Source organism: Imperialibacter sp. (genome assembly GCF_040222385.1).
In the GTDB taxonomy this organism is placed as follows: domain Bacteria; phylum Bacteroidota; class Bacteroidia; order Cytophagales; family Cyclobacteriaceae; genus Imperialibacter.
The window spans coordinates 1-115,343 of the sequence record NZ_JAVKDF010000059.1 but is presented as its reverse complement, the minus strand read 5'-3'; the positions used below and the strand labels follow the sequence as shown (position 1 = coordinate 115,343).

Below are 115,343 nucleotides of genomic sequence, written 5' to 3'. Positions count from 1 at the left end.
TGAAGGAGAGAATCCTTGAATACCTGGCTGTGTTGAAGCTCAAGGGCGACATGAAAAGCCCTATCCTTTGTCTTTATGGCCCCCCTGGTGTCGGGAAAACTTCGTTGGGAAGGTCAATCGCCAGGTCGCTCGACCGACATTATGTCAGGATGTCGCTGGGTGGTGTGCACGACGAGGCGGAAGTCAGGGGCCACAGAAAAACTTATATTGGTGCCATGCCGGGAAAGATTGTTGGCAACGTATCGAAGGCCAAATCGTCAAACCCTGTTTTTATCCTTGATGAAATCGATAAAGTAAGTTCAAATTTCCGGGGCGATCCATCTTCCGCACTTTTGGAGGTGCTCGATCCGGAGCAAAACAATAGCTTCACTGACAACTACCTTGAAGTGGGCTACGATCTATCAAAGGTGCTGTTTGTCGCTACTGCCAACACACTGGAGACCATCCAACCTGCTTTGAGAGACAGGATGGAGATCATAGAGATCACGGGGTACACCCTCGAGGAGAAAATAGAAATCGCCAAGCAACACCTGATTCCCAAGCAGCGAAAAGAGCATGGCGTAAAGGCGTCTCAGATTAAATTTACCGACGAGGCTGTTGGAAAAATTATAGATGACTATACGAGAGAATCTGGCGTACGAACACTCGAGCGGAGAATTGCTACGGTGATCAGAAATACTGCCAAATCGATCGCCATGGAGGAGGCCTACACCAAGACTATCAAAGGAAAGGAAGTACGCAAAATTTTGGGAGCTGAAATCTTTGATAAAGAGGTCTATTCGGACAATACACACCCGGGTGTGGTTACTGGCCTTGCGTGGACACAGGTGGGAGGGGAGATTTTGTTCATCGAATCGTCGCTCAGCAGGGGCAAAGGCAAATTGACACTATCTGGCCAACTAGGCGATGTGATGAAGGAGTCGGCCGTGGCTGCGTTGTCGTACCTTAAGTCGAACGCCCATAAGCTCGACATCGACCACCAGGTTTTTGATCATTACGACCTGCATGTACACGTGCCAGCTGGCGCAGTGCCTAAGGACGGGCCGTCGGCGGGGATTACCATGCTGACATCGCTGGCGTCGATTTATACACAGCGAAGAGTGAAAGACAAGCTGGCCATGACCGGAGAAATCACCCTCAGGGGAAAGGTGCTTCCTGTGGGAGGCATCAAGGAGAAAATACTAGCTGCCAGGCGTGCTGGCATAGAGGAGATCATCCTGAGCAGCCGAAACCGCAAGGACATAGAAGAAATTGAGCCTAATTATATCGAGAACCTCAAGATTAACTACGTCGACAATGTGGACGAGGTGTTGAAGCTGGCGCTGCTCAAATCGAAGGTGGAAGGGGCTACGCATCTTTGGCCTATTAAAGGATTGGCCAAAGAAATGGCCACCGTTGAGGATTTATGAGAGGGAGCCACCTAAATACCCTTGGTATCATTTTGTTGCTTTTGCTAGTAATGATGGATGCGGGGTATGCGCAAATTGGTGGCAAAGACTCCTTTCAATTCCTCAATACGCCCGTAAATGCGAGAGCAGCTGCGCTTGGGGGCTACAATGTATCCCAAAATCGGGGCGACCTGAACTGGGTTTTTTATAACCCGGCACTGCTCGACTCGGTAGCAGCTGGTGATATTTCTATTTCCTACGTCAACTTTTACGGGGGCAGCAAATATAGTCAGGTGGCCTATGCTTTTGACACCAAAGCGGTTGGGAAAGCGGCAGTTGGCCTCACGCACCTCAGCCATGGAAACTTCGATAGCTACGACGAGGCTGGCAACTACCTGGGCACTTTCAATGCCAGTGAATATGCCGTGGGGGTATCGCTGAGCCACAGAATGGGCCCGTTTCTGATGGGGGTGGCTCCGCAACTGGCTGTATCGAGCATTGCTGGCTTCCGTTCTTCAGCACTCATGGCAGACATTGGTGGTGTATTTCAGCACCCTCGTAAGTCGTTAAGTGTTGGGTTGGTGATAAAAAATGCCGGCTTCGCACTTGGAAGGTATGCAGAGGAGAAAACCAGGCTACCTTTTGATGTTCAGCTTGGAATGAGCTTCAAACCTGAGCAAATGCCGGTGATTTTCTCATTCACGGGCACCAATCTCCCCAAGCAGAACCTGGTATACTTTGAACCTGACAGCAGGGTGAACTTCAACGAAGCTGCACCAGGCACGTTTACTAAAATATTTACCCGGGTAAACATAGGCACCGAGTTTTTGTTTGGCCCTAATTTCCACGTATTGGCGGGATACAACCATAGAATAAGAAGAGAACTAAAACTGGAGCAGGCCGGTGGAAGTCCCGGCTTTTCAGTTGGCGTTTGGATAAAAATTAAATCATTTGAATTAACAGTAGCCCGGTCGCACTACCACGTGGTGGGTGGAAATACTCACTTTACTGTCAGCCACAATGTGAACCGACTATTTCATAAGCGAAAATCAGCATCATGATAGATCAGAACAAATATTTGACCCCGAGGCAAATTGTAGCCGAGCTCGATAAGTACATCATAGGCCAGGACGACGCCAAGAGAAACGTGGCAATTGCGCTCAGAAACAGGTGGCGACGCATGCATAGCCATGAAGACATCAAAGGAGAAATTGTGCCTAACAATATTCTGATGATTGGCGCCACGGGAGTTGGTAAAACAGAAATCGCCCGCCGACTGGCCAAGCTTGCTGATGCTCCTTTTACCAAAGTAGAGGCATCCAAGTTTACCGAAGTGGGTTATGTGGGCCGTGATGTGGAAAGCATGGTGCGAGACCTGGTGGAGCAGGCCGTTAACATGGTGAAGCAGAGCAAAAAAGAAGAGGTAAAAGGGAAAGCGGAGCTTGCTGTCGAAGGCATTATTCTCGATGCTTTGATACCTCCGATGAAGTCCGCTCCTTCGAGGCAGCCGGCTGGCGCTTCAGGCGCAGACAATGCCATTGACATTACACCTGAGAATGACGAGGAGCTCAATGAAAGAACTCGGGAGAGGTTCCGTGAGAAGATAAGGAACGGTGAGCTCGACGACCGCAAAATAGAAATCAACGTGAAGGCGCCTGGTCAGGGGAATGTGGGCATGATTGGCGGCGGCATGATGGATGAGGTGAGCATGATGAACCTACAGGAGATGCTGGGCAACATGCTGCCAAAAAAGAACAAGAAAAGAAAAGTGACGATAGCTGAAGCGAAGAAACTCTTGCTGGAAGAAGAGGTGCACAAGCTGATCGACATGGACGAGGTGAAGGAAGAAGCCATCGAGAAAGCACAGAATTCTGGCATTATCTTCATTGACGAGATTGACAAGATCGCCAGCAGCGCAGGTAAGGGCGGCGGTGCGGATGTAAGCCGGGAAGGCGTGCAGCGAGACCTCCTGCCCATTGTGGAAGGAAGCGCTGTCAATACCAAATACGGCGTCATCAATACTGAGCACATCCTTTTCATGGCTGCAGGAGCTTTTCACGTGTCAAAGCCCTCAGACCTTATTCCTGAGCTTCAGGGGCGTTTCCCCATCAGGGTAGAACTTGAAAACCTCACCAAGGGTGACTTCCTCCGCATCTTGAGAGAACCAAAAAATGCCCTCACCAAGCAATATGAAGCGCTGCTGAAGTCGGAAGATGTGGAACTCACCTTCAGCGATGAAGCACTCGAGGAGTTAGCCGACACTGCTTTCACCATCAACTCCGAAGTGGAGAATATAGGTGCCAGGAGGCTGCACACCGTGATGAGCCGATTGTTGAATGAGTTTCTATTTGATATCCCCGACAAAATCGGCCCGAATTCCAAGCTCGTAATTACCAAAGAGATGGTCAACGAGAAGTTGTCAGGGTTGGTGAAGAACAAGGATTTGAGCAGGTATATCCTTTAGTAAGCAATCGGCATCGGTAGCCTGGGTAAAGAGGTCGCTCTATCCATCAGCACAAGAGCGCCCTCTTTACTTTTCACCAGGAAATCGCTGTCGGTACCCAGGGTAAAGAGGTCGCACTATCCATCAGCACAAGAGCGCCCTCTTTACTTCAAGCCCTTTGGGTAATGGAAGAAAAGCAGCTTACCTGCCTCGTAGCCAATATCCCGCCAGTAGTTGACCTCGAAAGAAATGCCGACAGCCCCTGTGGTTGGTATATTTTCGATGGATGCTCCTGCCAGTTGGTTGGCAAACTCAGTAAGCCCTGGGTTGTGCCCGAATAACATCACTGACGTGTGCTGGTCGTCCAGCTCAACAATTACCTTCAGCAACCTATCCGGCCAGGCATGATAAACAGATTTGTCAGTGATGATCTCTCTTTTGTCAATGCCAAGCTCAGCTACCACCTTTTTAGCAGTTTTGATGGCTCGTTCCGCCGGACTACTCACCACAAGGTCAGGGTGAACTTGCTGGTCATTAAGGAACTTGCCCATTCGGGGAGCATCTGCCTTGCCCCGGCTGCTTAATGGCCTTTGAAAGTCGTCCAGTTCGGGGAAGTCCCAACTCGATTTTGCGTGCCGTACCAGATAGATCGTCTTCATATCGTGGAGCCAAACTAGGGAATATAGAAATCAAAAACGAGGTCGTTCATACACTTAAAATGACCCTTTGGGCATTTGTCAAAACCTATCTTGGAGCAGGGCCTGCACTTGATCTTGTTGTTTTCAAATACAATAAATTTTGTTCGGTACGGGTACATGCCAAACGACGGAATGGTGTTGCCCCAAATGCTGTAGACCGTTTTTCCAAAAGCTGCGGCCACGTGCATAAGACCGGTGTCGTGCGAAAAAACAACGCTCGACTGCTTCACCAGCGACGCCGACTGGTTGAAATTGAATTTACCGCAACCATTGAATATTTCTGTTTTTTTACCCAGCTCTTTCAACGACTCCTCGTAGCCACTTGAGTTTTGCGTTCGTTCGAAGAACCGTGCTATTTCCTCACCAGCCTCAGCATCTTCTTTCCCTCCCAGCAGAATCACAGGTTTGTTGATGCGGTCGCAGAGCTCAATCATGCGCTTTACCGGTAGCTTTTTGGTGCCGTGCTGGCCACCGATAGCGTAGGTAATAAATCCGTGGCGGTGGCTTTCTGGCAGCCAGGTGATATCTACCTCGTCTTTGTCTGGAATAAAATAGTCCAGACCCAGCTGGTCAGGTTTAGCACCCAATGCCTGTATGGTGTCGAGGTAGCGGTCAACAATATGGCGGTTGGGCAATTTATTGATCTTGAAGTTGACCATCAGGTATTTTTGCCAGTTGAGCTTATCCACAGCGTAGGCCTTCGTCTTCAATGCCCACTTGATCCTCAGTGTTCTCAAATTGTGGTGGAGGTCAATGACATAATCGAAGTCTTCTTTCTTAAGTTCTTCAATTAGTTGTTTGTCCCCCTTCTCCAGAACGTGGATTTTATCAATATATGGGTTCTCTTCCAGGAGAAATTTGAACCTGGCCATAGTGGCATAGTGCACCTCTACATCGTCGAGTTGGGTTTTTAGCACCCTTGGCACCGGACTGGTAAGGACAATATCGCCAATGGACGAAAACCGTAGAATGAGTACTTTCATTTAGCTGATTTGGGCAAAACGACTGGTAATAATTTCAATAGCGGGAGACTCATTCACTATTTCTTTTATTTGTACGGTGTTAATAAACCTTGTTCAATGCAAGCCCATTGGTGTCTCCACCAGGAATCCTGATGAGAACGCTAAGCCCATTGGGGTTTCCGCCAGGAACCCTGATGGACTCAACGCTAACGTTCTGCCTCCGCCATGAATCCTGATGAGAACGCAAAGTCCATTGGGGTCTCCGCCAGGGACCCTAATGGAGGTTTAGGCACCCACCATTTCGGCCGCTCTCTTCTTCCTTTTCTCAAAATGGGCAGCCACCTCCGTTGTCGACAGCGCATTGAAGGTCATTTCTTTGGTGAGGCCGCCTTTTCTACCCACCAAAAGCCCGTAACGCATGTCGTGGTAGCCTTCGGTTTCATGGGCGTCGGGGTTAATGCTAAGCATCACGCCTTTCTCGATGGCATAGTGCACCCAGCGCCAGTCGAGGTCAAGGCGCCAGGGGTGGGCGTTGATTTCGATGATCACACCCTCTTCAGCGCAGGCATCAATCACCGTTTTGTGGTCGATGGGGTAGCCCTTGCGTTCCAGCAGTAGTCGGCCAGTGGGGTGGCCAAGCATGGTGGTAAATGGGTTTTTGATGGCTTTTAGCAAACGGGTGGTGGCTTTCTGCAAGTCCATGTTGAGCACCGAGTGCACCGAGGCCACGATAAAATCGAACGACGCCAGCACCTCCGTTTCATAGTCGAGGGAGCCGTCGGGTAGAATGTCAGATTCTATGCCTTTGAAGATACGGAACGGCGCCATCTCTTTATTGAGCGCATCGATCTCTACCTGCTGGTCTTTCACCCTGTTGGCCTCCAGGCCGCTGGCATAAAAGGCTGAGCGGCTGTGGTCGCTGATGCCCAGGTACTCATAGCCCAGCTCTTTGCAGTAGGCGGCCATTTCTTTAAGGGTGTTCTTTCCGTCGCTGTAGGTGGAATGATTATGAAGAATTCCCCTGAGGTCGCTCATTTCTACCAACCTGGGCAGCTTGTTTTCCTGTGCCAGGGCTATTTCGAACGACCCTTCTCTTAGCTCCGGGGCTATGTAGGCCAGGCCAGCGTGCTTATACGCCTCCTCCTCGCTGGCAAAAGCCCGTTCGGTCAGTTTATCACGCAGTATAGCGCCTTCGGCAAGTGTTTGATTAAGGTGCAGCGGTGCGCCGGTGTACAGCAAAAGCTTCTCTGTGAATTGCTTTTCGTCGCACAGCCGGATATGGAAAGTAATATAAGGGTCGTTCACGTGCCCCCTGATCGAATAGGGCCCCGATTGCTGAAGGCTGACTTCTCCCAGACCACTTTTCTCAACCGCCTTTATGATCGCCTCATTATTCAGCGACCCAACCAATAGTTCCAGCGTGTCGATCACCTCCAGCAAACGCCTCAGCGGGCCGACAAAACTTGTGGGCACTTTCTCTCCCAGTTCTTTCTTTAAGACATCAATTAACTGGTTGGCAGACATCTCTGCTTCCGAAAAATGAAGCTTACCAACATTCGCCTTTCTGTACTTTAAGCCATCAAGAATAGTCTGCTGTGTCTTCTCACCAAAACCCTTCACGCTGGCGACCCTTCCTTCCTCACAGGCTTTTTGCAGGGCGTCCAAACTTTCAATTTCCAGCTCTTTCCAGATCAGCCTTATTTTCTTCGGGCCAATGCCTTTGATGGAAAGCATTTCTACCACCCCGGCGGGCGTAGCTGCTCGAAGCTCCTCCAGCGCATCAAACGTTCCCTTTTCGAGTAGCTGATGGATGTTGGCGGCCATCGACTTGCCGATCCCGTCCAGGGCTCCGATTTCCTCTGCCGTCATAGTGGCGATGGGTTTGTCTACCTTTTCAAGGTTGAAAACCGCACCGGTGTAGCCACGAATTTTAAACTGATTTTCATCATGAAGCTCCATAAGCGAAGCCATGAGGCGGAACTGTGAGATTATTTCTTTGTTGTCCAAAATGAGAGGTGTTTTTGGTTAACTGGCATTGTAAAAGTAATTTTCCTAAGGCAAAATTCCTTAGATTACTATAAACAAAAAAGAGAAACTACGTGCGGAGGAAAACATCCGGGTAAAGGAATTTGTTACGCAATACCATACGCCTGGTTTACCGAAGAGACTTTTGTCTGTTACATTTGACTAGTGAAACCAAAAAAAGAACATAGAAATGAACTATTGGCTGATAAAATCTGAACCCGAAACTTTTTCCTGGGACAAATTCGTGAGCATGGGAGGCGACATGTGGGACGGTGTGAGAAACTACGCTGCCCGCAACTTCATGAAAGACATGAAGGTAGGGGATCTGGCTCTTTTTTATCACAGTGTCAAAGAAAAGTCGTGTGTGGGATTAGCAAAGGTAGCGAAGGAGCATTACCCTGACCCGACGGCCAAGCCTGAAGAAAAAGATACCTGGGTCGTGGTTGATTTTGTGCCGGTGCAAAAGCTCAAAAGGCCTGTGAGCCTTGGAGAGATCAAGAAAGACGAGCGACTGTCCGAAATGGCACTTATTAAGCTTTCGAGACTGTCGGTGCAGCCAGTGAAAAAGGAAGAATTTGATATAATTATTCAGAAATCGGAAGAGTAGCGGTTTGCGTGCATAAATCTTTTTTTGGGGACAAGCTTTTATGAAATGTTTTGATGACGTGACTATTGTCAATATGCGACTCAAACAATTAACGGCGTTGCTGGCTTTTTGCTGTCTTACGGGGGCCGGTGTGCTGGCTCAGGATCGAAAAAAAGATGAGAAGAAGGCCAGTGAGCTTATTGAGCAACCCAAAAGAGTGGAGTTTGAGATAAAAAACACTAACTACGAGGACTACGTGGTTTATAGTTGCGAGGAGGAGGGGCTGTCGGTGTACCACCAAACCGAACACAAAAATAAGGATGGCTACCTGTGGGAGTTTATCAAACTCGACACCGCCCTTGACATGAAGTGGAGAAAAGAGCTGTATCTTCCTTTTGCGTCCCGCATCATTGGCTACGATTATTCACCGGGCTTTATGTATTACCTCATTCGGGAAAAGCAGTACAAGCAGGAGGAGCTACTGGTGATGAGGATGGACCTGGAAAAAGGTGACACAACTAAGTTCAATATCAATACGGTGTTCCCTGTTAACCTCACACAATTTGAAGTGGTGGGAAGCACCATATTGATGGGTGGCTACACCAACTACCGCCCGGTGATCATCCGCTACAACCTTTTTGACCAAAGGCCGCAGGTCGTCCCCGGGTTTTATGCCGACTATGCTGAAATCCTGCGACTGGAAACCGACGACCGCTTGAGAACTTTCACTGTGACAATGAGTGAAAAAACCACTGACAAGCGTACGACGCTTTCAGTAAGGTCATTCTCCGAAAGTGGCGACATGATCAGGAATATTTTGTTGCAACCAGATGAGTCCAAGAGCCTGATCAACGGGGCCCCGGCCCGCCTCGAAATGGATCGGCAGTTTATTGCCGGAACCTACGGACACAAACGGTCGACGTATTCCAGAGGGCTTTATATCGCAACGGTTGGCAACGATGGGCAGCAGAAGATAGACTATTACAACTATGCCGATCTGGAAAACTTCTTTTCTTACATGCGAGCCAAGCGTGAGCAGAGGATTAAAGAGAAGATCAGTCGGCGGAAGGTGCAGGGCAAGCGGGTGAAATTCAACTATCGGTTGCTGGTGCACGACATTATCCAGGACGGCGATAAATACACCTTGTACGGCGAGGCCTACTACCCCAGGTATTCTAACTACAGTGGCTACGACCGGTTTGGTGGCTACACCTATGGCCGGAGCAATACCTATTTCAATCCTAATTTTCTGGGATACAAATACACGCACGCCGTTGTCATGACGTTCGATAAGTCGGGTAAGTTGCTTTGGGACAATTCCTTTGAAATCAATGACGTAACCAGCTACGATCTGCAGCAGTTTGTGCATGTAAGCACATCGGGTGACGAGGTGGCTTTGTTGTACATGTTCGAAAATGTGATCCGATCCAAAATCATAAAGTCTGATGAGATCATCGAAGGCAAAACTTTCAATGATATTGAACTCACATTTGAAGATGATGAGGTCAGGGTGAGCGACAACGAGGTGGGTGGCTTGTCGGTGTGGTATGGAAAAACCTTTTACACCTACGGCATCCAGGACATCAAAAACCTGAAGGACAACCGGGTGAACCTCAACCGCAACGTATTTTTTATTAATAAGGTGGTTTATAGGTAGGACAGTCAGACATTCAGACACTCAGATAGTCCGACACTCTGAACATCCGAAAGTCCGACCTGTCGACCGAAGCTTTAGCGTAGGTTGAACATCCGACCGTCTGAAAATCTGATTGTTAAGGTGCCGTGTCTTCACGCACCTTTTCCTTTTCGGATGGGGCTGCACCGCCATCCTTTAGGTATTTCACTCCGTCCGGGCCCTTTCAGGGCTCTCCGGTAGAATGCTCAAACCCCTCCACCCGTCTCCAACCTTCTGTTCACCGGTTGTTGTCGCACTCCTAACTCCTAACTCCGGTCTTCCGTCTCCTGTCTGAATGTCTGAATGTCTGAATGTCTGAACATCCGAACATCCGACCGTCTGAGTGTCTGAAAATCTGACTATCCGAAATCCGTCTCTATCATAAATCCGCAATCCGTAATCCGTAATCAAATCATTTTTTCATAACTTCGCCCCATGCAAAAACGGTTGCTCTTCGACGGACGTCTTTTACAGTTCACCATCAACAGGCTTTGTCAGCAACTTATTGAAAATCACGGCGATTTTACCAACTCCGTTTTAATGGGCTTACAGCCCAGAGGCATCTTTCTTGCTGAAAGAATCAGCACCAGTCTTGAGACCCTCCTGAACAAAAAAATCCTTCTTGGCTACCTGGATACTACCTTCCACAGGGATGACTTCCGTCGCCGGGATGCCCCTATCGCTCCCCACGAAACCAAAGTAAACTTTGTCATTGAGGGCAAAAAAGTCATTCTGATCGACGACGTTTTGTTCACCGGCAGGTCTGTGCGGGCAGCCCTCGACGCTATGGTGAGCTTTGGAAGGCCGGAGAAAGTGGAGTTGCTAACGTTGATCGACCGCATGTATAGCAGGGATATTCCCGTGGAGGCAACTTATGTAGGCAGAAGAGTCAACACGGTAAGGAGCCAGCGAATATTAGTAGAACTAAAAGAACAGGGCATGCCCGAAGACAATATCTGGATCATGGAAAAGGAGGACGAGGCATGAGCAAGCTGAGTACCCGCCATTTGTTGGGCATCAAAGATATCACGGAAGAGGATATTCAGCTCATTTTTCAAACGGCCGACAACTTCAAAGACGTACTCAACCGGCCAATCAAGAAGGTGCCTTCTTTACGAGACATCACCGTGGCCAACGTTTTCTTCGAAAACTCCACCCGCACAAGGCTTTCTTTTGAGCTGGCGGAAAAAAGACTTTCTGCCGACGTTGTTAATTTCTCCTCTTCCTCCAGCTCTGTCAAAAAAGGGGAAACCCTGCTCGATACGGTCAACAATATCCTGGCCATGAAAGTGGACATGGTGGTAATGCGGCACAGCAGCCCGGGTGCGCCACACTTCCTGTCAAAGCACGTAAAGGCCAACATCATCAATGCTGGCGACGGCACCCACGAGCACCCCACGCAGGCGCTGCTCGATGCTTTCTCTATAAGAGAAAAACTTGGCGATGTAGCCGGGAAGAAGGTAGCCATTATGGGCGACATCCTGCATTCAAGAGTGGCGCTTTCCAATATCTTCTGCCTTAAAAAACTTGGCGCTGAGGTGATGGTGTGTGGGCCTATCACGCTGATACCGAAATTCATCGGCGAGCTGGGAGTGAAAGTAGAGTATGATGTCAAAAAGGCCCTGGAATGGTGCGATGTCGCCAACGTGCTACGCATTCAGCTCGAAAGGCAGCAAATCAAGTACTTCCCCTCGCTACGGGAGTATTCAATATACTACGGCATCAATAAGCAGCTGCTCGACACCCTCAACAAAGAGATTGTGATCATGCACCCGGGGCCCATCAACAGGGGAGTAGAACTCAACAGCGATGTGGCCGACTCCGACCACTCGATTATACTGGGCCAGGTGGAAAATGGCGTGGCCATCCGTATGGCAGTGCTGTACCTGCTGGCCGGCGTGAAGGAGGGGTAGGTGTCGGCACGGCCACTGGCCAACCCTGCAAGGGCCGTGAGACACGGAATCGATGAAAGTTGATGGCTCATCACTGCATACTATGGTCTGTCATATCGTAGTGGAGGTATCTTGTACATCCAGACAGAGCCTAGGCTCAACGGAAGTAGGTGTCGTTCTGGTCTCTACCCATCACGAGACTTCAAATGCCGAACAACCTGGTTTTTGATAATTGTTAGGGTGTCGTGTCTTCACGTACCTTTTCAGGATGGGGCTGTCATGGCCATACTGTAGATATAACACCCTTCAGCACTTGCAAGTAGGTGTCTGTACGGGCACTAGCCCCCTGCAAGTGCCGTAAGACACAGGTTTGATAGAGTCCCTTCCTCATCTCGTCGGCGTCTGGCGTCTCAGCGAAATAGGCGTACTAGCCGTACCGATGCCTGTCTCCGGTGTTCCGTATTCAGACCCCTCTTTCCTTCCTGCTACTTTCCGATTGCCTTCTGCCTTCCCTTCAAGAAACGCTAACGGCGGACCATCGTTGGTTCATTAACCATTAACCATTAACCATTAACCATTAACCATTAACCATCCTCTCACTTCACCGTCCCACTATAACTCACCCCAAAACCAACAGTTTTGAAGTTAAGGGTATACAATTTGGCGAAACACTTGTCATTAAAAAGCTTCCCCATCAGACCCACATTCACATTGCGGGATTCGTACTCTGCCGAGACTAGCAAAAAGCTTGATAATGGCACCCTGGCTGAACCAAAAAAGCCTACCTGGTAGTCATTCTCTTTTCTTACAATATCGATCGAATCAAATCCTGTGAATATCAGCGTTCTTACTACCCAGGGAATACCAACCCCTGCTGACAGGGTGAGCTCCTTGCCACCTAAATTGAAATGCTTAGTGCCTGTAATAAAGTTGGAATCCACAAAATTACTCGTGCCCAGCGGGATATACATTCCAAAAAGCAAAGCTGGAAACTTACCGGTCTCTTTTTTGAGTAGGAATCTCATGCTCCCGGATCGATCACCTATGCCATAGTCTAAGGGAGCATCAATGATAGCAGTGAGGTTGAACGTAAGCTCCATAAATGGGAGGAAACCAAGGGTAACAAAGTTGTGAATTTCGTGTGTCCCTCGTCTGCTGGGATAGAGAATGAGGGCCTCTTTTTGTGGGTTGAAGCTGCTGCCAAAGGCAATTTTTTTATCTCCAATCACCCGGGCTTCCGGCACAAGGAAGTTGCCAGATTGCCCCGTAAGGGTAAATTGTGCCCGACAGGGGCGCAGGGTTCCTGCAAAAAGCAGTATACTTGTGAGTAGAAATCCAATTTTCATGCGCCGTTTGGGAAGCAATATTTTTATCACAATAGGGTTGGTTATGCTCTTTGCCTTTTCGGAGGCGCTTGCTCAGCCTGCTGATTCACTCAGAGAGCTGTTGCAAACCAAAGGTGCGGAGAACATTCAATATTTCAAAGACGGGCAGGGAAGAGGACATTATACGTTAGAGTACCGTCTGCACCGCAACCCGGTGGTGCTGCTCAATGAGCTGCCTGATTGGGTGGTGAAATCGGACACGGTAGCCCTCACGCTCATGTGGTACGGCAGCCCATGGGCCACGTTGAGCGGAGGCAACGTGACGGCTGCAACAAAAGATGATAGATCGTTGAGAAGAACAAAGCCATCGGTTGCCGGCGGGTGGCCTTATAAGCTGGATATCTCCATAGCCCCGGTGGTTTTTGCCGAATTTGGTGACGAGTTCGATATTTTTCGTACGCAGCTGGCGCTGGCCCCCAAAATTAATTATTTGTTGCCTTTTGGCCTCAGCGCCGATGTGCAGTGGATCTTTCCCATTCAAAACGACTTCGAGCGCAGGCTGGGCTTTAGCAGCAGGCCGGGTCAGGTTAGCCTGAGTTATACCAAATCTTTTGTTCCCAACCACCTTTTCGTTGCCTCTGCCGGTACGTTCCTCAACAGACAGTATGGAGCAAGCGCAGACTACGTAATCAGAGCTGGGAGGAACTATTTCGGGGTGGTTGTTAATTTATCGGCCTCCTATGCCTACGATGAGCGAGTGCTGTACCGGGAGCCACTAGAGTATGTAAGCGGGGGGGTGTGGTGGATGCATTCCTTTCCACAACACGACCTCTGGACGAAGGTTTCCTTCGAACGGTTTCTCTATGAAGACTATGGTTCTCGCATAGAACTGTTTCGTCAGTTTGGCAACAACGAGATGGGGCTGTATATGACAGCCTCTGCCAGGGGTTTCAATGGGGGCGTTCAATGGGCGATGCCGCTTTTTCCAAAGGCTTTTTATAAAAATAAGTACCTTCAGGTGCGGCCCGCCAATCAGTTTTTGTTCACCTATGAGTATCTCCGCAACCAAAACGATGGAGAAAGCCTGATGAAGTACCGGCAAACAGACAGGTCACTTAGGGCTTTGCATCCTTCTTTTATTAAAAATCATTTATTATCATTACTTAAAATATTATAATTTATCCGATAAGATTGCAACTTAAGAAGCAAATTACTAGTAAATTGCGCTTTGAAAGTTGTTATTATCAACTGGCTCAGTCAATTACTTTTCGGCAGGGGCGTCAGTTAGGGTCAAAATTCAAAGTCAATGAAACGAATACTTTTAAAAGGCTCGGTATTGGTGGCGATGCTGCTGATTTTTTCGGACTGCGAGCAGCAGATCGTAGGCCCCGTGCCCAATTTTGATTATGAGTTCCCATCAGGGGGGATTGATGTGGGTGACGTGACATTGGAAGATGTAACACCCGATGACATCACTCCGGGTGCCATGAATACAGACGGGCAAACCTCATTTGGTAACAACCTGGCAAACGTCAATACCAATCCTGCGGCCCTCGCTGCTGTGCGTGATCAGCTTACAGCATTGACCCAGGCACTGTCAACCTCTCAAAAGAATGCCATCAAAGGCTTGAATGTCAATTCGCTGCCTACACAAGTAAAGGATGGAGTGAGCGACCCCAATAGTAACTTGATATCATTGATTGCAACTATTCAGGGTCTTTTGAAAGACTATCCGCAGCTAGCGCCACTTGTGCCGACCATGACCCTGCCTACTGGGGGTCGGGTATTGAATGATGGAGGCCGTTTATTGGAAGTTACTGTGCCGTTGATTGAAACGAAAGTATTTGCAGTAAATGCTTTAGAGCTTGATTGCGAAGCAGCAGCACGACGGGCGTATAATACTACTGTAGCTGAAATCGATTCAGCCTACAATGCTCAGCTGGTGTTGGTTAGTAACAAAGATTCGGAAAATATTCAAGCAGCCATTGCTCTACGCACAACGAGCATCGCAGCGGCAAACACCCGCTACACGGAGAGAAACCTGGTATTTAGGTCACAATATGATGCTTTCGCAGCCAGCATAGCCAACTCCACTGTTTTTACACCGGCTGAGGTAGAATTATTGAACATTTTGAATACGTTGATGTACGCCATTAACTTATATAATAGCACATTGCTGCTGAATCTCGAATTGACGGCCATTGCCAACCAGCTGGCAGCTAACCTTGCAAAAGCGGCGGCCGCCAAAACCACGATGACCAATGAGGCAAACACCAAAAGAAATGCTGCTATTAAGGAAGCGACAGACAGGCTGAATGACGGCCTAAATACGTGTCACAATCAGGGCGGTGCTTCAGGCGGCGATTGATGTTAGATTTGAAATGGATAAGAAGATATTGAAACCACTTACTTTTAAATGTATGCGTGGATTTATACCAGCTTTACTAGTGCTTTTCATTTTTGCCGGGCAAGCTGCCTTTGGACAGGCCTCTCTTACCTACCTCAATGTAGAAGGGGGATACTATAAGCCTTCCCTGGGCTATTGGAACAATGACTCCTATCTAACAGGTTTCGATATGAAGCTGGGTGGAGGTTTGTACTATGGTGGAGGTGTTGGTTTCCGGGTGTACGATAGTTATTTTGGCAGGCTTTCGGTGGGCCAGTTCTCCACCAGCGACCAATCTGATCCCATCAACCTTGGCGGACTCAGCAGGGAAGAGTACCTGAAGATCAAGATCATGCCTGTTTCTCTTGATTTTTTGTATGAATTTCAGACACTCGCCAAAGACAAAATTTTTCCGTACGTGGGTGCTGGTGCCTCAATCAACTTTATCCAACGAACCTATAAAAGGAGTGCCAACACAGGCCTCGATGAAGAGGGCTCCGATACAGGGAGGGCGAATTCGTTTTACCCCCTTGTAGGTGTATCTTACAATGTAACCAACTATATAGATGTTGGACTTGAAGGCAGATTCCCAATCGGGAGCTACAAGCAGGCCTTTTCGACGGTTACGGAAGATCCTAACAGCTTCACGGTGGAAACGGTGTCAATTACCGGCCCTATCGTTTCACTAAAAGTAAATCTTCGCTTTGAGCCAAGAGGCCGCCGAAGAAGTGCCTCCTCAAGATATAGAGGCAACTATAAAGTAGGCCGCAGGAGATAAAAGGCGACTAGATATACAAGAATATTAGAATGAAAGGTCAGCGCAGTGCTGGCCTTTTTTGATGCAATGGCTGTTACTCTTTACCCACATCTAAGCTTGTTTGAAAAATTATCCCCTTCCCCTTGGGGTCTCCGCCAGGAACCCTGAGGGAGTTAGCACGACCATGTTTGATCCAACCCTTTCAGCGTCCTCTTCGAGAGACACGAAAAGGTTATCGTTTTCATGATAAGTTTGTTTAGAAAAGCATCCCCTTGGGGTCTCCGCCAGGAACCCTGAGGGAGTTAGCAGGATCATGTTTGATCCAAGCCTTTCAGCGTCCTCTTCGAGAGACACCAAAAGGCTATCGTTTTCATAATAAGCTTGTTTGAAAAAGCAGCCCCTTGGGGTCTCCGCCAGGAACCCTGAGGGAGTCGGCACAACCACAGTTTATCCAATCCTTTCAGTGTCCTCTTCGAGAGACACCGAAAGGATATAGTGCTACTTTGGCTCTACCTGCTTAGCCACCAAAAAGCCTTTGTAAAAATCCCTTCTTTGAGGCCTCCTTAGCCATTTCCATCTCATCCCCCTCAATCATTTTCCATATTTCACCCCAGGGAAGCAGTCCGCCAACATTACGGTCGTCGATAAATAGATCAACATTCACTTTTCGACTTTGTCCTTCTTCAAATCCTTCTCCGGGAAAAGTCTCATTAACTGCATAAAAAGTAAGGCCCTGGTTTTTACAGTAAGCAATGGCGTCTTCCAGATACTTGCCCTCCCTTATTGTCCAAAGCACTAGCCGGTGATTGCGATTTTGCAGCGCTTTGAGTGTCTCGACGGCAAACAGGATGGGTTTGCCGATTTTCGGATAAGCATGTTCTACAATGGTGCCGTCAAAGTCCACGGCTATAGTCAAAGTTTGTCGCATGTTCGTTGCTTCTGTGTGCAAATATAAAGAATGCGCAGACAGCACGTGCCGCTATCCAATTTAACCATTTGTTACCGATTTCTTTTTCGCAACCCGATGAGTTTTGCCTAACTTTGTTTAACAAATCCAAAATTGATGAACTACTATAACCATATCGTTGAGACCATAGGAAACACCCCATTGGTGAAGCTAAACAAGGTGTCGGCAGGCATAAAAGGTACCATCCTGGTGAAGGTCGAATACATGAATCCTGGTAACTCTGTGAAGGACAGGATTGCATTGAAAATGATCGAAGATGCGGAGAAGGAAGGCCTGCTCAAGCCCGGAGGCACTATCATAGAAGGCACGAGCGGGAACACGGGCATGGGCCTTGCGCTGGTTGCCATCGCCAAAGGTTATCGCTGCATCTTTACCATGGCCGACAAGCAGTCGCAGGAAAAAATAGACATCCTGCGAGCCGTAGGGGCGGAAGTGGTCGTTTGCCCCACCAATGTAGAACCTGAGGACCCAAGGTCGTACTACTCTGTGGCAAAAAAGCTCAACAAGGAGATTCCGAACTCACTTTACCCCAATCAGTACGACAATCTTTCCAACTACAAGGCTCACTATGAGTCAACGGGGCCGGAGATATGGAAAGACACGGATGGTAAAATAACGCATTATGCTGCTGGCGTCGGCACAGGAGGAACCATTAGCGGTACCAGTAAATACCTGAAAGAGCAAAAGGCTGACATTGTCACAGTAGGTATTGATACCTACGGGTCAGTGTTCAAAAAATACAAAGAGACTGGTATTTTTGATTCCAACGAGGTGTATCCTTACCTCACTGAAGGTATTGGGGAGGACATCTTGCCCAAGAATGTTGATTTCTCAACCATCGATCACTTTGTGAAAGTAACAGACAAGGATGCTGCCATCATGACCCGGCGATTAGCCAGAGAAGAAGGACTTTTCGTGGGCTGGTCGTGTGGCTCGGCTGCATACGGTGCGCTTGAATACGCAAAAGAGCATTTGAAAGACGGCGACGTGATGGTGATCATACTGCCAGACCACGGTACTCGCTATCTGGGGAAGGTGTACAACGATGCATGGATGCGCAACCATGGGTTTCTGGAAGAGAGGATATTTGCTACTGCCAGAGACATTATCAAGCGCCGCAATGGCTATACTAAGCTGACGACAGTCAACAAGAATATGAAAGTGGGCGATGTGATCGGAGTTTTCAATATTGATGGCATTTCACAGCTTCCAGTGGCGGATAAAGATCATTTTGTAGGTAGTGTGCACGAGACCAAGCTGTTGAATAGCCTGATCCAGGATCCGAGCATCAAAGACAAACCTGTAAGTGAAGTAATGGATCCGTCCTTTCAGTTTGTAGGAATGGACAACACAGTCGATGTGCTCTCTTCTTTGATCAACAAAGACAATAAGGCACTGTTGGTGAGAGATGAAGCGAACAAAGTGCACATTATTACTGAGCATGATCTTTTGATGGCGCTGACACGCTAAGCTAATAATTATCTTTGAAGTGTCCGGTAGTCTTTTTACCTTGATATTTCAATTTAAATTACTCACCTCTTTACTTGCAATCCCGATGGGTCAACACCTGTCGGGATTTTTTTGGCTGTAGGTTAGGGTACGTCGCCGTCACGCACCCAAAGGTTAAGGTGTCGTGTCTTCACACACCTTGAGATACTTTTTCGTAGCTTCTTTTTTATCTCACACAACGCCGCAAGTCTGCCTGGGCATGCCGTAAAGCTTTCTTGCTCCGTCTTACGCACCATGAGGTTAAGGTGCCGTGTCTTTACACACCTTGAAACACTTCTTCAAGGGTTCAACCTTCCTCTTTTTCTTTGCGCCTTGGTGTTTTCCCCCTCATGGGGATTAGTGGCTCCATGGTTGTATTGTTGTTTTTATATGTCGTACCTACGGCACTTTTAGCCTTGTTGCAGGTTGCCACCGTTGGTGTTACCCACATTCCGTCCCTACGGGACTCTTTCTCTGTGGCCCTCCCTCTCTCTGTGGTGGTTGGAGTTTCTTCTTTTTGTCTCTCGCAAAGTCGAAAGCCTGCTGACGCCGGCCGCAAAGTTTGTTTGCTCCATGTCTGCGGCTTTGGTGGAATAAACCTGTTCAACCCCTTCAGCCTCCTCAACGCTTCAGTCCCCAACCTCCTCAAATTCTTCTCTATTCCTCAATGAACTCATCCCGAGAAAACCCATATTGCGTCAAAATTGCATCATGCGCTCATCTTCACCCATTGGTATGTTCGACAGCGGCATAGGAGGCCTTACCGTTGCCCGTGCCGTTAAAGACCTGCTGCCTGACGAGCAGCTCATTTACTTCGGCGACACTGCACACCTCCCTTATGGCGAGAAGTCTGTGGCGGCTATTCAGGCCTATAGTGTTCGCATTGCCGATTTCCTCATTCAGCGGGGGTGTAAGCTTATTCTGATTGCCTGCAACTCAGCCAGTGCTGCTGCCTACGACCTGGTGAAAGAGTATGCTGGCAAAAAAGCTCAGGTATTTAACGTGATCGACCCGGTGGTAGACTACGTGCGGGAAACCTACGTTGATGCATCCATTGGTCTGATAGGGACTAAGGCTACCGTACAAAGCGGCGTGTACCAGCAAAAGATTCAAAGCTTGGGCAACAAAAATGAGTGCAAGGCGCTGGCAACGCCCTTGCTTGTGCCCATGATAGAAGAGGGCTTTCTGCACAACCGCATCAGTCATGACATCATTGAGCAGTATCTATCGTCGGCAATGCTGTCCGACATATCGGCGTTGATTTTGGGTTGTACACACTATCCATTGATTAAAAAGGAGGTGGAAGCCTACTATAATGGAAAAGTGCAGGTAATCGATTCTTCGGTGACAGTTGCCAGGGCGCTGAAAGGCTTTTTGGAGCTTCATAACCTGAAGGCTGCCAGCCGGACTAATGAAAATCACTTCTTTGTTTCTGATTACACTGCTTCTTTTGAGGGAACCACCAGACTGTTCTTCGGTGAGGAGGTGAGGTTGGAAAAGTTTGACCTTTGGGAGTAGGAGCCTTTGGGGTCTCTGCCAGGTTCTCTGGATGACGCAATCCCCTTGGGGTCTCCGCCAGGAACCCTGAGGGAGTTGGCGACATCACTTCAATCTTTCGTGAGAGTCTGTTCCAAAAGTCACTAACGCTAGCCAACCCTTTCAGTGTCCTCTTTGAGAGACACCAAAAGGATATCGTTTTCATGATAAAACAGCTGCGCAGTCCGAACATGTGCCAAGACTGCAGATTTAGCCAACCCATCTTTGATTCATAAGGATTACTCATCTGTTCATCTTATATTCGCATAACCGGAGAAACCAGCACCCTATGACCACTTTTCTCTTCTTTTTACCGCTCATTCTCACCAACGCTGTGCTTGGCATTTATGCGGAACGGAAGATTTCTGCCTTTATTCAGGACAGAATGGGGCCCATGGAAACCGGCAAGTTTGGCATATTGCAGACCACGGCTGACATCGTTAAGCTCATCCAAAAAGAGGATATAGTGCCAGCCGCCGCCGACTGGAAGCTCTTCAAGCTGGCACCTGTCATCATATTTACCGCTGTATTTTCTGGCTTTGCAGTGATACCCCTCAGTGGAGCCTGGGATGGAGCAGGCCTTGAAATTGGCGTTTTCTACCTGCTGGCTATCATATCACTCGATGTTCTTGGTATTTTGATGGCAGGCTGGGGGTCCAACAGCAAGTTTTCTTTGTTTGGAGCACTTCGGTCGGTCGCTCAAATTATTTCCTATGAAGTGCCGCTGGGCCTCTCAGTACTGTGTGTTGTCATGATCACACAGTCGCTCGATCTACAGGAAATCTCCCTGTCGCAGGGCCTTCAGTCACCCAATGCGGTTTATTTGTTCGGCGTGGTGAAGTCGATAGATGTGACTCAATGGGGAGGTGTTTTTGCCTGGAACATTGTGCAGGCACCGTTGCTCATACCGGTATTTGTCATTTTCTTTATTGCCTCGCTGGCAGAATGCAATCGGGCACCTTTTGACCTGCCGGAAGCAGAATCAGAATTGATCGCTGGTTATCACACAGAGTATTCGGGATTCAGGTGGGCCTTTTTTATGCTGGCAGAATATGGTATGATGATGCTGGTGAGTATGCTGGCAGCTATTTTGTTCTTTGGGGCATGGAATACGCCACTACCCAATATGGGCGTGGTGAAGCTGGCAGACTGGACAACAGGGGCTCCAGGCTCCTTCATGAGCTATATTTGGGGAGTGTTTTGGCTATTGTCGAAAGCCCTTATTGGTATGTTTATGCACATGTGGATCAGGTGGACCTACCCCCGTTTGCGTATCGACCAACTCATGAACCTGAGCTGGAAATACCTCACCCCAGCGTCTATCCTCTTGCTTTTGTTATGTGGAATCTGGAGATTATGGATGATCGCATGAGAGACGAAAAAAATACTTATTGGTCGGATATAAAAACCAGCACCCAGACCTTGCTGGAAGGGTTGCAACTTTCTATCCGACATCTGAAAAAATCGACGGGAAAGTGGGCGTTGGGCTCCGTGGCTAAAGACAATTACTTCAGGGAGGGAGAAGGGCTGGTGACCTTGCAGTACCCAAAGGAAAAGCTGCCCGTGCCCGATAATGGAAGATACAAGCTCCACAATGAAATTGACGACTGTATTGTGTGTGACAAGTGTGCCAAAATTTGCCCGGTCAATTGCATAGACATTGAACCAGTGCGGGCAGTGGAGGAAATAGGAAAGACCTCGGACGGCACCTCCAAACGCATTTACGCTGCTAAGTTCGATATCGACATGGCCAAGTGTTGCTTCTGCGGACTCTGCACCACAGTATGCCCCACTGAGTGTCTCACCATGACCAGCGAGTATGATTTCAGTACCTTTTCAGTAAAAGAGCACAATTTTGCTTTTGCTGAAATGACCCCGCTGGAGATTCTTGAGAAGAAAAAGGCTTTTGAGGAAATGCAGCTGGCTAAGCAGCAGGGACAGCCGAAAGAGGCCAGCACTGCCGAAACATCAGTAGCAGCCGCTTCAGCCAAGCCAGTCTTTAGGCCAAAAATGCCTGCGATTAAGCCGCAGATGCCCAAAAAAGACTCAGACGCTGGAGGCAGCGAATCACCACAAGCTTCCTCAGAGTCGCCAAAAAAACCGGTTTTCAGGCCGAAGATGCCTGTGATGAAGCCCGCAATACCAAAGAGTGCTGAGGAGGAAGAAAAGGCGACACCAAAGAATACCAGCGGGGAGACTTCGCCAAATACAGCCCAGAAGCCAGTGATGAAGCCAAAAATACCGGTCATGAAACCTGTGATGAAGAAACCTGAGCCTCAGGAGGGCGAGGAAGAGAAGAAGACGGAGGAAACTAAAAAACCTGTGTTCAGGCCCAAGCCCATCATGAAACCGAAAAAAGACGACTGATGGACACAGGTGTTATTCACTATATTTTTGCGGCACTCGTAGTGCTTTCTGTGCTGGGGATTCTTGTTACAAGAAACCTGCTTTATGCCGCATTTCTTTTGGTACTAACATTTTTGGGTGTAGCGGGGCTCTTTGTTTTGGCGCAAGCCGATTTCGTGGCAGTCACGCAGCTGATGATTTATATTGGGGGCGTATTGATTCTACTTGTTTTCGGTATCATGCTCACCAATAGGGTAGCTGGTCAGCCGATACTAACTCAGCTTAACCGAACAGTGTTGGGGGTATTATTTTCTGTAGCACTTTTCGCTAGTATCGTGTACCTTACACAAGGGTTTCAAACTACGGAAATCGTTGCGGCACCTCATGCCATACAGCGCCTGGGAATGGCCATCCTCACAGATTATTTCATTCTGTTCGAAATTGTAGGAGTATTACTGCTTGTGGCGCTGGTGGGTGCCGCCACAATCGCACGGTTCAAAGAGGAGGGGCATGGGTAACTCTATTTACATTTTACTATCCGCCTTCGTTTTCTCGGCTGGTGTGGCCCTGGTGCTCACCCGACAGAATGTGATTGCCGTACTGATAGGAGTGGAGCTTGTGTTCAACGCTGCCAATATCAACTTTGTCTATTTCAACGCCTTGTACCCTGAAAGGCTCGATGGTCAGTTTTTTGCCCTCGTGGTGATTACTATTGCCGCTGCCGAAACGGCGTTGGCGCTGGCAATTATATTGAAGCTTTACAGAACATATCATACGACTAATCTCGACGAAATAAGCAGCCTGGTGGAAGAATAGATGGAACAGCAACCTACCAACATATGGATTTGGAGTGCCATAGCTGTCTTGTGGCTGCTACCTTTGCTTTCATTTGTAATAGGGCTGGTGTTGTGGCGAAAAAGAAAGAGTGGCCTGGGAAAATTTTCCACTTCACTCCTTGCGGTTAGCACCCTTTTGTCGTGGCTTATTTTCGGCATCAACTTTGGTGTTCCCGAGTCGTTGCTCTCTCTTTCATGGTGGAAGGTGGGGACTACCGAATTCTCGTTTTCGCTGGCTCTTTCAGGTATTACACAGCTCTTGCTGGTCATTGTCAACACGGTGTCTTTGCTCGTGCATGTGTACTCGCTGGAATACATGAAGGATGACCCGGGGAAAAACAGGTATTTCGCCTGTCTTGGTTTGTTTACCTTTTCCATGCTGGGTATAGTGTTGTCCGACAGTTTACTATTGATTTTTTGTTTTTGGGAGTTGGTGGGCACTTCTTCATACTTCCTCATTGGGTTTTGGTACAAAAAGGAGTCGGCCGCCCTTGCTTCCTTTAAGGCTTTTCTTGTCAACCGGGTAGGCGATCTTGGTTTTCTGATAGGTATCTGTTTGATCTATGCCATTTTTAGAACACTAAGCATCAGTGAGCTACAGACGATGGTGGATGCGGTGCAATGGAAAGGAGAGGTCTTTAATTTTGAAAGAAATGGTGAGTTGATCACCTCGTCACCGTTTATGTTCACGGTGATTTCCATTTGCCTCTTAGGCGGGGCGGTAGGCAAGTCTGCTCAGTTTCCTTTGCAGGTGTGGCTGCCAGACGCTATGGAAGGCCCCACACCAGTGTCTGCTCTCATTCACGCTGCTACCATGGTGGCGGCGGGGATTTACTTTGTCGCAAGGGTATTTTTCCTCTTTACACCACCTGCTCTGTTTATAGTGGCTTTCATTGGTGCCATCACTGCTGTGATGGGTGCTGTGGCAGCCATTTCTCAATATGACATCAAGAAGGTACTGGCTTTCTCCACCATCTCACAACTAGGGTTCATGGTGCTGGCGCTCGGGGTTGGTGGGAGAGAGGAAGGCCTCTTCCATTTGGCCACTCATGCAGCATTCAAGGCAGGACTTTTTCTCGCCGCAGGCAGTATTATCCATGCTATGCACCGTTTTGCTCATGAAACCCACGCCCACTTCGATGCGCAGGACATGCGGCTGATGGGGGGTATCAAAAAATATATGCCTACCACCTTTCTGGTTTTCCTTTTACTGGCATTGGCCATTTCGGGCATTCCTATGTTCTCGGGTTTTCTGTCAAAGGATGCGATTATTACAAAAGCCTTTTCATGGGCCTCAGCCGAGGGTGGGGTAAGATGGTTGGTGCCAATACTTGCGCTGTTCAGTGCGTTCCTAACGGCCTTTTATATGAGTCGGCTGGTCATGCTGGTTTTTTTCGGAAGCAATAAAACACCAGGATTAGGCGAGAAGAGCGGCCTGACGGAAAATGGCAAACTGATCACCATTCCTTTAATGGTATTGGCGGGAGGCAGTCTTTGGATTTGGTTCAACTGGAACCCCTTCGGACAAGGCAGTTGGCTGATGGACCTGGTAGCCAGTGGCCGTTCCACCATTTCTGGCCTTTATCTTGAGACTACCAACGAGATTCCGCATAAGACAATAGCTATTATTTCGATATTGGCTTCTCTCACGGGCGTCGGCCTGGGGTACGTGATGTACGACGAAGATGAGCATCAGGCTATTGCAGAACTTGAAGAAACGACAACGAAGCCTGGTTTTTGGAGTGAGTTGTCTTTTAATAATTGGTACCTCAACGAGCTGTATGACCAAACGGTTGTCTATTCTTTCAACCAACTAACGAAAGCGTCATCCTGGGCTGATCGGCGGTTGATTGATCCCCTGGTCAATTTGACAGGTGTTTTGATGGTGGTAGCCTCGGTAGTAGTAGGGTGGTTTGATAAGAAAGTGGTGGATGGCCTGGTACTGCTAACGGTTCGAATCACTGAATTTTTTGGTAACATTGCACGATCCTTCCAGGGCGGTGCGGTGCAGAAATACATTGCGTGGTCATTATTTTTCACCTTGTTGGTCGTTACCTGGATCTTGATTAAGTAAGCCAATGATGAACTATCTGTTATCGCTAATTATATGGACACCTGTTGCAGGAGCGCTGATAGTGTTACTGATGAAAGACAGGCAAGCCACTGCCATTCGATGGGTATCATTGGGAGCGGTGCTATTGCAGCTGGCAGGCAGCAGTATCCTGCTGTTTCAGTTTTACCAATTTCCAGAAAGCAGCGGAAGCTATTCCATTGAAAGCTTTCAATTTGTGGAAAAAGCAGATTGGATCACTATGGACTTGGGAAGCTGGGGCGTGTTGTCTATCGACTACCTGCTCGGAGTTGATGGACTGAGTGTGCCGCTGCTGTGGATGTCCACACTCATTTTGGTAATAGGCATGATCAGCTCGTGGTCGATCACCAAACAGGTGAAAGGCTATTTTGCGTTGTACCTGCTGTTGAGCAGCTCCATTATCGGTTGCTTTGTGGCCCTCGACTTTTTCCTCTTCTACATTTTCTTTGAATTCATGCTCCTGCCCATGTACTTCCTGATCGGTATTTGGGGAGGTGTCAGAAGAGAATATGCGTCAATAAAATTCTTCCTGTATACCCTGGTTGGCTCAGTGCTAATCCTCGTGGCGATGATAGGTCTCTATATATCTGTTTCCGATCCCACCGAAATATTGGCTGATGGCAGGCTGGTCAGGACTTTCAATCTTCTGCATATGAGCGACCCCGCCAACTTTATTGCAGGAAGCATTTTGGATCCAAGCTACCTCAAGGAGTGGGGAGGCGTATCTATTCGATCGCTGGCGTTCTTATTCCTTTTCGTTGGCTTCATTATCAAGCTACCAGCCGTTCCTTTTCACACGTGGTTACCTGATGCCCACGTGGAAGCACCTACGCCTGTGTCGGTTGTGCTGGCGGGCATCTTGCTGAAGATTGGAGGCTATGGGTTATTGAGGATAGCCTATCCCATTTTTCCGGAAGCGGCGCTGGACTACTCCTGGTGGGTAGGTTTCTTAGGGGTGATAGCCATTATCTACGGGGGATTCAATGCCATGGCCCAGTCCGATTTAAAAAAGTTGATCGCTTACTCTTCTGTTTCCCATATGGGTTTCGTGCTGCTGGGGATCGCCGCCGGTACCACTGAAGGATATGCTGGTGCTGTATTTCAAATGGTGAGCCACGGGTTCATTTCAGCGGCACTCTTCCTGATTGCTGGAGTGCTCTACGACCGTACGCACGATAGAATGATTGAGAACTATAGCGGCCTGGCAGAGAAAATGCCCTATTTTACAGCTGTTACTGTCTTCTTCTTCTTCGCCTCTCTGGGTCTACCCGGCCTTTCCGGTTTTATTGGCGAGTTGCTGGTTTTCCTTGGAGCATTTCAGTCCTCATCAATCAATGGGCAGGTACCACAATGGATGGCCGTGCTGGCTACCTTTGGCCTGGTGCTTTCCGCTGCGTATTACCTCTGGACCTTGCAGCGCATGTTCTACGGCAGGTTAGCGCTTAGGGAGGTGGCCTGGAAAGATATGCTGACCGAACTTACCAATCGGGAGTGGCTGATGTTCCTACCATTGATTTTTATCGTGCTTTTGCTTGGTGTTTTTCCTCATTTCCTTCTCGACTTAATGAACGGAAGCATTAACCAGCTAAAAGAGCTGGTTTTCGAAAATGGAAATACCATCATCCAGTCACTTAATTCAGAAGGCAGCTAACTATGCACAAGGAAGGCCTATCGTTTCAGTTGCTGGAAGCCCTGGGAAGCCTCAATCAGGTGGGGCCTGAGTTAGCAATCGGTGCTGGAATAATACTACTTCTTATAGTTGACCTGATCACATCGGGCAAGCGGCCGTTATTGTTGCTGGTGCTTTCGATGCTTTTTGCATTCGTAGCGCTGTGGCTCATTTTGCCTTTATGGGTGCAAATGCCTGATGGAGGCTTGCTGTTTTCCGGGCAGCTGACAGCCGACCGGCATGCATTGTTTTCCAAAGCCATTATTCTTCTTGCCCTGGCGCTCACCCTTCTTTTTGGAACCGGCCTGCAGCTTCGAACCGAATACTACTATATGCTTCTTTCGCTTGCATTGGGTGGCATGCTTATGGTGAGCAGCACCACGCTGCTTTCAGTATACCTGGGGCTTGAACTTACCTCGATCAGCGGTTATATTCTTACGGTGTTTGGGTTCAAAAAACTCAACTTTGAGGCAGGGATCAAGTATTTGTTATTTGGGGCATTCGCCAGCGGCCTGATGTTGTATGGCATCTCCTTGCTATATGGCCTCACCGGGTCACTGGCATTTACTACAGAAGCTTTTTTCACACAGCTACAACAAGCCAACGAACCACTGGCCTTGTTTTCGATAGTACTCCTGTTGATGGGCATTTTCTTCAAGATCGCTCTGTTTCCCATGCACCTTTGGACGCCGGATATTTACCAAACCGCTCCCGTGCCTGTAGCGGCCATTTTTTCTGTAGTGCCTAAAATCGGCGGCCTGATTGTGCTTCTAAGGCTCACAGAAGGCTTTTCGGCGGTTAGCAGTTACAGTCAGTTTTTGATTTTTATGGCCTCCGTTTCTATTGTTTTTGGCAATATGGCGGCATTGAACCAGAGCAACGTGCGACGGATGCTGGCGTATTCGTCGATAGCTCAGGCAGGATTTTTAGTATTACCAATTGCTATAAATGATGGATTTGCGGTAACAAGTTTTTACTTTTACATCTTCATTTATCTCTTTATGAATTACTTGGCCTTTTATCTGGTAGATCATATGGAAAGGGAGCAAAAGTTCTCTTTCAATGACTACAAGGGTCTTGGTAAAAAACATTCTTTCCTTGCCGTCGCATTTCTGGTCGCCATGATGTCGCTGGTGGGCTTTCCCCCGCTGGCTGGGTTTACCGGAAAGCTTTACATTTTTTCATCACTTTGGAACGAATGGCAAACTTCTTCGGGGAGTTTGTTGTTAATTGTTCTCCTGATAGCAGCAGGAAACACTGTGGTTGCACTATTTTATTACTTAAAGATACCCTACTTCATGTTTTTGAAGGTGGAGGAAAAAGACACTTCCGAAATGGAAACACTTACGGCAGGCCAGATCATGACGGCTTGCCTTCTTGTTTTTATGCTGGTGTTCTTTTTTTTAAAGCCTGACAGTTTAATCCAAGTAATTCAGCAAATACCCTTCCCGGTAACCCAATTATGAGTGATCAAATTAAACACGAGTGCGGTATAGCGCTCATCAGGCTCAGAAAACCCCTTCAATATTATATTGATAAGTACCAGTCGCCGGCCTACGGAGCCAGCAAGCTCTACCTGCTGATGGAAAAGCAGCACAACAGAGGGCAGGATGGTGCCGGGGTAGCCAATATCAAAATAAATATTGAGCCCGGCTACAGGTATATCAGTCGATACCGGTCTATCGAAAATCAGGCTGTTTCTCTGATTTTCGACAAGGTGATGAAGAAGTACAAGAAGGCCGAGAGAGAGGGCGGAGAGAAATACTTCGATGCTGAATGGCTGAAAAAGAACTATGGATTTACAGGTGAGCTTTGGTTGGGACACCTGAGGTATGGCACGCACGGCGTCAATAGTATAGAAAAGTGTCACCCATTTTTGCGCCAGAATAACTGGAGAAGCCGCAACCTGGTGGTGGCCGGTAATTTCAATATGACCAATGTGGATGAGCTTTTTAAAAAGCTGATCGAGCTTGGGCAGCACCCCAAGGAGAAGACCGACACGGTAACGGTAATGGAGAAAATGGGCCATTTCCTTGATGAAGAAAATCAGCTGCTTTTTGATAAATACAAAGACGATTTCAGCAACCAGGAAATTACTGATATCATAGAAGAGAAGCTTGACCTGAAGAGGGTATTGAAGCGCTCATGCAAAGACTTTGACGGTGGCTATGCCATGGCAGGCCTCATTGGTCATGGCTCGGCTTTTGTGGCCAGGGATCCTGCCGGCATCAGGCCCGCCTACTACTATGCCGACGACGAAGTGGTGGTGGTAGCCTCAGAGAAGCCTGCCATCAAAACGGCTTTTGGTATCAATTATTCAGATATCAAGGAGATAGAACCCGGCTGTGCGCTGATTATCGAGAAGGATGGGACTTACAGGGAAGAGAAGTTCATTAAGAAATTACCCAAGAAGTCCTGTTCATTTGAGCGCATCTACTTTAGCCGTGGCTCCGATCCCGATATCTATCAGGAAAGAAAAATGCTGGGCGAGCTGTTGGTACCTCAGGTATTAAAAGCCATTGACCACGATTTGCAAAACACAGTCTTCAGTTATATTCCCAATACTGCCGAAACGGCTTTTCTTGGGCTGATGGCGGGCATGGAGAAATACCTCATCAAGCAAAGGAAGAAAGTGATTTTGAAAGAGAAGATCACTGACCCCAGGAAGCTGGAAGAGATTCTGTCGTTCAGACCCCGGGTGGAAAAGCTGGTGATCAAAGATGCCAAGCTGCGTACTTTTATTACCGACGACCAGCACCGTGATGATCTTGTAGCGAACGTTTATGATACTACCTATGAGGTGGTAAAGAAAAAGGTAGATACGCTGGTGGTGATCGACGACAGTATCGTGAGAGGCACCACGCTTGAGAAAAGCATTTTGACTTTGCTCGACAGACTGGAGCCAAAGAAAATTGTGGTGGTGTCTTCTGCCCCTCAAATCCGTTTTCCAGATTGTTATGGCATCGACATGAGCAAGATGAAGGACTTCATCGCTTTCAGGGCAGTGTTGAAGCTATTGGAAGACCATGGCAAGGAGCACTTGCTGGACGAGGTGTACGAAAAGTGCGTGATGCACGCCGACAACAAAGAGGCTCCCAACTTTGTAAAAGAGTTGTACGATCCTTTTACTGACGATCAGATTTCTGAAAAGATTTCTGCGATTGTGAAGCCGAAAACGCTGAAAGCAGAAGTAGAGGTGTTGTACCAGACTGTGCCCAACCTGCATAAGGCCATCCCAGGCCACTCTGGCGACTGGTATTTCACAGGCGACTATCCAACGGCCGGCGGCAACAGAGTGGTGAATCGGGCCTTCATCAATTTCATGAGAGGTGTGGCAGTAAGGGCTTATTAGTGTCAAATTCCATCAGCGTCTCCCGCAGGGGACTCTGGTATTTAAATTTTGATGGCCATGGTTAGTTATGACGTTTTTCTTAAAGTGGCTGGCTTAGTTAAAGCGAAAAGACAAGTGTATTTTTTTGAGATACCAGACGCACTTCGCCAAGACTTTGACGCATTTATCGTAGGGAAAACGGTAGCCAGGCGAGGTGATGACCTGGTTGCCTATCCGTCCGATATCCTGGCCTGGTATGATAAATTGAGAACCAGGGGTGTAGATTATGATTTAATTTTGGACATTCATCCAAATGCAACTCCAGCAAAAATTACTGACGCTTAGCCAAACTGGCTGTCCCATATGGCAGGTAGAAGTTACTGTTTGGCTAAATAAAAAAGCAAAACTGGTTCAATGCGTCTCGCCCGGCCGGGTTAGGCTTGGACCTTTTGCTTTTTTATAAGCAACCAACTGCCTTCCTTCGCTCCGTGGCAGAGTTACGGAGTTCTCCCATACTATGCACTTCTAGCTCCCGCAGGGGATTTGATGATTAATCAACAGGTGCTGAGGTTCCCGTCAGGCGAATTGCACCTGCTTTTGACTCCTGATATACATTTCTGCCAATATCATATTCGGTACCCAGCAGGCCCAGGCCACAATCTGGTAGGCTGTGGTAAAATCCATGTGCAAAGCCGCCAGTTCGAAAGGCAAAATAAGTCTGAGTGAAATAGCGGCGCAGCAGGCAGCATAGCTTCTGATCATCCAGCGCCGGTGGGCCTCCACGTCTCGATTTCGGATACTGCTGTAGGCCAGCCAGGAGGTAAGCAGCCAGGTGATAGCCAAAAGATTGAACCCCACTTTAGCGATGATTCCCCCCTCAGCAAAGAGGGAAAGCATAAACCCAGCCACTCCGCCAAGGAGAATGCTTACCAGGTAGATCTTACCCAATGTGCGATGCAGCACCACTCTTTTTCTCAACTTTTCAGAGAACTGAAAAACTCCTGTAAGGAGGGCAATGCCTCCAAAGCTGATGTGCATGTAAAAGGCCAGGAGCCAGAAAAAGCTTGTTCTCAGCACCTCGGGTTTTTGAGCAGGGAAACCTGTGTCAGGGGTAAAGCTTAAATATGAAAAAGCATAGCCTGCAATGCTGATGGCAAGGAATACCAGTACTGCCCAGATGATGGTTTTGGTCTTTTTATTCATGAGTTTTTTGTGCCAAATAAGTCCTTTTCAAAGGCAGTATCGCCTCATCCGGTAGGATGAGACCTAATGTTGATGAATCTTTTGATGGCGTTCCCGATGTTCACTTGGGCTGATGCCTGCATATTCTTTAAAAACCCGATTGAAGGATGCCTTGGAATTGAAACCGCTGTCAAGGCCAATACCCAGCAAACTGAAATGGGCGAAGTCTTCGGAAACAAGCTTTTCTTTTGCCGCTTCCACCCGTAGCTGATTGACAAGTGAGTAGAAAGTCAGGCCTTCCTCACTACCTATCGCTTGTGAAATATAATGCCGTGGTTTGTCAAGTGCCTTCGCAAGATCATCCAACGTCAGGTTTTGTTCCAGGTACAGCTTTTGTTTCGCCAGCAGCATTTTTATTTCGTCAAGCAACGCCTTCTCATCGTCGGATTTGAGCCCCGACTTTTTATACCTCTCTACTGCGACAGCCTCTTCTCTGTACTTGCCTGGTGAGGTATAATTCACAAGAATGTTTTCATACTTCAAACCATGGTAGCCTAGAAAAAGCACAAATAAGCTTACGGTAATAAAAATGTAGTAGTTGTTATTGTCAGGTAAACGAGCGTCTGCAATTTGGCAGTAGGCGTAGGTCCCCAGCACCACGGCCCAGATGCCACCAAGGCCCCAGGAAAGCCGCTGCAGCCATAGTAGGTTAATCCTCTCAGTGGAGGAGAAGAAGTCCCTGAGGCCACTTCTGAACCGTTTCAGTCGAACAAGGAGAAAAACGACGTAGACGGGGCCTGAATACAGTGTGAGAAAATTACCAAGCACTGCCTGCCATGGTGGGTTTTGCCACAAGGTAGCGGCAAATTGAGCTTTCTCCTCAGGAGGACTTAGGTAAAAATCATAGATAGAGACATTCAGAAATACAAATGGCACAAAATGGATCAACCACCAGGGATTGAATCGCTTGGCACCAGAAAGCAGGGCAGCAGCGTAAATCCACAAAAAAGGCCCTTCTGCTATGGGCATAAACCAGCTGAAGCCAAGGAGATGAGGATGTTTGCTGGCAAAGCCAGAGTAGTCCCAATAGAAGCCCAGAAGGTGAAGTCCGATAAAAATTAGCCAAACGAGTAGAATCTTGTCAGCGACAGACTTGTCTTTTTTTCTACCCAAAAGCAGAGCAAAAAAGAACGCCTGCGCAATGCCCACGATGAACAGGAAATCCATTACGCAATTTGGACATTGGAAGCCATCATATCAAATGACTATTTTGTTATTCCAAAGTCCTGCTGAATTTCCTCCAACGATCGCCCTTTCGTTTCTGGCATCATGAAAATCACAAACACAAGCTGCAGCACCATCATAAAGGCAAAAATAAAGAATACCATGCCCGGGCTGCTGAAGCCGCTTAGTAAGGCCGGCATAAACAAGGTCACCAGTGCTGCCAGCACCCAGTGGGTGGAGCTGCCAAACGACTGACCAAAAGCCCGCAAATGGGTAGGGAATACCTCCGAGATAAATACCCAGATAACGGTGCCCTGACCTATAGCGTGGGAAGCAATGAAAAGGAACAGGAAGATGGGAACGGCCATGCCTTCCCATTGTTGGTAAAATGCTATACCTACCAGACTCAAAGAGATAATATAGCCAAAAGAGCAAATATACATAAGTACCTTCCGTCCCACTTTGTCTATGAGATACAGGCCGAGCAACGTAAAGACCATATTGGTGATACCGATCCCAATACTGCTTAAAAGTGCAGAGCTGGCACCAAGGCCTGCTGCTTCAAATATCCTTGGGGCATAGTAGAGGAAGGCATTGATCCCCGACATTTGGTTGAAGAAAGCGATGAAGAATGCGAGCATCAGAGGAAACCTGTACTTGCCTTGAAAAATAGACTCGCTTGCATGCTGTGCAGCCTCGTCCTTTGTGGCCATTACCAGCTCCTTTTCGTCTGTCCCAATTTTTTTCAAGATGGCCACGGCTGAGTCCCTATCACCTTTGTGCACATATAACCATCTAGGGCTTTCGGGCAGAGAAAAAGTGGATGCCAGGTAGATGAAGGCGGGGAGCGCTTCCATGCCTACCATCCAGCGCCAGGCGTTTTCGCCGATGTCTTTTAGCAAATAGTTGGAAACGAAAGCCAGAAGGATACCAAAGACAATATTAAACTGATACAAAGCCACCAGTTTGCCACGCTGGTCGGCAGGTGCTATTTCCGAAATGTAAGCAGGAGCTGCTACTGTGGAAATACCTATACCCAAACCACCTATGAGCCTGAAAATAGCGAATGACCAGGGATCCCAGGCGAAGGCAGATCCCATCGCCGATACAAAGTATAAAACACCTATCCAGAACAAGGTTTTTTTTCTTCCAAATTTGTCGGTTGGGTAGCCACCAAATAATGCACCTATAACGGTGCCCCACAAGGCCATCGACATGACTACGGAGCCGTGGAAAAGATCAGAAGTGCCCCAAAGCGCCTGGAGCTGCTGGTCGGCGCCAGAGATCACAACGGTGTCAAATCCAAACAAAAGGCCACCGAGGGCAGCCACAACAGAACTTACAAGCAGGTAGCGATTGGTCTTCATGCAATAGGTGTTAAGCAGGTGTTTTTGTACAAGCCCTGAAAAATAGGAAAATAGATTGATTTGCCTGAGTGTTATTGGGCTTAGTTACCACAGCTGTTTTTTTAATGGGGCTAAAATACCTGATTTTGTTATGGGGCTACGCAACCCTTTTCAAAGCTGGCTTGTCCTCCGGATAGTCAACATCAAATATCAATTATGAAAGGAATGAAAATACACGCTTCGATTTTTTTACTTGGGCTGGCTTTTATCAATGGGTGCGACGTGCTTGAAACCGACTCATTGCCTGAGCCTGATGCCTCCGCTTCTACCGACCTGGTTACATTGTCTGGCGGTGCTATCGTTTTTTCACTGACTGACATTGTAAACCCTACGTCCGATGCTACGTCACAAATTACCCTGGGACCGTCGTCCGGTAAACTCGAGTCTTTAGGAGGGCAGCTATTCAGGTATGTTCCCAATTTCTCATCTACCGGCGCAGACAAAGCAGTATTCAAAACTACCTTTAGCGGCAGATCAACGCAACGCCTCGATACCATCAATTTTGAGGTGAAGTCAGTAAGCAATGCTCAGGATTCACTCGGCCTGCCCTGCACCATTATTGCTGCCGACGACTATCGTATGATCAGAACGGAAAGCCCTGTTGAAATTGACGTGCTAAGCAACGACTACATATGTTCTGCGCTTTCATTGCCAAGCGCTCCGATATCCATTCTTCAGCTACCTAAATATGGTACTATCAGTGTCAGCGAAAGAGGTTTTACGTTTACTAAGCAGCCATCTATTACTTCGAAAGTCGACACTGTTATTTACAAAGTTTGTTCTTCGGGAAGCAGCCCGGTTTGCGCATGGGGCTTGGTTTATCTGGAATTAGGCGATGTAGCGGGCCCGTGTAATAGTGATATCACTCTGGGTGATGACCACATTGTGTTTACGCAGGCGACCACCGGCACATTGGTAATTAGTGTGTTTGAGAACGACACCATATGCGATCCGACCAAGATTAAGTCGTTCAACATTACGCAGCAACCAGAGTTTGGCGCCGCTGCTGTCCTTCAATTGGACAGCGGAATTGTTACCTACGAGCTTTTTGATAACGATTTTATTGGCGAGGATAAATTCACCTATACGGTTTGTGATACGAATAATCAATGCTACTCAGCCGAAGTGTATGTGACAAAAAGTGCGTGTTTCATCACAGCAAGGGACGATCATTTTTACATTTCCGACACGCTCGATGTTGACGCCGACCAAGCCATATTTGAGATTCTTTTTAACGACCAGCTGTGTAGTGAAGATCTCCTGCCTGTCATAGTAATGGAGCCTCAGCATGGTTCCGCCGTGATCGATCAGAACAACCATCTGGTGTATAGTGACTTCTCTTCCCTTGAGCAGCTGGATAGTTTGAGCTATAAGCTGTGCAGTGGATCCGACACTTGCAGTGAGGCAACTGTATTAATACAGAGAGAAAACTAGAGGAATAAAACAATTGATAGCACAAAGGCTGGGAGTGTACACTTCTGGCCTTTCACTGTAAAAAGCCTGGTGACGCAAGACATAGTACAAAAGTGTATCAAGCATGACAGGAAGGCACAGGAGGCCTTCTATCACCACTTTAAAAGGCAGGTAATGGGAGTGTGCGTCCGTTATGCAGTCGATCAGGAGGAGGCAAAGGACATTTTCCAGGATGCTTTCGTGAAGATCTTTCTAAAGCTAAAAGGGGTAAAAGATGTGGTAGCGTTGCCGGCCTGGGTGAAACAGGTAACGGTGACGACAGCCATCAACCACTTTCACAAGACTAAAAGGCACAAGTACGATACGAACCTCGATGAGATAGAAGAGACAGAAGGCGCCGACTACAAATTGCTGGTACAGCAAATGGACAATGAGGCGCTGGTGGGGCTGGTGAATACCCTACCGCCAGGATATAAAATGGTGTTCAATCTCTATGTGGTAGAGGGATATACGCATCCTGAAATTGCCGACAAACTTGGGATCTCGGAGAATACGTCCAAATCGCAGCTGAGCAGGGCAAAGGCGATGCTTCGGATTCTGTTAGAAAAAAGAGGAATTAAAAGCCTGACCAATTATGCATAACGATGAGTTAGATAAGCTAATAGGAGACAGACTATCGGGGTTTGAACTGGATCCGGACAACAGCTCCTTTGACAAAATAGTGGGGGGCGTGGCTAATGCCAGGCGCCGGATGTTCTATCAGTACGCTGCTGCCGCTTCGTTGGCGCTGTTGCTCACTGTTGGAGCAGGCTACTGGTGGATGCAGGAAACGCCGGTGTCAGCTGTTACTGGTCCGGAGGAAGTTGGCCTGCAAGAAAGTCAAATCGCAGGGGAGAAGGCGAAGCAAGTTGCTGGAAAGGGGGCAGAAGAGGCGTCGAAGGAGATGAAAGTTGAAGGAGAAACGGGCCAGGACGAGGCGTTGGACAATGTGGGTAAGGAGGTCGAAGGTAGTATCGATGGTTCCAGCCGCTCTGGTGCCCCGATTACCGATAGGAGTGATGAAAAGGAAACGTCGGGTGGAGAGGAGACCAAAGAAGTTGCTCGAAATGTAACGGTAGTGATTAAGACTGGAGAACCGAATGTTGCGGGAGGTGAAAATAGTATAAGTAGAGAACGGGTTAACTTTTCCCTGTTTCCAGCGCCAAAACAGTGGGCATCTGGTTCGCTGTTTCCGCCAACCCTGGATTTCCGGTTTATTCCATATGCCAGTTCAACAAAAGAAGACCAGCCTGTTTTGGTGAAGCCGGAGCGAGAAAGAAGATGGTCTGTTTATGCGGAAGCGATGCCCTTCTTTAGTTACAATATTTTTGAGGTAAACACCACGGATGAAATCTTGATTACTAACGTGCAGCCGGTACCCGGATTTTCGCTTGAAAGGCTTGGAGTGAGAGGTGAGGTGGGCGTAGAGTATGCGATTAACCGAAAGATACACATACAAACCGGGGTGATGATGTATAGTCGGAATCAGGAGGCTAACCTGATTGTTGGAAAAGTCGATTCTGTCATTGTTTCGACAAAGGCTGACAGCTATAGCCTGACTCCGGTTTACACGAGTGACACCCTTAATATGTCAGTTGATATACTGAACCTGGGCCTATTGGTTGGCGTACAGTTTAGGCTAAATGATGGCAAAATAAGGCAATGGGTGGGTGTAAGCGCAGAAATGCACAAGGGGCTGAAGAGGAATATCACCTTCGATCAGCTTGTGAGTCAAGAGAGATCTGCCGGATACTATTCTTTTGCCAATCTGTTTTACAGGGCCGAGTACCCGTGGAAGCCCAGGGCGACCTTCTTTCTTCAACCCACCTTCAATTATTCGCTTTACATGGGCGAACGGTTGGCTACACCTGTGAATGTACGGCCCTATGGGTTGGGTGCAAGCCTGGGTATTCGGATACGTTTGTAGAGGTAAAAAGCAATCTTTTTTTGGAAGCGGAAGCGGTAAATATAGATGGCTCAGCCACTAGTAATCGTTATACCCCTGTCCATAGATTTTTGCCCGAACCCCAATATAGTTTTTCTTACCTTCCTGACCTGATCAATCGGAACACTATGAAATTTAAGCTTTACTATCTTCTTATTGCTATTGCTTTTGTCGTGGTCGCACAGGTTACCAACGCCCAGCCCGCACAAGTGCCACCTGCACAAGACCTGCGCATGTATGACATCGCAAAGGCCGTTTCTTCCGCAAGAATAGAAAAAGACGTCAGGACTTTGGCAGGGTTTGGCACCAGAAGCACTCTTTCAGATACAGTTTCGGCTACAAGGGGCATTGGGGCTGCCAGGAGATGGATAAAAGCTGAGTTCGATAAGATATCCAAAGATTGCGGAGGCTGCCTTGCAGTCACGTATCAGCACAACATGGTGCCTGCTGACAAGTTTGCCCGCATCAAGGAGCCAACTGTCGTTACCAATGTCATTGCTATTCAAAAAGGGACAGTGAACCCCAACAGCTACATCATCATGTCGGCCGATATCGATTCCAGAGCAACGGATGTGATGGATGGAAAAATAGACGCCCCGGGAGCGAACGACAATGCTTCGGGCATGGCAGGGGCTATTGAGGCGGCCAGGGTGCTCAGCAAGTATAAGTTTCCGAATAGTATCATCTATGTAGGCCTTTCAGGTGAGGAGCAGGGCCTTGTGGGGGGCACCTACATGGCCGAAATGGCCAAAGAGCAAGGCTGGGATATCATTGGCGTGATGAACAACGACATGATAGGCAACATCGAAGGGGTAGATGGAGTGATTGATAACCGCACATTCAGGATCTTCTCTGAGCCAACGCCTGTGACAGAAACCGATGAAGAAAGAGGAAGTCGTCGTTTTTATGGCGGAGAGGTGGATGGTATCAGTCGCCAGCTTGCTCGATATGTACACAAGACCGTTTCCACTTACATGCCTGAGATGAACCCAATGATGGTTTATCGCCTGGACAGGTTTGGGCGAGGTGGGCATCATCGGCCTTTTAATGATGTGGGCTATGCCGGTATAAGGATCATGGAAGCCCACGAATACTACCCACGCCAGCATCAGGACATCAGGGTTGAGAATGGCATTCCTTACGGCGATGTGGTGGAAGGAGTGAACTTCGCCTACGCTGCCAAGCTGACTGCTGTCAATGCGATTAACCTTGCCAGTTTGGCCTGGGCACCCAAAGCACCCGTTGAAGTGAAAATAGGTGGTACAATGCAGCCTGCTACCAGACTAGCCTGGTCTACAGTAGACAGCCCGAACCTGGCCGGCTACAAGATTTATTGGAGGGACACCACTGTTCCACAATGGGAACATAGCCGGTTTGTTGGTAAAGTGAATGAATTTACCCTGGAGGGATTTGTTATTGACAACTACTTGTTCGGAGTGGCGGCCGTTGGCAAGGATGGGAATGAAAGCCTGGTTGTTTTCCCTTCATCGCTGATCGGTAGATGATAGTTACGAACTCTAGAGGTTTCTATAGACGAAATGTATTTTTGAGAAGGCTGTTAAAATAGTCACTTCTATTTGCCTAATTGCATTAAATTTGTCGTTTGATGCGATTTTTCCTTTTCGGCGCTCTCTTGCTGGTGAATCTGCAGTATGTTAGTGCGCAGTCGTTGCAGAGTAACACCAACTTTCAACTTTGGATAGACCCCACGGTCAATTATAACCTTTCTACCAAAACCCGATTTTCTAGCGATGTGTACTATCGAACCAGGCTCAACGACATAGGCTGGAAGCAAACTGTTTTGAGGCCAGGTATCAGTCATACTATCTCTAAGAAGGTAACGGTGCTCGGAGGTGTTGGGTGGTTCAGGCTAAAAGACCATGACCTGGAGCCGAGAAATGAAATCCGGTATTGGGCTGGTTTGCAATACACACATTATTTGTTTTGGAAAGTGGACTTGCAGCACTATTTCAGAGCTGAAGAAAGGATGTTTTATCAGAAAGGTGCCGACAACTACCAAAACCTGCGACTTCGTTACCGGTTGGGGCTAAGCTATCCTTTGAAGGAAAGAGACGAGAATGGTAAAAGTGCTCAACTGGCACTTCAATACGAGCCTTTTTTGACCACCAACTCCGGTCATTTGAGCGATCAGTTCTTCAACACAGAGCGGCTCTATTTCGGAGTAAGTAATAGTCTTTCTCCGGCCATAAGAGTAGATGCCTGGTACATGCTGCAATGGGGTAGAACATTGAAGGCTGAGCAGTTTTATTTTACCGACCACATCATTCAGCTGAAGTTTATTTACACCATCAACCCACTTTAAACCCTGAAAAGGCGAGTAAAAAGTGGGAACATCACTTCGAATGCTGCTGGCAAACCCTTGCTTGTTAATTCACTGATAAGCCGGGGCACTGGATTTTCGCCTTTTTCTTTCACGTGGTTGCCCACCGACGACCAGGTGTTGAGGTATCCCTCTAAGCTTTCTGCATTCCATTTGTAGGTCATCTCAAAGTGTTCGGAGGGCTTCAGCTCCTTAAAAGGGATAGAAATGTCGGCATACCTATTGTCGATGTGCTTTCTTTCAGGATCCCAGTAAGGCCCAACTACCTTGCTGTAGAAACGATCAACCGCTGGCTGATAGGCGGAGGGGAGCTGTATCAGGCCATAGCCCCAGGTGGCTAGCAAAGCCCCAGGTTTGGCCACTCTGCTTACCTCATCACAGAATTTATCTACCTGAAACCAGTGAATGGCCTGCGCTACCGTGATCAAATCGATGGAGGCGTCTGAAATTTGTGGAGCTGCTTCATCTGCCACAAAACTGCTTAGATTCGCCATATTCGGCACCTTCATCAGTTGTTTTATGCTAATATCGGTGGCGTACACCCTGTTAAATTTACCTGCCAACACTGCTGCCACCTGCCCATTGCCAGTGCCGGCATCCCAGGCAGCGTCGAACGTCTTTGTATGTGTGTAGAGATGATTGAAAAGAGTCTCAGGGTACTTGGGTCTGAAGGCGGCATAGCCGCTGGCTTTGTCAGAAAATCGATCTTTCATAATAATGCTCAATGGCCTGTAGGTTGGCCCACGGTTACGATTTATAATTTAGGCGGATAGTACCAATTAGAAAAGGCGGTGACCTATTTTATTGAATATGGCTAACTCTTCCTGACAGTAGCCAATACGCCTAAAAAAGGGCCTGGGGCAAGGGCCAGGAGGGCTAAGTTGGGCGAACCATGATGCATGAGCCACTGCACCACTTCTATGCTTACAATGGTGATGGAAAAGCCTATGCAGTTAATAATTGTAAGGGCTGTGCCCGTATTCTCTTTCGGTGCCGACTGAGCAACCAGCGTTGAGAACTGTGGCGAATCGGCAATAACCGAAGTGCCCCAAACAAGCAGAAATACTATAAAAAGACCAAAGGGTAGTTGGTAACCAAATGGAGACAAAGCGCAGCACAACCCGGAAATAGTCAGTGCCACTCTGGCAACAAACCCACTTCCTCTTGCTGCTGAAAGATAGCCACCTGCAATACAAGAAAAGGCACCTGCTCCAATGATGATAAACGAGAACAAGGAAGTATTCAATTGGATCAATGGATGCCCTTCCTGATAGAGCATAAGCACAACAGGAACAAAGGCCCAGAAGGCATAGAGCTCCCACATATGGCCAAAATAGCCGAAAGCAGCCTGTCGGAAGTCATTTTTTTTGAACACCATAAGAGAAACACCGAGATCGATTTTACTGCTGGGCTTTCTGAATGGCCCGTCAGGTACAGTGAGAAACAAGAAAATGCCTCCCAGGGCGGAAATGGTTGAAGTGCAGATAAAAACGATTTGCCAGCTAAGCCCCTGCCCAATGCTCTTGATTAAATGAGGGAAGGCTGTGCCAAGTACCAGAGCGCCAACGAGAAAGCCCAGCGCTTTCCCAAGCCCTTTTTCATGATAATCTGAAGCGATTTTCATCCCCACAGGGTAAATGCCAGCCAGAAAAAAGCCCGTTCCGAACCTAATGATCAACAAAGAAGTAAGCCCCTGATTGGGTAAAAGCACCAATAGGTTGGCTGTTGCGCCCAGCAGCGCACAGACCATAAAGACCCTGGAAGGGGAGAAACGATCCGAGATACCGAGGAGCGCAAACACCAGTGTGCCGGTAATGAAGCCCAACTGCACGGCGCTTGTTAAGTGTCCTAGCGTGCCGTCGCCTAGCTGGTAGGTAGCCACGAGATCCCTGGAAACAGCGTTGCCCGCAAACCACAACGACGTACAGGCAAATTGAGCTAACACAATGATGGGAAGAATAGCGCCGACTTTGGGGGGAGTTTGGCTCATTTGCTTCATGCCATTACTGACACCATTTGGAGTACCTGAGCTGCCAGAAGTTTATCACCCTCTACTTTAAGCCGGTCTTTGACGTCATCGGGCCTGATGTTTTTCGAAAACAGCTTCCAGGCTAGTTCGGGGGCTATTTCCACAACTGCATCTGCCACCCGCCCGGACTTGTCAACCAGCGCCCAGTTAGCATTTTGCCTTTCCAAATGCCATGCTCCACCCAGCTGGCCGCTTACCGCAGCAGTGACCAGCGTACCTTCAGGCGCTGTTATGTTTCTGAATGTATGTGGCAAGGCCATGAAATAGGTAGCCATCAGCGGAAAGAAAAACGCTCTGGTCATTATACCTGGCTGCCCCACAGCTTCCCTTATCTGCTGCTGGTGATGCCATTTTTCGGTATACTCCCTGGCCAGGTGCATCCAGTTGTAACTTTTTGATTCACCTGCCCAGTCCACAGCGAAAATGGCTTCGGCCCATGGGTTCAGCGACTCATAATAAGCACAGGTAGGTGCTCCGGTCGCCTGATGGAGTAATTGAAGAACACCCGGACTCAGCCTTTTACTGGCCCTTACCCAGTCGGCATTGAGCTGGTTGAGCCAGCCGACAAGGTCTTCATAGGCTTTTATCGGAGGAGGTGCTTCGCCAAAGTAGCCATCACGTTGGATAGACAAAGTTCTAAGATTACCGTCCAGCAAATGGGCAGCGACATCCTTCACGTTCCAGTGCCTTGCAGGCGTTGGCTTTTGCCAGTCATCGTCATTCAATGAGGCCAGCAGCTTCATCAAGGCCTCGTCGAGTGGGCGAAACAAATGCGCCACCTTAATGGGTGGAGCTTTCGGTGATCGACTCCTAGTTGGCATTTTCAGTAATGAACGACCCGACATCTTTCTTGAACTTCTCCAACGAAGGTTGGTGGGTATACATCATATGGCCTGCCTCGTAATACTTCATGATAATATTGTCCTTCACTTCTTTTGTCAGCCCAAGGTGGTTGATGCTGTGTTCCACACCATAAAAGACAGTGGCAATATCGTAGTAGCCGTTGAGGATCAACACTTTCATATTGGGCGCTTTGCTCATGGCTTCGGCCATGTCAATCCCGGTATTGATGGCAGCCGTTGCTCCCCAGGCAAAGTTGCCTTTGTGCTTCCAGTCCCATTTGAAGCCATCTCTTCTTCCCGCTGTTACCGTGTAGGTCAGTTTTTTATTCACCTTCAGGTCGTTGTGGAAGTAGTGGAGAAAGCCCTGGATATAGGCGGGTGAGATGGCAGCACTTTGCGGGTCGTAGTCAGCAAACTGGCCGATGCCATCCTGGCTGATGCCTTTGTACCTGGAGTCGAGGCGCCCGACAGTATTTCCTTCGTCTCTAAGCAGTTCCTGAAAAAACTCATCGGCCTGAACCCGGAGATCGGCTTTAAACCAATAGTCTGCGGAAACACCTGAAAGTGCGCTTAGCTTTGCCGCCATGGCCGATTTCTCTGATGCTGAAAGCTGGTCTCCTTTAAAAAGAGCTGGCGTGTATTCTTCTTCAGTAAATTTTCGCACTGTGGCCATGTAAGCTTCCACGGTGGCTGGTTTGTTGGTCACTTTGTTGTGGTACCAGGCCGTTGCGGCGTACGTTGGGAAGTGCACGATATAAGGAAGGTCGTCGTTCGGAGGAAACAGCAGTGTTCTCAGGTCGAACACTGCGGACACCATGATCACACCATTCATCGCAATGCCCTGATCCAGCAGGCTGTTCATCACTCCGGCGTTTCTGAAGGTGCCATAACTCTCTCCCAACAGGAACTTTGGCGAGTTCATGCGGCTGTTGTCGATCAGGTACTGCGTGATGAAAAGACTGATGCTGCGAATATCCTGATCCACACCCCAGAAGTCTTCGAACTTGGCCTTGCCTACCGGCACGCTTAGCCCAGTGCCCACCGGATCAATCATTACCAGGTCGGCTATATCCAGAATGGAGTAATCGTTATTCACTAGCTGATAAGGTGCGGCATTATTGAAGTTTGGATCGTTCACAACAATGCGTTTCGGGCCCATTACGCCCATGTGCAACCAGAAAGAGGAAGAGCCAGGCCCGCCATTGTAGGAGAAAACGATGGGTCTGGTAGACGGAGCACCTTCCTTTACGTAGCTCGTAAAGCCAAATAGCGCAATAGGCTCATTGTTCTCGTCTCGGAGCTGAACAGTACCAGCTTTGGCAGTAAGCTCGATGGAGGTGCCATTAATTTTTACCGTTTGTTTGGTGGTGGCCACTTCACCTTCGGGGATCGGCCCCGTTGTTTTTTCACTTTCCTTTTCCTGGGCAGTGGCGTTGCCAAAGCAGATGATAACGATAGTCAGGTAGAGTAGTTTTTTCATAAGCTATGAGGCTGTATTAATTGGTTGACCAAGCCGAATGTAAAAAGACCTTTGAACTTTTGCACTCCACCGGTCAAAATCAACGGAGTACTTAGTGAATTGGCTGGTCGGCAGGTCGGCTCCTCTTCCACCTTCTGTGCGTCCATAGCCAAAACTCTGGATGTTTTTTGATGTCTGCTTCCAAAAGTGCCACGTGCTTTTTTGTAATAGCGCCAAAGGGTTCTTTAGTAGCGTCCTTGGTAATCAATTCAAAGTCCATTTCGTAACAACCTCGCTTGGTTTTGATGATTCTGCCAAAGACGACTGCACAGTCCTGCTCTACTGCATATTTTTCGGTTCCGAAAGCCACGCAGGTTTCCTGGTTGAGGAAAGTGGTCCAGAACACGTTCTTACTTTTTGTTGGGAATTGGTCGGCACCAAAAACGGCAGCAAAAAGAGGCCCATCCTTCGCCTCAAAAATCTCCCAGAACCGTTTCTTTGGGTACAGTTGCAGACCATATTTGCCACGAGAGTCTTTCATTAGTTTGTCGAAGCCCTTGTTGGCAAGAGGCGCATACAAGGCCATGGCCTGATGTGGAATTTGCTCGTCGATGGCCACAGCCAGCATTTCCCAGTTGTTGTAGTGGCCGCCGGCAATGATGATGTTCTTGTTCTCAGCAAACAGCTCAGTAAACACCTGCTCACCGGTAATCCTGCACCTTCGAATGGCCTCCTCTCTGGAAATACTGAAAATCATCAAAGATTCTACCATCAGGTCACAAAAGTGAGAATAGAACTTCCGGGTAATTTCCAGCACTTCGTCCGGCGACTTTTCCGGGAACGAGGCCGTTAGTTGTTTGACAACAACCGACTTTCGATAGAGGCCGCCATAGAACAGGATAAACGAAAGGGAGTCGGAAATGCCGTAGAGCAGCCAGGAGGGCAATAGAGAAACCGGCTTGATAAAGCAGTAGTAGAACAAGGTAAACATAAGTAGGCTTAGGTGGTTAGTTGAACCTAATCAATCGGCACCTGTTGGCGTAGGCCGAATCCGAAAGATAGCAATATCGGTTGAACCACTGGCACACGCTGTTTTAAACCTGTCCTTTTGTGCTATCACAGGTGAATACCGCTGATCGCATGGTATGCTATTTGTCCAGCGCCACTCTTATATGCGAACCTTCTACCAGCTGGAAGGTGGCTGAAGCAAACTTTATCTTTCCATTACTTTTGTCGACTTCATCCAGAATTCTTGTGAAAAGCAGATCCTTGGTGCTTCTCCTTTTTTTGTAGTCCACGGCATAGCGAAGAGTAAACTCCACCCAGTTATCGTTAGCAGCAAGGGTAACCGTTGGCTCTGTGGAAGCATCTTCTATCATGTACTTTTTCACCATTCCGGCCCATTCCTGATGGGCTGTTGATGTATAATTTCCCACGATGTCGGCTGCCACTTTGTTAAGCATATTTTTCATTTGTTGATAGTCGCTGCCAAACTGAACGGGCAGTTTGATCTCGTCCCAAAGAAAGGGAAAGTCGGTGGAGTAGTTAAAAACCGGTTCTTTGAAGACAAAGCTGTTGGCAATTCTCACTATTCGACCATTGTAGAGGTCTCCGTTTACCCACTGGCCTATTTCCATCAGCGTAGTCCGCAAAACACCAATATCAATGACATCCCCCTTTATGCCTCCCAGTTGTACCCGGTCTCCGGTTTTGTAAAAACCACCGAAGACAATGGCCATCCACCCTGCAACACTGGCTATCACTTCCTGTAGTGCAAATGCTATGCCTGCACCGGCCACGCCGAGCGCCACCGTAAACCCGCCCAGCTTATCGCTAAAAACGACCGTTATCAGCACTACTACCAGAAAGTACCCAAAAAACGAAATCGCCTTTTTTGATTTGTACCTTATTTTAGTGTCTTCAATTTTTCCGGAAAACGTTTTTCCAATGAATTGAGTAATGGCCCAAATAACTGCAATGCCGATAAACACTGTCACCAGTTTCCCGACGGTGGGATTGTAGAGGTACTCTTTTGCGAAATCTTCCATGGCTTACTTTTTAGGCTCTGGGCTGCTCTGCTTACTATTCACATTGAATGCTGGTGCCTGATAGTCCTTTGGCAGATAGTCGGCCGGAATAGTTACCATATTACCATCTCTAAGTGCACGGTAATGTGGCGACAATATTTCTACCCCACTTTCATTGAATTTGTCCTGGATATTCTGGTGCAGGTCGGAATAAGTCCTTGGCATTTTATTGGGCTCGGAGGTATAGGCATTGAGCTGGTAGGATACATAGTAGTCATCCAAACTTGTTTGCAACACAAACGGCTTGTGGTCATTGTTGACGCCATCGGTAGCCAGCGCAGCGGCAATCAGTAATTCATGAACTTGTTTCCAGGGCACGTCGTACCCAATTGTTACGGTGGTGTGGAGAATGAGTCCTAACTCTTTGCTGGACGTCGAATAGTTAATGGTTTTACCTCCAAGGATACTGGCGTTTGGTACGGTGATGTCCTCGTTTTTTGGGGTCCGAAGCCGGGTAACAAGCAAAGACTTTTCGACCACATCCCCAACAATGTCATCAATTTTGACCCGGTCGCCTACTTTAAAAGGCCTCATGTAGGTGATAACCAAGCCGGCAACAGCATTGGCAATAGCAGTGGATGAGCCTAGTGAAAAAAGAATACCCAGGAAAACGGAAACGCCTTGAAAAATCTTAGAGTCGGACCCTGGAAGATAAGGAAAAATCACAACAAACATAAAAGCGTAAAGCAACACCTTGATGATATTGAATGTGGGCATTGCCCAGTCGGGGTAGAAGCCAGTGAACTTGAGTCTTTCAGCGGCAATCTCTTGTGCTACAAATTTTATAAACTTAATAGCGTAGTGCGTTGCCAGATAGATAATTGCTATGGAGAACACATTTGGCAGGTAGCTGAAAATGGAAATAAGGATACTTTTTGTTGGTTCCCAAACCCAGCCGAAGAGGGTAGCAGCCCAACCTCTTGTGAACGGAAATACACTAAAAAGCAGTGGGAGTGAGATATACATCAGCACCCCGAATACAGCCCACTTCAGAATTGTGCTGATTCGCAGGGCTAAATCCAGCTCACGTTTAGGAGGAAGAATTTCGTAGTCTCTGAACTTGATGCCATGAAAAAAGGACTCTTTTTTGAGAACGATCAAAAGATTGAGTTTGCGAAACAGTCGATTGAGTAGAAAAATCAAGCCGTACGTACCTGCAATGATCAGCATGGTGAGCGCTACTCTTATTATAACATTTTTCCAGCTATTAGCATCCCTTTCTGCTTCAATACTTTTCGATATGGCGGTAGCGTGTGCTGCGGCCAACACCTTCTTGTCCTGCCCAACCCACAGTGCGTCTGTATCGGTCACGCTCATGAGGATCGTTTCCCTAAAATTGATGTCCGCTGTCGACTCGTTTAGAATAACTACCAGAGAATCGGGTTTGAAACTGTCGTTGTCGTAGAGCGCTTCAATTTTCTTTGTTATGTTGGCTGCTCTTTCTTTAGGCATCACCGGGCCCAGCTTTGTGAAAACCATAAACAACGTATCACCAAACGGGGTGACGGGATAACCTACAGCCGTTTCCTTCAGCTGATTGATTTTTTTAAGTTGCTCGGCCTTTCTTGTGGAATCCTGTATTTCGATGTTCCTGACCTGACGCAGCAGATCGGCTTGTTTCAGCTTATCATTTTCCTTTAGCAGGGTGATTTGTTGAAGAAGCTCAGCCTTTTTTACCGAATCATCAATTCTTTTTTGCTCGCTTCGCCTGACAAGATTGGAGTATTCTTCCAGTTGATTAGCTATCGAATCGCTTATGTACTGCGCTTTTTTTGCTTGTTCGACAGAATCGGACTTTGCAACCAGGCTGTCAGCTGACTGGGCTTGGCTGTTGAAACAGCTGATTATGGCTATGAGGAGTGATAAAACTTTGAGTTTCATATCATTGATATTTCAGTTACAAAGTTACTCTAATTCAGACGAATAGAGATGATAACAATCAGACGTACCGCAAGCTTCTCAAGCTGACTATTGTCTTCCCCCCAACTTAATTCGCCATGACACACCTGCATCTGCGAACCAGTCGCTGACACCGTCGTTTTTGCCATAGCCGACGGACATATCAAGAAGAAAATCATTGTTGACAAGATAGGAGAGACCGGTATTCCACCGGTTGTCAAAGTCACCGTCGAAAACAGTGCCATAGTTTTCAATAAAGCTGCCCACCTTTTCAGCCAGAGGAAAGGAAAGATTCACTGTGTAATTGAATGCCGGATCGGTATTGTTGCCCGTCCAGGCCACAGCCCAGTTGGTAGTAAGTCCTAGCTTGTCGGTGAGTCTCTGGCCGTGAATAAGCATGATCCTTGGTGCAAGGTTAGCAGCTTTGTAGTCCTCATCCACAGCTGTGAACCGGGCATCGGCCTGAATGCCAAGAGAAGGCTTTTCTCCTCTGCCATCAAGCAGGTTATAGCGGAGACCAGCATTCCACATTCCAAGACCCCCGTAGGTCACATCCGAGACATTGGTTTTGTCATGACGCAGAGCAAAAGCAGACCTGATCTCAAGCTTCTCAAGAATTCCATACCGCAACGACGCCAGGTAGGTGTAGTTGGTGCCGGTAACATCGGCGTTGTCTACCGAGTAACCGTTGTAGGTACCTCCGGTTTGCACCTGAAAAACATTTTTCCCTGTGGTAAACGGCCCAACCGACTGACCCGGCCTGGCACTGCGAATGGTGGGGTTGTACTGAGCAGCGGCCTTTGGTATTGAGAGGCAAGACAACACAAGCATCAATAGGCCAACCATCAGCTGATAGTTTGGCTTGGGTAGTGTACGAATAGCCATTAGGGTGGGTCGTTTTTTTGCGCAATGTTAGTACAAATGTTGATCAATATATGCGTTAATTGCCAACAAAATAATTTACCCAATAGATTCTCAAAACTAGCTGTAAATCAGGAGTTTCGTTCCTGTTTTCTGTAAATCAACAACAGGGGGCTTACTTTGTTTTTGTGAGGGCCTCTATTTCTTGATCCAGCTTGTCCCAATCAGTGAATTCAAGCTCATCTTTATCCTCAAAGTCTTGCTTCTTGAAAACAAGCCCGAGTGTCATCAAAACACTTGTGGCGATAATGACTATCAAAAGAATGGCATCGCTGAAGGCGTCATTTTTCCATTCGTCCGGAATGGAAAAAAACAGAAGGACAGTAATTAAACCTCTGGGCGCAATCCAAACTTGAGGGCTGATGTTTTTGACAACAATCGACTTTAGCAAAATGTACCGCACCACGTAAGTCAGTACTAGAATAGTAAGGGAAGTAATGAGTGCCAACACGTCGGTGAGGCCCGAAAAATCAAGCGTCATTCCAAAAATGACAAAGAAAAATGTTCTCACCACAAAGGCAGACTCCATCGTCACCACATGGAAGTCTTCCAAGATGTGCTTCAGGGCTGTTTCATCGATTAGTTTCTTCAGCTTGCCCCTAAAGAAAATAGTATGATTGCTCAGCACAAGTCCGAACACCATGATAATAAGGAGGGAGGAGAGGTGAAACATTTTGCCCGTTGAATACAACAGCACCAAAACAGCTATGAGAAAGAACAGCTTCACTTTGGTCGTCAGCTTTTGCAGGAGAAGCACCAGTGAGTAACTGATAATGATAGAAAGGGCGATAGTAATCAGGATACTGCTTGAGACCTCCCACACCACACCTGCTGTGGTGGCAGTTTCGGCGCTCCCAAGCAAAAAATAGAAAAACATGATGCCCAGGATATCTGAAAAGGTACTTTCATAAATCATAAATTCCTTTTTCGAGCCGGACAGGTTGCCGACGCTGGGGATAATGATGGCACTGCTGAGTATCGAAAGCGGCACTGCATAGATTAAGGCAGTGTAGAAATCGTCGAAGAAAAAATACTTTAGGAGGTAGGCAATTCCAATGGACGTAGCAATGAGCGACAACAATGCCACCAAAAATGATTTTATCAGAAGGGGCTTTTTTTCTTTAGTAAGCTTCAAATCCAGGGCAGCTTCGAGCACAATCATGATAAGGCCAACCACTCCCAGTAGCTCCAGCGCTTCCATAATACCTCTTTCCAGGTTGATGTCGTAGAAGTTTAAAAGCTCCTGAAAGCCTACACCCAGCCCAATTAATAGCAATACGCTTGGTATATTGGTTTTCTTCGAGAACTGATTAAAGAAGTACGAAGCAATGATGATGATCGAAATAGCGATAGTTTCGCTATAAGCATTTAGCATGTCCATACCTGGATGTTAATTTTGAGATATACTACAAAGAGAGCTACTTTTAACTGAAAGCAAAAACTCCTGTCAGGTACGAAAATAGCAGTTTCAATTCTTAACTAGCATTAAATTAGATGATCAATGTCGAAGAGCAATAAGTTCGGAACTTTCGGGGGAGTATTCACGCCATCCATTCTTACCATCCTTGGGGTGATCATGTACCTGAGGCTACCAATGATTGTTGGTGAGGTGGGTTTATTGACTACGCTGGGCATCATTTTGGTTGCTCACATTATTTCCGTAACAACAGGCCTCAGCGTATCGTCCATTGCTACCGACAAAAAGGTGGAAGCCGGCGGCACTTACTATATGATCAGCCGCAGCCTGGGGTTACCGATAGGAGGAACACTTGGCCTGGCGTTGTTTGTAGGGCTTTCTTTTAGTGTCAGCCTGTACCTCATTGGATTTTCCGAAAGCTTCCTCAGCTATTGGGGCTACGAAAGCTCTGTGAACAATATAAGGATAACAGGTAGTATTGTGTTGATGGCAGTAACTACACTTACTTTCATCAGCACCTCTATGGCCATCAAAACCCAGTATTTTATTATGGCGGCTATTGTGTTATCCCTGGCCTCCATATTTCTGGGCACACATGACCTTGGGCCAACGGATGTAACCGAGGGTATCTCTTCTTCCACTGTGTCAGTCATGGTGTTGTTTGGGATATTTTTTCCGGCAGTCACAGGGTTTGAGGCCGGTGTTTCTATGTCTGGTGACTTGAAAGACCCTAAAAAATCGATTCCAGCCGGGTCTCTATTGGCTATTGTGGTTGGATTTATTGTTTATATAGGGTTCGCCTGCTACTTGTATTTTACGGTAGACGCAGGTGTGCTGGCTGCTGACTCAAATGTGCTGTTGAATATTTCCTGGGTACCCGAGCTGGTTATCGCAGGTATCTGGGGGGCAACGCTTTCTTCTGCACTTGGTAGCATTCTGGGGGCCCCCCGTATTTTGCAAGCTATCTCGACCGATAAAATCGCTCCCCGTTTTTTTGGGAAGGGTTACGGCAAAGCCAATGAGCCCCGCAACGCACTGTTGCTTACTTTCCTGATCGCTGAGGCAGGAATTCTGATCGGAGAACTCGACGTGATTGCCCGGGTAGTGTCTATCTTCTTCATTACCACCTACGGATTTCTCAATGTCAGTGCGGCTTTCGAGTCGTGGACTAGTTCCGATTTCCGGCCTGAGTTCAAGGTGTCTGGCTGGATCAGCCTCCTGGGTGCTCTCGCCTGCATGCTTGTTATGATCCAGCTTGATTTCGTGGCGATGGTGGCCGCTGTGCTCATCCTCGGCTTGTTGTTTTTATTCCTGAAGCGCCAACAGCTAACATTGAACTCCGGCGACGCCTGGAGCGGGGTGTGGGCGTCGTTGGTCAAAACGGGTCTTACCCGGCTTAAGAAGGAAAAGATTCATACAAGAAACTGGAGGCCCAATATTATTATGTTTAGTGGCAGACCCGATACACGACGCCACATTGCTGAAATGGGAAAAGCCATCGCCGGTAATCTGGGTATTCTGTCGGCCTTTGAATTGATAGAAACCGATGAGAAAAACTTATCAAAAGCGGAATCAATGCTGGCCACCACCGATAGCGAAAGTGAGTACTTTTCTTATAAGTTTGGCTGCACAGACATTTACTCCGGCATGGACGAAATCACCAGAGTGTATGGCTTCTCCGGTGTAGAGCCCAACACTATTTTGATGGGCTGGAGCAGAGCGCCAAAAAACAAAGAGCAGTTTGCAAAAGCATTACGAGGCTTCCGCCGGGGTGGATACAACAATATTTTTATTGACTATCACGAAGACAGGAAGTTCGGCCAGCTCAGCACCATTGATATTTGGTGGGGGGGCAAGGGCCCCAATCTGAGTTTTTCACTGGCGTTGGTTAGAAACCTGGTAGCTTCCAGCCTGTGGAAACTGGCAAGGGTGAGACTGCTGATTATTGACGAGTCAGGCGCTAACCATGAGGGTATTTATAAGGAGGCAAAGGCCATTCTCGAAAGCGCCAGGCTTGACGTGACTGTGCGGGTGATCAAAGGCGAAGGAGACAACAAGAAAATTATAGCGAGAGAGTCGGCTGAGACCGATTTGGTAATGTTGGGCCTCGATGCCAGAACGTTGGATCAAATAGATGAGTATTATGATGGTGTGAATGAGCTCCTCGATAAGCTTGGCACCACGATGGTTGTGAGTTCATCGACTTATTTTGAAAGCTTTGAAATAGCGGAGAAGGTAAAGGAGGTGCCATCGACAGATTCCAGTGGCTTGTTGAAAGCAATTCCAACGGTTCAGCCGTCCAGGTTTCCCGAAGTCACAGTTAACATCTACAAGATAGATCAAAACGGGCGGAAACTTCAGAAGCTCCTTTTTGCGAAGGGGTTTAGAAGGTCATTTGAGAATCACAGGGTTATTCTCGGCGAGCTTCAAACACTCTTGAAGACTATTGAGAAGGAGCTGGCTGACACTAAAAAGCTTAAGGAATCGTATAAAAAGGCAAAGGCACTGGATAAACTCCGCAATGAAACGTCGTACCGGCTTAGTCACCTGTTTAGCGAAAAGGTCTTTCAAGGCCTCGTTCCCGAACAAGTAGCTATGCTGAAGGAGGCAACTACTGAGTATATGGAGCGGTTAGAGGAAGATTTCAAACGCTATCCTAAAACGTTGCCTATAAGCTATTCAAAGGAAGCTTTTGCAGAAGCGCCTGCCTCTACACCAGGCGCCTCTTTTTACAAAGGGTTTAGGAGGGTCGTTCACGTAGTAGCTGGCTACCCACTTACGCACAACGTGGCATTCAGAGCGATGGCGGGCTATTTTCAATGGGGAGGTAGGCTTTCATTCCTTTCCGGGTACCTGGCAAAGCACACCGATAGCGTCTTTGGTTTCTATGCCGACTGCCGTAGTGTGATTAACACGGCCACCACCATATTTGATGAAGAAGAGAGCAAGTGGGCGGCCACGATTCGTGTCGAGATAGAGCAGTTGAACAAACTTTTGGAAGGGCAAAACGAGAAAGAAAGGCTGTTTGAGGCCAGGCTTTTGCTGGAGCATGTCCAAAACCTTCAGCTCATGAGCCATTCGTTGGAGTTACTTTTTCCGATGAAGGAATCCTGGAGGAGGTCTTCCTCCGCCCAATACATCAAAGCTAAAACTGAGGGAATTGAAGCTTTACTAGAGTCTTTCGATTCTGACCTGAAGACGATGCTCAACAAGGTCATTATGGAGCAGGAAATCGACAGGGTGAAAAACAGGATCGGCATTATGCATCGGTCACTCAATGATGGCTTTGCCCACATAATCGAGTCCAGGGTGGTTAAAAAGATTGACAAATACCTCAAAATGCCGATTACGTCTTCAAGGGAAGTTGTGTTTGAACTTGAGACCGACTGGGAATTGGAGCTAAAGGAAACACTGGATTATACAACGGAACGCTTTTTGGAAACGGCTTCGGAAATGCCAGAAACGCTGGAAGTACTAAAGGTAAGAACCTCTGCAGCTCGATTGGAAAGTGAGTCGGTGGAGATCCCTGTCAGCAAAATGGCAGAGTATTTTCTAAAGACGAAACTGATCACCACGCTGGAAGAGCAACATGAGAAGGCGATAGATGGCATCAAGCGAAGCATATATGCTATAAGAGAGGCAGGCAACTTGCTCAGGTTTAAATTAGATAATGCCGAAACGTCAAATTCAGATGTTTCGCTGGAGGAAATTCTAAAGGAGTTTACGCTAAAGGCCGACCGGGAGAAAAAGGAAATAGGCCACATCATTAAGCAATTTGTTTCAGAGTCGGAAAAGAGTTTTGAAGAAGCATTTGAGCCCTTAAAGTCGTATAAGATAGAGGAGGCTGCTTCTGCTTTCGGCTATGGTTTCAAGAGCATAAAGAGCAGGAAGGTAGCTCAGCTTATTTCCAGGTCGTGGCAGCGGGTAGCTCAGTTGGCATCCAAATCAGTGAGCAAGCTATTGTACAGCAGGAGTGAGGGGCTGCTTTTTGCCAGAAAGCTTTCCAATAGGCAGGAAATTCATTCACTATCCGGTCGCCTGCTGGACCTGAAGGAGAAGGTGAGCCCGCAGGAGAGGGTGATAAGGGAGTTGCCGGGCTACTATGTGAGCCTTTTCAACGGCAGGTCAAGTATTGGCAGAGATTTTTGGGTGCCACGCCCCCGGGAGGAGGCTATTTTTAAGAAAGCTGTTTCAAGGCACAAAACGGGCTATCTGGGGGGGATTCTTATCATTGGCGAAAGAAACGAAGGCAAGACTGCATTTACAAAATATGCGGTGAGCAGCTCAGGCAATGAGAAGAACTTTTATGCTGTTTTTCCACCCTTGCAGGGCACCCTGGATATATCTGAATTTGAAAAATCGCTTCGCAAGGCAACTCTGATGCACGGCAGCACGAAGGAAATTTTGACGCAGCTTCCTCCGGGAAGCATTGTTTCCATCAATGACCTCGAGCTTTTTTGGGAGCGGCAAGCCAACGGAATGAGGATAGTGGAAGCAATTGGCGACCTGATTGATGAGTTCAGCTCAAGGTGTCTTTTCGTTGTTAATGTGAACCCGCATGCCTTTAAGTTAATCGACCAGATAACAGGGTTTTCTCAAAAATTTATTGAGATCATTAATATGGATGCATTTGACGCCGAGATGATTAAAGACGTGATAATGAAGCGCCACAAATCAAGTGGGCTTAGCTTGTCGGTCGGGGAAAATGTGAAGGATATAAGTGAAATTGAGTTGGCCAGGCTTTTTAATAAATATTTTGACTACAGTGGTGGCAATCCCGGTACCGCACTCAACGGCTGGCTGACAAATATCTCCAACGTTTCTCATGATCAAATTGAAATCGCTGTTCCGCCGAAGCTTTCGCTTGCTTTCCTAAAAGAGCTTGATGAAGAATGGGTGATGATACTAAACCAGTTTGTCCTTCACAAGCGGCTCGACGCCAATAAAATCGGTCGGATAACTGGCTGGGATAGTGTGTACATCAGTAAAATGCTCCTTGCTTTGATTCGCTCGGGTGTAGTTGTGGAAAAGGCGACAGGTATTTATATGATTGACCCCTATCTGCTACCTTTTATCATACGCCATTTTAAAGAAAGAGACTTGCTATGAAACCCACAAATCTAACCGGCAAGTTGAATGCTGTGGTCGATGAAATAAGAAAAAGGCTATCGCTAACGAAGAGACCAACAGAAGAGCATCCTTTAAAGGGAATTCATGAGTACAGGATAGAAATCCGGCTAAAAGTTAAAGGTGGGGAGCGCCTGACAAAACGGTTTGCAAAGCAAGCAGTGCTTAACGACATGTGGACAATACCAACAAAGGGCATCGTCTTTGCAATACGTGAGCCTATAGATGGCCTGGTTGAAATGGATATCTCCTACTATGCCTTCGCAGCCAACACTGACCACCTCTTAGGTAAACTGCGGGCTATAGAAAACGTTAAAGACGCTGATGTAGCGCAAACACAGGCTACCTAACCCTTTATTTTCAACACGGCTTTCATTACGTCTTTCTGACTGATTTGGCCCACCAGCTTCCCTTCAAGTACCACTGGAAATCTACGGAGCCGACGTTCGAGAAACAGCTTGGCTACGTCAAAAATGGTCACCGAAGGGGCAATACTTACCACTTCTGTAGCCATGTGATCGGCCACCTTTCCTGACAGCACAGGCATGTCGTGGTACTTTCCCCTGACCACCTCTTTCAGGCAGTCTCCTTCAGAAATCACACCCACTAGTTCATTTTCGGCATTGACAACCGGCCCACCGGATATTTTCCTGGCAAGGAGGATGTGAACGACCTCATAAATGGACTGGTCTGGATGGAAAGTCACGAGCCGGGTTGCCATGTAGTCGGCTACCAGCACGGGGTGCATTTCTCTTCGCTTTGGCTTTTCCTCTATTTCACCTCTGAAGCTCTTTACCATAGCTGTGCTTTTTGATGTAACAGAAGTTAATCATTTTCAGGCAGATAAGCAACTAATGAAGTGCCGAAGCAGGCATTGAACACCCTGAAGAGTTGTTGTTACAAAAAGTGGACTTTAAATACTGAGCCCTTATTTTCTTCGCTTTCTACCTCTATTCTTCCACCCATGGCCTCGATCTGGTTGCGGGTAATAAAAAGGCCAATTCCCTTGGCATCCTTGTTGGGGTGGAACGTTTTGTACATACCAAAAAGCTTGTCTTTGTGGAGATGTAGATTGATGCCAAGACCATTGTCGGCTACCTCCAGAACTGTATAATTTTTTTCACGGTAGGCCGTTAGATGCACTTCCGGCCTACGGTCCGGATGGCTGTATTTAATAGCATTGGACAGCAAATTTAAAAGAATGCTCTCCATATACGCTGCATTGTAATTTATTACAATGTCCCTGGGGATGTTATTTACTATGTGGGCATTTTTTGAGGAAATGTTTGCTGTCAATACCTCTCTTGTTTTCTCCGCATAGCTGTGCAAGTTGATATTTTGCCGTTGCAGGTCGATGGAGGTTTGAACCATCACCACTTCGTTGAGGTGGTGGATGGTTTCGCTTAGTTTCTCTGATATCGTTCTGATGTGGGCAAGCATTTCCTTCCGTTCGTCGTCATCCTCAGCGACATCGTACATCTTGAACATCATTTCAAAGTTGCCTGAGTGTGACCTGAGATTGTGCGATACGATGTGCGCAAAGTTGAGCAGCCTTCTGTTTTGTTCACCAATAATGTCAATTGTGCTTTTTAATGCTTCTTCTTTCTCTTTGGCCTGGGAAATATCGGAGTGTGTGCCGATGATTCTTAAAGGCCTGCCACCCTCGTCTCTCCTGGTTACTTTTCCTCTGTCAAGCACCCACTTGTACTCTCCGTTTTTGCACAGTACCCGGTACTCGGTGGAGTAGGTTTCAGCATTCCCCTGTAGGTGTTCGTCCAGGTTCTTTTGATACGTTGGAACATCATCGGCGTGGATCAGCTTGGCCCAGCCTTCGGGAGCGTTTCTCACCTCGTGGCTAGCGTATCCCAGCATTTTCTTAGATTTTGGCGAAATGAAAATGGAGCCTTTTGTCAAGTCCCAGTCCCAGGCTCCATCGCCGGCTCCTTCAAGGGCAAACTGCCATCTCTCCTCACTTTCAGCCAATGCAAGCCTGGCTTTTTTCATCTGACTGATGTCGGTGGCAACACACAAAAATCCAACTATTTTGCTGTTTTCGTCAGTAATGGCCGTTACAACAAGTTGTACCGGAAAAGTGGTGCCGTCCTTCTTTGTATAGGTCCACTCCCGGGTGTCGTGTTTTCCTTTTTTGGCCATTTCTACAAGCACATCGAAGCCTTCTACTTCCTTTCCAAGGCGGGCTGTTAATTGCTTCTCACGCAATTCAATTTCTTCCCTCACATGGAAGATAGCCAGGTTTTCTTTGTCCACCACCTCGTCAGCTTTATACCCCAGCAAGTTCTCGGAGCCCTTGCTAAAATGTGATATGAGGCCGTCAACCCGTGTGCTGATGATTGATATTTGGCTACCAGCATTTAAAATACCCTGAAGATCCTTATTTGTCTTGAGTAGCTCTTGTTCGATTTTCTTTCGGTCGGTTACGTCAGCCATGTACCCGTGCCAAATCACACTTTCGTCGTGTTGCTTCTTAGGAGTGGCGCTCCCGCTGATCCACCTTTTGCCTTTTGAGGGCAGCACCACCCTAAAGTCCATTTTCCAGGGGTTCAGGCTTGTGTACGAATGAAGCATCGATTGAATGAATGCGTCGAGGTCGTCAGCGTGTATCCTGTCAAACACGCTGGCCGCATCAGTTCTTACTTCCTCGGGAGTATGTTCGAAGATATCCCAAAGTCCGTCACTGGCGTAAGGGAACCTGGAGAGACCGTTGTCCAGGTATTGGTATTGATAAACGACTCCCGGCACATGTTCTGTAAGTTTCCTGAGCAACGGATTGTTTTCGCTGTTCTGGTCAGGCTTGTTAATCGCTACATGGCCGATCATTTTTTCAGCTTCTCCTGAGTCGTTCCAGGCCACTGTCTCCATTTGAATTTCGAACGTAGTGACCTCCCCCAGAGCCGTGATACCCTGGAGCACCGTAGTCATTATTGCGCCCTGCTTTTTTCGACTGACTTCTGTACGCAGTTCAATAAAGGACGGAAAGTCAGCAGCCGAAAGTATTGTTTTCCAAAACTCGCCCTCCTCCCTGCTAAATGGGTGTTGTAGGGAGAATGCTTCGGCAAGATTTTTACTTATATTTTCCTGACGACTGCGAATATCCCACTCCCAAAACCCCGCAAGCGGGCTTGCATTCGTTACAGTTAGGTTAGTTTTAGAAGGCATCTGGTATCCTCTTGTCGTTGACGCATAAATGTTAATAAAGCCAGTTTGTAAGAGCCTTTACAAATGATGACTGGAATAGCTGGGCGAGATGTGAAATTGAAAGAAATACAAATTCACTATATTTCTTGTTCACTAACATAAACTAATTTTATGGACATTTCTGCATTGAACTGGTTAGCAATTGTGGCAGCCACGGTTGTAACCTTTGTTGTTGGTTTTGTTTGGTACAACCCAAAAGTATTTGGTACAGCCTGGATGAAGGAGTCGGGTATGACCGAAGAGAAAGCGAAAAGCGGTAATATGGGTAAAGTGTTTGGTTCAGCTTTTGTCATGAGCTTTGTCCTCATATTCAACATGGCTATGATGTTCGGAACCGAAATCGGAGCCACCGATGGCGCCTTGTACGGTTTTTTGACAGGCTTTGGCTTTGTTGCCATGGGCATTGGCGTTAATGCGATGTACGAGCAGAGATCCTTTAAGTATATCATTATCAATGGGGGTTACTGGATGGTCTCGCTGGCTATTTCCGGCTACATACTTGGCGCCTGGCATTAAGCTGCCTCATCAGTTGTTATTTGCGTTGCTGTAGCCATGTCAGGCAGGGTAGGATAATTGGGCATCAGGGCGCCTTCAATCTTCTTTTTTATAGAGATCGCCTGTTTTCTTCACGACGTCATGAATAATTTCGTCGAGTTGCTTACTTACCGTGTCGACCTTTCTCACTATGTCTAAATTTTGAGGATCATTCATATTGGTCCAATCGAAAATATTCATCAAGCCCATAATTGTAGCCACAGGGCCTCTTATTTTGTGTGAATGCAACCAGGCGATCTCTGTCAATTGTTCGTTTTGGATTTCGAGGCGCTTTTGAGTTTCTATCGACTCTGTGATATTCCAAAACACTCCCTGAAGACCTTCAATGCTTCCATCCCTTCCTTTTATGGGGATTTTGATTGTTTCAATGTAGATGTGCTCTCCTGTTTTTAGATCAATATTGGGCTCAACTGAATGCAGGGCGACGCCGCTTGAGATCACCTCCTTGTCATCTTTTTCATATTTGTCAGCAAGCTCCTTTGGGTACAGGTCGTGGTTCGTTTTTCCCAGTAGCTCTGACTCTGCCATCTTTACACTTTGAACCAGGGTCTTATTTACATAGGTTATTTTTCCTTCCTTGTTTTTTCTCCATACGCTGATGGGTAGATTATTAACCAGAGAATGATACAGGTCGTCGCTTTCATCTGAACTTTGCCCGTTTGTATCGCTAGCTGTCTGCTTTTTTTGGATCGGGTCATTGATTGGCACCTGATAGGTAATATACCGGATGATCTCACCAGTTGCTGTGAGGTCGGGTACTATGGTGGTGTCCAGCCAATAGTGCGTGCTGTCTTTCGATAAATTGCATATTTCCCCTTTCCAAACCTTGCCTTTGCTGACGGTGTTCCACAAGTCTTTGTAGAAATCTTCACCATGAGTTGCTGACTTCAGAATATTGTAAGACCTCCCGATTAATTCGTTTCTCTCATAGCCTGATACACGACAGAAGAAGTCATTAACTGACGAGATAATACTTTCCGGGTCGGATACCGAAACGGCACAGAATTTATCAAGAGATCTTTGGTAATATTCGTCCATCTATTCCAAAAAAGAGAGTCGTTGTATCAAAGCTCACTGAATATAAGGTAAATATGACTCAATCTGAAATACCTTTGAGTCCACGCTGATATTTGTTGTCATTTAGTCAAACAAGGTCTGTCCGTTGCTGCCTTGAACAGCAATTGTCGTCAGTTTATGTATTTCCTCGTAGGTGTTTCTTTCTTCTGACAGTGGCGGAAGTTCTTGTAAAGAAAAGAACCCGACCTCTAATGACTCGTGACCTTTTAGATCGAATGAGCCTCCTGTGACCGTTCCCAGAAAGAAGAGCTTGTACACATAGAAAGGCGATGGGGGGTGTTGGTGCAGGGAGTTGTCAAATACCGCCAGCAGTCTTTCAATTTTCACATCCAATCCCGTTTCCTCTCTTACCTCCTTCGCCGCTACTGCCGATGGTGTGTAGCCAATGTCGGCCCAGCCTCCGGGCAGCGCCCAGCGCCCATCCGCTTTTTCTTGGATAAGCAAAACCTGGTCGTTCTTCAGAACTATTGTTCTTACATCCACTTTGGGGGTGATATAGCTTTCTTCATTTGCATGGAGAACCGTTATTCTCTCGATGGGCATGTCGGATATGCCTGCAATAAGCTGGTCTACTATGGAAACAATCTCCTCGTATCGTTCACGGTCGTACTCCGAATTCCTAAAATTCAGTCCAATCTGCGAAAGTGCTTTTATTCGGAGTAGGTTGTCAAAAATGCTGGCCTGGTCTACCATGACTGCACCTTTCTGAAATGTAGCCTTCTCACCCTGCCGCCAAACACCTGAAAACCAGAAATGCCGTCGGCCGTGGTGGTAAACAATATCCTGCCCAGAAACCACTCCCCCCCTGCAAACAAGTTGCCCGCAATGGGTCGCAAAGTAACCGGGCCGTGCCTGAGGCAACTCATGAAAAGCTGTTCATCTTGTATAACTACTTTATACATCATCTGGAGTTCATCGCTGAAATAGGTGCCAGTGTAGTCGCCCAGCGGAAGTCGCTCCGTCTTAATTTTCTCCAGTGGCTGCCCATTTATCGACAATGTTGTTCCCTTTTGTTTTAGCAAGAGTGTTGGATCTTCGCTGGCGAAAAATTCTCCTTCTGAATCTGCCGCCACCATGGTGTACTCAAAAGCCCCATCAATCGATAATTTCATAGGGTTATCATCACTCCCAAGTTCGTAAATCCGTGTGGGGGACGAAACATAAGCTCCTGCCAGGCGCTGATACCGATCTGAGAGTAGTAGTTCTTCAGTCTTTTCATCAGAAAGGTAATAATCATCCGTTAAAAAGACTTTTGCCACTTTTTCGGCATACCCATACCTGTCGAACCCGGCGTAATTACTTAAAATAACCAGGCCAAAATCTTTTGTAGGGAAGCGCATTGTCATCGCTCTGAAGCCTGCCCACGACCCTGTATGCGTAATCACCGGCAGGTCACCCGACTCTTCGAACCAAACCCCGTAGGCGTAGTGAATACTGTCTCCGTTGGTTAGCAGTCCCCGGTCATGCAGGCGACTAACCACTGGATCATCCAATCTGTTTTTCGATAAAAACATCAACCATTTGGCCAGGTCTTCGACAGTGGAAACCATGCTCGAAGAGCCCATAGCAGTGGTGGTGTTGGCATAGCTGCCATGGGTGGCCGAATCGACTTTGTAGTAGCTTTGGGCCTTTCCAGCAATAACGCTGTGGATGTCGTTGTTGAATAGGCTGTTTTTCATCCCAAGAGGCTCGAAAACCACCTTGTTTATATATGAATGAAACGGTTCTTCAGCGACCCTGCTTACCAATTCCGCCAGCAACACATAACCTGTGTTGGTATATGAATATTCGGTGCCTGGTTCATAGTTGAGGTCTTTTTGGGCAAAAGCCATTCGCAATATTTGTTCGTAGGTAAGCTCATCCTCCATGCTCCAGCCCGCCACAGCCAGTGTTTGTGGCCAGTCTCTAAGGCCACTGGTGTGATGAATGAGCTGGTCGATGGTAATGTGGTGGGGAAAGTCATTCAATTCAGGAAAGTACATTTTTATGTCGTCGGTGAGTGCGATCTTTCCCTGTTCCAGCAATAGCGCCGCAGCATAGGCTGTAAATTGCTTGGAGACTGACGCTATGTCGAAGGTAGTTGATGTGGTGATGGGAACATTGTTTTCGATATTGGCGAGGCCATAGCCTTTTTGAAAAACAACCTTGTCCCCCTGAAAAACAGCAATAGCACAGCCTGGTGATGCTTCGTTTTGGAATTCTGCAAAAATGGCATCTAGCTCACTTTCGAACTTATTTACCTGTTGCGGGTTTTCAATAGGGCTGCAACAATAAAAGATGTAAACGAGCACTAAACCGAGAAAGGATTGTTTCATTATAAGGGGGATTTGAGAGGAGAAGTAAGGAAAAAAATGGCACCTTTTAAAGTAGCGTTGATTTGATTGGTAGGGAATGGTTTTAGGATTAGTTTTGCAGCACTTAGCTCATCATATTTCCCATCAACTATTGTTTTAGAATTTTCAGCATTTGTAGCAATGGCATTTAGTTTTTTTAAGAAGTCGTCAAAAGAGAAAAAAAAGGATAGCAGGTACCTGACACTTAAAGTCCATCAGGTTCGAAGGGAAACTAACGATGCGGTGAGTCTTGTTTTTGAAAACCCGGAAGGCGGGTTGAATTACCAGGCAGGCCAATTTGTGACGCTCATACTTACCATTGACGGGAAGAAGATTCGGAGGGCTTATTCTCTTTGCAGTAGTCCGTTTTTGGATGAACTGCCCGCCGTTACGGTGAAGAAAGTAGAGGGAGGCAGCATGTCTACTTATGTCAATACTGTGACCAGGGTTGGCGATGAAATAGAGGTTATGGAGCCGATGGGGCATTTTGTGACCCCTATTGATGAAAACAGAAAGCGCCATTTGGTGATGATTGGAGGAGGCAGCGGCATCACGCCACTGATGTCCATCGCAAAATCGGTTTTGTTCAAAGAACCTCTTTCCACAGTTTGGCTAGTTTACTGCAATCGTGATAAAGACTCGATCATTTTTAAGGCCGAGCTGGAGCAAATGAAGGCTGCATATGGCGAACGGCTGAAGGTGATACACGTATTGGAAAAGCCGTCAGCGGATGTTGAAAGTCTTGAGGGGCTACTTACCGTTGAAAAAGTGGAGCAAATCCTAAACAACCTGCCTGCGTTTGATTTCAAAGAAGCTGAATTTTTCACGTGTGGGCCGGCGCCAATGATGGATATCGCTGTAGATGGATTGGTGAAATTGGGCGTTGCAGCTGACACTATCAAAAGAGAGAGCTTTACAGCCGGAGAGACATCTCCAGCGGAGATTGTCGATCAATCAGGGCAAAGTTTGCCCGTTAAAATCATTCTCGACGGACAGGAGCACACATTTGACGTTCCATCAGGCAAAACGATTTTGGAGACTGGTCTTAGCCTCGACATTGACATGCCATATTCTTGCCAAAGTGGTTTGTGCACTGCCTGCCGGGGTAAGTTGCTTTCCGGGGAGGTGAAGATGGATGAGGACGATGGACTTTCAGCCTCTGAAAAAGGAGAAGGGTATGTTCTTTGTTGTGTAGGGCATCCTACAACAAACGATGTCGTGATCGAAATAGGATAACAACCGATCATAACCATAAAATACCATTTAAATCGACAAATGATGGTTTGCGTTGCTGAAAGGTGAAAAATACTGTACTGTGCAGCGTTATTTTCGACAAAAATGAATCTCGTAAGTTATTTAACCCCTTTAAATGAGTTATTGACCGATCATCACATCATTTAGACTGTTGATGCTTTGTTTTTCTTCTCTCTTGAATAACGCTCACAAAAACCCCTTTGCACCTTTGAGATTTTAAGGCTACATTCCTCCTTAGAAACCTGAACCGTATGCAATTGAAGCGCTGCCTGGATAATCTTTTTCCTTTATTTCTGCTCATTTTTGTTTTTGCTGTCAGCAGTTGCTCTGACAAAGAGCAGGCGAATACTCCTCCGCCTAAGCCTGTGCTCAATTTTGGAATTTCTATAGACAAGAAGTTTACTGACGGGCCTTTTGACGGCAGAATACTGCTGGTCATTGCCAAGACAAATGACCCCGAACCACGCTTCCAAATCTCGGATGGGCCCTCTTCTCAAATGATTTTTGGCATAACGGTGGATCAACTCCAGGCCGGGACGGAGGTCGTTGTTGACTCAGCTGTTTTTGGATATCCCGTTCAAAGTATCAAGAACATCCCCCCGGGCGACTATTATATTCAGGGTTTTTTGAATAAGTACACCACCTTCAATCTGGCCAACGGGCATACCGTGAAGCTTCACATGGATCAGGGGGAAGGGCAGCAATGGGCTTCGTCGCCAAAAAATCTTTTCAGCACGCCGCAAAAGGTGACCATTAACCCCGCCACTGGAGGCAATTTTAAAATTTCGCTTACAAATGAGATACCTCCCATTCCAGACCCGGTCGACACAAAGTACATCAAGCACGTGAAGATTGAGAGCAAGCTACTGTCTGAATTTTGGGGTAGACCAATGTATCTGGGGGCCAATATTCTCCTGCCGCATGACTGGGACAAGCAGCCCGATGCTAGATATCCGCTGATGGTATTTCATGGGCATTTCCCCTACACTTTTGGTGGGTTTAGTGAGACGCCTCCTGATCCTAATCTGAAGGCTGACTACAGCGAAAGATTTAAAATAGAGGGGTACAATAAGATTGTGCAGCAAGAGGCATACGATCTCTACAAGCAGTGGACCGGGCCAAGATTTCCCCGCTATATTGCCATTGAAATTCAGCACCAAAACCCATACTACGATGACTCCTATGCTGTGAACTCAGCCAATTTGGGGCCTTACGGCGATGCCATTACTTACGAGCTGCTTCCCTATATCGAAGAGCAGTTTAATGGGATAGGCGAAGGTTGGGGAAGGTTCCTGTATGGCGGCTCCACTGGTGGCTGGGAGGCGCTTGCGGCCCAGGTTTTCTACCCCGATGAGTACAATGGGTGTTTTGCCGCATGTCCCGATCCTATCGACTTTCGTGCTTACACTGTAGTCAATTTGTATGAGGATGAGAACGCCTATTACCTTGATAATGATTACAATAAAACGCTGAGACCTGGGCACCGGGATTATCTTGGGCATGTGCAAAGCACCATTCAGGAGTCGAACCACAAGGAGCTCGTGATTGGAGGCAGGGAGAGCCGATCGGGTGACCAGTGGGACATTTGGCAGGCAGTTTATTCGCCAACAGGTGCCAATGGATATCCCCGCCCGATTTGGGACAAAATGACTGGCGTGATTGACAAAGAGGTGGCCAACTACTGGAAAGAGAATTATGACCTCAGCCATATTATGAAAAGGGACTGGGCTAAGATTGGCAAAAAGCTCGAAGGTAAAGTGCATATCTACTGCGGAGACATGGACAACTACTATCTGAATAACGCTGTTTATTTGACAGAGGAGTTTCTGGAGAGCACCACTGACCCATATTATGGCGGCGAGGTAGACTACGGTGACCGGGCTGAGCACTGTTGGAACGGGGATCAAGAAAACCCCAACTATATCAGCCGACTGAGATACAACACGATGTATCTGCCCAAGATAAAGGAAAGGCTGCGTAAGACTAAACCGAGAGGCTTCAGGCTCATTAACTGGGGTATCTGACCGACCACTTTGATCGGGCTGACCGTAAATTTTAGCTGTGGTGTTACGCTGGCGGAATTGTATACTGCGTATAAGCTAATTTGTTATAAATTTGCCTTAATCAACAAACACCTATAAATGGACGTTATTTCCGAACTCAACTACATCGCTATTTTTTTTGCCGTTTTAATTGGCCAGAGTTTGGAGTTGCTGTGGTTTAGCCGAGGGCTTTTTGGGTATTTTTGGGCCAAAGACATTGGGCTTGGTGCCGAAGGGGTTGCTTCACGTGATAAAAAGTACGGTTTTTTAACAGGCTTCCTTCTTAGCATATGTACTTCATTTCTTTTGTCCATACTTATTCATGCAGAGCAAGGTACCAGCGCTTTTGAAGGGGTGCTCCTTGGGTTTCTGGCTGCCGCCTTTGTGGCAGTTGCGCAAGCCATCAATTTTGTGTACGAAACCCGCCCAATACGCTTCTATCTCATTTCTGTTGGATACTGCCTTGTAGCCTACCCGTTAATGGGGTTGGTGCTGGGCTATTGGATGTAAATCCAGCCTTTGTCCATTTCGAGACATTCTTGATTTCGCATCCTTAGTATCTTTCGACCTAAAGTGAATAAAGATGTCATTGATCAAGTGCTTTATTGTGTTCAGTACCCTCTCCGCATTGATGATTTCGTGCATAGGCACTGATCTGGTTGAAGACACCGTAAGCAGCTTAGAAATCTTTTCGCCTCAGGCGTTTCTTAACGTCAATGAAAGTATTCAGATGACTTCTAACGGAGTGAATGAATTCGGAGACCGATTCGATGTGTCCACTACATGGCAGTCGTCTGACCCAACTGTGGCGACAGTTGACTTGAATGGGATCGTTTTTGGTGTTGCCAGGGGACAGGTGACAATTACTGCCAGTTACGGAGGGCAGGCGTCAAAAGGTCTGCAGCTCAATGTTATTGACTTGGCCAACGAGGTGGCTTACATCAAAATAACCGGTGAGGCTATGCGGGTTGAAAGTGGCGAATCTGTCGACCTGAATGCCTTTGTCTACAATTCGGCTGACGTTACCATCGATGATATAGAGGTGACCTGGTCATCCACTGATCCCGCTATCGCTTCTGTTGACAATGAGGGGCTTGTGTTGGGCTTGGCTGACGGCACAACAAATATTATTGCCTCAGCAGATGGCGTCAACAGTGAGCCTTATCAAATAATCGTCGGTGGGGAATTTGGCGTGCGAACCGGCAGCTTTATAGGCAAAGGCGGCTACAATGTGAGTGGCGATGTGAGAGTGAGTATCCTCGACAGCAACGCCTTGCAGGTGAGCTTGCAAGATAATTTCAATTCCAATAATGGCCCAGGCTTGTTTGTATACCTGTCTAATCAGGACAACTCGGTGGCCGGTGGAAAAGAGCTGGCTGCGTTGGCTAGCACCACTGGGCCCAGCAGCTACCGGGCCGACGGCGTTGCTATCGACGACTACAAATATGTGATCATACTGTGCAAGCCGTTCAATGTTGTCTTCGGTTTGGCTGAGCTGAATTAATAAATATGAAATACCTCCTCTCGTTGATTATCGGACTTGCTTTGTCTGCCAATTGTCTGGCAGGCGGAGGTTGGACATCTAAAAAAGGACACGGCTACTTTAAGCTCGAAGAGCGCTGGATTACCGCCGACCAATTTTTTGACAAGGAGGGCAATATAGTGCCGATTACGACCTCGTCTATTTACCTCACCAACTTTTACGGAGAGTATGGCATAACAGACCGTATTGATATCATTGGTACCGTGCCGTTGATTGCCAGAAATGTCCTGAATGAGCGCCAGTTCACCCTGAGTGGCCGCACCGAACCCGGCGATGCAGTTACTTCATTGGGCGACATGCTGGTGGGCGCTAAGTACGGTATCATTCAAGACAAGGCTTTTGTGCTGGCAGCGGGAGTGTATTTCGGGTTGCCGACGGGTAACCCGGGTGGCGGAAATACCATGCTTTTGCAAACCGGAGATGGAGAATTTAATCAGCTGCTGAGGCTTGAAGGAGGCGTTTCCTTGCATCCGATCCCAGCCTATGCCACCTTCGGTGTTGGGTTTAACAATAGAACCAAGGGCTTTTCGGAAGAGCTTCATTATAATGCGGAGGTTGGTTATACCATTAAAGAAAAGGTGCTTGTCTCTGCCATGATAAGGAATGTTTCTTCCTTTTTTAACGGAGATGCGCCTGATGCTGTGAATGGTATTTTTTCAAACAATACGGAGTACTTTGCCTATGGTCCTCAAGTCGCCTACCTGCACAAAGGAGGAAAAATGGGTGCAAGTGTTGCTGTTGATTATGCTTTGTCGGGAAAAAACGTGTTGGCCAGGCCTGCCTGGAGTGTAGGAATCTTTTTCAAGCCTTAGCAGGTATTTATTTTCTACAATTGCATCTTCCGAAAAGCCAATAATGTTTCCAGAGATTGGCTAAATGTCACACTATCATTATTTTGCAGCTTAATTGATAGTCAAATGAAGAAACCAGCCACTCTACTGAGTATTTTTTTATGTATTATATTTCTTTCTATCGCCCATTTCGGGCAAGCGCAAGACGAGGACGAAGCACCGAAATTTGACCTCGAAAAATTAGGAAAAGAATTGAATACGGGCCACCATGAGTCCGGCCCGATTATCTCACCTGATGGAAATACGCTTTACTGGGTAGTGTCTAACAGCCCTGAAAACACCTACGGAGAAGACGGCTCACAGGACATTTGGTACTCGACCAGGGACGCTGATGGAAACTGGACGCAGGCTGTGCACGCTGGCGCTCCTTTCAATATCCATAAGTTCAATAAGGTGCTGGGAATTACCACCGACGGCAACACACTCATGCTTAATGGCGGGGCCAGAAAGAACGAGCCTGGGTTTTCCATTGTCCGCCGGTCTGGAAATAGTTGGTCGGCACCTACGCAAGTGAATATTCCCAACTACGACGGCATGAACAAGGGCTTGTTTTCGGGCAGCTTCATGAGCAACGACGCCAAAGTGGTGATCATGTATTTTACTGAAAGAGTAAAAGGCAAATACAGTGACCTGTACATCAGTTTTGACAAAGGCGGCAAGTGGACGCCACCTGCAAAAATGCCTGAAGGGATCAACACTGTGTACGATGAGTTTGGGCCGTTTCTGGCAGCTGATGGCGTTACCTTATACTTTGCGAGCAACAGACCGGGGGGATTTGGCAGCACCGACATTTACATGGCCAAACGCCTGGATGACACCTGGATGAAATGGTCGAAGCCTGTCAACCTCGGCGAACCGGTGAATACCAAAGGTTTTGATGCTTACTTCTCGATCAGCGGTGATGGGCAGAATGCTTTTACCACAAGGTCTTATACCACTCAGGATGGTGGCAGTTTGGATATTTTTGGCCTGGTGCCTGCCAAGGCCGAACCTGAGCCCGTACCTGAGCCGGAGCCGGAGCCGATCATTATGCTCACCGGCATTGTGATGTCGAGCAAAGACAGAACACCGATTTCAGGAGCGGTTGTGGGATACACATCCGACCAGTCCGACGATGGGTTTGTAGAAAGCGGGGAAGGGGATGGTTTCTATGAAACCGAACTACCTCATGAGGGCAACTATAGGCTGGAAGTAAAGGCTGAGGGCTTCCTTTCTGCCAACGACGAGATAGATGTGGCGTATGACGGGTTGGAAAGGTACTACGACAAGCCCTTTTACCTGGATCCGATTGAAGTAGGTACTAAGGTTCGCCTGGAAAAGGTATTCTTTGATACTAACAAGACTATTTTACGACCAGAGTCTTTTGAAGAGCTGGACAAGGTGGTAGATTTTATGAACGAGAACCCCGGCATCACCATCGAAATTGGCGGGCATACCGACGATGTGGGCAGTGACGACTACAACAAGAATTTATCGCAGGGCAGGGCAGAGGCCGTGCGCCAGTACGTGGTAGACAACGGGATCGACGCCAACCGCATCACCGCCCTGGGTTACGGCGAAAGCCAACCCGAAGTACCAAACACATCTGCCGAAAACAGGCAGACAAACAGGAGGGTGGAGTTTAAGGTGTTGGAGAATTAAAAGAAGTAACAGTTGCCGACCAAGAGATTGTTGGATGATTATTACCCTTTTGGCCTCGCTTTTAACTCGTATCAGAGTGGGCTTAAGAATCAATATTTGTTCAACGGTGTGGAGCAGAACGAAACCACCGGGAACTATGAAACGCTTTTCAGGGGTTATGATCCGACTTTAGGAAGGTTTATGCAAATAGATCCGTTGGCGGACTTCTTTCCTGGTATAAACCCCTACAATTTTGGATTTAATAACCCGATAAGCTTTGCTGATCCATACGGTTTGGCCCCCATGTGGCTACTCCGCTTTGCAGCAAATGTGAAGCAGGTTGTTTACAATGCGACAGGAAGAGGAAATCAACATGCCGAAGTTCGAGGTTTTAATGGTCGTAGTACTGCGGGAAACAAACGCCCTGCTATAGTAGGAGCCTCCATTGGTGGTCGGAAATCGGAGCAAAAGCCTACACCTCCAGTTACTGAAGGCGGACCTCCGGAATTTCCACACCTAAATTCCTTAGTTCCTGACGACCTGGGTTCTGGGAAACCGAACCTTGTGGCAACTTTCACTCCTGTGAATGGCCCGCAGCCAAGCGATGATTCGATTCTACCAGGTACTGAAATTCGATTCGATCATGTGCCGTTTGGTGGTAATGATTTTTCTATTAGAAATAGGATCCGGACTAATGAGTTCTTAACTCCTATTGCAGAAGAACTGAAAGCAAATCAACGTTTAGCAGTTACCATACAGATATTGACGAACCTTACCGAGGATCAGTTAGGAGATAATCTTAAAACAGTCCATCCCGAAATAACCGGCAACCAACTTATGTGGAATCGGGGGCTGGCAATACAAAAAGCATTGCTCGATATGGGAGTTGACTCCAGACAGGTAGTGTTTATGTATAGGCCGAGCGTTCCTGAAGGAGGTGGTGAAATAAAACTTGTATTTAGAAGGAAATAAACTAGTGATGTACTTTCGACTGATTTTTCTTGGCTTTTTAGGCTTTACTCCTTTGCCTTCCGCCGAAGTATTTGACCAAAATTTAAATCCAACTGTAATATGTTGGTCGGAAGAGGTGAAGCTGACATGGAGTGATTTTGAGGGAAGGCCAGATACTTCTGCAGTTTTTAAAGACATGCTAGCGGGCACTTCGGCTTCAATACAAACTTTTTATTTTGAAGATGCCGGGTTACCAAATTACCGCATATCGCACTTTTTTCAGAGACAGGTCTCCTGGTTCCGTGATACAAGCGCATTATTGTTATTGCATGAACAGCTTCACTTTGATATCTCAGAACTGTATGCAAGAAGAATTCGAAAGGGAATCGACAGTTTGCGTAGGCAAAAAGTTAAAGACGCTACCAAATATGTTGATCTTATAAATAGTGAATTTACTGAACGAAGGAGGAAGCAAAGGCTATATGATGTAGGCACTCATAATGGTGCTATAGACATACTTCAGGAGGAATGGAATATGATGATTAGGAAAGAATTGAATTTACTGAAGGAGTACGAGACCGAAGCAGAAGATTGTAAAGGTAGTGGCACATGATAAGAAAGCCACCCCCCGAGTCCGAGCAGTGAAGCCAGACAATAGCAGCGAATGCTGGTGCGAGTTTGAACCGGGATGGAGTCTCGTACCAATAGCCACAATTACAAAGAGCCCTTGCAGCAATGTGAGGGCTCTTCTACTTCCACGGCTTAGCGGCTCCAATTTCCAGCAGGTAATCGGAGAGGTTTTCACCATCATGCCTTTAGATAGTCCGAGCAACTAAGCTAGGCAATGAAATAATTAAATACCGCAAACTACCAACACAAAGAGCCCCCGCTAGTCCGAGCAGCTAAGACAGCCACTAGCAGTGAACGCTGGTGCGAGTCTTTGACTCGTATCGTATCATCAGCCATAAAGAAAGCCCTTGCCTCATGGTGAGGGCTCTTTCACTTCCACGGCTTGGCGGCTCCAATCTCCAGCAGGTAGTCAGAAAGGTTCTCGCCCTCGTGCACCACTTCAGCCAGGTAGCGAGCATACCTATCCCGTCTTTCCTTCTGTGTTTGTAAAACTACCAGTGAGCCTTCGGGGCAGAACTTTTTGGCCTTGGCACGGGCACTCTTGGCCAGCCTGAGTTGGTAAGGCACATCGGCTGTCAGCTCGGGGGCGTTTATGCGAGCCAGGCGTACCTTCTCTTCTTTTTTCACATAGAAGCCCAGGTCTACTTCTACAAAAAGGGTGATTTGGTTAGGCTTTGCTTATATGGAAGGACTGAAAGAGGGCATCAATCCATTTCATCCGTTGTGGGAAATCAAACAAAGAATTAAATCGTTACCTTTAAAGTATGAAAAGATGATGCCGATGAACATAGCAGTAAAGAAAGTTGAATTGATAGAATGGCTGGCCAGGATAGAAGATAAAGCCTTATTAGAGCAAGTGGACATCCTCAAAAAGAAGGCCATGGCCGAAGCTTACGAGGCCAGGATGAAGCCAATGACCTCGCATCAATACAAATCATTATTGGATCAGGCAGAAGAAGATTACAAAAATGGAAGGGTCACTTCCCAGGAAGACCTGGAAAAGGAATCTGAAAACTGGTAATCTTTCCTTATGCGAATTGTATGGTCTGATTTAGCGAAAGCTAACATCAAAGAAATTTACGCCTACTACAAAGAGGTGGCAGGTATAAAAGTGGCGAAGTCGATAAAAAGCAAGGTCATCAATAAGCCACGGTTACTTGTCAAGTATCCTGAAATGGGACAAGTAGAAGACAATCCAATGGTTGCTAACAGAAAGTTCAGGTATCTGGTTGAGGGCAACTACAAAATCGTTTACAAGGTCTACGCAGAAGACAATGCAATATTAATAGCCGCTGTTTTTGACACCAGACAAAACCCTACAAAGCTAAAGATATAGTCAATCCATCAGATAAATGTAGCTGTTCCATATTCAAAGGGAAAAATGGCCCCAAATCTTAGTACGTGCCAGCCGTACCTTCTCTTCCTTCTTCACATAGAAGCCCAGGTCTACTTCTACTAAAAGGGTGTAGGCTATCTACAGAGTGATTTGGAAGGGTGTATAGAGTTGATTTATAAATATCACCCATTAGAATTATAAGATTAACTTTACAAAATGCCGACTGCATTATTAGTAAACGGGTTTAGGTTCTATTTTTATGCGGGTGACAAGAACGAACCGGCGCATGTGCATGTTGAAAAAGGAGATGGGAATGCCAAAATATGGCTTGAACCCGAATTGGAAGCAAAATATTTTCATTACTTTAAGCCTCAAGAGAAGAAAGAGGTAATGAGAATAGCGGAGTCAAATTATGATCTATTAAAAACAGAAATGGCATGAGTTCTTTCAACAATAATTGTGACACTCTGGAGAGCATCATTTTTGAAGGAGGTCTCCGTATTATCGGTTTACATTTCCACAAAGAGTTGGATTTGATGCTGATAGTCCTTAACAATAAGAAAGTTCTTACCCGTAATATCTCAGGCATTGAAAAACTTAAAAATGCTACGGCTGAACAGCTAGCTAATTATAGCTTGATAAGTAAAGGTGTCGGAGTTCACTGGCCTGATGTGGATGAGGATCTTAGCCTGAAGGGCTTTTTGAAAGAAGAACTCAGTAGCGTATCTGTCCCAATGGCCTCCTGATCCGAATGGTAATGCTGCCACCCCGTTAGTCCAGGCAGCGAGTGCTGGTGCGAGACTGCGCCCCTCCTGGTCGGCTCGTACCAACAGCAATAAACACAAATAGCCCTTGTCTAATTGGTGAGGCTACCCGTCTGGAGTAGTGTGCTCAGATTTCCCCTTTTTCATTTCAAAGCAGCGCAGCTATTTCATCGTAAAGTGTTTTTTTGCTGCTAGGCCTGGGTGCATTGGGGTTCGCTATTTGCCCATCCTTATTGACAATTAGATAGTGAGGGATAAGGAAAGGTTCTTTCATTTCGGGAATCTCCTCCCAAATACCATTGTAGAAGTCAAGTGACATTAACATATTGTGTCCAGTCAAGTTGTATTTCTTCATCCCTGATTTCCACTTAGCCAGATCATTGGAGCGCTTGTAGGGTGAAGCCAGATAAATAAATTCGACGTGCTTGTTTTTGAAGTTGTCTTTCAACGCCTGAATGTGGTTGAATTCCTCAATGCAGGGCTTGCAATACACACCCCAAATATCTACATAAAGTACTTTCCCCTTGAAATTTGGGTTATTGACCAGCTCTTTGAAACTAGATATCGACTCATAATTTCAATGATTTGTATTTCGTCATTGCCTGAACCAGGAACGTTGTTGGCAAAGTGGAAGCCAAATATGCTCAGAGACAAAGCAATTGCGACCCCAGTGATTTTCAGTGTTCTCCTCATGGCTAACTTTTTTAACCCATTTGGTATCGTCTGTTGATAAATAGTTGATTTATTAGGTAGATAATTTAGGTGTTTTTTACAAAAAAATCAATGAATTCCCCCTGCCACAAGCTTAGCGATAGCGAACCGGGCTGCTCAGGCTTGTGGCCTTTTTTTTGAAGCTTGTAGCTTCCAATTTCCATGGGTGAGCCCGGCTGGAAGCAGCCCCCGTTAGTCCGAGCAGCAAAGTTCAACAATAGCAGCGAACGCTGGTGCGATGCCTGTGGCTCGTACCGTTAGCCATTAACACAAAGCGTCCTGGCGCCAATAGGGCTAGCCGCCAGGGGCTTCCTACTTCCACGGCTTAGCCGCTCCAATTTCTATTGGTAACACACAATATAGCTTCCTTTGGCCTGAAGAACTATATTGAGCGGTGGCAAAATCAGAATACTACTTAAGTTAAAAATGTAACCATCATTCGATATAACTGCTAACTTTGTTATATGCCGAAAATCCTAGATCAGGATGGGTTCAAGTTTTTCTTCTATTCTGGTGATGGAGATGAGCCGTGTCACGTTCATATAAGCAAGGGTAAGGCGGATGGGAAGATTTGGCTGGAACCGGAAATCAATGAAGAATACCTTGAAGGTTTCAAAGCTCAAGAGCGAGCACAGATCAAGAAAATTGTTTCAACAAATAGAGATAACTTTATTAGAAAATGGTATGAGTACTTCTCAAACAAGTAAAAAGAAGTTTGATCCAATAGACAGCATGATTTTTCAGGAAGGCCTTAGAATACAAAAGCTGTTCTTTGACCTTGATTTGGACTTAATGCTGGTGGTTTTGAACAATAAGAAAGTGCTCAAGGAGTCAATTAGCAAGTTTCGACTTCTGAAGGGTGCGACTCTGGAACAACTAGAGCAATATGAAATAAGCAGAACTGGAGTTCATTGGCCGGCTCTCGATGAGGATCTTAGCTTGCGTGGTTTTTTAAAAACTGCCATGCTGTCTTCTGTTCACCAGGAAAATGTGGTTGCTTGAAACTATCAAGCTAGTTTGCTCCTGGCAACGAGTATCAAACGCTGGCATAATATCTTTAGCAGCTGTCACTAACAAAAAAGCCCTCGCCACGCAGCAAGGGCTTTTTTGTTAGGCTTTGTCTCTCATTTAAAGGGAGTGATCAAACTGCCTCTTCACTCGGCGGAAAGAAATCTTCACCCTTTTCATCCAGCACCGATTGATACAATGAAGCAAACGACGCTTTGATCCACATCACAGCGGGGAATACGCCAACGAAGAAGCAGATAAATCCGAGGATGAAAATAAAGATGGACAGAAAGCCCAGACCAAAGATCTTCCAGCCATGGCCCCTGGTCAGCTTCCAGCTGGTTTCTACGGCGCTGATGGGGTCAAGTCCTTTGTCCATCACCAGGTAGGAGGAGAAGGCCAATCTGCAGCCGACGATAATGCCGGGTATAATAAAAGCCACCAACGCCATGCCCACTAGTCCCACTATCAGCAGGTGATTAAGAATTATGGTCAGGTAATTATTAACACCATTAATGAAATCCTTAAAGTCCAGTTTTTGTCGCCTTACTCCCTGCACGAAAATCAGGTCAGCGCCATAGTCAAATACCGGCATGACCAGGAGGAAATGAGCGGCAGCAAGAAACTCAGCGAATATGATGCCTGGGGTTAGGCCTCGTTCGAAGTCGAGACTGAAAACCGATTTGACGAAATTGCCTTCGCCGGTAAGGCCACGGCCAAAGAGTTCCATCAATCCATCCAGCAAGCTGAGCAGAATGATGATAAGAAAGAAATAAAGGAAGTTGGCCTTCATCGTTTCCCAGCCTGAGGACAAAGCCTTTCCTACGCCGGGAGTTGTTGTTGTAAAATCATTTGAGTTTGACATTGAGATATAATTTTGTTGATGACTCAAATTTAGGAGGAGTGCCCGCCATCCTTTAACTACCAAAGTAGTGTTTTTACTTTCACTACTTTAGTATTGAAGCTACTTTGGTAGTGGAGTATACTTTAGCCAAAGTAACCGACGAATTATTTAATGACTGTAGAAGGACTGGTATTCTGGATAAGCTTTATTTTTTGCCTGGCGCTGACGGCGGGAGGCATTATGGTGATTTTCAGGTTCACCAAACTGAAGGCGCTACCGGCTTTCCAGCACCTGCAGTATTTTTTGATTTTGTTATACACCTTTGGCTTCTACAGCCTTTGGAGTGAGTCGTTTATTGCCTTTATGCCTTTTGCAGAACAGGTAAAACCCTTTTCAAAGGTACTGACTGTGCTCGGCATTCCATTTATTATTTTCAGTGCGGCGCAGCAAATGTACTGGTGCAAGCATGTGGCGGTAAAAGGCACGCATTGGGTCATTATTCCCTCCCTGGCAGTTATTGTTAGCATCGTTGCAGCCATTCAATACTATGCGCTGGAATGGACAATACTCACGTCGCTGCCCAACGTCTATGCTGTGTTTGGCTTTGTTGCTTCGACTTTCTGTGGAACGATCTTTCTCACTCAAAAAACGAACCTTTTGTCGACCAGAGATCGTCTGGTACTTACTGCGGCGCTTTTTGCCCTGGCTACCTTTTATGGCTTTGAGTACATGACATCCACCGTTAATGTTATGCTTCAGGCCATAAGTCATTTCGTGTTCTTCCTGCTCAACACTTTCATTGCCGTTTACTTCGTGTATACCATCAAATATGAAGCTGCCAAAGGAATCGAGGCTCCATCAACGGAGGCGTTTATTGCCAGGTTCGCTCTCACTGCCCGTGAATCCGAAATTGTCAGGGAGATATACAGTGGCAAGACCAACCAGGAGATCGCCGATACGTTGTTTGTGACGTTGCAGACAATCAAAGACCACACCTCAAGGATTTACCAAAAGACCGATGTGAAGAGCCGGGCCCAGCTGATCAGGCTGATGCGTGATTTTGTTTGACTTCAAAGACTACAAAAGTTTGGTAGGAAGAGGAAAGGTCAGGATTGCTTCTTGCGTAGGATTGTTGCGAAAGGGAGCTCCTCTGGCGAAACTTTTGTAGTCTCATTCGGCTAAAATCAGCCACAAATTGCCATAATGATGCATAGCACTGGCTTTTTTGAGCGCTTCATCGCCCACACCCATGTACACATCTACATGACCCGGGCCTTTGATGGCGCCGCCCTTGTCCTGCGCTGTGACTATGGTAAAGTCATGCCTCAGCAGCCTGCCGCTTTCGTCCAGCACTGGCAAGCGGGCCAGTAAAACAGCACCCAGCGGAATAAACTGTGTGTCGACTGCTATGGAGTGCTCCGGAGTAAGAGGGAAGCCATAAGCACCTTTTGGCTCTTCTTTGACGGGCGCCAGGAAGGTGTAAGACTGGTTCTTGTAAAGAATAGTCTCAAGGCTGTCGGGGTTTTGTTCAAACCAATTCCTGATACTCTGGAGCGAAATGTCGCTTTCTGAAATGTGTCCCTGTGCAATCATGTATTTGCCCATGCTGGAATAGGGTAGTCCGTTTTGCCCATTAAAAGCCAAAAACTGTAGCGAGCCGTCGGGAAAGGCCGCATAACCAGAGCCCTGCACTTGCAGGAAGTAATTTTCGAGAAGACTGGACGTCCAGACGACTTCAAGGCCTTTGTTTTTCAAAGCACCCTGTCCGTCTATCTGCTTTCGGGTAAGGGGCTTTTGGCCGGATTCCGAAGGCTTTTTGTAAATCGGGTATTTGTATTTCTCTGTGGCTACTGGGCTGGCCTCCAGAACCGGAGTGAAGTAGGCGGTAAAGTGCACATTGCCTTTCCCGTCCTCACCTTTGATCTGGTACAGGCTGAACGAGGAAGCAGTCGCTGGATTTTCGATGGATTCGATAAGTGCCCGCAACGTATTTCGAAGCTTTTCGTTGGTCGGTTTCAGGTTTTCGAGGTTGTGCTTTTGATCGGGATCCTTCAAAAAGAGGTATCGGTATTGGTTTTTTAAAGACACGATCAGGGCCGAGTCGCTGTGCGCAAGCGCCTGCCGAAACCCTTCCCAGCTTTCTTTCTTAGTGTAAAGCAAAGGCAACGTGGCGGCTGTATTGTCTTTTCCGTTTCCCTCGAAATCGTAGCCATGGCCAATGCTTGTTGGCTTAGTTTGGCTGGTGGCCACAAACGGAGAGAAAGAAAGGCTAAGAAAAGTGAGGCTGGCAAAAATAAGCCTTATCAATTTGGATGCCATTATCTCGACAGTAGAAAGGTTTTTAGTTCCGTTAAATTGTCGGCGTTAAGCAAATCAACACCGTTGTTAATCAACACCTGCCATGAGGCCGGATCATCAGGTGTAGCCCAAAGTCTTAATTTTTTCCCTTCCTTGTGGGCAGCATCGCTCAGCTGCCTGATCTTAAGCCGGATGTCGAACGGAATTTCGCCATTGCCGTTCCAGAAGCCAAGCGACTTGAAGGAGGTGCTTACTACAGGCATTTTATCGGCATTTATGCCCTGACCAAGGTCGTTGGGTCGGCCATCGAGGCTGACCAGATTCTCAGGGTCGTTCAATATTGCGCCAATAGGTCTTTCTCCGGAAATAAAGATTGTTACCGGGCCATCCTGAGTTTTTGTCCTAAGGAGGTGTTTGTAAGGCTGCAACTGTTCAATGAGTTTGGCGTAGGTGCCCTCAGGATCGTTTTTGAAATCGATCATGAGGTAAAAAGATCCACTATAGCCCTGATACACCTGCCCATTATTGGCCTTAACAACATCGTTGAGAGGCTGGAGGTAGAGTTCTGTCAAGGTCTTCGTGTTCTTCAACGAAACAGGCTTGTTGTGCGTCACATAAAGCTCATCTTTGATAAGGAAAATGTCGGCTTCTACACTGGTGAACCCATTTGAAAGTGCATCGAAGAGTGGTCTGTCATGCTCATAGTCGTTGTGAGCATGGGCATTGGGCAGGGGGATAATTTGGCCCGGTAACAGGAAGCTAATGAAAACGAAGGGCAGGAGGACAAAGAATGCTTTCATATGCCAAAAATAGTCAATCCCGGATTATTGAAAGAAAGCTGTCAAGTAGGGCAGGATTTTGGAGGAAAGCAAAGGACGACAGCAATATTAAGAAAGGTTAATCCTTCTTTCCTCTTCCCGAATCTTTCAGGGCTTTGTTGATGATCCATTCTATCTGCCCATTGGTGCTGCGAAATTCGTCAGCAGCCCACTTCTCAATAGATTTGAGCATCTCTTCGTCAATTCGAATCACAAATGCTTTTTTCTTCCCCATCACAAATTATTTCCCGTTCATCTTAAAATCTGTCAAAGCATTGAGCATCTCGTCAGGCATGTTAGTTGACAGCAAAATGGTTTTTCCGTTGATAAGCTTCAATTCTACAAAATATTTCCTTGCCATCATGTACGACGCCTTTTTCGTAAAGGGATTGTAGTGCATGCGGCTTTTTCTCATCTTTTGAAACCATTTAGCTTTTTCCACCCGAAAGCTTTCTATTTCTTCGGGAGCAATTTCCTTCCACTTGACGAACGGAGGCATCCTGAAGCGAAACCTGTATTTATTGATGTCAATTTCTAATCGTTGGCTGGCTACTAAACTGAAGACCAATGCAGTGAAAACAAAGGCCCCCGTTGCGATGAGTAGATATTTTACCGTAATGTCATTTCCATCACCTCCGGTTGCTTTCAGAGCTTCCTGATAAGTCAAAACAAGCGGGCCGACAATGGCACCAATAGACATAAGGGCCAAAAAAATAAGTAGCCCTTTGTCTATTCTTTGCGTTTCTCTAAACTCAGTCATTACCGTATCCTTTCAAGCAACACCACAATCCCTCCATGATCATTAGTGAAATTGACTACTCTCCAGCCTGTCATCACCATTTCATTCAATTTCCTTTCAAACTTTTCCAGGCTTTCCAAACCACCTTTTTTTAAGAATTTATACTTTTCCATGGTTTAATGATTTAAGGTTCCTGTATTGATAACCGGACTGGTGTCTTTGTCGGAACAAAGCACCACCATGAGGTTGCTGACCATTGCAGCCTTTTTGTCTTCGTCCAGGTCAATGATCTGTTTTTTAGAGAGTTCTGCAAGTGCCGCCTCCACCATGCCCACAGCTCCTTCCACAATTTTGAATCTGGCAGCAACAATAGCTGTCGCTTGCTGCCGCTTTAGCATAGCCTGGGCAATTTCTTCTGCATAGGCCAGGTAGCCAATTCTCGCTTCGAGTACTTCAATGCCAGCAATGTCAAGTCTTTCTTCTAACTCTTTTTCGAGGTTGTGATTCACTTCCTCAAGGCCTGACCTCAGCGAAACCTCCTCTTCATGGTCGTCGAAATTGTCGTAAGGATAGCGACCGGCCAGCTTTCTCACAGCCGCATCTGTCTGCACCCGCACGAAGCTCACATAATCATCTACCTCAAAGGCAGCTTTGAAAGTCTCTTTCACTTTCCAAACAAGGATCACACTGATCATGACTGGGTTGCCCAGCTTGTCGTTCACTTTCAGTCTTTCGCTGTCGAAATTGCGGGCACGCAGAGAGATCTTCTGCTTTTGATACAGTGGGTTAACAAAAAAGAAACCATTGTTCTTCACCGTACCCTTGTATTCACCAAACAGGGTAAGCACTCTCGACTCGTTGGGGTTCACAAAAAAGAAACCGGGAGTCATCATAATAGCCAGCACGACAAAAATGGCTGACAAAGGCATGCGGGCTACAGCCAGCCCAAGGATGCCACCGATGAGAAAAATCAGGAATAATGCGATCATAGGATAGCCGGATGTAGGTTTGTTAATCTTTTCAGTGTCCATATCAGAATGATTTAATATGATATTAATTTGATATCAATATACGACAAAGTTTTAGAATGGTTGCATCTAGGTTAAATAATTGTTGCGAAGCGAAGTGAGGGAAGGGCTGAAAAATCAGCTCCGACAGGCTAAATATTGAACAGCAGGGCCATTATTAAGGCAACAGCAGCCACACCAAAAATTGTCAGCAGAGCCTTCCAGATAAACCTGAACCAGTCGTCGTAGGCGACGCCGGCCGCAGCAATCACTGCCATGAGTGTGCCGTTGGTGGGGGTGATAAGATCGGTGAGGCTGGCACCGTATTGATAAGCAAGCACTACAATTTGGCGTGACATGCCGGTGAGGTCAGCAATGGGTGCCAGTAGTGGCATGGTAAGCATCGCCTGCCCGGAAGTGCTGGGAACAGGAATGTGTATGATAACGTGAGAGATCATCATGCCAATAGCTGTGATCATTTGTGGGAGACCATCCAGCGGCGAGAACAGGGCATGCACGATAGTGTCGACAATCATCCCCTCCTGCATAATCAGAAAAATGGCCCTGGCAAATCCAACTACTACACAGGCGAATACCATGTCTCTGAAGCCAGCAGTGTAGGCTTCGCCGGTGCCGTTGAAGCCTAACTTCCCAATGACGCCGGCAGTGATTCCCAGGGCAAAGAAAGGAGCTGCCATTTGCAGAAAGTCCCATTCCAGCTTTACGGCCCCGTAAATCATTACCCCAAAGGTTACTAGCAGAAGGGACAAGATAGCCACAGACCTGAGCGACAATTTGGGAGATGGGGATGCCAAGTTCATCGTGCTACCTGTTTTTGATTTTCCGTACTTCAGCACAAAGAAAATCCAGATAGCCAGTGCAATGACTGTAAAAGCGATACGGAACAGGCTGTCAGAAAATGGCTCCACGCCAGCCACCTTTTGGGCAATCAGCACGACAAACGGATTGGACGGGCCAAAGGATCCCCCAATATTGGCGCTTCCGAAGCTTATCGCCACAGCGGCCTCTTTGGTGTAGCCGGTTTTGGCGGTGAGCAGTAATACGATGGGCATCATGGCTATCACTTCTTCTGCAAGGCCGTTCAGCACGCCTCCAATGCAAAAAACGATGCCAACGAATACCATCAGGGCCATTTCGGCATTCTTGAATTTGGTCACGAGCCAGCCCAGGGCTTCATTGAAGGCTCCCGTTTTTTCAATCACATAAAAGCAGCCACCTAAAATAAGAATGAAGGCAATGACATCGGCACTGCTCACAATGCCTTTGGGGATGGCCACCAGCATGTCGAAGAAAGCGACCGGTTGATTTTCTATGGTATGATAACTTCCCTGTACCACCACATCCCTTCCAGTGGCTTCGTCCGGCACCCTGTCATACAGCCCTGCGGGCACCAGCCAGGTCATGACAGCGGCTGCGGCGATAAACAAAAGCATGATCATGATCGGATGCGGGAAGTTACGCTTCATAGGTCGGTGATTAGCAACTTTCAATATAGGGATTAGTTGATGAGAAATTAGGGTTGTTTTTGAGCAGGTGGGTTTACTTTTCTCGCTTGCCGTTCAAAGTTTCTGCTGGAATAGACATTTCGGATACCTGTTTTACCTTTGCAGCCAAATCATGATTATGAACCTTCCACGGATTAAGCCCTTTAGTTATAAAACCGCCGATCAGTATTACTTCAAGCTGTCGCTCATTTTTTACTTGCTTGCAGCGGTTCCGATGGTGCCGTTTATTATTGTATACCTCCAAATGCAGGAAGGCGAACTAACACCCCCGCTTGGTGCGGAGCTGAATGCGACAATCACGGCTATACTGGCTGTGTTTGCTTTCGGCAATGTGGTACTGGGGATGCGACTTTACAAACAGGAAATTCAGCCTCTGAAGTCACTGACCTCGCTTCGTGACAGGCTTGACTTGTTTCTTCATGCATCCGTTGTTCAGTATAGCTGCATGGAAGCGGCCACCATCATGGCTGTAGCTGGTCTGTACCTTACCCGGATGACATTCTTCGTACTGCTTTACCTGGGCATGCTGATCATTTTTGCGCAGGTTCGACCAGAAATGCGCCGCATAAGCAAACAGTTGAAAATGACGAAAGAAGAGGAGGATATCGTTTATCAAAAGAAGGAAATTGACTGAGATGTAACCACAAGCAGAAAATTGAGTAACCCGTAAAACTCAATCCTGTCATGGTCAAAAACTACTTCACTATCGCATTGCGGGTTCTTCGCAGAGACCGGCTTTTTTCCATTGTCAACATCCTCGGCCTTTCAGTCGGGTTGACAACCGTACTTTTTATCTTTTTGTGGGTGAAGGACGAGCTCTCTTTTGATCAGTTTCATGAAGAGATCGAAAGTATCTATTACGTGTATGAGCATCAGGCATACACAAACAGCAGTCAGAGTTTTTACTCCTACGTCACACCTGGCCCGCTGGCGCCAACACTACAGGAAAAATACCCGGAAATTGAGCATGCGGTTCGTTTTACCTGGGCTACCTTCAATGTGAAGGTGGGAGACTTGCTGGTAAATGAAGACCAGGTGTACATGACCGATCAGAGCTTCTTTGATGTTTTTTCCTTTCCGGTTTTGAGAGGAAAAAGGGAAACACTTCTCACCGATCCGTCTTCTATCGTTATCACCAGAGACCTGGCCGTCAAGTACTTTGGTAGCGACTGGGAGCTGCAAGATGTGGTTGGCCAGGCAATTCGCCTCGACGACAAGTGGAATGTGGCTGTAAGTGGCGTGGTAGAAAACCCTCCCCGTCAGTCAGGTCTGCAGTTTCATGCCGTGGTTCCTTTCCACTTTCTTGCCGACCGCTGGGGTAGCTGGATAGAAACAGACTGGGGTTCCAATGCCTTACGAACCTACGTTAAGCTCACCTCAGGAACAAACGCTCAAGCATTGGCCAGCACATTCATTGACGAGGTGAAAACCCAAAATGAAGGGTCGAACGTGGAATTGTATCTCTTGCCCTTTTCAGACCTGCACCTCACAGCACTCAATGGAAAGAACGATCCCAAAACCTATTTAAGAATATTTGTGGTGGCGGCTATATTCATCCTGCTCATTGCCTGTATCAACTTTACTAACCTGGCTACCGCACGGGCGATGAAACGTGCCAAAGAAATAGGAGTGAGGAAGTCGATAGGCGCTATGAGAAACCAGCTGATCGGGCAATACCTGATGGAGTCATTGGTGCTGGCGCTGGTTTCCTCTATAGTAGCCATTGCCCTTGCCGCTGTTTTGTTGCCTTGGTTCAATCTGGCCTCGGGCAAACAACTGCTTTGGACAGATGTAGATGCTACGTTTGCTATCGGCCTGGCTGCGATTGTTGGGTTGACAGGCCTTTTTGCCGGTATTTACCCTGCATTTTACCTTTCGTCTTTCAAGCCGGTGGAAGTGCTCAAAGGAACGGTGAAGTTGCAGGGAGGTTTGTTCCGAAAAGTGCTCGTCATTCTTCAGTTTACCCTTTCTACTGTGCTTATCCTTTCTACGATTGTAGTGAACCGGCAGCTTTCCTTTATGAAAAACAAAGACCTCGGGTATAAGCTGGAGAATGTGATTTACCTGGAAGTGAAAGGCGACCCAAGAGCTGCCTACAAAGCGCTTGAGGCCGGGGCAGCTCGCTTTCCTGATATCATTAGTCTGACGGTAGCGGATCAGGTGCCCATCGATGGTGGTTATTCAACGGGAAATATGGACTGGGAGGGCAAAGACCCTGAAATGGATGTGAATGTGTATTTCATTAACACGGGCTATAGTTTTCTTGAAACACTTGGCATTGACCTATTGGCTGGAAGGCCACATTCAAGGGAGTTCTCAACTGACACTATGAATGTTGTGATCAACGAGGCCATGGCAAAGCTGATTGGGCGATCAGCGGAAGAGCTGGTGGGTGAAAGGTTCAGGTTGTGGCAAAATGAAGGAAAGATCGTAGGCGTGGTGAAGAACTATCACTTCCAAAAAATGAATGCAGAGATCGGGCCACAGGTGATTTCTCTGAGCCCACGTCGTGGCAGCAATCTGATAGCCAGAATATCCGGCGCCGACTTGCAAGCATCGCTGGCCAGCTTGCAAACCATTTGGGAGGAGGCCGTGCCGAACCAGCCTTTCGACTATTCGTTTCTTGATCAGGAGTTCAATGAAGTGTACGAAAAAGAAGCACAAGTAAGTCAGCTATTTACATCATTCTCGGTGATAGCCATTCTGATTTCCTGTATCGGGTTGTTTGGGCTGGCCTCTTTTGTGGCGGCACAAATGCGTAAAGAAATAGGCTTGCGAAAAGTGTTGGGGGCGACCATGCAGCAGATCGTTTTTGCGTTTTCGAAAAGATTTCTTGGCTGGGTCATAATGGCCAATATCCTTGGTCTGCCGGTGGGCTATTGGCTAATGAATTTATGGTTGGAAGAATATGCCTATCGCATCACAGTTCAGCCGATCATGCTAGCGGCAGTGGCATTGCTTACCCTTGGCATTACGCTCACCACCATTTTGTACCAGTCGATCAGCAGCGCTGCAACGAATCCGGCAGATGTGCTGAGACATGAATGATCAACCACTGAGCGAGGAAGCCTTTTGATTTACTGGCCTGTTGGTTACTTTAGCTAACAGTTGTGTGTCGCCCACAACAGAACTGAAAAGTGAATTAAAAACAAGGAGAGAATAGCCTAATGTTCATTGTGAACCTGACCTACAAAACTGAATTGGCCAGCATTGACCAATTTTTAGACGAACATATTGAATTTCTGAATGAACAATATGAATTGGGAAATTTCCTGGCTTCTGGCCGAAAAATTCCAAGAACCGGTGGAATAATATTATGCAAAGTTGGCAGTAAATCGGAATTGGAAAAAATTATAGAAAAAGACCCTTTCAAGAAAAATGAGTTGGCGGATTATGAATTGACTGAATTTGTGCCGAGCAAAACTTGTGAGGAGTTAGGATTTTTACTCGCAAAATAGGTACTAACACACGCAACTACTCAAAGCCAAGACCACTCACCAACAATTGAATCCTATGAACAATCAACTCTGGTTTATGACGTCCGCCTTCGATTACCTGAAGCTGGAGCAAATCATTGAAAGAGCTAAAGAAGTAGGCGTGCAGGGCCTCGACCTCTGCGTGTTTCGAAGAGACGGCACCCGCCAGGACCATGTGGCTACTCATTTGGACTACGAAAACTTTGGGACTGAGGAAGCCAGCCGCATCATTGACCTGTTCAATACCCATCAATTGAAGCTGTCTATCGGAGCTTTTGAAAACCTGATAGGAGGAGACGAAGCAGAAAGGGTGAATAACCAAAATCACCTTCTCAAACTGATCCGCATTGCCCACTTGCTGGGTGGCGACGAAAACGATGTGAAAGTGGGCACCTTCGTTGGCTACAATCATGAAATGGGGAATACTGAAGGTGGCTTCCAGAAAAACCTGGATGAGTATGCCCGGATTTTCAGCCCCATCGTGAAGTATGCGGAGGATTTGGGAGTGACCATCCTCTACGAAAACTGCCCCATGGAAGGCTGGAAGTCGGAGGGATTTACCACTACCTTCAACAACCTGCCTGGCGTGCTCGCTGCCCGCAAGCTGATGTACGAGCTGATTCCCAGCAAAGCGCATGGCGAAATCTATGACCCTTCGCACGACGTGTGGCAGAACATTGACCCAGCAGAAGTAATCAAAGCGATGGACATCACCCGGCTTCATCGCCTCCATGTAAAAGCTACCAGAAACCTTGACAATGCCACCCGTACGCATTGGGGGGCGATGTATCCGATGCAGGCTGTGAACAAAGAACTTGCTGCCAGGGCTGGGGTTCCTGTTCCAGCCCATAGCTGGGACCGTCACAATTACGAAGCCATGGTGCCGGGCTTTGGTGGCTCCGACAGCATGGACTGGCGGAAGTTTGTGGATGTGCTGAATGAAAGGGGTTTCAATGGCCCTTATGAGATGGAAAATGAAGCCAAGCTTTCCAAAGCTACCGGGAACGAGGGTGCCATTATGCAGGGCTACAAGGCAAGTTTGCTTTTTCTGGCGCCGATGCTATGGCCGCTGGGAGAGAAAGGCTATGCGTATGATCGAGGCAAAAACGCACCGTTGAAGCAGCCGAGAAGGGAGGATTTGAAGATCGTGTCGATGAACGATTTGTCTTAGGGGAGTTAAAAAGGTAGTCATAGAGAGGAGGAACTTATTTGCGTTGCGACAAACAAGCCCTTATATCAAAGAATCAGTTTTCTTGCTGGCTGACTTCCATCATGAAATTGTGTGCGAAAGATAAAACTAAAAATCCATCCTCATGACAGTTGGGTCACAAGGATGGACTTGCCAAAATTGTCACAACCTAAAACTTCCTGTAAGGTGCTTCCAGGAGCTTATTGGCCCTTGCTTCATCGAATTGCTGCGTTCCATTGTTCCAATGCAAGGTCTCATTTGGGAATCGATTGGCAACAACTCCCAAAAGGATGGCCTCCGTTAATCGGGCCGCATATGAGAATGGCGCACTGGTTTTGTCCTTGCCCAAGCAGGCGTCCACGAATTGGTGATAGTGATCGGCTTTCGGCAGATCGGGGAAGTCCACCTTTTCGTATTTACCGTCAACAATCAGTTTTGGGTAGTCGATATGCGGCAGAAGTAGTCTTCCCTTTTCACCAATAAACATGGCACCCTGATCCGGAAGTTTATCGGCACCCGGCATTGCCAGCTCTTCATGACTGTCAGGCGCATCTACGCCGTCGTACCACACCCACTTGAAGTTCTCAGTGGTGAATTTCGTAGCTGGAAATTCGTAGGTTACTACGTTCTTTTCGGGGTGGCCAAAGCCTGTTGGCTTTCGGCAACTTGTGGTAATGGTCTTAGGCACGTCCAGCGCCAGGGCAGTGTAGGGGGTGTCGAAAATATGAACGCCCATATCGCCCAGGGTGCCGCAGCCAAAGTCAAGTATTTTTCTCCAGTTGCCAGGGTGATAATAGCCCTCTTTGTAAGCTCTTTCAGGCGCAGTTCCCAGCCACAGATTCCAGTCCAGTGTGGTTGGCACAGGGTCGCTACCTGTAGGTGCAGGGCCGTCGAAGCCCCAGTTTTTGTTGGACCACGCCCTCACGGTCTGCACTTTCCCAATAATGCCTGACTGGATCAGGTCAACAGTGCCCCGGTACTGGTTCCACGAGTGAATCTGTATGCCCATTTGGGTGATCAGCTTGTTGTCTTCAGCCATTTTGCGCATAGCCCTGGCCTCAGACACGTGGTGAGTCAGGGGCTTTTGGCAATACACGGGCTTGCCCATTTGCATGGCCAGTATGGAGGCGGGCGCATGGGTATGGTCAGGCGTTGAAACGATCACCGCATCGATACTTTTGCCTATTTCGTCAAACAGCTTTCGGTAGTCCGTAAATACTTTGGCCCCTTTATGGAGTTTATTGGCCGCCGCCAGGTTGTTGGCGTCTACATCGCAAAGGGCAGTTACGTCTACCAGCTTGTGCGATGAGATGGACTTGAGGTCTTCGCCACCCATACCACCCACGCCAATATGGGCAGTTCTGAGCCGGTCGATCTTGACCCTGGCCCAGGAGGAAGAGGACAAGAAAGCGATAGAGGAGGCAGCTAGTGCAGTATTTTTGAGGAAGAGTCTTCTTTTCATGAGAGTATAATTTGTTTCAACACCCTAATTTTGGTTTTTTAATTGGTTTATCCATCATCAGGCCCATCCAGTTATCAAATAATCGACGGTCTGGCACCAGGGCTTCTCTTTTGGCAGAATTGAATGGATTAAGGTAATGTGACCGGATACAGCATAAAGCTTTCGTGTACATCTCTTGCAGGTGCATCGCCCAATTTCCCAATGACTGGGCAGAGTGTTTGCAGGTAATCTTAGTGAGAGGAAGCTTGTGTTCCTCAGGCTGGAGCCTACTCTATCTTCCTTCCCAGGCTCTCCGCCTGCTCAATTATTTTCACATATACTGCCTTTCCCTTATTGAGCTCTTCGAGCACTAGCTTCTTTTGGTCGGCTTCATAGAAAAGACCTTTTGTTTCTACCCATTCGGAAAGCCGGTCGATGATGGCAATGAATCTTTGTGCTGGTTCGGCGTAGCCAGCGGCTCTGCCTTCAAAGTCTACATACACCGGATTTGAGTGAGCTCCTCCACACCTGATGGCCAACCAGCCCGAGTCTTCCAGCGTAATCTTAGTGAGCTTATCAGTAGTGTTGGTAATCATTTTGCCGTTGAATACAATCTCCACCGGCACCTTTCCTTTAGGAGTGAGCGCCTCTGCCATAACCTCAAAGGTTGCGGGCGTTTTGCCTGTCTTCAACACACTCCCCGGCTGCCGGCCGTTTACCGTGAAAAAGAGCATAGGCCCGTTGGTAATGAAGCTTTTCCCCTGCTGTAGGCCTGCACGCCAGTTGTCCAACGTAAAAGGCTTGTCTTCCAGGTTCACATACACTCTTGGCGTGTCTTTGATGATCCAGTCGGGGCCGGCGGTGGCGGGTATCCTGAAGCCACAATTGAGGATGTCGTACCAGATGTCCAGCTGCCCACCGTTGCCGGCTATTTCGGCCATTTGGATCTTGCCCAAAGCAATATCAACCGGCATCTCAAATCCCGAGGAGGGCCATGGCGTTTTGATTTGGTCTGTGCCTTTGAAGTTTCCAAAATGGGCAGCGATGGTAGTAGCGCCCTGTTCAATGGCCTCATCCAAAATATAAGAATTGGGTGGGTAGTCGGGGCCACCCAACTCACCTACAGCACCGGAACTAATGGGTTGTATCAGCTCATTCAGCCCCAGAAAGGCGAGATGACCATAGGGGTTGTTTCGAAACTCTTCTCCATAGGTGATCAAATGCTCTGATGTACTAAAAGCCTTTCTTTCGCCCATGGGAAATTCGTTGGCATAAATGGCGTGTGTTTCCCACTCACCTTTCAATGTGAGGATAGCCGATACATTGAGGCCTTCGCTTTTGGAAATCAAAGGCCAGTATTGGCTGAACTGAACCGGTATGCCCACGTCGGTGGTATGGATATGCGTTTGGCCGGAGTACCAACTCAGCGCTGGCATGTTGATCCATCGCTCCATGGCAACATCTACAACGCCATTTTCGGGAACCTTCACCGTAACAGGTTTGTACTCAAATCCATGGTAAATAGTAGCTGTTTTGCCAACAGCGCTTACTCCCAATTCCGCTTCGCCATCGATATAGAAGTAAGGGCCTGGCTGATAGTCCCAAAAAATGGATCTCCAGCCATCGTTTTCGTTCCTGCCTACGGCATAGGAGGGCCCTTTAATGGGTGTCCAATAGCTTTTGTTCGCCGCATCTTTCACCTCTATGCGGGAAGCAAGGGGTTTGCCGGTGAGTTTGTCGGTAACGTTGAATTTGATTCCCTCTTTAAATGGAGCATCCCTTTTGACAGGTGATCGCCCAGGCGCTGGCAGCACTACCTTGTACGCATTGTTGGCAGGGAGTAGCGAAAATGGAGGATCCTGCATGGGGATACCCTGCATCCGTATGGTGGCTGACGCCTTGTTTCCAAGACTGTCGCTCATTTGGATGGTTTGAGTCAATGCCTTCTCAGTGAGCGGCGTGCAAACGGCAAAGGTGTAGCCAATTGACTCCGGAGCCAGGGCGATGGTCTTATTCCAAAACAATACCTCATCGCTCAAATCGGCTTTCATGACTAGTTCTGTGGCCACGCTTCGTCGATTTTCAATTTCGATAACCACTACTTTGAAATGCCCAACTTGCACATTTGCTACCGGTGCTTCCGACGAGCTTTTGATCGATTGGTCTACCACCACATTTAACGAAGGGCCTTTACGGGCCATTCCGGCAAAGTAGGCTCGACACTCTTCCAAAAGCTGCCTTTGTTTAGCTCTGGTTACGCCTATTTGCTTCATTACCTTACTGTCTACCATTAGCAAGTTTTGCTCATCGGTCAGCTCCCGAATCTTCCACGACGCCACCCTTAGCTCATTCCAGATATTGAATAACCTTGCCGCAGCAGGGTCGTCAATCCTCAAGAGTTGTATGGCCATAAGGTAATCGTTTAACTCAGCCAGCACGGGGTCGGAATGTCGGGGATGTGCTTCAGTACGGGTATTGATGTTGAAACAAAAAACAAAAAAGAATAGCAGTAGAGAGGTATGTTTTGTCATCATTGAGAGCTGCTTGATTTTGGGTGCTGATTAAAACTAGCAAAAATGATGGACTTTTCGGCTCCAGATTGTTCAATGGTTAACCCACTGTTCAAGTCGCAGGAGCAAATTACGTGATGCAACTGGCGTTGGGTTACAGCCGCTCTTTCAAAAACTCCATTGGGTGATGAAAATGCTTTCTTAAATCGTCCCTCGTGTAACACGTCAGCGTGTAGGAATAGAAATATCTTTCTGGTTTAGTACTATCCGGCTTCAAAGCTAATGGCCGGGTCTTTAATACTTCAAAGTGAAAGTGGTCGAACTGCCAGCCATATTTATTTAGCTCCATTTTGTTCATGAATCGTGCTATGGGCCTATCGGGGCTTACCGGCTGATGCAGCTCTACCTCAATACCGGCAATGTGTTCGTAGAGCGTCCAAAACTTGCCCCTTCCATCCTGGTGTTCAATAATTAGTTGAGCGTAAGGCCCGTCTGTTCGCTTGCTGATAACAAGGCCGTCTTTGACTGGAAAGATCGGCTCATCAAAGTAATTTCTGGTGGGCCGTTTGATATCGATACCAGTGTGATAGTGAGCCGGAATGCCAGGTCTTTCCTTCCTCATCAGCCCGAATTCGCCAATGTCGGTCAAAACGATAGCATTCACCGAAGTTCGGCCTCCTGCGTTAATGGGTAGGAAGAAACTTGTTTCAAAACTATAAACGAGGAGTGTTGCTATCAGCAGTAAACCGGTATTGAGCATATGGATTGAGTCGAATGTGTATCTGTACACAAATTAAAAAACATGACCTAAATGCAATGATCGGGTAAGGTTCAACTTTAGATCACTTGGGCCAAAGCCTGGCAGAGAATTACCTCTTCACCATCATTCTATTCACTTGCACATAGGTATTGTCGAACTGCATCATGACAAAGTAAACCCCTTCATTCAGTTGGTCGATCCGGTATGCCAGTTCGTAATTATTTGGCTGTTGATTGGCGTCTACAATGGTATCGACTTCTCGTCCCTCCACATCAAAAAGCTTGATCACCACTTTGCCGCCTTTTGATATTTCATAGGAAAGGGTGGTCAAGCCATTTACTGTTGGGTTGGGGTAATTTTGGTGGAGACTGAAACCGAATTTCTGACCTGAAATTGCAGCTGGATCAACGGCTAGTAGGATGTTGCCATCGTTGAATTTGCCCGGAGACCCCTTGGCTACCGAAGCTCTCCAGCTGGCGGCCAGGTTATTGTCATATTCAGGGTCGATGAGCTCCAGCGTTGAGCCTTCTCCATCTGCTTCGGTTGGCCACGGACTTTCATCATCATACCTCACCGAATCGACCAAAATGCCTTCCCGAGTGAAAAGCTTAACTACCTCCCCGCCATTGCTGAACTTGAAACCGAGACCGCCCAGCCTGTTGGTCACCTTCGGGAAAAGGACATCAAAATCGGTCAATGATTCACAAACCACCAAATACCCTTTTCCATCAATAGTGGTATTCTCCAGAAAGGTAAACAAATTCTCTTCGCTGTCATCTTGCAGTTTCCATCCAGAGATGTTGAGCTTGTAGTCATTGGGATTGTAAAGCTCAACCCAGTCGCCTGAGTTACGGCCATCTGCTGAGTGGTAGTTGATTTCGTTGATCACCAGAGGCAAGTTTCCATCAGGGTTCTCAACAAAGTGGGCGACTATGTTTGATGTTTCGGTGGGAGCTATTATCAACTCCTCAGATGAGATAGTTTGATTTTCCACCTCCCAATGAGAAAATAGAAAACCGTCATTAGCAATGGCTGTTAATTTTAATTCTACCTCATCGAAATAGCTGGCAGTAGATAACTCTGGCAGGACTTTATCAAATAACTTGACGACCCCACCCGAGGCTCCATTCGTCTCAATAGTAATTGCTGACCTTTCCCCTATAGAGAAGTACTCCTGCAAGTGCTCGATTGCAAAAGGTTCTCGCTTTGGCAAGAACGACCTGACATTCTCTACGTTTGATTCCCATTCTTCCACAGAGTTGAATGTTGGTTGGGGCCATTCTTCGGACTTGTCAGGGTCAAGCTGCCCACCCCATCGGGCAATATGGCGTGGAATTTCATTAGCAATTCGTGCTTTAAAATCGTCTAGAACATGGCTGACTCTAAGGGTGTCAAAAGTCGTTGACAGGTGCCAGGCATAGGTTTGGATGAATCTATTCCTGAAGTCGGGATTTTCCAACAGCTTTCTCAAAAGAAGTGTAGACCAGGGAGGGTTGGGCCAGCTCGGCCCGTCGTCGGCAGTAGCCAGCGCCAGGGCGTTGGTATTGGCCCTGTATAACTGGAAGGTTTGGTCCCGGTCAAAAAGTATCCATCTCCATTTGTTGTAGGCCGAATTAGGAGCACTCCAAAACTTGATATTGTTGCCAGGCCAGTCCACTTCCGCCAGATGTATATTAGCTATTTCGTAGTCGATGAATTGGTTGATGTCTATCAGCTTCGATATTGTTTCATAATTAGCTGTGTTTGCCATATCTGATGCGGACAGAAAATCAGTCAACTTGGTGTATTGGCTGCTGTCTCCATGTGAGATTCTGGCATTTCTTTCAAGGACATTTACCTCGTCAGGGTCAACATTAAAGTTGCCCTCAAAGTAATGTTCATTCACTTTTTCTCTGATGTTGTGAATACCCCAATACTGGCCATTGATAAAAACTGCCACGGGCCTGTAAGCCATATAGTCAAGCTCCATATTGTCCCGAAGTGCATAGGCTGTGAAGGCGTCCTGGAACATTGTGCGAACCTGATCGTCGGCAGAACTTCGCAGCAGGAAAGATTCAAATTCATATATCTCCTTGTCCGGAAAAAGTTGATAATCAAAGGAGCCTTTTCCATATTCAGATCTCGCAAAAAGTGAAAATGACTTCTGAGGAAAGCGAGTCCTTGAGCAACCTCCAAAAATCTGTATTCCCGCCTGCTGATTAAGCCCGGGCTGTCCGTTCATTTCGTAGAGCTCAATATTGACAGGTCTCTCCCAGTCCTGGTTCAGGTTCCTTATCACGGGATCGCATGAGCCACGAATGCCGTTGGTTCCTGTCACATAAATACCACTCTCATCGCTGAAAAGATGAGCCGGGTCGGTCACCAGAGAGACAACTGGCAGATTGATGGGCTCCTGAATGAAGTAGGTTTGAGTGACAACCTCGCTGGAAGTGCCGTCTGAGCCAATGGCCACGGCTCGCAGAGCACCTGTTTCATTAAGCGAAATTGGTCCGGAATACTGGAACGAGTTTTCATCGGGAACAGCGCCGTTGGTAGAGTAATATATCGACGTCTGGTCATCTGCCGTCAAAGAGATGTGCGCTGGTGTCTGGTAGAAACCACCAGATTGTGAAAATTGAGGTGGGATGGGGGTTTGTAATTGAGCCAGGATCTGAGGCGGAACTGAAAAAAGAAGAAAAAGGATTCCTATTTGTTTAAGCATAGCTTCTCCACTTTGCGGAGCCCGAAGATAATAGATGTGCAGCTCGTAGGATGTTCAATCTTGTTCAAGTTTGTGCTTCATCAACTTTTTCAAGTGCCATCCGAAGGCATAAAATGGCCGAGACAATTGTGAAAGGTGTAAAAATGATCATTTCCCAAAAGCTTGCGGAGACAAGATTGCCGACTGTATTGATGGCAAAAACAAGAACCAGCAGCCAGAGTATGGCAGTGATCACAATAGCGGGAACCTTCACTCGTAAGTAGCCCGCCTTGATGGAGACAATAGCCACTATGAATAGATTAATGAGGATGGAAACGCTTTCAAATTGAATCATGTCCTCGTGGCTGCTCAGCCGCCCGCCCCAGGTAGCTTCGTAAGGAATAGCCCCTGTTATAATTAACAGGTGGCGGACCAAAACCAAGGCCGGTAATGTTATCATGGCTTTCGCCGCAAACTGGAAGTTGAGCTTTCTGATCATCTCCGCATAAGTGCTGTTAAATTTCCTGACTTTTGATCCAGCCATTAATTTTCTTTTCCAGCAGTACCAGCGGGAGACTACCAGTGTTCAATACCTGGTTGTGAAACTCCCTGATGCTGAACTTATCGCCAAGAGAAGCCTCAGCTTTTTTTCTCAACTCCTGAATCTTTAACTGGCCTATTTTGTAGGAAACGGCCTGTCCCGGGGTAGCCATGTACCGCTCAATGGATGCAATGATGGAGGCTTCGGACTCCGCTTCATTGTCGAGCGAATACTGGATCGCTTCTTCCCTCGTCCAGCCTTTGGCATGAATGCCCGTGTCGACAACAAGCCTGATGGCCCGGTGCATTTCCATGCTCAGCATGCCGAAGTACTGATACGGGTCGTCATACAGGCCAAGCTCTTTGCCCAGCGATTCGGCGTACAAAGCCCAGCCTTCTACAAATACACCGAGGCTTTCAGGATGCAGAAATTCAGGCAGGCTGGTGTTTTCCTGCTGAAGAGAAAGCTGGTAGTGATGGCCGGGAACTGCTTCATGCAGAAACAGTGCCTCGTCAGCAAAAATATTGTAGGTCTCCACGTCAGGTATCGGCACATAAAAAGTACCTGGCCTGGTGGCATCTTTGCTGCCTGGCACATACTCTGCACTGGCCGAAGCCTCTCTGAATGCTTCCGTGCGACGAACATTAAATGTAGCTTTGGGCTTCAGATCAAATACCTCCCCCAATCTGGCTTCTACACGTGTCCTTATTGTGTTGAAGCTGGCTATCACCTGCTCAGGTTCGGTGTATGGCATTTGACTTTTGCTGGTTCGCACATGCTCAAAAAAGGCCTTCATGTCGCCTTCAAAGCCGGTAGCGGCTTTGGCTTTCTCCATTTCAGCCAAAATCCTTTGCACCTCACTTTTGCCAAGATCATGGATTTCGTCGGCAGTCATGTTAGTAGTGGTGTGCAGGCGGAGCAAGTAATTATAGGTTGCTGACCCATTGGGTAAAGCACCAAGACCGGATGTCGCTGTTCCCGCAGGTAAATAGGTGTCGATCAGAAAATCCTGCAGCTCTTTGTACTTCGGGGCTAGCTTTCCGGTTATCATTTTATTGTAAGCCGTTGTCAACCTCTCTTTGTCTTCAGGCGAAAAGCTTTCCGGCATCATTCGGATGGGTGCATAATAAAGGTGCTCCCCGAGAGCGGCGTTGATAAAGCCATCCAACTGAGGAATCGTCTTCTCGATAAGCGCTTTCGGAGGTACAATGCCTGTGGCTATTCCCTCTTTCATTTTCACCATGGCGGTATCCAGGAAGGGCAGGTACGCATCGATCCGCCTAAGCCAGTTGTCATAGTCTTGCACGGTGTTAAATGGCTGAACGCTTTGTGCCCCAGCCAGCTGGGAAAAGTAAAGGTGCAGCGACTGGATTTGAAGGATGGGCATTAGTTCAAAGTTGGGCAGGTTGTAGATGGGTGATGCCATGGTCACAATTTTGTTGGTAAGGCCTTCCCGCTTAATGTCACAGTCCCAGGCCATCACCTGCATGCTCATCCATTGCGACGGACTTACCATGGTGGAATCGTATTGATCAAGTGCCTTCAGAAAATTGGTGTAGTTCTCTAAAAGGTCTGCCTGGTAGTCGTCGGCAATGAAGTTGGCTACCTTGTCGTTGTACTCCGATTCACCTGCCTTGGTGGCTTCTATGGGGTTAATGCGCAGCTTGAATTGATTGTAGGCATCGAAGAGGCTGTCGATGGCGGGGTTGGCGCCTTGTGGCTCAGTCGGTTTTGGGCTCGAACAGCTTGCCACGATTAACAATAGGGCGAGAGAACAGGTATAGAAAGATCTCATTGAATAGTTAGTTATTCTGAAGAGTTTTTGGAAGTAAGTTGGTAGTTAGCCCATTGATAGCCCAGGGTTTAAATCCTGGGCTATCAATGGGCGGTAACGGTATTCACCACAAATGGTGCACCTCTTTTTTGATATATGTTTCATAAATTTTGTTCATGGCCGCAATCTGCGTTGGTGTAAGCGGTGGGGTGTCGTAGGTAGACAAATTAGAAATCACCTGCTCTACCTTTGATGCGCCAGGAATGATGCAGCTTACTTCCTCAAAGCCGAGGATCCACCTAAGCGCTACCGGTGCCAGGTTGCTCACGCCGGGAAACAGAGCCTTCAGTTCGTCAACAGCTTTCAGGCCAAGGTCATAGTCAATGCCCGAAAAGGTCTCTCCTTTGTCGAACCTTTCACCATTTCTGTTGAAGTTTCTGTGGTCTCCCGAATCGAAAGTTGTTTTTGCATGGTAGGTGCCGGTAAGTAAGCCGCTGGCCAGTGGTACCCGAACGATGATACCGACATTCTTTCGCCTGGCTTCTTTGAAAAACAGCTCTGAAGGCCGTTGACGAAACAGGTTAAAGATGATCTGCACTGTAGCCACATTGTCGTACTCAATTGCTTTTAATGCCTCTTCTACTTTTTCAACGCTCACTCCCAGGTTAAGAATTTTCCCCTGCTCTTTCAGCCGGTCAAACAGCTCAAATATTTCCGGTCGATAGTAGACCTCAGCAGGAGGACAATGCAGCTGGATCAGATCCAGCGCCTCCAATCTTGTTCGTCTCAGGCTATCTTCCACAAACTTCTGGAGCACTTTAGGTTGATAGCCTTCGCTGGTGTGTGGGCTTATCTGCCTGCCGCATTTGGTGGCTACGAAAATCCGCTCCGGTCGGGAGCGAACTACCCGCCCTACAGCTGTTTCACTCAGGCCATTTTCGTACACATCTGCGGTGTCGATGAAGTTCACTCCTTGATCGATAGCCGTGTTGATGATTTTATCTGCTTCAGCGTCGTTAAAAGACGAGCCCCATTTGCCGCCTACCTGCCAGGTGCCAAGGGAGATTTCTGAGATCTTGAAGTTAGTTTTGCCGAGTTGTCTGTAGTTCATTGGTTGTAGGATTTTTCAGGACAAAGGCAGGGTGCTTAGTGTCCTTTCGATAAATAAAACACAAACACCTCAGAGTAAAAAGGGGAAATATGTAACCGGAGCAACTATTGGTACTATGATTTGGGATCCTCACCATTCCAATGGCCTATTCTTCCGGGGCGGTTTACAAATGGCTACTGCTTGCTTTCGAAGCTTTCAATTTTCAACCATATACTTTTCTACATATGTCACTACTGCTTCAATCTCTTCAGCTGACAATTCCTTCGAAAAAGATCGCATGACCGTGAGTGGGCTTCCTTCTTTGATAATTTCAATCTTTTGCTCTGTTGTAAGCTTTGATAGAGTGAGGTCAGCGGCATGAAAAAGTCCCTTTTTGCCATCGTTACCATGGCATTCTGCACAGATCGAAGAAAAGATAGCTCGTCCTTTTTCAGTATTTGATAGTGTGGCTACTTCAGGATGATCCTTTTCAAATGTGCTCCCGGCTTTTGGAAAAACTGGACTATCAGTGAAGGAGGTATACCCGGCCGCTGCCAGTAACAGGAGACCTAACAAGGAGGCTCCGACATAATTCATGGTAGAAATTCGACTAGCCCAAAACACCAAACCCAACAGCATTATTTTTAACGCATGATAGAGCTCAATCTTGCCAAGGATGATGATGGGATAAAGTCCTGAAACCAAAATGAGCCCGACAAAACAATAGTCAGCAATGCGAAATTTCCTCCGCATATTTGCCTGGTATTCTGGGCTATTAAGCCCAAAAAGTGAGATAGTGAGTCGCAGTAAGAGGTATAGTGCGAAGAGAACAGCTATGCCGGCATGAATCAATACGATGTTATTTTCCATTACCTCAAATTACCTTTTCATCTGGATGGAGTTTTAAATATTATTCGAATTGCGCAGGTTATTATGTGATTTGACTCTAGCCTAATCCAGAACCCGATTTATCTTACGTATAGGCTCTCTGCACAAAGGATAGAAAAGATTGAGTTTGTTACTTTTGAATCAAAAAGCTTGAAGAAAGACGTTTACTTCCACCTCCTTTTCTGGATCACTTACATGGCCATATTCACGTTCGTAGAGGGTGGGTATAACAATAAGTTTGATCAGGCATTCTACATGGAACTCGGCTACCTTCCACTGCGCCTGGTTGTGGTTTATTTAAACTATTTCTGGCTCCTGCCACAGTTTTTACTGAAAAAGAGAATTACTAGTTACCTTTTCTACTCTGTCGCCACTATTCTATTAGCCAGCCTGCTCAATCGACTTTTTTTCTACTGCTATCTGAACGCTATCATTTTTCCGGGTTGGAGCCAGGGCGATTTTTTTCAAGCCTATAAGTTCCTCCAGTCGTCAATGATCATCACATCTCCAATGATCTTTCTGATTGGCTTGGTGGTAATGAAGCGGTGGGTGTCTTCTGAGCGCCGGGCCCAGTTGTTGGAAAGCGAAAAGATAAAAGCGGAATTGGGCTACTTGCGGTCTCAGATCAACCCGCACTTTTTCTTTAACACACTTAATACTTTGTATGGATTGGCACTTAAAAAATCCGATCGAACGCCCGAGGTGGTCATGCAACTGTCTGAGCTTATGAGCTATATTCTTTATGAAGCTGACAAGGAATTGGTGCCTCTATCGAAGGAAATTGATCAGATAGAAAGGTATATTGAGTTAGAGCAGATACGCTATGAGAACAGATTTGAAACGGACATTGAGGTAAACGGAGATGTAGAGCTTTGCCAAATACCACCTCTAATTTTGCTGCCGTTTGTTGAAAACAGCTTTAAACACGGAGTAAATAAAAGCTCAAAAGATGGGTGGATATCAATTCGAATTACGAGTTCTGATGGTGGATTAGAATTTATCATCCAAAACAAAGTATTTGATGAGACTCAGAAAAAAGAGGGAAAGAATGGATTAGGAATCGCCAATGTAAAAAGGAGGCTCAACTTGCTTTATCCGGGAAGTCATACGCTAAGCTGTAAGAAACTCGGTGATATTTTTACAGTTCACATAACTATTCACAAAACGATATGAGACTCAATTGCCTGATAGTTGATGATGAGCCAATCGCTCAGGAAATTTTGGAGCGCTATATTGAGCCATTTGATCAAATCAATCTGGTTGGTAAGTGCCTCAATGCAATTGAAGCAAGTCAGCTGATCCAGCAGCAGGCGGTGGACCTCATATTCCTGGACGTCGAAATGCCTTACCTTGATGGATTGTCGTTTGTAAAGAGTTTAGAGCACCCACCGAAGGTTATCATTACCACGGCAAATAGAGAGTATGCACTTGAAGGCTATGAGTTGAATGTTGTAGACTACTTGTTAAAACCCATTTCTCAAGAGCGATTCCTGAAGGCTGTCAATAGAGTACTTACTAAGCCAACGCACCCCGAAAAATCTCCGTTGTATGTCTACCTGAAAGTCGACATGAAAATGGTCCAGGTTTTTCTTGACGAGATTTTATATATCCAGGGGCTCAGCAATTACGTGCGGGTTTTCTGCGAAAAACGAACGTTGATTACCTATCAGAAGTTAAGCCATCTGGAAGAGATATTACCTGCGGACGTTTTCTTTAGATCACACAGGTCGTACATCGTCAACCTGACTAAGATCAAATCCTACACAAGTCAGGACCTTGAAGTCGGGGAAACGGAAATTCCGGTTGGCGGAAACCACAGAGAAGCACTTATCAGGGTGCTGGCAAAGTTTCAAGCGTAATACCTGACCGCAAAATGACCACTCGCCTTTCTTGTTAAGAGATTTTGGTAGCTATAATAGAGCCGGCGGGTTCGCTAACAGTTAGAGACTTAACCTCATTATTTTCAAACTGGAATGATATTTTCACCGAAGGGGCTCCATTGTATATAAATTCATTGTCACCAGTTTGATAAAGGGCGCCACCAAATTGGCCAATGACTCCCAGCGAAAGCATCTTCCTCATATTTAGCTGTACTGAGAAGCCCTCCTCTTTAGCCTGACCGTATTTATAGTCACCTAAATATTTTGGTTTTTTCTCATCAGGGATATCCTCAAACTTTTGACCATTGGCATTGCCAAGCGATTCCAGGTAGTCGATAAGTTTTTTACAATTATCAACCTCCTGGGCTGTCATCGTTTTTTCCATTCTAAGTCCCGCCGAGGCGTGAGCGAGCAAGCTTATGCCGTGAGGCCCATAGGTTGTTTGAATCCCTGGCGTATAGTCAATCATACTTTTGACGGCCTCGTATGCTCCCAGTGTCGCATAGGTGAAGATATTGGGCCTGGCCCCTTTGCCTAGCAGATACTGTACAATATCACGTCTTCCCACGTGAGAAGCTGCGCCAATGGCAGACTCGAAATCTGCGAACCCCCAGTCAATCGTGGCCCTGGCAAGCTCTGGCCTTTGGTCGACCAATTCCTTCACTCTGTCTAAATCGGAATGCGATTTACCAACGACCTCTGAAACTAATTCATGCTCAATCGATGGGTATGATGCATGCGGCTTACCTGCGATTGACGGTGCTTCAAAAGCTGATGCAGCATGAGAGGTAAGGGGCAGGGACAAACCGATGATTCCCATTGCGGAACCTGTCAATACTTTTCTTCTTGAGATTTTATTCATGGCTTTGTGCTTTATTTTTAAGAATCCACTCAGAATGGCCTGCTTCTTCCCAGGCATCTTCTTCCTTAGCTTTATGATAGGTAACGGCCTTCATTTTACCTTCACCCTGGAAGTAATGGATATCACGGGTGAAATAAGATCTGCCGTCAGGAACTGTTGTTTTAAACTGGATGTCCAGGTGTTGTCCTTCAAGGGGAGTAATGAATCCTATGCTTTTTCCGCCCCACGCATTTCGCTGGACAAGAAAAATGTTATTGTTTGCCAGATCAACGAAGTTCCATACCTCCATTAGCTGGCTGGTGTCACCTGCATTGGTAATTCCATAAATATTTCCTGTTACCGACTCACTGTCTGCCCAATTTCTGAAAGACATAAAAAAGGTCTCAAAGTCTTCCGGACTCTTTGTGTTTTTTTCGTTGGTTGATACCCACACGCCGCCGACTACCTTATTCAACAGTTGTTTAAGAGTTGGCCCGTCCTGGGCGTTGGCCTGCCAGGTAAAGTGCATAGTCAATAGTAAGATGAAAGATGCCTTCATTTTAATTTGAGTTTTAGGATGGTTGGGTCGCTTAAAGGCTGGTCAATCGATCCATTCTCGTTGACCTTTTGAAATTGAGCATTTGCCACATAGTAAAATACATCACCCACCAGCACCCCCGTGGTAGGGTGATCCATCCTTGAATCATTCTCCTGAAGTATTTTTTCTCGTACGATAGCACCTTGAGGCACGCTTAAATCAAATTGAGTCACACGATTGAGGTCTGACTGAATCCCGATCAGCGAGTTTTTGTAGACATACAGACCATCGATGCTTTCACGATGGCTGACCTTAATGCTGGTTGCCACAGCCAGGTTTTCTACTTTTCCTGAGGCTAATGAGACCTTTGCAATACCCTCAGAATGAGCAACGAAAAGCGTTTTTCCATCATCGGAGATGTCCATCCCGTTCGGATATTTTATGAGTTCACTTTGAACGTATGGTTCCAATTGATCCTTGTCTCGACCTATTTTGTAGACGGCCTGATCATTGAACATATGACTTGCATACACATCTCCATTTTCATGAATGACCAGGTCGTTGAAAAAATGAACCGCTCCATTCTCCTCCAAAGTATACTTTTTGATGAGCTCGCCAGAGCTAAGGTTAACTCTGAAGATTCCAGCCGGACGGCCCTCTTTGTCGTCCTGCTTATCGTATCCAATAAGGTTTGTACCTCCCGAACTACAGAACCACAATTCATTTCTCTTTGGGTCAATCTTGATCCCAATGACCATCCACTGCCCAAATTGCCCGCCTTCTACAAAAGTGGATTGAGAGCCATCCTTCTCTATTTTGATAATTTTTCCTCGGCGGGTGCTGCCAACATAAAACACGTCCGTGCCAGGGTCGTAAGCAATACTCTCAGGTAGAAGATCATTTTCAGGAATGGTAAAGGCCACCGAACCAGCATTGTCCTGGGCAAAAAGCCCAAAGGAAATTATTGTCCCTATGAAACCAGTCAGGAGTAACGTCTTTCTCATCACTAGAATTTTCTTGATTTTACGGCTTTTGAGAACTAGAGCTTGAAAGACTATCCCTATCAGTTACTTCCTTATCCGAACAAGAAAAAATTTTATGCAAAAACCTGCGTCGGCTAGTTGAAAAACCCAGAGTATAGTGTTTTAGAAACGGTCAAGTCAACACCTTAGGGAAAGATTAGCGCCTCATTCAATCATTCCCCCAATATGCCTCTGCAAAGCGCTTCCCAATTTCCCTTTGCCCGGCGGAATTGAAATGCACGGTGTCTCCTTTGTGGATCAAATCCTGGGTGCCAATCACCGACACATTTTGGTCGGTGGCGGCATATTCACGGATCGCCGTATTCACCATTTGCCAATAATCGTTGTTATTAGAATAGCTTCCCAGCTCTCCCATCAGCACTGGCAATGAGTCGTTTTGCACAATAGACCGGAAAGTGGCCAACAACTGAGGGATTTTGCTCGGATAGGCTTCTATTGACCTTTCGTTGGCGTCGCTTTCTCCCTGGTGCCACAGTATCGCTTTGATCTCTCCATGCTGCTTTCCAATCGCTACCTTTTCTTTGAAGTTAGAAAGTAGCTTCACATTTCGATAAAGCGAATCACCCAGCCATTGCGACATGGAACTGCCACCGACGGCAGTCGGAATAATCATGATGGTGACGTTGTCTGGTACCTTTGGTAGCAGGGTCTTGGCAAACGCCAAGCCGCAGTCAAGACCTACCCTGCTTGGTTCGTAAAAATGCAGTGGCTCTTTGGCTTTGATTACCTTCCCAAGAGAGTCAATAGTAAGTATTCTTGGATTGGTTACCGTATCCTGGGGCTCAACTATACCACGCCCTGCCATATTCGACTGCCCTGCCATGATGAAAACCCAGGTTTGGGGTTTTTGGCTCTGACAGGCAGGTAAGATGGTGATAACGCAGACAAAAAGGAGTAGCCTCAGGTGGGTAACATTCATGGTTGCTCGGTTGTGTTAGACGAAGGTTCAATATACGAAAAGCGCCTGTTCTACACCGACAAGGCTGTGGACAAATGGTAAGCGAGCGATTTTCTTGGTCAATGATTCGAATGAAAAGGATTATCCCTACCTTTGCAGTCCGAAAATGATAGAGGGCAAACCTACTACCTGCTTAACGCCCAGCCATAAATTCCTAATACAATATATTGATTTCATCCCTGGGTGACTATTTCCCGGGTGAGAAGCCATTTACCAAACTTTAATGAAGAAGTATTTTAACCTATTCGACCTCTCCCAAAAGGTCAATTACAAAACTGAAGTTTTATCAGGTCTTACAGTAGCCATGGCTCTTGTGCCAGAGGCAGTGGCTTTTGCTTTAATAGCCGGGTTGTCTCCTCTCACAGGGCTTTACGCAGCATTTGTCATGGGCCTGATTACGTCCATTTTCGGTGGAAGGCCCGGTATGATTTCCGGGGCTACAGGAGCCGTTGCGGTAGTGATTGTTTCGCTGGTGGTGTCGCATGGGGTAGAATACGTTTTTGCCACTGTGATCCTCGCTGGTATTATTCAGCTAGCGGCTGGTTTTCTGCGCCTGGGAAAATTCATGCGCCTGGTGCCACACCCGGTTATTTTTGGTTTTGTGAACGGCCTGGCCATTATCATTTTCATGTCGCAGCTTGATCAGTTTAAAGATGCCTCAGGCCATTGGCTGACCGGCCCATCTTTGTATATTCTGTTAGGTTTTGTGCTGTTAACCATGCTGATCATTTGGGGCTTGCCGAAAATTACAAAGGCTATTCCCGCAGCACTTACGGCTATCCTCGTGGTCTTTGGTATCGTGGCCATCTTTGGTATTGATACTAAAACGGTGGGTGACATAGCCTCTATACAAGGCGGTTTTCCTCCGTTTCACTTGCCCTCGGTTCCCTTTACACTCGAAACGCTGACCATCATTTTTCCCTATGCTGCCATAGTGGCCGGGGTGGGGCTGATCGAAAGCCTCCTTACGCTCAACATCGTTGATGAAATTACCGAAACAAGGGGACGGGGTAACAAAGAGGCGGTAGCTCAGGGCACGGCCAACATCCTGTCGGGTTTGTTTTCTGGCATGGGAGGCTGTGCCATGATTGGCCAAAGCCTTATCAACGTTTCTTCAGGTGCCAGGGCCCGGTTGTCGGGCATTGTGGCTGCCGTGATGCTTTTGGTATTCATCATGTTTGGTGCCGGTCTGGTGGAGAGGCTCCCTATGGCGGCTCTTACCGGTTTGATGATCATGGTGTCAATCGGCACATTTGAGTGGGCCAGTTTGAGAACATTCAATAAAATGCCTAAGTCCGACATCTTCGTGATGGTAATGGTGACGCTCGTGACTGTGTTTCTGCACAATCTCGCCTTGGCGGTGTTGGTTGGTGTCATTATCGCCGCATTGGTCTTTGCCTGGGATAACGCTAAAAGGATCAGAGCAAGAAAAAGCATCGATGCGAATGGCGTAAAACACTATGAAATATATGGGCCACTTTTTTTCGGCTCGGTGTCTGCGTTCAATGAAAAATTTGATGTATCCAATGACCCTGACGAGGTCATTATCGACTTTGCGGAGAGCCGGGTGGTAGACATGTCAGCCATAGAAGCTTTGAATAAGATCACAGAACGTTACCAGAAGGTAGGTAAGAAACTTCACCTGAAACACTTAAGCCCCGACTGCAAACAACTGCTGCAAAATGCTGATCAGCTTATCGATGTGAATGTGATGGAGGATCCCACCTACAAAGTGGCCGTGGATACCATTTGAGATGGAGGCGAAGTGATTGCTACCATTTCACTCGTTGAATGAAATGGTAAACTTAGTCCCCTTATTGACCTCACTTTCGACTTCGATGTTTCCGCCAAGGCTGGTTACATGGCTGTGAACCAAGTAAAGGCCTATGCCTTTACTGTCGCTATGGTTATGAAAACGCTGGTGAAGCCCGAATATCTTTCCTTTTACCTTGTTCATGTCAAACCCAAGCCCGTTGTCTGAAAAGACAAGTTGGTTTGTGTTGTGCGATCTGGTAGTCGAAATAGAGATTACCGGTACCACATCAAGTCTCCGGTACTTGATCGAATTGGTGATCAGGTTCAGGAACACGCTCTCCAGATAGGCCCTGTTGAATTTGATATGTGTTACTTCCGAAAAGTCGATTTCAAACTGAACATTGACATTTTTCGCCAAAGAATTGATAGAATTGACTACGGTACTCAACACTTCCTTCAGGTCAAGTTTTTCGATGGGTGCAGTCTGGCTCTCTTTTTGGCTGAGTATGTTCAGGTAGTCATTCAGCGTTTGATTGAGATTTTCAGTAGCGGCTTTAAGGATAGGAATTAGCTCAAGTGCGACTTTGCTTTGAATATTTGAGTTGTCCAGCAATTCAACTATTGTAAGGAGATTGTTGACGGGGGATCTTAAGTCATGCGAGGTAGTATAATTTAGCTGCTTCAGGTCTTTGTTTGCCTCAGCCAGGTCGGCCAGCAATGCTTCTCTTCCTTCTTCAATCCTTTTTTTGTGGGTAATATTTTTTGCAATGGCATATACCAACTGTTCCGAGTCATAGGGCATAGAATTCCATGAAAGCCAAACTACTTCCCCGCCTTTGGTCACATATCGATTCTCGAAATCCAGCAGGGGCACATTTCTTATGAGGGAGTCCCGATGGACTTTGGTAAGATGTTTGTCTTCTTGGTAGATGAAATCACTGATAGGCTTTTGCAGCAGTTCCTCCTGGCTGTAGCCTAGCAGCTTGCACACGGCAGGGTTCACTCTTTTGAAATAACCGTCGTAGCCAGCAACACAAAGTAAATAGGGTGATAATTCAAAAAAGGGATCTAACTTAAATTTTTGAGCTGTGTTCAGTTCCTTATCCATATTTTGGATCATCATCTCCTGAAATACTATTGATTTTTATAAAGATTTTCAACGGCCATTACCAAAAACATATAATTGGTAGACCCTCCTCCCATTACGTACTCTGTTTGCTGCCAAAAGAAAGGCCATACTTTCAACTCTGGCAGGTCAGGTCGAATCAGGGCCGTGCCGGAGGCCACTCCTCCCGGAATAAATGACCAGTCGGCTCGGTTCACGCCATAAGCAACCGTCACCGATTTGGATCCAACGCCAGAGGCAAAAGACGAGGTGTTGATGCCCGGATGAACGCCCAGCACAAAGTTCAATGAATTGATGAAGAACTCGGGAGTACACAATTCAGGCCAACCTTTGTAGAAGAAATACTGCTCGACTCCAAACCGCTGGATATTCCACCCTGCCCCCCAAATATTGGGTTTGTAAGGTACCCCATACGGTGAGTCGGCTTTTTGCTCGACCTTCAGTTTCGTTTGGTATTCCCCAACAGCCTGGCTAACCGCTTTTAGAAATTTCTTGTCCTTGATGGTCGGCAGCGCATGGCCAACGGCCCATCCGCTGCGGGCAATATCTTTCACAACACCTTCTTGCATGGAAACCAGCGCTTTGCTGTATTTCTCGTCTTGGGTAGCGAGCAAGAGTTCTGACAAGGCAACTATTTTTGCGCTTTCCACTCTCGGGCCGGAAGCAGCACTTTCATATAGCATGCGAGCTGCTTTCAGGGCTTCTTCCGCCAACGCCGGATTGCTTTGTTTCAGCACCCTCGAAGCTGCCGCCAATCCACTGGCCACATAAAGTTCTCTGCGGGGGTTTTCTTCTGTAAACACCCACCGGTCATCCATAACAGCCGATTCCGTCGCAGTTCTTTCACCACTACCCAGTGAGGCATTGTACACCAGGTTGTCCGTCATAGCAGTGGCATCTCCCAGCATCACATATTGCCTCAGGGTAGGGCAAATAATGCCACGGTAGAGCCTGCCCAGCGAACGATAACCTCCCAGTACACTTTCCAGACCATGCTCAATCTGCTGCAAAGCATCGGAAGTACCATCGGGCTGGTGGATTTCCACGATCCTGGTTTCCTGGTCAATCATGGTGGCGTCGTAGTCGAGACCAAACTCTTCAATCATCAGGGCCAGGTTCCAAAGCGTGCCTATTTGTGATTCCACCCGCAGGTCGAAGTCGCCGGCATCGTGCCAGCCGCCTTTGTTAATGCCCGGGACTGGTTGCAGCGGCTCGAATTTGGTCAATGTGGAAGGGCCTTGTATGTAACCGTCGAAATGGTTGGTGTCGACGGGTGCCATCAGCGCATCGTCGAGGTGGCAGTAGTCGTGCCAAACCCTGTATTTTTCGTTCACCCGCATGTGGCACATTTGCACTGGCAGGAAGTACTCCAACACGGGCTGCCAGGCATGGCGTTCATAGGTGTCTGCCCCAATCTTGAAAGCATTGGTTTCAATATCACCATAACTGGCAACATACATGCCCGGCTCTTTGATGTCTGAAAAGTCGAAGGTCAGGTATTTGTAGCGAAGAAAATTCCCCCAGGCTGTTGGTTTACCCGACTTCACAGACTGCCTGCCGTTTTCGGTGAGTTTGAAAAGTGTAAGGTCTGCTATCGTATTGTCTTTTGGATCAAGTTCAATGACTGCCTGCTTGGGCTGGTTGGGGTGGTAGCCAAGCTGCGACACCTGCACCACCGGTTTGTACCGCCAGTTGGGAACCACATTGGGTGTAATTGTCCATTGCAAAGCATTTTGGGAGGAGCCCGCCGGTATGGTTTCTCTTATTATGAACCAGCCGTTGTTATGATTGGCCCGGCCATCCCTTAGCTCCAGCGTGCCTGAATTGGAAGTGAAAGTGATGCGTTGCAGATCAGCTTCAGGGGCCACCACAAGTTTTTTGCCCGAAGCCAACACATTGGTGACATTCTCACCACCTTCTTCGGCCACCGGCCCGTTGGGCTGCTGAGGAAAGATGCCCGTCTGCTGATCGAGTATCCACGATTTGCCAAAAAGGTCGCCTGGAAACAGCTCGAAATTAAAGCCTACTTTGCCAATCCACTCAGCGGGCAGGGGCTCGTCGAGGTGTACCACCACGCTGAAGGTATTTCCCTGCAAGGCTTTCACCTCCACACTGTAGGCAAAGGTTAGGTCGGGGTACAAAATAGGATTGAATCCCTTGCGATTTTTACTGCTATCAGGGTACCAAAGTCTTTGGGAAATAGTGCCTGCTTGCTTGTCGATGTTTAGCTCGCCTCCTTTGGGCACGGGAGACCATTGTCCCGGCGATGCTTCGAGGCGTAGATCGCCATTGGCAGCCACCCGGTTGCCATGTTGGATAATAGTGACGCCTGTTTGGTGGCCATCGGGGTAAATGTCGCTAAAGACAGTAACATTAAGGCCTTGCATGTCGAAGTAGCCTTGCTCGTTAATTTGAAGTTGCTGCTGGGCAAAAGAAACGGAAGTGAAAAGTGTAAGGAAGAATAGTAAGCTTGTTCTAAGCATGGAGCGTTATGAGTTGTAAAACAAATACTAAAGAGTAAAGAATTCACTTTGAGTATTTATGTATCTGGAGATAAAAGTAGGGAAATAAGAAGGAATGCAGCAACCCTTTATATGTAACTACATTTAATATTTTGAAAATTTATCGATTCAGGGATTTAACATCGTTTTTGGGCGTGACCTGACACCTGACTTACCATAGAGAACCACGCTCACCATTTGTAGGTCACAGACGATGCTAGCCCTTTCTCGTTCCACCATGGCCCAAAGCCACAATTCTGATGATTTTGATATTCAACCAGAGGTATTTGAAAAACTGAATGAATGGATTTTGCATCCGGGTTTTTTCCGATTTTGTTATTCTCCGTGTCATGACTTTGTCTGTTTATTCAGGTATCAACCACCAAAAAGGCCTCATTTTAGCTTTGTACAGGAAGGCATAGTGCAGCGTTAACTTAACCCAATGGCCTGCCAGCCCTATGTCACCAAACGTTTTCTGAACATCTCTTCCTCCAGTTTCGCCGTATTTTTTGTAATCGGGAACAATAGGAAACGTGGTGATACTGATACCCATGCCTTGCGTGGCACCATAGCCAGCAGAGGCGATGCAGGCAGCACCCATATTGCCCATTGAGCCTTTGTGAGGCAGGGTAATTTTCCCGTTGTTCACTGATTCAATGATATTGTCGGCCACCAACTTAGCGGTGATGCCCGAAGGCATGCCTGTTCTTGGAGGTGCCGGGAAAATGTCCGTACCGTTTTTGCTTTTCCTTGGTTTGGAGATGGTGTGAGGAGGAGCAAAGGCGATACCTGGCGCAAAAACATTGGGGTAAGAAGGATTCTGGTAAGTTTCCGGCCAGTCCTGTACTGTCCACTCCTCGTAGGGCCTGGGAGTGTAATCGGCATCCACGATCATGAAGCCTTTGAAAAGCTTGTCGGTGATGTCGCTTCCCGCTTTGTCGTAAGCTTTGAAGCCATGACCAGAAAACGCCGGGATCAGCATGGCGAAGTCAAACTCTTCGGTTTTATACTCCCCGTCAAGGTTTTCGTAATGCGCTTTGCCGTCTTCCACTTTGGTGACGCCCGCCCCTGTGATCCAGCGAATGCCTCTGTCTCTGAACACCATTTCCAACATGTCGCTCGACTTCATCACGTCCTTGCCATAGCTCAGCAGCATGCCGTCGATGCCGAAGTCGCCAAGGGCGTATTCGTTCGAAATCCAGGTGACGTCCACCCTGTCTCTAACACCAAACTTGACAAGCTCCTTCTCCACGTTGAGTATGTATTCAAAAGCAGCGCCCTGACAGGTAGCTTTGGCATGGCCGGTCCCGATCAGGATTTTGGCTCTTTCATCAGAGGTTTTCAGCTTCTCGATGAGTGCTCTCAAACCCTCCCAGGCATGCTCTGCATGGTCGTACGTACAAACCGAATAGGCTTTATTGGTGCCGGGGACGAGCCCCTCCGTCATCTCGAAGGCCAGCTTAGGCCCGGTGGCATTGATGAGGTAGTCGTAGGTGACTCTTTCCTGCTGTCCTTTTTTGTCTACAGAAGTGTATTCAACTTTTACAAAAGGCATGCTTTCCTCAGCGTCGCCTTCCGGGTGAAAGGTGACTACTTTGGCTTGCTTGAAGCCTATGCCTTTCTTTTTGTAAAGCGGCGTCAGAGGAAATACAGTGTCTTTGCGGGTCATCCGGCCAATACCCACCCAGATGTTGGAAGGAATCCACTGGTAGTTGCTGTTGGGGGAAACGACCAACACCTCATGCTTCTTTGAGAGCTTGCGCCGCAGGTGCGATGCGGCAGTGTGGCCGGAAATACCGGCGCCAAGTACAACGATCTTTGCCATGTCGGGTATGTTTTACCTAAATGTCGGCAGGGGAGAGAAGGAAGTATGTGACTGTTGTTACACTGCTGGTCGTTTGTTTTTGCTGATCGTTATATTGGATAGCTGCTGTCCTGACCTTGATCCTTGATCTTGGAATTGCTGTTGTTAAGAGATATGTTTATGTAAAGAAGGGGCTCAAAAAAATCCCTTGTTGTATGCTGTGCATCCAGGAAGAAGACGAATGCTCGCCTGATCGAATTTTTGAAAGTATGAATGCAGGGATAAAATCGTATAACGAAAGCCAAGCGGCAGCTGACAAGGAAATCTGCGACTTGCTTGCCACCACAATCGACAGCGTTTTGATTGAGGCCGAAAACAAAATCTGGCATGCCCATCCTGTTTGGTTTTTGGAAGGCAATCCGATTGTGGGGTACAGCAAGCAAAAGAAGGGGATGCGCCTGATGTTTTGGAGTGGAGCTGATTTTGAAGAAGAGGATTTAGCTGTTAGAGGTGAGAAGTTCAAAGACGCTTCTATTTTTTACAATTCTGCTGAAGAAATTGACGTGACTAAATTGCAGCAATGGCTCGGAAAGTCAAGAGAAACTCAGTGGGACTATAAAAACATTGTCAAGCGAAAAGGTAAGCTGGAGCGGTTGAGGTGATAACTTGAAAATTTTAATAATATGAAACTAGGTGCATTCTCAGTTAGTCTTAGTGTCAAGGACCTAAAGGCTTCAAAACAGTTTTATGAAAAACTCGGATTTACCGTCTTGGGAGGCGGTATGGATAAAAACTACCTCATCATGAAAAATGAGAATGCACTGATCGGGCTGTTTCAGGGCATGTTTGAAGGCAATATTATGACATTTAACCCAGGTTGGGACGAAAATGGAAAAGACATAGCAAGCTTCGATGACATTAGAGAAATTCAGCAACACCTGAAAGGTGAGGGCATTGAAACGGGGAAGGAAATTGACCCCAAAACGTCCGGCCCGGCCAGCATGATGATAACCGATCCCGATGGCAATGTGATTTTGATTGACCAGCATCGGTAGTGCATTGCCCATGTTGCGGAAAACAATTCAGAGGTGAAAGCTAGTACGGCGCCTGAACGCCTGGGGGTTTCTCCTAAGTTCTCTAGGGTGTCTCGATCCACGAGGTAGGACGTCCTCACCCTAAAACGACCCAGCTTCAGCCCAGAAATTTCCCAGAAATCGATACCTTCATAACCAGATAGAAGGGAGCATGTGCTTGCGGCAATAATTAGAAGAGAATGGGAAAGAGATTAGATGCTATCACGCCTGAATTGAAAGCATTCATTGAGGATCAAAAAATATTTTTTGTGGGAACGGCGGCAGATGATGGCAGGGTAAACATCTCACCCAAAGGCACTGACGCCTTTCGGGTGCTGGATGGTAATAAAATTATTTGGCTCAACTTGACAGGCAGTGGAAACGAAACCGCAGCTCATCTAATAAAGAATGATCGAATGACCGTGATGTTCTGCGCATTTGAAGGGAAACCGATGATTTTGAGACTTTATGGAACTGCCAAAATCTATCACAAGCGAGATAGTGAATTTCAGGGATATATTGGCCGGTTTCCTGAAAACACAGGCTCCAGACAAATCATCGAAATGCATGTCGATTTGGTGCAAACATCCTGCGGGTTTGCCGTGCCCTATATGGATTTCAAAGAGGAGCGTACCATTTTGAACGACTGGTCGGCAAAGCAAGGGACTGAGGGAATTGAAGACTACTGGAAGAATCGAAACACGGAGAGTATTGATGGATTTGAGACAGGGATACTTACCGATTAACACCACTGCTCCACTGGATTTGTAATTGCTAAGCGAGAAACCCGAAGGCATATCGTAGGATCTCTGATCTGGTTTTTCTAGTTAGTGAGCCGTCCCACGATAATTCTCTACTTTTACCTCCAAACCTTTAAAACCAAACATGAACCTGATCAAAATGAAAAAGCACATATCCTTAGCACTACTAGCGGCGCTCGCAGCCTGTAGCCCTGAAACAAAACAAGACGCCAACCCAGCCACAGTAGAGCAATCCACCATCGGTCAGCACATCGGTCAGCTGGCCTCAGATGAATTTCTGGGAAGGATGCCTTTTACCGAAGGAGAAACCAAAACCGTCAATTATCTGAAAGACGAGTTTGCCAAGCTCGGCTTGCAGTCGGGCAATGGCGATAGCTATTTTCAGGACGTGCCCATGGTGGAAATCACAGGCACGCCTTCAGAAAAAATGGTTATTAGCGGCCAGGGTAAAACTATGGAGCTGGGCTTTATGAATGATTTTGTGGCACTCACACTTAGGCCCACCCCCGAGGTAAGCCTGGAAAATTCAGAGCTGGTATTTGCTGGCTACGGCATTGTGGCACCCGAGTATGGCTGGAACGACTACGAGGGCATCGACTGGGCAGGCAAAACGGCCGTTGTGCTGGTCAACGATCCTGGGTTCAAGTCGGGAGATTCGACTTTTTTCAAAGGCGATGAAATGACCTATTATGGCCGCTGGACCTACAAATACGAAGAAGCAGGTCGACAAGGTGCTGCAGGAGTGATCATTATCCATGAAACCGAGAAGGCCTCTTACGGCTGGAATGTGATACAGTCGGGCTGGACAGGCCCACAGCTTAACCTGGAGAGCGACCGGCCAGTGGCCGATGTGCAGGCATGGATTTCCACCAAGGCAGCCGACGAACTATTTGCCGCCACCAACCTGGAGAACAAAGACTACAACCAAATGGCCAGAACAAAAGGCTTCAAGCCTGTTCCGCTGGGTTTCACGGCTTCAGTGAAGGTCACTAACAGCATCAAAAGAGACATGTCGAAAAACGTGGTCGCACTGCTGCCAGGCACTGACCAAAAGGATGAGTACATCATCTATTCTGGCCACTGGGACCATTTTGGTGTAGGTCGCCCCATCGATGGCGATTCTATTTATAATGGCGCCGTCGACAATGCCTCGGGAACTGCTTGTTTGCTGGCCATTGCTGAGGCATTCAAAAAAGAGGCTCCTGCGAAGAGGTCGATTGTGTTCATAGCCGTGACTGGTGAAGAACAGGGCTTACTTGGATCTGCTTATTACTCTGAGCATCCCATTTATGATCCGGAGAAGACGGTGGCCAATATCAATATGGATGCCCTTTCCAGCCCCGGGCGGATGAAAGACCTGACCATTACCGGTTTCGGGCATTCCGAAATGGATGAGTACGCAACTGCCGCCGCTGAAAAGCAAGGGCGCTATGTGATCCCGGATCCCAATAAAGAAAAAGGCTACTTTTTCCGCTCCGACCACTTCAATTTTGCCAAAATAGGGATTCCAGCCTTGTATGCATCGGGCACTTATGAAGGTTTTGACTATAGCATAGAACAGATCAAAGAAATGGCTGACCACTATGAGACCTACCTATACCACCAGCCAACAGATGAGTATGATCCAGCAACGACCAATTTGACTGGCGTGCAATTTGATGCCCAGCTGATGTATGAGGTAGGGCTGAAGCTGGCGAACGAAGACTACTTCCCTAAGTGGTATGAGGGAAGTGAGTTCAAGGCTGCGAGGAAGAGAGAATAGTGGTAATGTTGTCGTTGTCAAAATTTTGTTAAAAAATTATAAAGACAAAGCCAGCAATTGTAAATAAATTTCAAATAAATATAAAAAGACCCCATT

The 115,343-nt window shown here is 47.1% G+C and carries 104 protein-coding genes (1 of these 104 running past the window's edge); 55 read left to right on the top strand and 49 right to left on the bottom strand.

Annotated elements, in window-relative coordinates:
* The 3 genes in view from lon to hslU are tightly spaced (each overlapping or abutting the next) and all read left to right on the top strand, a layout consistent with a single transcriptional unit that may run on beyond the window.
* A protein-coding gene (gene lon, locus RIG68_RS27990) for an endopeptidase La (protein ID WP_350130228.1) crosses the window boundary here: on the top strand, positions 1 to 1,409 show its 3' portion. 1,096 nt of this gene lie to the left of the window's left edge; 1,409 of the gene's 2,505 nt are visible here — the last part of the coding sequence; its start codon lies beyond the left edge, outside the window; the stop codon is at positions 1,407 to 1,409.
* Positions 1,406 to 2,449 carry a type IX secretion system protein PorQ gene (porQ, locus tag RIG68_RS27985; RefSeq protein WP_350130226.1) on the top strand — a complete coding sequence of 348 codons (1,044 nt, stop codon included), beginning with the start codon at positions 1,406 to 1,408 and terminating at the stop codon, positions 2,447 to 2,449. Before lon ends, porQ begins: the two co-directional genes overlap by 4 nt.
* On the top strand, positions 2,446 to 3,852 hold the full coding sequence (hslU, locus tag RIG68_RS27980; RefSeq protein ID WP_350130224.1) for an ATP-dependent protease ATPase subunit HslU: 1,407 nt from the start codon (positions 2,446 to 2,448) through the stop codon (positions 3,850 to 3,852). Before porQ ends, hslU begins: the two co-directional genes overlap by 4 nt.
* Positions 3,853 to 3,995: 143 nt before the next feature.
* On the opposite strand, the gene RIG68_RS27975 is transcribed toward hslU, so the two are convergent.
* From RIG68_RS27975 to RIG68_RS27965, 3 genes are all read right to left on the bottom strand, one after another.
* On the bottom strand, positions 3,996 to 4,490 hold the full coding sequence (locus RIG68_RS27975; RefSeq protein WP_350129710.1) for a SixA phosphatase family protein: 495 nt from the start codon (positions 4,488 to 4,490) through the stop codon (positions 3,996 to 3,998).
* Between the two features lie 14 nt (positions 4,491 to 4,504).
* Complete coding sequence (locus tag RIG68_RS27970) at positions 4,505 to 5,512, bottom strand: glycosyltransferase family 9 protein (RefSeq protein ID WP_350130222.1); 1,008 nt, start codon at positions 5,510 to 5,512, stop codon at positions 4,505 to 4,507.
* A gap of 264 nt (positions 5,513 to 5,776) precedes the next feature.
* Positions 5,777 to 7,498, bottom strand: a complete 1,722-nt coding sequence (locus tag RIG68_RS27965) for a helix-hairpin-helix domain-containing protein (RefSeq protein WP_350130220.1) — start codon at positions 7,496 to 7,498, stop codon at positions 5,777 to 5,779.
* Between the two features lie 208 nt (positions 7,499 to 7,706).
* Here RIG68_RS27965 and RIG68_RS27960 point away from each other — a divergent pair, with 208 nt between their 5' ends.
* The 4 genes from RIG68_RS27960 to RIG68_RS27945 all read left to right on the top strand — a co-directional run bounded on the left by RIG68_RS27960 (position 7,707) and on the right by RIG68_RS27945 (position 11,690).
* Positions 7,707 to 8,123, top strand: coding sequence for an EVE domain-containing protein (locus RIG68_RS27960; RefSeq protein ID WP_350130218.1), 417 nt, complete (start codon positions 7,707 to 7,709; stop codon positions 8,121 to 8,123).
* Positions 8,124 to 8,163: 40 nt separating this feature from the next.
* A complete protein-coding gene (locus RIG68_RS27955) occupies positions 8,164 to 9,759 on the top strand; it encodes a hypothetical protein (RefSeq protein ID WP_350130216.1) in 1,596 nt (531 codons plus the stop codon).
* A 453-nt stretch (positions 9,760 to 10,212) separates the two neighbouring features.
* The gene (gene pyrR, locus RIG68_RS27950; RefSeq protein WP_151999694.1) at positions 10,213 to 10,764 is read left to right on the top strand and encodes a bifunctional pyr operon transcriptional regulator/uracil phosphoribosyltransferase PyrR; all 552 of its coding nucleotides are present in this window, start codon (positions 10,213 to 10,215) and stop codon (positions 10,762 to 10,764) included.
* Positions 10,761 to 11,690 (top strand): aspartate carbamoyltransferase catalytic subunit, encoded by a 930-nt coding sequence (locus RIG68_RS27945; protein ID WP_151999695.1) that lies wholly within the window; start codon positions 10,761 to 10,763, stop codon positions 11,688 to 11,690. The genes pyrR and RIG68_RS27945 overlap by 4 nt, the downstream gene beginning before the upstream one ends.
* Before the next feature lie 575 nt (positions 11,691 to 12,265).
* Here the strand turns inward: RIG68_RS27945 and RIG68_RS27940 are convergent.
* Entirely contained in the window at positions 12,266 to 13,015 is a 750-nt protein-coding gene (locus RIG68_RS27940; RefSeq protein WP_350130214.1) for a hypothetical protein, read from the bottom strand.
* On the opposite strand from RIG68_RS27940, the gene RIG68_RS27935 reads away from it, so the two are divergent.
* From RIG68_RS27935 to RIG68_RS27925, 3 genes are all read left to right on the top strand, one after another.
* Complete coding sequence (locus tag RIG68_RS27935) at positions 13,014 to 14,171, top strand: hypothetical protein (RefSeq protein WP_350130212.1); 1,158 nt, start codon at positions 13,014 to 13,016, stop codon at positions 14,169 to 14,171. The two genes, RIG68_RS27940 and RIG68_RS27935, sit on opposite strands and share 2 nt — an antisense overlap.
* A gap of 129 nt (positions 14,172 to 14,300) precedes the next feature.
* Positions 14,301 to 15,362 carry a hypothetical protein gene (locus tag RIG68_RS27930; protein ID WP_350130210.1) on the top strand — a complete coding sequence of 354 codons (1,062 nt, stop codon included), beginning with the start codon at positions 14,301 to 14,303 and terminating at the stop codon, positions 15,360 to 15,362.
* Between the two features lie 52 nt (positions 15,363 to 15,414).
* A complete protein-coding gene (locus RIG68_RS27925) occupies positions 15,415 to 16,158 on the top strand; it encodes an outer membrane beta-barrel protein (RefSeq protein ID WP_350130208.1) in 744 nt (247 codons plus the stop codon).
* A gap of 108 nt (positions 16,159 to 16,266) precedes the next feature.
* Here RIG68_RS27925 and RIG68_RS27920 read toward each other — a convergent pair whose 3' ends face one another.
* Both RIG68_RS27920 and RIG68_RS27915 read right to left on the bottom strand, forming a co-directional pair.
* Positions 16,267 to 16,575 (bottom strand): hypothetical protein, encoded by a 309-nt coding sequence (locus RIG68_RS27920; protein WP_350130206.1) that lies wholly within the window; start codon positions 16,573 to 16,575, stop codon positions 16,267 to 16,269.
* Positions 16,576 to 16,654: 79 nt separating this feature from the next.
* Positions 16,655 to 17,065, bottom strand: a complete 411-nt coding sequence (locus RIG68_RS27915) for a BT0820 family HAD-type phosphatase (RefSeq protein ID WP_350130205.1) — start codon at positions 17,063 to 17,065, stop codon at positions 16,655 to 16,657.
* A 135-nt stretch (positions 17,066 to 17,200) separates the two neighbouring features.
* On the opposite strand from RIG68_RS27915, the gene RIG68_RS27910 reads away from it, so the two are divergent.
* The 11 genes from RIG68_RS27910 to RIG68_RS27860 all read left to right on the top strand — a co-directional run bounded on the left by RIG68_RS27910 (position 17,201) and on the right by RIG68_RS27860 (position 30,747).
* The gene (locus tag RIG68_RS27910; protein WP_350130203.1) at positions 17,201 to 18,574 is read left to right on the top strand and encodes a cystathionine beta-synthase; all 1,374 of its coding nucleotides are present in this window, start codon (positions 17,201 to 17,203) and stop codon (positions 18,572 to 18,574) included.
* A 729-nt stretch (positions 18,575 to 19,303) separates the two neighbouring features.
* A complete protein-coding gene (gene murI / locus RIG68_RS27905) occupies positions 19,304 to 20,110 on the top strand; it encodes a glutamate racemase (protein ID WP_350130201.1) in 807 nt (268 codons plus the stop codon).
* A gap of 307 nt (positions 20,111 to 20,417) precedes the next feature.
* Positions 20,418 to 21,500: a complex I subunit 1/NuoH family protein gene (locus tag RIG68_RS27900; RefSeq protein ID WP_350130199.1), complete on the top strand. Its 1,083-nt coding sequence runs from the start codon at positions 20,418 to 20,420 to the stop codon at positions 21,498 to 21,500.
* Positions 21,497 to 22,495 carry a 4Fe-4S dicluster domain-containing protein gene (locus RIG68_RS27895; RefSeq protein ID WP_350130197.1) on the top strand — a complete coding sequence of 333 codons (999 nt, stop codon included), beginning with the start codon at positions 21,497 to 21,499 and terminating at the stop codon, positions 22,493 to 22,495. Before RIG68_RS27900 ends, RIG68_RS27895 begins: the two co-directional genes overlap by 4 nt.
* On the top strand, positions 22,495 to 22,992 hold the full coding sequence (locus tag RIG68_RS27890; RefSeq protein ID WP_350130195.1) for an NADH-quinone oxidoreductase subunit J family protein: 498 nt from the start codon (positions 22,495 to 22,497) through the stop codon (positions 22,990 to 22,992). The genes RIG68_RS27895 and RIG68_RS27890 overlap by 1 nt, the downstream gene beginning before the upstream one ends.
* Positions 22,985 to 23,290 carry an NADH-quinone oxidoreductase subunit NuoK gene (nuoK, locus tag RIG68_RS27885; RefSeq protein WP_350091648.1) on the top strand — a complete coding sequence of 102 codons (306 nt, stop codon included), beginning with the start codon at positions 22,985 to 22,987 and terminating at the stop codon, positions 23,288 to 23,290. Before RIG68_RS27890 ends, nuoK begins: the two co-directional genes overlap by 8 nt.
* Complete coding sequence (gene nuoL / locus RIG68_RS27880; RefSeq protein WP_350130193.1) at positions 23,291 to 25,384, top strand: NADH-quinone oxidoreductase subunit L; 2,094 nt, start codon at positions 23,291 to 23,293, stop codon at positions 25,382 to 25,384.
* A 7-nt stretch (positions 25,385 to 25,391) separates the two neighbouring features.
* Entirely contained in the window at positions 25,392 to 27,053 is a 1,662-nt protein-coding gene (locus tag RIG68_RS27875; protein WP_350130191.1) for a complex I subunit 4 family protein, read from the top strand.
* 2 nt (positions 27,054 to 27,055) lie between these two features.
* Complete coding sequence (locus tag RIG68_RS27870; protein ID WP_350130189.1) at positions 27,056 to 28,537, top strand: NADH-quinone oxidoreductase subunit N; 1,482 nt, start codon at positions 27,056 to 27,058, stop codon at positions 28,535 to 28,537.
* On the top strand, positions 28,534 to 30,423 hold the full coding sequence (locus tag RIG68_RS27865) for an amidophosphoribosyltransferase (RefSeq protein WP_350130187.1): 1,890 nt from the start codon (positions 28,534 to 28,536) through the stop codon (positions 30,421 to 30,423). Before RIG68_RS27870 ends, RIG68_RS27865 begins: the two co-directional genes overlap by 4 nt.
* A gap of 57 nt (positions 30,424 to 30,480) precedes the next feature.
* Positions 30,481 to 30,747, top strand: a complete 267-nt coding sequence (locus tag RIG68_RS27860) for a hypothetical protein (RefSeq protein ID WP_350122895.1) — start codon at positions 30,481 to 30,483, stop codon at positions 30,745 to 30,747.
* Positions 30,748 to 30,978: 231 nt separating this feature from the next.
* Here RIG68_RS27860 and RIG68_RS27855 read toward each other — a convergent pair whose 3' ends face one another.
* From RIG68_RS27855 to RIG68_RS27845, 3 genes are all read right to left on the bottom strand, one after another.
* A complete protein-coding gene (locus tag RIG68_RS27855) occupies positions 30,979 to 31,605 on the bottom strand; it encodes a DUF2306 domain-containing protein (RefSeq protein ID WP_350130185.1) in 627 nt (208 codons plus the stop codon).
* A 63-nt stretch (positions 31,606 to 31,668) separates the two neighbouring features.
* Positions 31,669 to 32,811, bottom strand: a complete 1,143-nt coding sequence (locus RIG68_RS27850) for a helix-turn-helix domain-containing protein (protein ID WP_350130183.1) — start codon at positions 32,809 to 32,811, stop codon at positions 31,669 to 31,671.
* A 38-nt stretch (positions 32,812 to 32,849) separates the two neighbouring features.
* Positions 32,850 to 34,193 carry a sugar porter family MFS transporter gene (locus RIG68_RS27845; protein WP_350130336.1) on the bottom strand — a complete coding sequence of 448 codons (1,344 nt, stop codon included), beginning with the start codon at positions 34,191 to 34,193 and terminating at the stop codon, positions 32,850 to 32,852.
* Positions 34,194 to 34,379: 186 nt separating this feature from the next.
* Here RIG68_RS27845 and RIG68_RS27840 point away from each other — a divergent pair, with 186 nt between their 5' ends.
* The 5 genes from RIG68_RS27840 to RIG68_RS27820 all read left to right on the top strand — a co-directional run bounded on the left by RIG68_RS27840 (position 34,380) and on the right by RIG68_RS27820 (position 39,934).
* The gene (locus RIG68_RS27840) at positions 34,380 to 35,648 is read left to right on the top strand and encodes an Ig-like domain-containing protein (protein WP_350130181.1); all 1,269 of its coding nucleotides are present in this window, start codon (positions 34,380 to 34,382) and stop codon (positions 35,646 to 35,648) included.
* Positions 35,649 to 35,717: 69 nt separating this feature from the next.
* Positions 35,718 to 36,269, top strand: a complete 552-nt coding sequence (locus RIG68_RS27835; protein ID WP_350130180.1) for an RNA polymerase sigma factor — start codon at positions 35,718 to 35,720, stop codon at positions 36,267 to 36,269.
* A complete protein-coding gene (locus RIG68_RS27830; RefSeq protein ID WP_350130178.1) occupies positions 36,262 to 37,593 on the top strand; it encodes a hypothetical protein in 1,332 nt (443 codons plus the stop codon). Before RIG68_RS27835 ends, RIG68_RS27830 begins: the two co-directional genes overlap by 8 nt.
* 146 nt (positions 37,594 to 37,739) lie before the next feature.
* Positions 37,740 to 39,116 (top strand): M20/M25/M40 family metallo-hydrolase, encoded by a 1,377-nt coding sequence (locus RIG68_RS27825; protein ID WP_350130176.1) that lies wholly within the window; start codon positions 37,740 to 37,742, stop codon positions 39,114 to 39,116.
* A 101-nt stretch (positions 39,117 to 39,217) separates the two neighbouring features.
* On the top strand, positions 39,218 to 39,934 hold the full coding sequence (locus RIG68_RS27820) for a DUF2490 domain-containing protein (RefSeq protein WP_350130174.1): 717 nt from the start codon (positions 39,218 to 39,220) through the stop codon (positions 39,932 to 39,934).
* On the opposite strand, the gene RIG68_RS27815 is transcribed toward RIG68_RS27820, so the two are convergent.
* The 9 genes from RIG68_RS27815 to RIG68_RS27775 form a co-directional block, all read right to left on the bottom strand.
* Positions 39,931 to 40,665: a class I SAM-dependent methyltransferase gene (locus tag RIG68_RS27815; RefSeq protein ID WP_350130172.1), complete on the bottom strand. Its 735-nt coding sequence runs from the start codon at positions 40,663 to 40,665 to the stop codon at positions 39,931 to 39,933. The genes RIG68_RS27820 and RIG68_RS27815 overlap by 4 nt on opposite strands.
* A 101-nt stretch (positions 40,666 to 40,766) precedes the next feature.
* A complete protein-coding gene (locus RIG68_RS27810) occupies positions 40,767 to 41,942 on the bottom strand; it encodes an MFS transporter (protein ID WP_350130170.1) in 1,176 nt (391 codons plus the stop codon).
* Between the two features lie 5 nt (positions 41,943 to 41,947).
* Positions 41,948 to 42,802 (bottom strand): maleylpyruvate isomerase N-terminal domain-containing protein, encoded by an 855-nt coding sequence (locus tag RIG68_RS27805; protein WP_350130168.1) that lies wholly within the window; start codon positions 42,800 to 42,802, stop codon positions 41,948 to 41,950.
* Positions 42,792 to 44,303 (bottom strand): S10 family peptidase, encoded by a 1,512-nt coding sequence (locus RIG68_RS27800; RefSeq protein WP_350130166.1) that lies wholly within the window; start codon positions 44,301 to 44,303, stop codon positions 42,792 to 42,794. The genes RIG68_RS27805 and RIG68_RS27800 overlap by 11 nt, the downstream gene beginning before the upstream one ends.
* 91 nt (positions 44,304 to 44,394) lie before the next feature.
* Entirely contained in the window at positions 44,395 to 45,273 is an 879-nt protein-coding gene (locus tag RIG68_RS27795; protein WP_350130165.1) for a lysophospholipid acyltransferase family protein, read from the bottom strand.
* A gap of 157 nt (positions 45,274 to 45,430) precedes the next feature.
* Positions 45,431 to 46,330: a mechanosensitive ion channel family protein gene (locus RIG68_RS27790; RefSeq protein WP_350130163.1), complete on the bottom strand. Its 900-nt coding sequence runs from the start codon at positions 46,328 to 46,330 to the stop codon at positions 45,431 to 45,433.
* A 3-nt stretch (positions 46,331 to 46,333) separates the two neighbouring features.
* Positions 46,334 to 48,250, bottom strand: coding sequence for a mechanosensitive ion channel family protein (locus tag RIG68_RS27785; RefSeq protein ID WP_350130161.1), 1,917 nt, complete (start codon positions 48,248 to 48,250; stop codon positions 46,334 to 46,336).
* An 87-nt stretch (positions 48,251 to 48,337) separates the two neighbouring features.
* The gene (locus RIG68_RS27780; RefSeq protein WP_350130159.1) at positions 48,338 to 49,153 is read right to left on the bottom strand and encodes a transporter; all 816 of its coding nucleotides are present in this window, start codon (positions 49,151 to 49,153) and stop codon (positions 48,338 to 48,340) included.
* A 151-nt stretch (positions 49,154 to 49,304) separates the two neighbouring features.
* Positions 49,305 to 50,570, bottom strand: a complete 1,266-nt coding sequence (locus tag RIG68_RS27775; RefSeq protein WP_151997829.1) for a cation:proton antiporter domain-containing protein — start codon at positions 50,568 to 50,570, stop codon at positions 49,305 to 49,307.
* 120 nt (positions 50,571 to 50,690) lie between these two features.
* On the opposite strand from RIG68_RS27775, the gene RIG68_RS27770 reads away from it, so the two are divergent.
* Both RIG68_RS27770 and RIG68_RS27765 read left to right on the top strand, forming a co-directional pair.
* Entirely contained in the window at positions 50,691 to 55,715 is a 5,025-nt protein-coding gene (locus tag RIG68_RS27770) for an APC family permease (RefSeq protein WP_350130157.1), read from the top strand.
* Positions 55,712 to 56,083 (top strand): hypothetical protein, encoded by a 372-nt coding sequence (locus RIG68_RS27765; RefSeq protein WP_350130155.1) that lies wholly within the window; start codon positions 55,712 to 55,714, stop codon positions 56,081 to 56,083. The genes RIG68_RS27770 and RIG68_RS27765 overlap by 4 nt, the downstream gene beginning before the upstream one ends.
* Here the strand turns inward: RIG68_RS27765 and RIG68_RS27760 are convergent.
* Together RIG68_RS27760 and RIG68_RS27755 are read right to left on the bottom strand one after the other, a co-directional pair.
* Entirely contained in the window at positions 56,080 to 56,532 is a 453-nt protein-coding gene (locus RIG68_RS27760; protein ID WP_151997832.1) for a CBS domain-containing protein, read from the bottom strand. The genes RIG68_RS27765 and RIG68_RS27760 overlap by 4 nt on opposite strands.
* 98 nt (positions 56,533 to 56,630) lie before the next feature.
* Positions 56,631 to 58,910, bottom strand: a complete 2,280-nt coding sequence (locus tag RIG68_RS27755) for a PAS domain-containing sensor histidine kinase (RefSeq protein WP_350130153.1) — start codon at positions 58,908 to 58,910, stop codon at positions 56,631 to 56,633.
* 150 nt (positions 58,911 to 59,060) lie between these two features.
* Here RIG68_RS27755 and RIG68_RS27750 point away from each other — a divergent pair, with 150 nt between their 5' ends.
* Complete coding sequence (locus RIG68_RS27750; RefSeq protein ID WP_350077302.1) at positions 59,061 to 59,465, top strand: DUF1761 domain-containing protein; 405 nt, start codon at positions 59,061 to 59,063, stop codon at positions 59,463 to 59,465.
* Between the two features lie 75 nt (positions 59,466 to 59,540).
* On the opposite strand, the gene RIG68_RS27745 is transcribed toward RIG68_RS27750, so the two are convergent.
* From RIG68_RS27745 to RIG68_RS27735, 3 genes are all read right to left on the bottom strand, one after another.
* Positions 59,541 to 60,542 carry a PAS domain-containing protein gene (locus RIG68_RS27745; protein WP_350130151.1) on the bottom strand — a complete coding sequence of 334 codons (1,002 nt, stop codon included), beginning with the start codon at positions 60,540 to 60,542 and terminating at the stop codon, positions 59,541 to 59,543.
* Positions 60,543 to 60,644: 102 nt separating this feature from the next.
* Positions 60,645 to 61,274, bottom strand: a complete 630-nt coding sequence (locus tag RIG68_RS27740; protein ID WP_350130149.1) for an NUDIX hydrolase — start codon at positions 61,272 to 61,274, stop codon at positions 60,645 to 60,647.
* Positions 61,268 to 62,896: a serine hydrolase domain-containing protein gene (locus RIG68_RS27735; RefSeq protein ID WP_350130147.1), complete on the bottom strand. Its 1,629-nt coding sequence runs from the start codon at positions 62,894 to 62,896 to the stop codon at positions 61,268 to 61,270. The genes RIG68_RS27740 and RIG68_RS27735 overlap by 7 nt, the downstream gene beginning before the upstream one ends.
* A gap of 159 nt (positions 62,897 to 63,055) precedes the next feature.
* Between RIG68_RS27735 and RIG68_RS27730 the strand changes: the two genes are divergently transcribed.
* The 8 genes from RIG68_RS27730 to RIG68_RS27695 all read left to right on the top strand — a co-directional run bounded on the left by RIG68_RS27730 (position 63,056) and on the right by RIG68_RS27695 (position 71,788).
* Positions 63,056 to 64,150 (top strand): 2Fe-2S iron-sulfur cluster-binding protein, encoded by a 1,095-nt coding sequence (locus RIG68_RS27730; protein WP_350130145.1) that lies wholly within the window; start codon positions 63,056 to 63,058, stop codon positions 64,148 to 64,150.
* Positions 64,151 to 64,419: 269 nt separating this feature from the next.
* Positions 64,420 to 66,192, top strand: a complete 1,773-nt coding sequence (locus RIG68_RS27725) for an alpha/beta hydrolase-fold protein (protein ID WP_350130143.1) — start codon at positions 64,420 to 64,422, stop codon at positions 66,190 to 66,192.
* A 117-nt stretch (positions 66,193 to 66,309) separates the two neighbouring features.
* Complete coding sequence (locus RIG68_RS27720; protein ID WP_350077314.1) at positions 66,310 to 66,720, top strand: DUF1761 domain-containing protein; 411 nt, start codon at positions 66,310 to 66,312, stop codon at positions 66,718 to 66,720.
* A 73-nt stretch (positions 66,721 to 66,793) separates the two neighbouring features.
* A complete protein-coding gene (locus RIG68_RS27715) occupies positions 66,794 to 67,714 on the top strand; it encodes a DM13 domain-containing protein (protein ID WP_350130141.1) in 921 nt (306 codons plus the stop codon).
* 5 nt (positions 67,715 to 67,719) lie between these two features.
* The gene (locus RIG68_RS27710) at positions 67,720 to 68,565 is read left to right on the top strand and encodes a transporter (RefSeq protein ID WP_350130139.1); all 846 of its coding nucleotides are present in this window, start codon (positions 67,720 to 67,722) and stop codon (positions 68,563 to 68,565) included.
* 105 nt (positions 68,566 to 68,670) lie between these two features.
* Positions 68,671 to 70,245, top strand: a complete 1,575-nt coding sequence (locus tag RIG68_RS27705; protein ID WP_350130137.1) for an OmpA family protein — start codon at positions 68,671 to 68,673, stop codon at positions 70,243 to 70,245.
* Between the two features lie 12 nt (positions 70,246 to 70,257).
* Entirely contained in the window at positions 70,258 to 71,196 is a 939-nt protein-coding gene (locus RIG68_RS27700; protein ID WP_350130135.1) for an RHS repeat domain-containing protein, read from the top strand.
* Complete coding sequence (locus tag RIG68_RS27695; protein WP_350130133.1) at positions 71,177 to 71,788, top strand: DUF922 domain-containing protein; 612 nt, start codon at positions 71,177 to 71,179, stop codon at positions 71,786 to 71,788. The genes RIG68_RS27700 and RIG68_RS27695 overlap by 20 nt, the downstream gene beginning before the upstream one ends.
* A 386-nt stretch (positions 71,789 to 72,174) precedes the next feature.
* On the opposite strand, the gene RIG68_RS27690 is transcribed toward RIG68_RS27695, so the two are convergent.
* Positions 72,175 to 72,432, bottom strand: coding sequence for a thermonuclease family protein (locus RIG68_RS27690; protein ID WP_350130131.1), 258 nt, complete (start codon positions 72,430 to 72,432; stop codon positions 72,175 to 72,177).
* A 55-nt stretch (positions 72,433 to 72,487) separates the two neighbouring features.
* On the opposite strand from RIG68_RS27690, the gene RIG68_RS27685 reads away from it, so the two are divergent.
* The 4 genes from RIG68_RS27685 (at position 72,488) to RIG68_RS27670 (ending at position 73,887) form a co-directional block, all read left to right on the top strand.
* Entirely contained in the window at positions 72,488 to 72,826 is a 339-nt protein-coding gene (locus RIG68_RS27685) for a hypothetical protein (protein ID WP_350130129.1), read from the top strand.
* A 9-nt stretch (positions 72,827 to 72,835) separates the two neighbouring features.
* On the top strand, positions 72,836 to 73,141 hold the full coding sequence (locus RIG68_RS27680; RefSeq protein WP_350130127.1) for a type II toxin-antitoxin system RelE/ParE family toxin: 306 nt from the start codon (positions 72,836 to 72,838) through the stop codon (positions 73,139 to 73,141).
* A 216-nt stretch (positions 73,142 to 73,357) separates the two neighbouring features.
* Entirely contained in the window at positions 73,358 to 73,582 is a 225-nt protein-coding gene (locus RIG68_RS27675) for a DUF4160 domain-containing protein (protein WP_350130125.1), read from the top strand.
* A complete protein-coding gene (locus tag RIG68_RS27670; protein WP_350130123.1) occupies positions 73,579 to 73,887 on the top strand; it encodes a DUF2442 domain-containing protein in 309 nt (102 codons plus the stop codon). The genes RIG68_RS27675 and RIG68_RS27670 overlap by 4 nt, the downstream gene beginning before the upstream one ends.
* A 166-nt stretch (positions 73,888 to 74,053) precedes the next feature.
* On the opposite strand, the gene RIG68_RS27665 is transcribed toward RIG68_RS27670, so the two are convergent.
* Complete coding sequence (locus tag RIG68_RS27665) at positions 74,054 to 74,452, bottom strand: TlpA family protein disulfide reductase (protein WP_350130335.1); 399 nt, start codon at positions 74,450 to 74,452, stop codon at positions 74,054 to 74,056.
* Positions 74,453 to 75,080: 628 nt separating this feature from the next.
* On the opposite strand from RIG68_RS27665, the gene RIG68_RS27660 reads away from it, so the two are divergent.
* Together RIG68_RS27660 and RIG68_RS27655 are read left to right on the top strand one after the other, a co-directional pair.
* Positions 75,081 to 75,323: a DUF4160 domain-containing protein gene (locus RIG68_RS27660; RefSeq protein ID WP_350130122.1), complete on the top strand. Its 243-nt coding sequence runs from the start codon at positions 75,081 to 75,083 to the stop codon at positions 75,321 to 75,323.
* Positions 75,208 to 75,618 carry a DUF2442 domain-containing protein gene (locus RIG68_RS27655; protein ID WP_350130120.1) on the top strand — a complete coding sequence of 137 codons (411 nt, stop codon included), beginning with the start codon at positions 75,208 to 75,210 and terminating at the stop codon, positions 75,616 to 75,618. Before RIG68_RS27660 ends, RIG68_RS27655 begins: the two co-directional genes overlap by 116 nt.
* A gap of 139 nt (positions 75,619 to 75,757) precedes the next feature.
* Here RIG68_RS27655 and RIG68_RS27650 read toward each other — a convergent pair whose 3' ends face one another.
* Entirely contained in the window at positions 75,758 to 76,489 is a 732-nt protein-coding gene (locus RIG68_RS27650; RefSeq protein ID WP_350130118.1) for a hypothetical protein, read from the bottom strand.
* Between the two features lie 150 nt (positions 76,490 to 76,639).
* Between RIG68_RS27650 and RIG68_RS27645 the strand changes: the two genes are divergently transcribed.
* Positions 76,640 to 77,536, top strand: a complete 897-nt coding sequence (locus RIG68_RS27645; protein ID WP_350130116.1) for a response regulator transcription factor — start codon at positions 76,640 to 76,642, stop codon at positions 77,534 to 77,536.
* Between the two features lie 102 nt (positions 77,537 to 77,638).
* Here the strand turns inward: RIG68_RS27645 and mltA are convergent, their stop codons facing one another.
* The 7 genes from mltA to RIG68_RS27610 all read right to left on the bottom strand — a co-directional run bounded on the left by mltA (position 77,639) and on the right by RIG68_RS27610 (position 82,817).
* Positions 77,639 to 78,787: a murein transglycosylase A gene (mltA, locus tag RIG68_RS27640; RefSeq protein ID WP_350130114.1), complete on the bottom strand. Its 1,149-nt coding sequence runs from the start codon at positions 78,785 to 78,787 to the stop codon at positions 77,639 to 77,641.
* Positions 78,787 to 79,566, bottom strand: coding sequence for a phosphatidylinositol-specific phospholipase C/glycerophosphodiester phosphodiesterase family protein (locus RIG68_RS27635; RefSeq protein ID WP_350130112.1), 780 nt, complete (start codon positions 79,564 to 79,566; stop codon positions 78,787 to 78,789). Before RIG68_RS27635 ends, mltA begins: the two co-directional genes overlap by 1 nt.
* 97 nt (positions 79,567 to 79,663) lie before the next feature.
* Positions 79,664 to 79,819, bottom strand: a complete 156-nt coding sequence (locus RIG68_RS27630; RefSeq protein ID WP_151997859.1) for a type II toxin-antitoxin system antitoxin — start codon at positions 79,817 to 79,819, stop codon at positions 79,664 to 79,666.
* Positions 79,820 to 79,825: 6 nt separating this feature from the next.
* Positions 79,826 to 80,344, bottom strand: a complete 519-nt coding sequence (locus tag RIG68_RS27625) for a hypothetical protein (RefSeq protein ID WP_350130110.1) — start codon at positions 80,342 to 80,344, stop codon at positions 79,826 to 79,828.
* Positions 80,344 to 80,496, bottom strand: a complete 153-nt coding sequence (locus tag RIG68_RS27620; protein WP_350077358.1) for a hypothetical protein — start codon at positions 80,494 to 80,496, stop codon at positions 80,344 to 80,346. The genes RIG68_RS27625 and RIG68_RS27620 overlap by 1 nt, the downstream gene beginning before the upstream one ends.
* A gap of 3 nt (positions 80,497 to 80,499) precedes the next feature.
* Complete coding sequence (locus tag RIG68_RS27615; protein WP_350077360.1) at positions 80,500 to 81,354, bottom strand: SPFH domain-containing protein; 855 nt, start codon at positions 81,352 to 81,354, stop codon at positions 80,500 to 80,502.
* 128 nt (positions 81,355 to 81,482) lie between these two features.
* Positions 81,483 to 82,817 (bottom strand): YfcC family protein, encoded by a 1,335-nt coding sequence (locus tag RIG68_RS27610; RefSeq protein WP_350130108.1) that lies wholly within the window; start codon positions 82,815 to 82,817, stop codon positions 81,483 to 81,485.
* 157 nt (positions 82,818 to 82,974) lie between these two features.
* Here RIG68_RS27610 and RIG68_RS27605 point away from each other — a divergent pair, with 157 nt between their 5' ends.
* From RIG68_RS27605 to RIG68_RS27590, 4 genes are all read left to right on the top strand, one after another.
* Complete coding sequence (locus tag RIG68_RS27605) at positions 82,975 to 83,490, top strand: hypothetical protein (protein WP_350077364.1); 516 nt, start codon at positions 82,975 to 82,977, stop codon at positions 83,488 to 83,490.
* Between the two features lie 50 nt (positions 83,491 to 83,540).
* Positions 83,541 to 85,904 carry an ABC transporter permease gene (locus tag RIG68_RS27600; protein WP_350130106.1) on the top strand — a complete coding sequence of 788 codons (2,364 nt, stop codon included), beginning with the start codon at positions 83,541 to 83,543 and terminating at the stop codon, positions 85,902 to 85,904.
* A 119-nt stretch (positions 85,905 to 86,023) separates the two neighbouring features.
* Positions 86,024 to 86,314, top strand: coding sequence for a YciI family protein (locus tag RIG68_RS27595; protein ID WP_350130104.1), 291 nt, complete (start codon positions 86,024 to 86,026; stop codon positions 86,312 to 86,314).
* Positions 86,315 to 86,369: 55 nt separating this feature from the next.
* The gene (locus RIG68_RS27590) at positions 86,370 to 87,503 is read left to right on the top strand and encodes a sugar phosphate isomerase/epimerase family protein (protein WP_350130102.1); all 1,134 of its coding nucleotides are present in this window, start codon (positions 86,370 to 86,372) and stop codon (positions 87,501 to 87,503) included.
* Between the two features lie 187 nt (positions 87,504 to 87,690).
* On the opposite strand, the gene RIG68_RS27585 is transcribed toward RIG68_RS27590, so the two are convergent.
* The 8 genes from RIG68_RS27585 to RIG68_RS27550 all read right to left on the bottom strand — a co-directional run bounded on the left by RIG68_RS27585 (position 87,691) and on the right by RIG68_RS27550 (position 99,187).
* Positions 87,691 to 88,983 (bottom strand): Gfo/Idh/MocA family protein, encoded by a 1,293-nt coding sequence (locus tag RIG68_RS27585; protein WP_350130100.1) that lies wholly within the window; start codon positions 88,981 to 88,983, stop codon positions 87,691 to 87,693.
* 266 nt (positions 88,984 to 89,249) lie between these two features.
* Positions 89,250 to 91,373, bottom strand: coding sequence for a CehA/McbA family metallohydrolase (locus RIG68_RS27580; protein ID WP_350130098.1), 2,124 nt, complete (start codon positions 91,371 to 91,373; stop codon positions 89,250 to 89,252).
* Between the two features lie 253 nt (positions 91,374 to 91,626).
* Entirely contained in the window at positions 91,627 to 92,262 is a 636-nt protein-coding gene (locus RIG68_RS27575; protein WP_350130096.1) for a M23 family metallopeptidase, read from the bottom strand.
* 79 nt (positions 92,263 to 92,341) lie between these two features.
* The gene (locus RIG68_RS27570; RefSeq protein ID WP_350130094.1) at positions 92,342 to 94,933 is read right to left on the bottom strand and encodes a CotH kinase family protein; all 2,592 of its coding nucleotides are present in this window, start codon (positions 94,931 to 94,933) and stop codon (positions 92,342 to 92,344) included.
* 64 nt (positions 94,934 to 94,997) lie between these two features.
* Entirely contained in the window at positions 94,998 to 95,456 is a 459-nt protein-coding gene (locus RIG68_RS27565) for a hypothetical protein (RefSeq protein ID WP_350130092.1), read from the bottom strand.
* Positions 95,428 to 97,248, bottom strand: coding sequence for a DUF885 domain-containing protein (locus tag RIG68_RS27560; RefSeq protein ID WP_350130090.1), 1,821 nt, complete (start codon positions 97,246 to 97,248; stop codon positions 95,428 to 95,430). The genes RIG68_RS27565 and RIG68_RS27560 overlap by 29 nt, the downstream gene beginning before the upstream one ends.
* Positions 97,249 to 97,351: 103 nt before the next feature.
* Positions 97,352 to 98,338, bottom strand: a complete 987-nt coding sequence (locus RIG68_RS27555) for an aldo/keto reductase (RefSeq protein WP_350130088.1) — start codon at positions 98,336 to 98,338, stop codon at positions 97,352 to 97,354.
* A gap of 195 nt (positions 98,339 to 98,533) precedes the next feature.
* Complete coding sequence (locus RIG68_RS27550; protein WP_350130086.1) at positions 98,534 to 99,187, bottom strand: c-type cytochrome; 654 nt, start codon at positions 99,185 to 99,187, stop codon at positions 98,534 to 98,536.
* A gap of 168 nt (positions 99,188 to 99,355) precedes the next feature.
* Between RIG68_RS27550 and RIG68_RS27545 the strand changes: the two genes are divergently transcribed.
* Positions 99,356 to 100,378: a sensor histidine kinase gene (locus RIG68_RS27545; RefSeq protein ID WP_350130084.1), complete on the top strand. Its 1,023-nt coding sequence runs from the start codon at positions 99,356 to 99,358 to the stop codon at positions 100,376 to 100,378.
* The gene (locus RIG68_RS27540; RefSeq protein ID WP_350130082.1) at positions 100,375 to 101,064 is read left to right on the top strand and encodes a LytR/AlgR family response regulator transcription factor; all 690 of its coding nucleotides are present in this window, start codon (positions 100,375 to 100,377) and stop codon (positions 101,062 to 101,064) included. Before RIG68_RS27545 ends, RIG68_RS27540 begins: the two co-directional genes overlap by 4 nt.
* A gap of 34 nt (positions 101,065 to 101,098) precedes the next feature.
* Here the strand turns inward: RIG68_RS27540 and RIG68_RS27535 are convergent, their stop codons facing one another.
* From RIG68_RS27535 to RIG68_RS27520, 4 genes are all read right to left on the bottom strand, one after another.
* Positions 101,099 to 101,947 carry an ankyrin repeat domain-containing protein gene (locus tag RIG68_RS27535; RefSeq protein ID WP_350130080.1) on the bottom strand — a complete coding sequence of 283 codons (849 nt, stop codon included), beginning with the start codon at positions 101,945 to 101,947 and terminating at the stop codon, positions 101,099 to 101,101.
* Positions 101,940 to 102,485 (bottom strand): hypothetical protein, encoded by a 546-nt coding sequence (locus tag RIG68_RS27530; RefSeq protein ID WP_350130078.1) that lies wholly within the window; start codon positions 102,483 to 102,485, stop codon positions 101,940 to 101,942. Before RIG68_RS27530 ends, RIG68_RS27535 begins: the two co-directional genes overlap by 8 nt.
* On the bottom strand, positions 102,482 to 103,468 hold the full coding sequence (locus RIG68_RS27525; protein WP_350130076.1) for an SMP-30/gluconolactonase/LRE family protein: 987 nt from the start codon (positions 103,466 to 103,468) through the stop codon (positions 102,482 to 102,484). The genes RIG68_RS27530 and RIG68_RS27525 overlap by 4 nt, the downstream gene beginning before the upstream one ends.
* Before the next feature lie 187 nt (positions 103,469 to 103,655).
* Positions 103,656 to 104,426: a sialate O-acetylesterase gene (locus tag RIG68_RS27520; RefSeq protein ID WP_350130074.1), complete on the bottom strand. Its 771-nt coding sequence runs from the start codon at positions 104,424 to 104,426 to the stop codon at positions 103,656 to 103,658.
* A gap of 262 nt (positions 104,427 to 104,688) precedes the next feature.
* On the opposite strand from RIG68_RS27520, the gene RIG68_RS27515 reads away from it, so the two are divergent.
* Positions 104,689 to 106,218 (top strand): SulP family inorganic anion transporter, encoded by a 1,530-nt coding sequence (locus RIG68_RS27515; protein ID WP_350130072.1) that lies wholly within the window; start codon positions 104,689 to 104,691, stop codon positions 106,216 to 106,218.
* 27 nt (positions 106,219 to 106,245) lie between these two features.
* On the opposite strand, the gene RIG68_RS27510 is transcribed toward RIG68_RS27515, so the two are convergent.
* The 4 genes from RIG68_RS27510 to RIG68_RS27495 all read right to left on the bottom strand — a co-directional run bounded on the left by RIG68_RS27510 (position 106,246) and on the right by RIG68_RS27495 (position 111,672).
* Positions 106,246 to 107,328: a PAS domain-containing sensor histidine kinase gene (locus RIG68_RS27510; protein ID WP_350130071.1), complete on the bottom strand. Its 1,083-nt coding sequence runs from the start codon at positions 107,326 to 107,328 to the stop codon at positions 106,246 to 106,248.
* A gap of 26 nt (positions 107,329 to 107,354) precedes the next feature.
* Positions 107,355 to 109,829 (bottom strand): glycoside hydrolase family 9 protein, encoded by a 2,475-nt coding sequence (locus tag RIG68_RS27505; RefSeq protein WP_350130069.1) that lies wholly within the window; start codon positions 109,827 to 109,829, stop codon positions 107,355 to 107,357.
* 235 nt (positions 109,830 to 110,064) lie between these two features.
* Positions 110,065 to 110,199 (bottom strand): hypothetical protein, encoded by a 135-nt coding sequence (locus RIG68_RS27500; RefSeq protein ID WP_350130067.1) that lies wholly within the window; start codon positions 110,197 to 110,199, stop codon positions 110,065 to 110,067.
* A gap of 12 nt (positions 110,200 to 110,211) precedes the next feature.
* A complete protein-coding gene (locus RIG68_RS27495; RefSeq protein ID WP_350130065.1) occupies positions 110,212 to 111,672 on the bottom strand; it encodes an NAD(P)/FAD-dependent oxidoreductase in 1,461 nt (486 codons plus the stop codon).
* A 248-nt stretch (positions 111,673 to 111,920) separates the two neighbouring features.
* Between RIG68_RS27495 and RIG68_RS27490 the strand changes: the two genes are divergently transcribed.
* From RIG68_RS27490 to RIG68_RS27475, 4 genes are all read left to right on the top strand, one after another.
* Positions 111,921 to 112,313, top strand: coding sequence for a DUF1801 domain-containing protein (locus RIG68_RS27490; RefSeq protein ID WP_350130063.1), 393 nt, complete (start codon positions 111,921 to 111,923; stop codon positions 112,311 to 112,313).
* Positions 112,314 to 112,334: 21 nt separating this feature from the next.
* The gene (locus RIG68_RS27485) at positions 112,335 to 112,706 is read left to right on the top strand and encodes a VOC family protein (protein ID WP_350130061.1); all 372 of its coding nucleotides are present in this window, start codon (positions 112,335 to 112,337) and stop codon (positions 112,704 to 112,706) included.
* Positions 112,707 to 112,924: 218 nt separating this feature from the next.
* Positions 112,925 to 113,470, top strand: a complete 546-nt coding sequence (locus tag RIG68_RS27480) for a pyridoxamine 5'-phosphate oxidase family protein (RefSeq protein WP_350130059.1) — start codon at positions 112,925 to 112,927, stop codon at positions 113,468 to 113,470.
* A 154-nt stretch (positions 113,471 to 113,624) separates the two neighbouring features.
* The gene (locus RIG68_RS27475) at positions 113,625 to 115,247 is read left to right on the top strand and encodes a M28 family metallopeptidase (RefSeq protein ID WP_350130057.1); all 1,623 of its coding nucleotides are present in this window, start codon (positions 113,625 to 113,627) and stop codon (positions 115,245 to 115,247) included.
* Positions 115,248 to 115,343: the final 96 nt, after the last annotated feature.

Excerpts from the sequence above, each read along its gene's own strand:
- porQ (WP_350130226.1), top strand. The coding sequence starts at position 1,406 with ATGAGAGGGAGCCACCTAAATACCCTTGGTATCATTTTGTTGCTTTTG.
- hslU (WP_350130224.1), top strand. The coding sequence starts at position 2,446 with ATGATAGATCAGAACAAATATTTGACCCCGAGGCAAATTGTAGCCGAG.
- RIG68_RS27975 (WP_350129710.1), bottom strand. The coding sequence starts at position 4,490 with ATGAAGACGATCTATCTGGTACGGCACGCAAAATCGAGTTGGGACTTC.
- RIG68_RS27970 (WP_350130222.1), bottom strand. The coding sequence starts at position 5,512 with ATGAAAGTACTCATTCTACGGTTTTCGTCCATTGGCGATATTGTCCTT.
- RIG68_RS27960 (WP_350130218.1), top strand. The coding sequence starts at position 7,707 with ATGAACTATTGGCTGATAAAATCTGAACCCGAAACTTTTTCCTGGGAC.
- RIG68_RS27955 (WP_350130216.1), top strand. The coding sequence starts at position 8,164 with ATGAAATGTTTTGATGACGTGACTATTGTCAATATGCGACTCAAACAA.
- pyrR (WP_151999694.1), top strand. The coding sequence starts at position 10,213 with ATGCAAAAACGGTTGCTCTTCGACGGACGTCTTTTACAGTTCACCATC.
- RIG68_RS27945 (WP_151999695.1), top strand. The coding sequence starts at position 10,761 with ATGAGCAAGCTGAGTACCCGCCATTTGTTGGGCATCAAAGATATCACG.
- RIG68_RS27935 (WP_350130212.1), top strand. The coding sequence starts at position 13,014 with ATGCGCCGTTTGGGAAGCAATATTTTTATCACAATAGGGTTGGTTATG.
- RIG68_RS27940 (WP_350130214.1), bottom strand. The coding sequence starts at position 13,015 with ATGAAAATTGGATTTCTACTCACAAGTATACTGCTTTTTGCAGGAACC.
- RIG68_RS27930 (WP_350130210.1), top strand. The coding sequence starts at position 14,301 with ATGAAACGAATACTTTTAAAAGGCTCGGTATTGGTGGCGATGCTGCTG.
- RIG68_RS27925 (WP_350130208.1), top strand. The coding sequence starts at position 15,415 with ATGCGTGGATTTATACCAGCTTTACTAGTGCTTTTCATTTTTGCCGGG.
- RIG68_RS27915 (WP_350130205.1), bottom strand. The coding sequence starts at position 17,065 with ATGCGACAAACTTTGACTATAGCCGTGGACTTTGACGGCACCATTGTA.
- RIG68_RS27910 (WP_350130203.1), top strand. The coding sequence starts at position 17,201 with ATGAACTACTATAACCATATCGTTGAGACCATAGGAAACACCCCATTG.
- murI (WP_350130201.1), top strand. The coding sequence starts at position 19,304 with ATGCGCTCATCTTCACCCATTGGTATGTTCGACAGCGGCATAGGAGGC.
- RIG68_RS27900 (WP_350130199.1), top strand. The coding sequence starts at position 20,418 with ATGACCACTTTTCTCTTCTTTTTACCGCTCATTCTCACCAACGCTGTG.
- RIG68_RS27895 (WP_350130197.1), top strand. The coding sequence starts at position 21,497 with ATGAGAGACGAAAAAAATACTTATTGGTCGGATATAAAAACCAGCACC.
- RIG68_RS27890 (WP_350130195.1), top strand. The coding sequence starts at position 22,495 with ATGGACACAGGTGTTATTCACTATATTTTTGCGGCACTCGTAGTGCTT.
- nuoK (WP_350091648.1), top strand. The coding sequence starts at position 22,985 with ATGGGTAACTCTATTTACATTTTACTATCCGCCTTCGTTTTCTCGGCT.
- nuoL (WP_350130193.1), top strand. The coding sequence starts at position 23,291 with ATGGAACAGCAACCTACCAACATATGGATTTGGAGTGCCATAGCTGTC.
- RIG68_RS27875 (WP_350130191.1), top strand. The coding sequence starts at position 25,392 with ATGAACTATCTGTTATCGCTAATTATATGGACACCTGTTGCAGGAGCG.
- RIG68_RS27870 (WP_350130189.1), top strand. The coding sequence starts at position 27,056 with ATGCACAAGGAAGGCCTATCGTTTCAGTTGCTGGAAGCCCTGGGAAGC.
- RIG68_RS27865 (WP_350130187.1), top strand. The coding sequence starts at position 28,534 with ATGAGTGATCAAATTAAACACGAGTGCGGTATAGCGCTCATCAGGCTC.
- RIG68_RS27860 (WP_350122895.1), top strand. The coding sequence starts at position 30,481 with ATGGTTAGTTATGACGTTTTTCTTAAAGTGGCTGGCTTAGTTAAAGCG.
- RIG68_RS27855 (WP_350130185.1), bottom strand. The coding sequence starts at position 31,605 with ATGAATAAAAAGACCAAAACCATCATCTGGGCAGTACTGGTATTCCTT.
- RIG68_RS27850 (WP_350130183.1), bottom strand. The coding sequence starts at position 32,811 with ATGGATTTCCTGTTCATCGTGGGCATTGCGCAGGCGTTCTTTTTTGCT.
- RIG68_RS27840 (WP_350130181.1), top strand. The coding sequence starts at position 34,380 with ATGAAAATACACGCTTCGATTTTTTTACTTGGGCTGGCTTTTATCAAT.
- RIG68_RS27830 (WP_350130178.1), top strand. The coding sequence starts at position 36,262 with ATGCATAACGATGAGTTAGATAAGCTAATAGGAGACAGACTATCGGGG.
- RIG68_RS27825 (WP_350130176.1), top strand. The coding sequence starts at position 37,740 with ATGAAATTTAAGCTTTACTATCTTCTTATTGCTATTGCTTTTGTCGTG.
- RIG68_RS27820 (WP_350130174.1), top strand. The coding sequence starts at position 39,218 with ATGCGATTTTTCCTTTTCGGCGCTCTCTTGCTGGTGAATCTGCAGTAT.
- RIG68_RS27815 (WP_350130172.1), bottom strand. The coding sequence starts at position 40,665 with ATGAAAGATCGATTTTCTGACAAAGCCAGCGGCTATGCCGCCTTCAGA.
- RIG68_RS27810 (WP_350130170.1), bottom strand. The coding sequence starts at position 41,942 with ATGAGCCAAACTCCCCCCAAAGTCGGCGCTATTCTTCCCATCATTGTG.
- RIG68_RS27805 (WP_350130168.1), bottom strand. The coding sequence starts at position 42,802 with ATGCCAACTAGGAGTCGATCACCGAAAGCTCCACCCATTAAGGTGGCG.
- RIG68_RS27800 (WP_350130166.1), bottom strand. The coding sequence starts at position 44,303 with ATGAAAAAACTACTCTACCTGACTATCGTTATCATCTGCTTTGGCAAC.
- RIG68_RS27795 (WP_350130165.1), bottom strand. The coding sequence starts at position 45,273 with ATGTTTACCTTGTTCTACTACTGCTTTATCAAGCCGGTTTCTCTATTG.
- RIG68_RS27790 (WP_350130163.1), bottom strand. The coding sequence starts at position 46,330 with ATGGAAGATTTCGCAAAAGAGTACCTCTACAATCCCACCGTCGGGAAA.
- RIG68_RS27785 (WP_350130161.1), bottom strand. The coding sequence starts at position 48,250 with ATGAAACTCAAAGTTTTATCACTCCTCATAGCCATAATCAGCTGTTTC.
- RIG68_RS27780 (WP_350130159.1), bottom strand. The coding sequence starts at position 49,153 with ATGGCTATTCGTACACTACCCAAGCCAAACTATCAGCTGATGGTTGGC.
- RIG68_RS27775 (WP_151997829.1), bottom strand. The coding sequence starts at position 50,570 with ATGGACATGCTAAATGCTTATAGCGAAACTATCGCTATTTCGATCATC.
- RIG68_RS27770 (WP_350130157.1), top strand. The coding sequence starts at position 50,691 with ATGTCGAAGAGCAATAAGTTCGGAACTTTCGGGGGAGTATTCACGCCA.
- RIG68_RS27765 (WP_350130155.1), top strand. The coding sequence starts at position 55,712 with ATGAAACCCACAAATCTAACCGGCAAGTTGAATGCTGTGGTCGATGAA.
- RIG68_RS27760 (WP_151997832.1), bottom strand. The coding sequence starts at position 56,532 with ATGGTAAAGAGCTTCAGAGGTGAAATAGAGGAAAAGCCAAAGCGAAGA.
- RIG68_RS27755 (WP_350130153.1), bottom strand. The coding sequence starts at position 58,910 with ATGCCTTCTAAAACTAACCTAACTGTAACGAATGCAAGCCCGCTTGCG.
- RIG68_RS27750 (WP_350077302.1), top strand. The coding sequence starts at position 59,061 with ATGGACATTTCTGCATTGAACTGGTTAGCAATTGTGGCAGCCACGGTT.
- RIG68_RS27745 (WP_350130151.1), bottom strand. The coding sequence starts at position 60,542 with ATGGACGAATATTACCAAAGATCTCTTGATAAATTCTGTGCCGTTTCG.
- RIG68_RS27740 (WP_350130149.1), bottom strand. The coding sequence starts at position 61,274 with ATGGTAGACCAGGCCAGCATTTTTGACAACCTACTCCGAATAAAAGCA.
- RIG68_RS27735 (WP_350130147.1), bottom strand. The coding sequence starts at position 62,896 with ATGAAACAATCCTTTCTCGGTTTAGTGCTCGTTTACATCTTTTATTGT.
- RIG68_RS27730 (WP_350130145.1), top strand. The coding sequence starts at position 63,056 with ATGGCATTTAGTTTTTTTAAGAAGTCGTCAAAAGAGAAAAAAAAGGAT.
- RIG68_RS27725 (WP_350130143.1), top strand. The coding sequence starts at position 64,420 with ATGCAATTGAAGCGCTGCCTGGATAATCTTTTTCCTTTATTTCTGCTC.
- RIG68_RS27720 (WP_350077314.1), top strand. The coding sequence starts at position 66,310 with ATGGACGTTATTTCCGAACTCAACTACATCGCTATTTTTTTTGCCGTT.
- RIG68_RS27715 (WP_350130141.1), top strand. The coding sequence starts at position 66,794 with ATGTCATTGATCAAGTGCTTTATTGTGTTCAGTACCCTCTCCGCATTG.
- RIG68_RS27710 (WP_350130139.1), top strand. The coding sequence starts at position 67,720 with ATGAAATACCTCCTCTCGTTGATTATCGGACTTGCTTTGTCTGCCAAT.
- RIG68_RS27705 (WP_350130137.1), top strand. The coding sequence starts at position 68,671 with ATGAAGAAACCAGCCACTCTACTGAGTATTTTTTTATGTATTATATTT.
- RIG68_RS27685 (WP_350130129.1), top strand. The coding sequence starts at position 72,488 with ATGGAAGGACTGAAAGAGGGCATCAATCCATTTCATCCGTTGTGGGAA.
- RIG68_RS27680 (WP_350130127.1), top strand. The coding sequence starts at position 72,836 with ATGCGAATTGTATGGTCTGATTTAGCGAAAGCTAACATCAAAGAAATT.
- RIG68_RS27675 (WP_350130125.1), top strand. The coding sequence starts at position 73,358 with ATGCCGACTGCATTATTAGTAAACGGGTTTAGGTTCTATTTTTATGCG.
- RIG68_RS27670 (WP_350130123.1), top strand. The coding sequence starts at position 73,579 with ATGAGTTCTTTCAACAATAATTGTGACACTCTGGAGAGCATCATTTTT.
- RIG68_RS27660 (WP_350130122.1), top strand. The coding sequence starts at position 75,081 with ATGCCGAAAATCCTAGATCAGGATGGGTTCAAGTTTTTCTTCTATTCT.
- RIG68_RS27655 (WP_350130120.1), top strand. The coding sequence starts at position 75,208 with ATGAAGAATACCTTGAAGGTTTCAAAGCTCAAGAGCGAGCACAGATCA.
- RIG68_RS27650 (WP_350130118.1), bottom strand. The coding sequence starts at position 76,489 with ATGTCAAACTCAAATGATTTTACAACAACAACTCCCGGCGTAGGAAAG.
- RIG68_RS27645 (WP_350130116.1), top strand. The coding sequence starts at position 76,640 with ATGACTGTAGAAGGACTGGTATTCTGGATAAGCTTTATTTTTTGCCTG.
- mltA (WP_350130114.1), bottom strand. The coding sequence starts at position 78,787 with ATGGCATCCAAATTGATAAGGCTTATTTTTGCCAGCCTCACTTTTCTT.
- RIG68_RS27635 (WP_350130112.1), bottom strand. The coding sequence starts at position 79,566 with ATGAAAGCATTCTTTGTCCTCCTGCCCTTCGTTTTCATTAGCTTCCTG.
- RIG68_RS27630 (WP_151997859.1), bottom strand. The coding sequence starts at position 79,819 with ATGGGGAAGAAAAAAGCATTTGTGATTCGAATTGACGAAGAGATGCTC.
- RIG68_RS27625 (WP_350130110.1), bottom strand. The coding sequence starts at position 80,344 with ATGACTGAGTTTAGAGAAACGCAAAGAATAGACAAAGGGCTACTTATT.
- RIG68_RS27620 (WP_350077358.1), bottom strand. The coding sequence starts at position 80,496 with ATGGAAAAGTATAAATTCTTAAAAAAAGGTGGTTTGGAAAGCCTGGAA.
- RIG68_RS27615 (WP_350077360.1), bottom strand. The coding sequence starts at position 81,354 with ATGGACACTGAAAAGATTAACAAACCTACATCCGGCTATCCTATGATC.
- RIG68_RS27610 (WP_350130108.1), bottom strand. The coding sequence starts at position 82,817 with ATGAAGCGTAACTTCCCGCATCCGATCATGATCATGCTTTTGTTTATC.
- RIG68_RS27605 (WP_350077364.1), top strand. The coding sequence starts at position 82,975 with ATGAACCTTCCACGGATTAAGCCCTTTAGTTATAAAACCGCCGATCAG.
- RIG68_RS27600 (WP_350130106.1), top strand. The coding sequence starts at position 83,541 with ATGGTCAAAAACTACTTCACTATCGCATTGCGGGTTCTTCGCAGAGAC.
- RIG68_RS27595 (WP_350130104.1), top strand. The coding sequence starts at position 86,024 with ATGTTCATTGTGAACCTGACCTACAAAACTGAATTGGCCAGCATTGAC.
- RIG68_RS27590 (WP_350130102.1), top strand. The coding sequence starts at position 86,370 with ATGAACAATCAACTCTGGTTTATGACGTCCGCCTTCGATTACCTGAAG.
- RIG68_RS27585 (WP_350130100.1), bottom strand. The coding sequence starts at position 88,983 with ATGAAAAGAAGACTCTTCCTCAAAAATACTGCACTAGCTGCCTCCTCT.
- RIG68_RS27580 (WP_350130098.1), bottom strand. The coding sequence starts at position 91,373 with ATGGCCATACAACTCTTGAGGATTGACGACCCTGCTGCGGCAAGGTTA.
- RIG68_RS27570 (WP_350130094.1), bottom strand. The coding sequence starts at position 94,933 with ATGCTTAAACAAATAGGAATCCTTTTTCTTCTTTTTTCAGTTCCGCCT.
- RIG68_RS27565 (WP_350130092.1), bottom strand. The coding sequence starts at position 95,456 with ATGGCTGGATCAAAAGTCAGGAAATTTAACAGCACTTATGCGGAGATG.
- RIG68_RS27560 (WP_350130090.1), bottom strand. The coding sequence starts at position 97,248 with ATGAGATCTTTCTATACCTGTTCTCTCGCCCTATTGTTAATCGTGGCA.
- RIG68_RS27555 (WP_350130088.1), bottom strand. The coding sequence starts at position 98,338 with ATGAACTACAGACAACTCGGCAAAACTAACTTCAAGATCTCAGAAATC.
- RIG68_RS27550 (WP_350130086.1), bottom strand. The coding sequence starts at position 99,187 with ATGGAAAATAACATCGTATTGATTCATGCCGGCATAGCTGTTCTCTTC.
- RIG68_RS27540 (WP_350130082.1), top strand. The coding sequence starts at position 100,375 with ATGAGACTCAATTGCCTGATAGTTGATGATGAGCCAATCGCTCAGGAA.
- RIG68_RS27535 (WP_350130080.1), bottom strand. The coding sequence starts at position 101,947 with ATGAATAAAATCTCAAGAAGAAAAGTATTGACAGGTTCCGCAATGGGA.
- RIG68_RS27530 (WP_350130078.1), bottom strand. The coding sequence starts at position 102,485 with ATGAAGGCATCTTTCATCTTACTATTGACTATGCACTTTACCTGGCAG.
- RIG68_RS27525 (WP_350130076.1), bottom strand. The coding sequence starts at position 103,468 with ATGAGAAAGACGTTACTCCTGACTGGTTTCATAGGGACAATAATTTCC.
- RIG68_RS27520 (WP_350130074.1), bottom strand. The coding sequence starts at position 104,426 with ATGAATGTTACCCACCTGAGGCTACTCCTTTTTGTCTGCGTTATCACC.
- RIG68_RS27515 (WP_350130072.1), top strand. The coding sequence starts at position 104,689 with ATGAAGAAGTATTTTAACCTATTCGACCTCTCCCAAAAGGTCAATTAC.
- RIG68_RS27510 (WP_350130071.1), bottom strand. The coding sequence starts at position 107,328 with ATGGATAAGGAACTGAACACAGCTCAAAAATTTAAGTTAGATCCCTTT.
- RIG68_RS27505 (WP_350130069.1), bottom strand. The coding sequence starts at position 109,829 with ATGCTTAGAACAAGCTTACTATTCTTCCTTACACTTTTCACTTCCGTT.
- RIG68_RS27500 (WP_350130067.1), bottom strand. The coding sequence starts at position 110,199 with ATGACACGGAGAATAACAAAATCGGAAAAAACCCGGATGCAAAATCCA.
- RIG68_RS27495 (WP_350130065.1), bottom strand. The coding sequence starts at position 111,672 with ATGGCAAAGATCGTTGTACTTGGCGCCGGTATTTCCGGCCACACTGCC.
- RIG68_RS27490 (WP_350130063.1), top strand. The coding sequence starts at position 111,921 with ATGAATGCAGGGATAAAATCGTATAACGAAAGCCAAGCGGCAGCTGAC.
- RIG68_RS27485 (WP_350130061.1), top strand. The coding sequence starts at position 112,335 with ATGAAACTAGGTGCATTCTCAGTTAGTCTTAGTGTCAAGGACCTAAAG.
- RIG68_RS27480 (WP_350130059.1), top strand. The coding sequence starts at position 112,925 with ATGGGAAAGAGATTAGATGCTATCACGCCTGAATTGAAAGCATTCATT.
- RIG68_RS27475 (WP_350130057.1), top strand. The coding sequence starts at position 113,625 with ATGAAAAAGCACATATCCTTAGCACTACTAGCGGCGCTCGCAGCCTGT.